The organism is Pseudalkalibacillus sp. R45, from assembly GCF_052246725.1.
In the GTDB taxonomy this organism is placed as follows: Bacteria; Bacillota; Bacilli; order Bacillales; family Fictibacillaceae; genus Pseudalkalibacillus.
Genome location: NZ_JBQQCL010000002.1, coordinates 1 through 115,343, shown reverse-complemented (window position 1 = coordinate 115,343; position 115,343 = coordinate 1). Strand labels below are relative to the sequence as shown.

General features: G+C 40.9%; 120 protein-coding genes and 4 riboswitches (1 of these 124 running past the window's edge). Of the genes, 54 read left to right on the top strand and 66 right to left on the bottom strand.

The window, feature by feature from the left end:
* Positions 1-64 carry the 3' end of a tetratricopeptide repeat protein gene (locus ACTWQL_RS06310; RefSeq protein ID WP_443141607.1) on the top strand. The gene continues 383 nt to the left of window position 1, outside the view, so the window shows 64 of its 447 coding nt (coding positions 384-447); its start codon lies beyond the left edge, outside the window; it ends in the stop codon at positions 62-64.
* 255 nt (positions 65-319) lie between these two features.
* Here ACTWQL_RS06310 and ACTWQL_RS06305 read toward each other — a convergent pair whose 3' ends face one another.
* From ACTWQL_RS06305 to ACTWQL_RS06290, 4 genes are all read right to left on the bottom strand, one after another.
* Complete coding sequence (locus tag ACTWQL_RS06305; protein WP_443141606.1) at positions 320-496, bottom strand: YjcZ family sporulation protein; 177 nt, start codon at positions 494-496, stop codon at positions 320-322.
* Between the two features lie 163 nt (positions 497-659).
* Positions 660-2,420, bottom strand: a complete 1,761-nt coding sequence (locus ACTWQL_RS06300) for a Rieske (2Fe-2S) protein (protein ID WP_443141605.1) — start codon at positions 2,418-2,420, stop codon at positions 660-662.
* Positions 2,421-2,543: 123 nt separating this feature from the next.
* A complete protein-coding gene (locus ACTWQL_RS06295; protein WP_443141604.1) occupies positions 2,544-2,942 on the bottom strand; it encodes a CBO0543 family protein in 399 nt (132 codons plus the stop codon).
* The gene (locus ACTWQL_RS06290; protein WP_443141603.1) at positions 2,935-4,095 is read right to left on the bottom strand and encodes a DUF2515 family protein; all 1,161 of its coding nucleotides are present in this window, start codon (positions 4,093-4,095) and stop codon (positions 2,935-2,937) included. The genes ACTWQL_RS06295 and ACTWQL_RS06290 overlap by 8 nt, the downstream gene beginning before the upstream one ends.
* A gap of 68 nt (positions 4,096-4,163) precedes the next feature.
* Between ACTWQL_RS06290 and shc the strand changes: the two genes are divergently transcribed.
* Entirely contained in the window at positions 4,164-6,044 is a 1,881-nt protein-coding gene (gene shc, locus ACTWQL_RS06285; protein ID WP_443141602.1) for a squalene--hopene cyclase, read from the top strand.
* A gap of 169 nt (positions 6,045-6,213) precedes the next feature.
* On the opposite strand, the gene ACTWQL_RS06280 is transcribed toward shc, so the two are convergent.
* Entirely contained in the window at positions 6,214-6,816 is a 603-nt protein-coding gene (locus tag ACTWQL_RS06280; RefSeq protein WP_443141601.1) for a hypothetical protein, read from the bottom strand.
* Between the two features lie 194 nt (positions 6,817-7,010).
* Between ACTWQL_RS06280 and ACTWQL_RS06275 the strand changes: the two genes are divergently transcribed.
* From ACTWQL_RS06275 to ACTWQL_RS06170, 22 genes are all read left to right on the top strand, one after another.
* Positions 7,011-7,505, top strand: a complete 495-nt coding sequence (locus ACTWQL_RS06275) for a PCYCGC motif-containing (lipo)protein (protein ID WP_443141600.1) — start codon at positions 7,011-7,013, stop codon at positions 7,503-7,505.
* Between the two features lie 493 nt (positions 7,506-7,998).
* A riboswitch (cobalamin riboswitch) is annotated at positions 7,999-8,184 on the top strand.
* Between the two features lie 133 nt (positions 8,185-8,317).
* The gene (locus tag ACTWQL_RS06270; RefSeq protein WP_443141599.1) at positions 8,318-9,289 is read left to right on the top strand and encodes an ABC transporter substrate-binding protein; all 972 of its coding nucleotides are present in this window, start codon (positions 8,318-8,320) and stop codon (positions 9,287-9,289) included.
* The gene (locus ACTWQL_RS06265) at positions 9,252-10,313 is read left to right on the top strand and encodes a FecCD family ABC transporter permease (protein WP_443141598.1); all 1,062 of its coding nucleotides are present in this window, start codon (positions 9,252-9,254) and stop codon (positions 10,311-10,313) included. The genes ACTWQL_RS06270 and ACTWQL_RS06265 overlap by 38 nt, the downstream gene beginning before the upstream one ends.
* The gene (locus tag ACTWQL_RS06260; protein ID WP_443141597.1) at positions 10,314-11,783 is read left to right on the top strand and encodes a heme ABC transporter ATP-binding protein; all 1,470 of its coding nucleotides are present in this window, start codon (positions 10,314-10,316) and stop codon (positions 11,781-11,783) included.
* The gene (gene cbiB / locus ACTWQL_RS06255) at positions 11,780-12,745 is read left to right on the top strand and encodes an adenosylcobinamide-phosphate synthase CbiB (protein WP_443141596.1); all 966 of its coding nucleotides are present in this window, start codon (positions 11,780-11,782) and stop codon (positions 12,743-12,745) included. The genes ACTWQL_RS06260 and cbiB overlap by 4 nt, the downstream gene beginning before the upstream one ends.
* On the top strand, positions 12,720-13,799 hold the full coding sequence (cobD, locus tag ACTWQL_RS06250; RefSeq protein WP_443141595.1) for a threonine-phosphate decarboxylase CobD: 1,080 nt from the start codon (positions 12,720-12,722) through the stop codon (positions 13,797-13,799). Before cbiB ends, cobD begins: the two co-directional genes overlap by 26 nt.
* The gene (locus ACTWQL_RS06245) at positions 13,778-14,371 is read left to right on the top strand and encodes a bifunctional adenosylcobinamide kinase/adenosylcobinamide-phosphate guanylyltransferase (protein ID WP_443141594.1); all 594 of its coding nucleotides are present in this window, start codon (positions 13,778-13,780) and stop codon (positions 14,369-14,371) included. Before cobD ends, ACTWQL_RS06245 begins: the two co-directional genes overlap by 22 nt.
* Positions 14,337-15,842, top strand: a complete 1,506-nt coding sequence (locus tag ACTWQL_RS06240; protein ID WP_443141593.1) for a cobyric acid synthase — start codon at positions 14,337-14,339, stop codon at positions 15,840-15,842. The genes ACTWQL_RS06245 and ACTWQL_RS06240 overlap by 35 nt, the downstream gene beginning before the upstream one ends.
* The gene (cobS, locus tag ACTWQL_RS06235) at positions 15,839-16,630 is read left to right on the top strand and encodes an adenosylcobinamide-GDP ribazoletransferase (protein ID WP_443141592.1); all 792 of its coding nucleotides are present in this window, start codon (positions 15,839-15,841) and stop codon (positions 16,628-16,630) included. Before ACTWQL_RS06240 ends, cobS begins: the two co-directional genes overlap by 4 nt.
* The gene (locus ACTWQL_RS06230) at positions 16,588-17,205 is read left to right on the top strand and encodes a histidine phosphatase family protein (RefSeq protein ID WP_443141591.1); all 618 of its coding nucleotides are present in this window, start codon (positions 16,588-16,590) and stop codon (positions 17,203-17,205) included. Before cobS ends, ACTWQL_RS06230 begins: the two co-directional genes overlap by 43 nt.
* A complete protein-coding gene (locus ACTWQL_RS06225; protein WP_443141590.1) occupies positions 17,157-17,597 on the top strand; it encodes a bifunctional adenosylcobinamide kinase/adenosylcobinamide-phosphate guanylyltransferase in 441 nt (146 codons plus the stop codon). The genes ACTWQL_RS06230 and ACTWQL_RS06225 overlap by 49 nt, the downstream gene beginning before the upstream one ends.
* A gap of 15 nt (positions 17,598-17,612) precedes the next feature.
* The gene (locus ACTWQL_RS06220; RefSeq protein ID WP_443141589.1) at positions 17,613-18,200 is read left to right on the top strand and encodes a cob(I)yrinic acid a,c-diamide adenosyltransferase; all 588 of its coding nucleotides are present in this window, start codon (positions 17,613-17,615) and stop codon (positions 18,198-18,200) included.
* A complete protein-coding gene (locus ACTWQL_RS06215; protein ID WP_443141588.1) occupies positions 18,197-18,688 on the top strand; it encodes an ECF transporter S component in 492 nt (163 codons plus the stop codon). The genes ACTWQL_RS06220 and ACTWQL_RS06215 overlap by 4 nt, the downstream gene beginning before the upstream one ends.
* Positions 18,685-19,395, top strand: a complete 711-nt coding sequence (locus ACTWQL_RS06210; protein ID WP_443141587.1) for an ATP-binding protein — start codon at positions 18,685-18,687, stop codon at positions 19,393-19,395. Before ACTWQL_RS06215 ends, ACTWQL_RS06210 begins: the two co-directional genes overlap by 4 nt.
* A gap of 161 nt (positions 19,396-19,556) precedes the next feature.
* A complete protein-coding gene (locus ACTWQL_RS06205) occupies positions 19,557-21,107 on the top strand; it encodes a spore germination protein (RefSeq protein ID WP_443141586.1) in 1,551 nt (516 codons plus the stop codon).
* Between the two features lie 20 nt (positions 21,108-21,127).
* A complete protein-coding gene (locus tag ACTWQL_RS06200; protein WP_443141585.1) occupies positions 21,128-22,321 on the top strand; it encodes a Ger(x)C family spore germination protein in 1,194 nt (397 codons plus the stop codon).
* Between the two features lie 6 nt (positions 22,322-22,327).
* Positions 22,328-22,564 (top strand): hypothetical protein, encoded by a 237-nt coding sequence (locus ACTWQL_RS06195; RefSeq protein WP_443141584.1) that lies wholly within the window; start codon positions 22,328-22,330, stop codon positions 22,562-22,564.
* A gap of 15 nt (positions 22,565-22,579) precedes the next feature.
* Complete coding sequence (locus ACTWQL_RS06190) at positions 22,580-23,692, top strand: GerAB/ArcD/ProY family transporter (RefSeq protein ID WP_443141583.1); 1,113 nt, start codon at positions 22,580-22,582, stop codon at positions 23,690-23,692.
* 125 nt (positions 23,693-23,817) lie between these two features.
* Positions 23,818-24,360: a ribonuclease H-like YkuK family protein gene (locus ACTWQL_RS06185; RefSeq protein WP_443141582.1), complete on the top strand. Its 543-nt coding sequence runs from the start codon at positions 23,818-23,820 to the stop codon at positions 24,358-24,360.
* A gap of 353 nt (positions 24,361-24,713) precedes the next feature.
* Positions 24,714-24,802, top strand: a riboswitch (cyclic di-GMP riboswitch).
* A gap of 150 nt (positions 24,803-24,952) precedes the next feature.
* Entirely contained in the window at positions 24,953-26,590 is a 1,638-nt protein-coding gene (locus tag ACTWQL_RS06180) for a GspE/PulE family protein (protein WP_443141581.1), read from the top strand.
* A gap of 33 nt (positions 26,591-26,623) precedes the next feature.
* Positions 26,624-27,484, top strand: a complete 861-nt coding sequence (locus ACTWQL_RS06175; RefSeq protein ID WP_443141580.1) for a response regulator — start codon at positions 26,624-26,626, stop codon at positions 27,482-27,484.
* Between the two features lie 207 nt (positions 27,485-27,691).
* Positions 27,692-28,726: a serine hydrolase domain-containing protein gene (locus ACTWQL_RS06170; protein ID WP_443141579.1), complete on the top strand. Its 1,035-nt coding sequence runs from the start codon at positions 27,692-27,694 to the stop codon at positions 28,724-28,726.
* Positions 28,727-28,827: 101 nt separating this feature from the next.
* On the opposite strand, the gene ACTWQL_RS06165 is transcribed toward ACTWQL_RS06170, so the two are convergent.
* The 3 genes from ACTWQL_RS06165 to ACTWQL_RS06155 form a co-directional block, all read right to left on the bottom strand.
* On the bottom strand, positions 28,828-29,133 hold the full coding sequence (locus ACTWQL_RS06165; RefSeq protein ID WP_443141578.1) for a hypothetical protein: 306 nt from the start codon (positions 29,131-29,133) through the stop codon (positions 28,828-28,830).
* Positions 29,134-29,390: 257 nt separating this feature from the next.
* Positions 29,391-29,534 carry a hypothetical protein gene (locus tag ACTWQL_RS06160; RefSeq protein WP_443141577.1) on the bottom strand — a complete coding sequence of 48 codons (144 nt, stop codon included), beginning with the start codon at positions 29,532-29,534 and terminating at the stop codon, positions 29,391-29,393.
* A gap of 36 nt (positions 29,535-29,570) precedes the next feature.
* A complete protein-coding gene (locus tag ACTWQL_RS06155; RefSeq protein ID WP_443141576.1) occupies positions 29,571-30,161 on the bottom strand; it encodes a guanylate kinase in 591 nt (196 codons plus the stop codon).
* Between the two features lie 140 nt (positions 30,162-30,301).
* Between ACTWQL_RS06155 and ACTWQL_RS06150 the strand changes: the two genes are divergently transcribed.
* Together ACTWQL_RS06150 and ACTWQL_RS06145 are read left to right on the top strand one after the other, a co-directional pair.
* Entirely contained in the window at positions 30,302-30,631 is a 330-nt protein-coding gene (locus tag ACTWQL_RS06150; RefSeq protein WP_443141575.1) for a four-helix bundle copper-binding protein, read from the top strand.
* 370 nt (positions 30,632-31,001) lie between these two features.
* Positions 31,002-32,210 (top strand): MFS transporter, encoded by a 1,209-nt coding sequence (locus ACTWQL_RS06145; protein ID WP_443141574.1) that lies wholly within the window; start codon positions 31,002-31,004, stop codon positions 32,208-32,210.
* A gap of 107 nt (positions 32,211-32,317) precedes the next feature.
* On the opposite strand, the gene ACTWQL_RS06140 is transcribed toward ACTWQL_RS06145, so the two are convergent.
* The gene (locus ACTWQL_RS06140) at positions 32,318-33,685 is read right to left on the bottom strand and encodes an LVIVD repeat-containing protein (protein ID WP_443141573.1); all 1,368 of its coding nucleotides are present in this window, start codon (positions 33,683-33,685) and stop codon (positions 32,318-32,320) included.
* Between the two features lie 268 nt (positions 33,686-33,953).
* On the opposite strand from ACTWQL_RS06140, the gene glsA reads away from it, so the two are divergent.
* The 5 genes from glsA to ACTWQL_RS06115 all read left to right on the top strand — a co-directional run bounded on the left by glsA (position 33,954) and on the right by ACTWQL_RS06115 (position 41,261).
* Positions 33,954-34,901 (top strand): glutaminase A, encoded by a 948-nt coding sequence (gene glsA, locus ACTWQL_RS06135; protein ID WP_443141572.1) that lies wholly within the window; start codon positions 33,954-33,956, stop codon positions 34,899-34,901.
* A gap of 430 nt (positions 34,902-35,331) precedes the next feature.
* Positions 35,332-38,214: a 2-oxoglutarate dehydrogenase E1 component gene (locus ACTWQL_RS06130; protein WP_443141571.1), complete on the top strand. Its 2,883-nt coding sequence runs from the start codon at positions 35,332-35,334 to the stop codon at positions 38,212-38,214.
* Positions 38,211-39,491, top strand: coding sequence for a 2-oxoglutarate dehydrogenase complex dihydrolipoyllysine-residue succinyltransferase (odhB, locus tag ACTWQL_RS06125; RefSeq protein ID WP_443141570.1), 1,281 nt, complete (start codon positions 38,211-38,213; stop codon positions 39,489-39,491). The genes ACTWQL_RS06130 and odhB overlap by 4 nt, the downstream gene beginning before the upstream one ends.
* 165 nt (positions 39,492-39,656) lie before the next feature.
* On the top strand, positions 39,657-40,490 hold the full coding sequence (locus tag ACTWQL_RS06120) for an MBL fold metallo-hydrolase (RefSeq protein WP_443141569.1): 834 nt from the start codon (positions 39,657-39,659) through the stop codon (positions 40,488-40,490).
* 144 nt (positions 40,491-40,634) lie between these two features.
* Positions 40,635-41,261 carry a flavodoxin family protein gene (locus ACTWQL_RS06115; RefSeq protein WP_443141568.1) on the top strand — a complete coding sequence of 209 codons (627 nt, stop codon included), beginning with the start codon at positions 40,635-40,637 and terminating at the stop codon, positions 41,259-41,261.
* Between the two features lie 164 nt (positions 41,262-41,425).
* On the opposite strand, the gene ACTWQL_RS06110 is transcribed toward ACTWQL_RS06115, so the two are convergent.
* From ACTWQL_RS06110 to ACTWQL_RS06100, 3 genes are all read right to left on the bottom strand, one after another.
* Positions 41,426-42,673 carry a YeeE/YedE family protein gene (locus ACTWQL_RS06110; protein WP_443141567.1) on the bottom strand — a complete coding sequence of 416 codons (1,248 nt, stop codon included), beginning with the start codon at positions 42,671-42,673 and terminating at the stop codon, positions 41,426-41,428.
* A 176-nt stretch (positions 42,674-42,849) separates the two neighbouring features.
* Entirely contained in the window at positions 42,850-43,221 is a 372-nt protein-coding gene (locus ACTWQL_RS06105) for a thiol-disulfide oxidoreductase DCC family protein (protein WP_443141566.1), read from the bottom strand.
* Positions 43,222-43,239: 18 nt separating this feature from the next.
* Complete coding sequence (locus tag ACTWQL_RS06100; protein WP_443141565.1) at positions 43,240-43,488, bottom strand: hypothetical protein; 249 nt, start codon at positions 43,486-43,488, stop codon at positions 43,240-43,242.
* A gap of 387 nt (positions 43,489-43,875) precedes the next feature.
* On the opposite strand from ACTWQL_RS06100, the gene ACTWQL_RS06095 reads away from it, so the two are divergent.
* The 3 genes from ACTWQL_RS06095 to ACTWQL_RS06085 all read left to right on the top strand — a co-directional run bounded on the left by ACTWQL_RS06095 (position 43,876) and on the right by ACTWQL_RS06085 (position 48,173).
* The gene (locus ACTWQL_RS06095) at positions 43,876-45,000 is read left to right on the top strand and encodes an MBL fold metallo-hydrolase (protein ID WP_443141564.1); all 1,125 of its coding nucleotides are present in this window, start codon (positions 43,876-43,878) and stop codon (positions 44,998-45,000) included.
* A gap of 149 nt (positions 45,001-45,149) precedes the next feature.
* Complete coding sequence (locus tag ACTWQL_RS06090; protein ID WP_443141563.1) at positions 45,150-47,210, top strand: copper-translocating P-type ATPase; 2,061 nt, start codon at positions 45,150-45,152, stop codon at positions 47,208-47,210.
* Positions 47,211-47,348: 138 nt separating this feature from the next.
* Positions 47,349-48,173: an aldo/keto reductase gene (locus ACTWQL_RS06085; protein ID WP_443141562.1), complete on the top strand. Its 825-nt coding sequence runs from the start codon at positions 47,349-47,351 to the stop codon at positions 48,171-48,173.
* Between the two features lie 318 nt (positions 48,174-48,491).
* Here the strand turns inward: ACTWQL_RS06085 and ACTWQL_RS06080 are convergent, their stop codons facing one another.
* Positions 48,492-49,562, bottom strand: coding sequence for a branched-chain amino acid aminotransferase (locus tag ACTWQL_RS06080; protein WP_443141561.1), 1,071 nt, complete (start codon positions 49,560-49,562; stop codon positions 48,492-48,494).
* A gap of 403 nt (positions 49,563-49,965) precedes the next feature.
* Between ACTWQL_RS06080 and ACTWQL_RS06075 the strand changes: the two genes are divergently transcribed.
* The 10 genes from ACTWQL_RS06075 to ACTWQL_RS06030 all read left to right on the top strand — a co-directional run bounded on the left by ACTWQL_RS06075 (position 49,966) and on the right by ACTWQL_RS06030 (position 62,678).
* Positions 49,966-50,433 carry a hypothetical protein gene (locus tag ACTWQL_RS06075; protein WP_443141560.1) on the top strand — a complete coding sequence of 156 codons (468 nt, stop codon included), beginning with the start codon at positions 49,966-49,968 and terminating at the stop codon, positions 50,431-50,433.
* 266 nt (positions 50,434-50,699) lie between these two features.
* Positions 50,700-51,725, top strand: coding sequence for a hydroxyectoine utilization dehydratase EutB (gene eutB, locus ACTWQL_RS06070; protein ID WP_443141559.1), 1,026 nt, complete (start codon positions 50,700-50,702; stop codon positions 51,723-51,725).
* Between the two features lie 25 nt (positions 51,726-51,750).
* Entirely contained in the window at positions 51,751-53,454 is a 1,704-nt protein-coding gene (locus tag ACTWQL_RS06065; protein WP_443141558.1) for a PucR family transcriptional regulator, read from the top strand.
* 216 nt (positions 53,455-53,670) lie between these two features.
* Entirely contained in the window at positions 53,671-54,858 is a 1,188-nt protein-coding gene (locus ACTWQL_RS06060) for a M24 family metallopeptidase (RefSeq protein WP_443141557.1), read from the top strand.
* A gap of 24 nt (positions 54,859-54,882) precedes the next feature.
* The gene (locus ACTWQL_RS06055; RefSeq protein WP_443141556.1) at positions 54,883-55,878 is read left to right on the top strand and encodes a cyclodeaminase; all 996 of its coding nucleotides are present in this window, start codon (positions 54,883-54,885) and stop codon (positions 55,876-55,878) included.
* A 112-nt stretch (positions 55,879-55,990) separates the two neighbouring features.
* Positions 55,991-57,190, top strand: a complete 1,200-nt coding sequence (locus ACTWQL_RS06050) for a cystathionine gamma-synthase family protein (RefSeq protein WP_443141555.1) — start codon at positions 55,991-55,993, stop codon at positions 57,188-57,190.
* Positions 57,191-57,225: 35 nt separating this feature from the next.
* Complete coding sequence (locus tag ACTWQL_RS06045; RefSeq protein ID WP_443141554.1) at positions 57,226-58,467, top strand: M20 metallopeptidase family protein; 1,242 nt, start codon at positions 57,226-57,228, stop codon at positions 58,465-58,467.
* Positions 58,457-59,515 (top strand): homoserine dehydrogenase, encoded by a 1,059-nt coding sequence (locus tag ACTWQL_RS06040; RefSeq protein WP_443141553.1) that lies wholly within the window; start codon positions 58,457-58,459, stop codon positions 59,513-59,515. Before ACTWQL_RS06045 ends, ACTWQL_RS06040 begins: the two co-directional genes overlap by 11 nt.
* Positions 59,516-59,534: 19 nt before the next feature.
* The gene (locus ACTWQL_RS06035) at positions 59,535-60,968 is read left to right on the top strand and encodes an aldehyde dehydrogenase family protein (RefSeq protein WP_443141552.1); all 1,434 of its coding nucleotides are present in this window, start codon (positions 59,535-59,537) and stop codon (positions 60,966-60,968) included.
* A gap of 144 nt (positions 60,969-61,112) precedes the next feature.
* Positions 61,113-62,678, top strand: a complete 1,566-nt coding sequence (locus tag ACTWQL_RS06030; RefSeq protein ID WP_443141551.1) for a BCCT family transporter — start codon at positions 61,113-61,115, stop codon at positions 62,676-62,678.
* A 163-nt stretch (positions 62,679-62,841) separates the two neighbouring features.
* Here the strand turns inward: ACTWQL_RS06030 and ACTWQL_RS06025 are convergent, their stop codons facing one another.
* Positions 62,842-63,264, bottom strand: a complete 423-nt coding sequence (locus ACTWQL_RS06025) for an Lrp/AsnC family transcriptional regulator (protein ID WP_443141550.1) — start codon at positions 63,262-63,264, stop codon at positions 62,842-62,844.
* 154 nt (positions 63,265-63,418) lie between these two features.
* Here ACTWQL_RS06025 and lysA point away from each other — a divergent pair, with 154 nt between their 5' ends.
* Positions 63,419-64,759 (top strand): diaminopimelate decarboxylase, encoded by a 1,341-nt coding sequence (gene lysA, locus ACTWQL_RS06020; RefSeq protein ID WP_443141549.1) that lies wholly within the window; start codon positions 63,419-63,421, stop codon positions 64,757-64,759.
* A gap of 39 nt (positions 64,760-64,798) precedes the next feature.
* Here lysA and ACTWQL_RS06015 read toward each other — a convergent pair whose 3' ends face one another.
* Positions 64,799-65,140 carry a general stress protein gene (locus ACTWQL_RS06015; protein ID WP_443141548.1) on the bottom strand — a complete coding sequence of 114 codons (342 nt, stop codon included), beginning with the start codon at positions 65,138-65,140 and terminating at the stop codon, positions 64,799-64,801.
* A 122-nt stretch (positions 65,141-65,262) separates the two neighbouring features.
* Between ACTWQL_RS06015 and ACTWQL_RS06010 the strand changes: the two genes are divergently transcribed.
* Positions 65,263-66,240 carry an LAGLIDADG family homing endonuclease gene (locus ACTWQL_RS06010; RefSeq protein WP_443141547.1) on the top strand — a complete coding sequence of 326 codons (978 nt, stop codon included), beginning with the start codon at positions 65,263-65,265 and terminating at the stop codon, positions 66,238-66,240.
* 174 nt (positions 66,241-66,414) lie between these two features.
* On the opposite strand, the gene ACTWQL_RS06005 is transcribed toward ACTWQL_RS06010, so the two are convergent.
* The 11 genes from ACTWQL_RS06005 to ACTWQL_RS05955 form a co-directional block, all read right to left on the bottom strand.
* Positions 66,415-66,756 carry a DoxX family protein gene (locus ACTWQL_RS06005; protein WP_443141546.1) on the bottom strand — a complete coding sequence of 114 codons (342 nt, stop codon included), beginning with the start codon at positions 66,754-66,756 and terminating at the stop codon, positions 66,415-66,417.
* Positions 66,757-66,783: 27 nt separating this feature from the next.
* A complete protein-coding gene (locus ACTWQL_RS06000) occupies positions 66,784-67,470 on the bottom strand; it encodes a hypothetical protein (protein WP_443141545.1) in 687 nt (228 codons plus the stop codon).
* On the bottom strand, positions 67,467-68,363 hold the full coding sequence (locus tag ACTWQL_RS05995) for an ABC transporter ATP-binding protein (protein WP_443141544.1): 897 nt from the start codon (positions 68,361-68,363) through the stop codon (positions 67,467-67,469). The genes ACTWQL_RS06000 and ACTWQL_RS05995 overlap by 4 nt, the downstream gene beginning before the upstream one ends.
* A complete protein-coding gene (locus ACTWQL_RS05990; protein ID WP_443141543.1) occupies positions 68,356-68,730 on the bottom strand; it encodes a GntR family transcriptional regulator in 375 nt (124 codons plus the stop codon). The genes ACTWQL_RS05995 and ACTWQL_RS05990 overlap by 8 nt, the downstream gene beginning before the upstream one ends.
* Positions 68,731-69,051: 321 nt before the next feature.
* Complete coding sequence (locus tag ACTWQL_RS05985; protein ID WP_443141542.1) at positions 69,052-70,308, bottom strand: cytochrome P450; 1,257 nt, start codon at positions 70,306-70,308, stop codon at positions 69,052-69,054.
* A gap of 159 nt (positions 70,309-70,467) precedes the next feature.
* On the bottom strand, positions 70,468-71,436 hold the full coding sequence (locus ACTWQL_RS05980; protein ID WP_443141541.1) for a sugar phosphate isomerase/epimerase family protein: 969 nt from the start codon (positions 71,434-71,436) through the stop codon (positions 70,468-70,470).
* Positions 71,437-71,448: 12 nt separating this feature from the next.
* Positions 71,449-72,612 carry a Gfo/Idh/MocA family protein gene (locus ACTWQL_RS05975; RefSeq protein ID WP_443141540.1) on the bottom strand — a complete coding sequence of 388 codons (1,164 nt, stop codon included), beginning with the start codon at positions 72,610-72,612 and terminating at the stop codon, positions 71,449-71,451.
* A complete protein-coding gene (locus tag ACTWQL_RS05970) occupies positions 72,609-73,388 on the bottom strand; it encodes a sugar phosphate isomerase/epimerase family protein (protein ID WP_443141539.1) in 780 nt (259 codons plus the stop codon). Before ACTWQL_RS05970 ends, ACTWQL_RS05975 begins: the two co-directional genes overlap by 4 nt.
* A gap of 24 nt (positions 73,389-73,412) precedes the next feature.
* Positions 73,413-74,474: a Gfo/Idh/MocA family protein gene (locus ACTWQL_RS05965; RefSeq protein WP_443141538.1), complete on the bottom strand. Its 1,062-nt coding sequence runs from the start codon at positions 74,472-74,474 to the stop codon at positions 73,413-73,415.
* A 12-nt stretch (positions 74,475-74,486) separates the two neighbouring features.
* The gene (locus ACTWQL_RS05960) at positions 74,487-75,509 is read right to left on the bottom strand and encodes a Gfo/Idh/MocA family protein (RefSeq protein ID WP_443141537.1); all 1,023 of its coding nucleotides are present in this window, start codon (positions 75,507-75,509) and stop codon (positions 74,487-74,489) included.
* A gap of 206 nt (positions 75,510-75,715) precedes the next feature.
* Positions 75,716-75,994 carry a hypothetical protein gene (locus tag ACTWQL_RS05955; RefSeq protein ID WP_443141536.1) on the bottom strand — a complete coding sequence of 93 codons (279 nt, stop codon included), beginning with the start codon at positions 75,992-75,994 and terminating at the stop codon, positions 75,716-75,718.
* Positions 75,995-76,173: 179 nt separating this feature from the next.
* Here ACTWQL_RS05955 and ACTWQL_RS05950 point away from each other — a divergent pair, with 179 nt between their 5' ends.
* Positions 76,174-76,362, top strand: a complete 189-nt coding sequence (locus tag ACTWQL_RS05950; protein WP_443141535.1) for a hypothetical protein — start codon at positions 76,174-76,176, stop codon at positions 76,360-76,362.
* A 37-nt stretch (positions 76,363-76,399) separates the two neighbouring features.
* Here the strand turns inward: ACTWQL_RS05950 and ACTWQL_RS05945 are convergent, their stop codons facing one another.
* The 3 genes from ACTWQL_RS05945 to ACTWQL_RS05935 form a co-directional block, all read right to left on the bottom strand.
* A complete protein-coding gene (locus tag ACTWQL_RS05945; protein ID WP_443141534.1) occupies positions 76,400-77,035 on the bottom strand; it encodes an FMN-dependent NADH-azoreductase in 636 nt (211 codons plus the stop codon).
* Positions 77,036-77,196: 161 nt separating this feature from the next.
* A complete protein-coding gene (locus tag ACTWQL_RS05940; RefSeq protein WP_443141533.1) occupies positions 77,197-77,424 on the bottom strand; it encodes a DUF3892 domain-containing protein in 228 nt (75 codons plus the stop codon).
* Between the two features lie 112 nt (positions 77,425-77,536).
* Positions 77,537-77,860: a hypothetical protein gene (locus ACTWQL_RS05935; protein ID WP_443141532.1), complete on the bottom strand. Its 324-nt coding sequence runs from the start codon at positions 77,858-77,860 to the stop codon at positions 77,537-77,539.
* 514 nt (positions 77,861-78,374) lie between these two features.
* Between ACTWQL_RS05935 and ACTWQL_RS05930 the strand changes: the two genes are divergently transcribed.
* The 3 genes from ACTWQL_RS05930 to ACTWQL_RS05920 all read left to right on the top strand — a co-directional run bounded on the left by ACTWQL_RS05930 (position 78,375) and on the right by ACTWQL_RS05920 (position 80,894).
* Positions 78,375-79,061, top strand: coding sequence for an FG-GAP-like repeat-containing protein (locus ACTWQL_RS05930; protein ID WP_443141531.1), 687 nt, complete (start codon positions 78,375-78,377; stop codon positions 79,059-79,061).
* Between the two features lie 136 nt (positions 79,062-79,197).
* Positions 79,198-79,932, top strand: coding sequence for a YqcI/YcgG family protein (locus ACTWQL_RS05925; RefSeq protein ID WP_443141530.1), 735 nt, complete (start codon positions 79,198-79,200; stop codon positions 79,930-79,932).
* A gap of 110 nt (positions 79,933-80,042) precedes the next feature.
* A complete protein-coding gene (locus ACTWQL_RS05920) occupies positions 80,043-80,894 on the top strand; it encodes a dimethylarginine dimethylaminohydrolase family protein (RefSeq protein ID WP_443141529.1) in 852 nt (283 codons plus the stop codon).
* Between the two features lie 62 nt (positions 80,895-80,956).
* Here the strand turns inward: ACTWQL_RS05920 and ACTWQL_RS05915 are convergent, their stop codons facing one another.
* The 26 genes from ACTWQL_RS05915 to ACTWQL_RS05790 all read right to left on the bottom strand — a co-directional run bounded on the left by ACTWQL_RS05915 (position 80,957) and on the right by ACTWQL_RS05790 (position 102,498).
* Positions 80,957-81,499, bottom strand: a complete 543-nt coding sequence (locus ACTWQL_RS05915) for a GNAT family N-acetyltransferase (RefSeq protein ID WP_443141848.1) — start codon at positions 81,497-81,499, stop codon at positions 80,957-80,959.
* A gap of 24 nt (positions 81,500-81,523) precedes the next feature.
* The gene (locus ACTWQL_RS05910; protein ID WP_443141528.1) at positions 81,524-82,810 is read right to left on the bottom strand and encodes a S41 family peptidase; all 1,287 of its coding nucleotides are present in this window, start codon (positions 82,808-82,810) and stop codon (positions 81,524-81,526) included.
* A 98-nt stretch (positions 82,811-82,908) separates the two neighbouring features.
* The gene (locus ACTWQL_RS05905; RefSeq protein ID WP_443141527.1) at positions 82,909-83,238 is read right to left on the bottom strand and encodes a hypothetical protein; all 330 of its coding nucleotides are present in this window, start codon (positions 83,236-83,238) and stop codon (positions 82,909-82,911) included.
* A 68-nt stretch (positions 83,239-83,306) separates the two neighbouring features.
* Positions 83,307-83,534 (bottom strand): hypothetical protein, encoded by a 228-nt coding sequence (locus tag ACTWQL_RS05900; protein ID WP_443141526.1) that lies wholly within the window; start codon positions 83,532-83,534, stop codon positions 83,307-83,309.
* Between the two features lie 63 nt (positions 83,535-83,597).
* Positions 83,598-84,119, bottom strand: a complete 522-nt coding sequence (locus ACTWQL_RS05895) for a hypothetical protein (protein ID WP_443141525.1) — start codon at positions 84,117-84,119, stop codon at positions 83,598-83,600.
* A gap of 239 nt (positions 84,120-84,358) precedes the next feature.
* Complete coding sequence (locus tag ACTWQL_RS05890) at positions 84,359-85,420, bottom strand: homocysteine S-methyltransferase family protein (RefSeq protein WP_443141524.1); 1,062 nt, start codon at positions 85,418-85,420, stop codon at positions 84,359-84,361.
* 14 nt (positions 85,421-85,434) lie between these two features.
* Positions 85,435-86,004, bottom strand: a complete 570-nt coding sequence (locus ACTWQL_RS05885) for an NAD(P)-binding protein (RefSeq protein ID WP_443141523.1) — start codon at positions 86,002-86,004, stop codon at positions 85,435-85,437.
* Positions 86,001-86,738, bottom strand: a complete 738-nt coding sequence (locus ACTWQL_RS05880) for a sirohydrochlorin chelatase (RefSeq protein ID WP_443141522.1) — start codon at positions 86,736-86,738, stop codon at positions 86,001-86,003. The genes ACTWQL_RS05885 and ACTWQL_RS05880 overlap by 4 nt, the downstream gene beginning before the upstream one ends.
* A gap of 14 nt (positions 86,739-86,752) precedes the next feature.
* Positions 86,753-87,538: a uroporphyrinogen-III C-methyltransferase gene (gene cobA, locus ACTWQL_RS05875; protein ID WP_443141521.1), complete on the bottom strand. Its 786-nt coding sequence runs from the start codon at positions 87,536-87,538 to the stop codon at positions 86,753-86,755.
* Between the two features lie 21 nt (positions 87,539-87,559).
* Positions 87,560-87,784, bottom strand: coding sequence for a DUF3906 family protein (locus ACTWQL_RS05870; RefSeq protein WP_443141520.1), 225 nt, complete (start codon positions 87,782-87,784; stop codon positions 87,560-87,562).
* Positions 87,785-87,799: 15 nt separating this feature from the next.
* Complete coding sequence (locus ACTWQL_RS05865) at positions 87,800-89,431, bottom strand: nitrite/sulfite reductase (protein ID WP_443141519.1); 1,632 nt, start codon at positions 89,429-89,431, stop codon at positions 87,800-87,802.
* A 16-nt stretch (positions 89,432-89,447) separates the two neighbouring features.
* Positions 89,448-90,044, bottom strand: a complete 597-nt coding sequence (cysC, locus tag ACTWQL_RS05860) for an adenylyl-sulfate kinase (RefSeq protein ID WP_443141518.1) — start codon at positions 90,042-90,044, stop codon at positions 89,448-89,450.
* 21 nt (positions 90,045-90,065) lie between these two features.
* The gene (gene sat / locus ACTWQL_RS05855; protein ID WP_443141517.1) at positions 90,066-91,214 is read right to left on the bottom strand and encodes a sulfate adenylyltransferase; all 1,149 of its coding nucleotides are present in this window, start codon (positions 91,212-91,214) and stop codon (positions 90,066-90,068) included.
* A gap of 1 nt (position 91,215) precedes the next feature.
* The gene (locus tag ACTWQL_RS05850; RefSeq protein WP_443141516.1) at positions 91,216-92,289 is read right to left on the bottom strand and encodes an inorganic phosphate transporter; all 1,074 of its coding nucleotides are present in this window, start codon (positions 92,287-92,289) and stop codon (positions 91,216-91,218) included.
* A 16-nt stretch (positions 92,290-92,305) separates the two neighbouring features.
* Positions 92,306-93,019 carry a phosphoadenylyl-sulfate reductase gene (locus ACTWQL_RS05845; protein WP_443141515.1) on the bottom strand — a complete coding sequence of 238 codons (714 nt, stop codon included), beginning with the start codon at positions 93,017-93,019 and terminating at the stop codon, positions 92,306-92,308.
* A gap of 413 nt (positions 93,020-93,432) precedes the next feature.
* A riboswitch (SAM riboswitch) is annotated at positions 93,433-93,538 on the bottom strand.
* Positions 93,539-93,657: 119 nt separating this feature from the next.
* Positions 93,658-94,890: an aspartate kinase gene (locus tag ACTWQL_RS05840; protein ID WP_443141514.1), complete on the bottom strand. Its 1,233-nt coding sequence runs from the start codon at positions 94,888-94,890 to the stop codon at positions 93,658-93,660.
* Positions 94,891-95,042: 152 nt separating this feature from the next.
* Positions 95,043-95,235: riboswitch (Lysine riboswitch) on the bottom strand.
* A 319-nt stretch (positions 95,236-95,554) separates the two neighbouring features.
* Entirely contained in the window at positions 95,555-96,265 is a 711-nt protein-coding gene (locus ACTWQL_RS05835) for a DUF459 domain-containing protein (protein WP_443141513.1), read from the bottom strand.
* A gap of 123 nt (positions 96,266-96,388) precedes the next feature.
* On the bottom strand, positions 96,389-96,790 hold the full coding sequence (locus ACTWQL_RS05830; RefSeq protein WP_443141512.1) for a hypothetical protein: 402 nt from the start codon (positions 96,788-96,790) through the stop codon (positions 96,389-96,391).
* 11 nt (positions 96,791-96,801) lie between these two features.
* Positions 96,802-97,623 (bottom strand): prephenate dehydratase, encoded by an 822-nt coding sequence (pheA, locus tag ACTWQL_RS05825; RefSeq protein WP_443141511.1) that lies wholly within the window; start codon positions 97,621-97,623, stop codon positions 96,802-96,804.
* Between the two features lie 210 nt (positions 97,624-97,833).
* Positions 97,834-98,526 carry a hypothetical protein gene (locus ACTWQL_RS05820; RefSeq protein ID WP_443141510.1) on the bottom strand — a complete coding sequence of 231 codons (693 nt, stop codon included), beginning with the start codon at positions 98,524-98,526 and terminating at the stop codon, positions 97,834-97,836.
* A 420-nt stretch (positions 98,527-98,946) separates the two neighbouring features.
* Positions 98,947-99,786: a permease prefix domain 1-containing protein gene (locus ACTWQL_RS05815; RefSeq protein WP_443141509.1), complete on the bottom strand. Its 840-nt coding sequence runs from the start codon at positions 99,784-99,786 to the stop codon at positions 98,947-98,949.
* Entirely contained in the window at positions 99,773-100,123 is a 351-nt protein-coding gene (locus ACTWQL_RS05810; RefSeq protein ID WP_443141508.1) for a PadR family transcriptional regulator, read from the bottom strand. Before ACTWQL_RS05810 ends, ACTWQL_RS05815 begins: the two co-directional genes overlap by 14 nt.
* Positions 100,124-100,826: 703 nt before the next feature.
* Complete coding sequence (locus ACTWQL_RS05805; RefSeq protein WP_443141507.1) at positions 100,827-101,261, bottom strand: hypothetical protein; 435 nt, start codon at positions 101,259-101,261, stop codon at positions 100,827-100,829.
* A 100-nt stretch (positions 101,262-101,361) separates the two neighbouring features.
* Entirely contained in the window at positions 101,362-101,643 is a 282-nt protein-coding gene (locus ACTWQL_RS05800) for a hypothetical protein (RefSeq protein ID WP_443141506.1), read from the bottom strand.
* Positions 101,643-102,086, bottom strand: coding sequence for a DUF948 domain-containing protein (locus tag ACTWQL_RS05795; RefSeq protein WP_443141505.1), 444 nt, complete (start codon positions 102,084-102,086; stop codon positions 101,643-101,645). The genes ACTWQL_RS05800 and ACTWQL_RS05795 overlap by 1 nt, the downstream gene beginning before the upstream one ends.
* Before the next feature lies 1 nt (position 102,087).
* Positions 102,088-102,498, bottom strand: coding sequence for a DUF948 domain-containing protein (locus ACTWQL_RS05790; RefSeq protein WP_443141504.1), 411 nt, complete (start codon positions 102,496-102,498; stop codon positions 102,088-102,090).
* 133 nt (positions 102,499-102,631) lie between these two features.
* Here ACTWQL_RS05790 and ACTWQL_RS05785 point away from each other — a divergent pair, with 133 nt between their 5' ends.
* On the top strand, positions 102,632-102,823 hold the full coding sequence (locus tag ACTWQL_RS05785; protein WP_443141855.1) for a hypothetical protein: 192 nt from the start codon (positions 102,632-102,634) through the stop codon (positions 102,821-102,823).
* Positions 102,735-103,481 (top strand): YihY/virulence factor BrkB family protein, encoded by a 747-nt coding sequence (locus ACTWQL_RS05780; RefSeq protein WP_443141503.1) that lies wholly within the window; start codon positions 102,735-102,737, stop codon positions 103,479-103,481. Before ACTWQL_RS05785 ends, ACTWQL_RS05780 begins: the two co-directional genes overlap by 89 nt.
* A gap of 61 nt (positions 103,482-103,542) precedes the next feature.
* Here ACTWQL_RS05780 and ACTWQL_RS05775 read toward each other — a convergent pair whose 3' ends face one another.
* The gene (locus ACTWQL_RS05775; RefSeq protein ID WP_443141502.1) at positions 103,543-103,878 is read right to left on the bottom strand and encodes a winged helix-turn-helix transcriptional regulator; all 336 of its coding nucleotides are present in this window, start codon (positions 103,876-103,878) and stop codon (positions 103,543-103,545) included.
* Positions 103,879-103,995: 117 nt separating this feature from the next.
* Here ACTWQL_RS05775 and ACTWQL_RS05770 point away from each other — a divergent pair, with 117 nt between their 5' ends.
* On the top strand, positions 103,996-104,532 hold the full coding sequence (locus ACTWQL_RS05770) for a GNAT family N-acetyltransferase (protein WP_443141501.1): 537 nt from the start codon (positions 103,996-103,998) through the stop codon (positions 104,530-104,532).
* A gap of 78 nt (positions 104,533-104,610) precedes the next feature.
* Here the strand turns inward: ACTWQL_RS05770 and ACTWQL_RS05765 are convergent, their stop codons facing one another.
* The 6 genes from ACTWQL_RS05765 to ACTWQL_RS05740 form a co-directional block, all read right to left on the bottom strand.
* Positions 104,611-104,850: a hypothetical protein gene (locus ACTWQL_RS05765; protein ID WP_443141500.1), complete on the bottom strand. Its 240-nt coding sequence runs from the start codon at positions 104,848-104,850 to the stop codon at positions 104,611-104,613.
* A 3-nt stretch (positions 104,851-104,853) separates the two neighbouring features.
* Positions 104,854-105,432 (bottom strand): SGNH/GDSL hydrolase family protein, encoded by a 579-nt coding sequence (locus tag ACTWQL_RS05760; protein WP_443141499.1) that lies wholly within the window; start codon positions 105,430-105,432, stop codon positions 104,854-104,856.
* 110 nt (positions 105,433-105,542) lie between these two features.
* Positions 105,543-106,067 (bottom strand): GNAT family N-acetyltransferase, encoded by a 525-nt coding sequence (locus ACTWQL_RS05755; RefSeq protein ID WP_443141498.1) that lies wholly within the window; start codon positions 106,065-106,067, stop codon positions 105,543-105,545.
* Between the two features lie 124 nt (positions 106,068-106,191).
* Positions 106,192-108,624 (bottom strand): DNA topoisomerase IV subunit A, encoded by a 2,433-nt coding sequence (gene parC / locus ACTWQL_RS05750; protein ID WP_443141497.1) that lies wholly within the window; start codon positions 108,622-108,624, stop codon positions 106,192-106,194.
* 3 nt (positions 108,625-108,627) lie between these two features.
* Complete coding sequence (parE, locus tag ACTWQL_RS05745; RefSeq protein WP_443141496.1) at positions 108,628-110,601, bottom strand: DNA topoisomerase IV subunit B; 1,974 nt, start codon at positions 110,599-110,601, stop codon at positions 108,628-108,630.
* Between the two features lie 381 nt (positions 110,602-110,982).
* A complete protein-coding gene (locus ACTWQL_RS05740) occupies positions 110,983-111,393 on the bottom strand; it encodes a CoA-binding protein (protein WP_443141495.1) in 411 nt (136 codons plus the stop codon).
* Between the two features lie 190 nt (positions 111,394-111,583).
* On the opposite strand from ACTWQL_RS05740, the gene ACTWQL_RS05735 reads away from it, so the two are divergent.
* Positions 111,584-111,709, top strand: coding sequence for a hypothetical protein (locus tag ACTWQL_RS05735; RefSeq protein WP_443141494.1), 126 nt, complete (start codon positions 111,584-111,586; stop codon positions 111,707-111,709).
* Between the two features lie 32 nt (positions 111,710-111,741).
* Here ACTWQL_RS05735 and ACTWQL_RS05730 read toward each other — a convergent pair whose 3' ends face one another.
* The 4 genes from ACTWQL_RS05730 to ACTWQL_RS05715 form a co-directional block, all read right to left on the bottom strand.
* Entirely contained in the window at positions 111,742-113,265 is a 1,524-nt protein-coding gene (locus ACTWQL_RS05730) for a carboxypeptidase M32 (protein ID WP_443141493.1), read from the bottom strand.
* Positions 113,266-113,511: 246 nt separating this feature from the next.
* Complete coding sequence (locus ACTWQL_RS05725) at positions 113,512-113,703, bottom strand: hypothetical protein (protein ID WP_443141492.1); 192 nt, start codon at positions 113,701-113,703, stop codon at positions 113,512-113,514.
* A 54-nt stretch (positions 113,704-113,757) separates the two neighbouring features.
* A complete protein-coding gene (locus ACTWQL_RS05720; RefSeq protein ID WP_443141491.1) occupies positions 113,758-114,909 on the bottom strand; it encodes a THUMP domain-containing class I SAM-dependent RNA methyltransferase in 1,152 nt (383 codons plus the stop codon).
* Positions 114,910-115,126: 217 nt separating this feature from the next.
* On the bottom strand, positions 115,127-115,288 hold the full coding sequence (locus ACTWQL_RS05715) for a hypothetical protein (RefSeq protein ID WP_443141490.1): 162 nt from the start codon (positions 115,286-115,288) through the stop codon (positions 115,127-115,129).
* Positions 115,289-115,343: the final 55 nt, after the last annotated feature.

Here is a 115,343-nt window from a genome sequence, read left to right as displayed (position 1 = left end):
ACGAGAAGAAGAAGCGAATTGTGGTCCGGACGGTTGTGAAATTCCAGGTACAGATCAGAAATAATGTGAAAGCTTTTCCGAAAAACAAAAAGAAAATAAGAGAAGATGAAAGGCTGACACTCGTCAGTCTTCTTTTTATGTGAGAATTATATCTACAACTGAGAAGTAGACTAATTCACAACAATAAAGGAAGCTTGGCAAAGCCAAGCCTTTAGCGCAGGCTGAGCCTTAGTTGTGCTTATACTTTCTTTAAGTATCAAAAAGGACCTTCTGCTACAAAGGTCCCCCCAAAATCTATTATTCTTCAAATCATTCAATCCTAGTAGCCATATCCTCCGTCGCAGCATCCACCATAACCGCCGCCATGACCGCCATGGCCGCCATGACCGCCGTAGCCACCGCCTAATGCTGTAGCCCCGATGATTACCAACAAGATGAATAACACAACAATCAACGCAAACGTTCTTCCGTGGCCAAAGCCTTTACCGTCACTCATTTTCTCATCCTCCTAAAGTTAATCGACACAATAGCAATATATGTGGACGGAAAATGAAGTATACAAAATTGGACGAAATTGGACAAAAATAGGCATCAGGATACTTGTCCCTTAAACGTATACCTAATTTGGATAGGTTAACAGCCTATTTGGTGATTTGTCCTCATTCCTCTTCAAAAAGCTTTTCACCTTTATGGAGTCTCATTGCAATTTGGGCTGTGTGCGGCATTTCTCTGGCAGTCGGAGCATGCCCAGCAAGATATCTTGTAATTGCTAGAATCATAGTTTCTTGTGCTCGGTTTGCTAGTAGTGAACGCTCATCTGCCCAATAATCATGTTCAACGATTCCGGCTTCATACATCTGGAAGGAATGGAATTCAGCATCTTCCCTTAACAATGCATGACCGAGTGTATTGAAGAGGGGAGCTTTTTCTCCACCTTGAGACAAATAGCTAATCACCCATCGTGCACTTTCTGTTACCTGTTGCTGTTTGTTCATGAGCTCCAGCAATTCGGAAGGATTTTGAGGTTTTGTAATTCCTTCCACAGGTTTCGGTTTTCTAGCTGCTGGCATATTCAAGAACCGGTCTAGATAGACACTCATTGCACCATGGAAAACACCACGTGTCAATTCGGCGGTTGTTGAACGACGTAAACTTTGGTGTACGGCGTGTGCATGTGTGAACGTATGCAGGACCGTGATCCAATCACTGAAATCATTCTGGGTGTGAAAACGAGCAATTCTTTCCGCAGCCGCCAAGGCAACTAATTGTGAGAGGCGTACGGGAGAAACTCCAGCTTCCAGCGCCTCCAACATCATTTCAACAGTTTTAATCGGTTCATCGGATAATAACTGTTCCAGCATTGCTTCTTCGTCAAAAGTTCCTTCAACTTTCGAGGCAGCCTCCAGGATACACGGCAGTTTTTCAAATGCTTCGTTCAAAGGGGGCACAAGGTTTACAGGGGATTGCCAACTGTGGGATTCTTCACTCCGAGAAACATCGGATACTCCTGGAAGCAAGGATGTCAATACATACGAACGATATTCTTCCCCTACATGATCAAGCACCTCGAAGGCTTTATTATGGAAGTCGAGGGTATGGCCGGTATTGATATAAAAGTGGTCCGTTATTGCGGCCATCATCATATCCGCAAGATCATCATCCGACCAACCAGATTCGATGGCTGTCAAGAGGACCCGTTCCGCACCTTGTGAATCACGGACTTCCACACAATGACGGTACCATTTCTTCAACGTGTCAACAGACTGATTTTCCATCTCCTCTGTTACCGGGAGGGAACCAAGTAAAAAGCGAGTCCCCATTCCCGAGCTTTCTCTGGCAACGTGCACAAGTCCTTGATACAAAGCAAGGATTTTACCCGTTTTATCTAGCTTCGGTAAAATATTCGTCATTGCAGTCAAGATCGTGAGACCTGAACGCCATCCACTTTGCCGATGCTTCGTACCGAATTCCACACCTACTTTTGCGATTTCTCCAGGGGAGACGCCTGCCTCCATCAGACCGACGACTGCTTTCCCAATGACGAGGCTGAGGCTCTGTTCGAGACCTTCTCGAAGGCGTTGTTGTAATTTTTTCACGGTCACTTTATGATGGGGGACCGGTTCGACCCAGACCTCGCCATCCTTCACTTGTACAGGATAGGTCGGGACATCATCTGCCCAAGGGTCTAATGTTCCACCACTTTTCACATCAAACCGCGCATGATGCCAGTGACAGGTCAGAATACCATCACAGAGACTCCCCATGTGGAGAGGAAAGCCCATATGGGGACAACGATTATCAACTGCATGCAGTTCTCCTTCATGAAAAAACACCGCAATACCATGCTTACCTTCTTTGACGATTTTTGCTCCATCTTTCTTTAATGACTCGAGTGGCCCAACAAGAATAGAATCAGACATGAACACTCACTCCTTATAAAGATTACGAATCTTTCACCTTCTACCATATATTACTGAAAAACCATCGTAATCCTTCATAAGTTGAAAGTTTTCTCAGTCAAAAGGCTGAGATTGGGATCCGGTTCACAACATATTCCGCTCTGTCCATCTGTACAATCCCCATAACACGAGAATGAATACCATATATCCGAAGAAAGAATAGGCGTGCGACCAGCTAAGGCTATGTGCTAACAAACCTAGATGTTCACTAATTATTTCAGCGAGCATCGCAACAAAAGAGATAATCAGGATGAAAAAGAGCCGAAGTAAATTTTTTGATATTATTGTCAAAGCATAAATGGCTGCCATTGTGAAAACCGGTATGACGATCAGTGTGAAACGGATATCAATCATAAAGATATGGGGGAAGGGCCGTTGCAAAAAAGTATAGAATCCCAGTCCTGAAAAGAACAATTCCATGTAGGTGCAGATAAGCACGGAAGCAAGTATTGCAACAACATAGGGGAGTCGCTTTTTACCCATTTCGGAGGAAGATCGCTTTCTTCGCAAACGTCGTAAAAGCGAGTTTTTCAAGTGATTTACAATAGGCATGCTGAATCTCACCATCCACATTTTTCGGATTCTCAATTAGGTAATCGACGACATTAACATTGTTGAACCAATCTTCTTGTAATGGCTCATTATGCAAAATGTCTTTCCATGCAAATTGAAGCTCAGGACTATACAAATGAACGGCACCAGGTTTAAGTCTGCAATTTTTTACTTGAGGATTATACAACCGACCAGGGAGGGTTTCTTTTACACATTTAAAAAGTTCAGGCCAATAATCCGTTCTCGATCCCGTATGGGGTGTTCTCTGTGCCCATTGGAACAACCGCTTATATCTTTCCAGATTGGAATATAATAATGCGTACATTCGTTTACCAAGCTCGATTCTCTCATGAAGAGAAGTAAAATGGTGAAGGGTTTGTCCGGTCAGTTTTGTTTCTCCAGTTTGATCATAGGGGAACAGGATATGATTCAGGCTTAACACATCCTGTAAACTGAATTCAATCGTCTTTAAGATCTGGTTCTGTTGTTCATTGATCATCAATTGTTTTTCCAGATAGCTTTGCTCGTTTATGATCAGCGATACTGTCAACAAGGGTCGGTTTCCTGTACGCCAAAAGAAATTCCAAACCGACTCCATGAAGGTAGAAACTGAAAGGCAAGGCAATAAATGAAACAACGGCTGCTTTAGCTCCAGGCTTATTTCATATAATCGTAATTGGGGAAAGACATCCTGAAAAATCAACCAGTTACCTCGTTCGAGGAACATGAAAAACTTTTCCTGCTCATCCACCGTAAGAAGTTTTGAAAGGAATTCTCCTTTCAGGTCCGTCATATTCCATCCACCATTCCGCGACACCATATGGCCCAGAAAGGCCCAGTGGATGTCAGGATATTTTTTATAAAAATCGAGATATGCTCTCGTTCTAGTGACGTTGTTTATATTCAATTCCTGGGTCATATCAGTGATTTCTTCGATCAGATTCCTTTCAGTTGCAGTTAACGAAGGTGAATCTGCATAAGAACCCATGCTCAACTTTTCCTGAAGCTCAATTTTTAGTTGAAGTAGTTCTCCAGAAATTTTTTCTGGTTTTGTTTTTGGCTTGGTAATCTTGAAAATCCTCATCCGCTCCTCTCTTACGAATTGGAACTGATACAACCGAATATGTATTGGTATAGGGGAGGTAGATGACCTTGAAAGATGGAATCGATCGTGAAATCAATCGGATCATTTCGATTTTAATAAAAGACCAGACGCAAGACGGTTCGTGGGATTACGCCTTCGAAACGGGTATTGCAACAGATGCTTATATGATCATTTTATTACGTTCGTTTGAAATAAATGATGAAATGTTGATACAGGCCGTCGTTCAACGGATAACAGGAAAACAAGAGGACAGCGGTTCCTGGAAGTTATTCCATGATGCGGAAGAGGGAGATTTATCATCTACGATCCAGGCTTATTACGCGTTATTATACTCAGGATATGTCAGTAAACAGGAGTCCCGAATGCGTGCCGCCAAAAAATTCATTCTTGAGAAGGGTGGGATTGAAAGAGCAGAAACGTTTACGAAGACCTTGCTAGCAATAACAGGTCAATATCCTTGGAAATCACTTCTACCTTTACCAATTGAAATCATCCTGTTCCCACTTAGTGCTCCGCTCAATTTCTATGATTTTTCAGTGTTTGGAAGAGCGAATATTGCACCGCTCCTCATCCTTTCTCATTTTAAATACACAAAAACCATATCCCGTACTCCTGATCTCAGCGATTTATTCGTCCATAACACGGACACAGACCTTGAAAAGCGGAATGAAGATTGGCGAAATCTATTAGCCTCTATGAAACATCAATTTCAAAAAATGACCGATAAACCTGCTGATTTAAAAAGGAAGGCAGTGAGGGGAGCCGAACAATACATGCTGAAACGTATCGAACCCGACGGAACGTTATTAAGTTATTTCAGTTCGACCTTCTTGATGATATTTGCTTTGAATGCGCTGGGATACACTTTGAAGAATCCAATGATGGTAAAGGCAATCAATGGATTAAGGAACATGGCCGTTCAAATTGGTGATGATCTTCATATGCAATATACAACCGCGAATGTCTGGAATACGGCTTTACTATCACATGTCCTACAGGGTGCGGGAGTACCTCAGTCTCATAATGTGATCCAGCGGGCCAATCGTTATCTGTTATCACGCCAGCACACCCAATTTGGGGATTGGGTCCTGAGAAATGCAAATACGATGCCTGGAGGATGGGGATTTTCGTCTATCAATACGATTAATCCAGATGTCGATGATTCTACCGCCAGCCTTCGATCCATTTGTGAGGTGACAGAGGAGCAGCCCATCTATCAACAATCCTGGTCCAGGGGGATCAGATGGATCTTATCGATGCAGAATGACGACGGGGGTTGGCCTGCTTTTGAACGCGGTGTCGATAAAAAATGGCTTGCTCTTGCTCCGATCCAGGGTGCTGAATATCTATTATTGGATCCATCTACAGCAGATTTGACAGGAAGGACGTTGGAGTTCTTCGGTAATTACTCTTCAATGAACAAAGATCATCCCGCGATAAAAAAGGCGCTAAAATGGCTAAAAAACAACCAACGAAAGGAAGGATCCTGGTACGGTCGCTGGGGGATATGTTATATCTACGGGACGTGGGCAGCATTGACGGGAATGGCTGCATTCAGAAAAACTACCACCGATCCTTCTATAAAAAAAGCTGCAGATTGGCTACAATCTATCCAGAATCCGGACGGGGGATGGGGGGAGTCGTGTAAAAGCGATATCGAACGGAAATATGTTCCTCTCAGAGAAAGTACCTTGACGCACACCGCCTGGGCTGTTGATGCCTTGATCGCTTATGCCGATAATAGTACACAAGAGATTGAAAAGGGTATCGCTTATCTGATCGATCAAGGAGAGAAAGAAGACTGGACGACTACTTACCCCAAGGGACAGGGGATGGCTGGTGGTTTCTATATCCATTACCACAGCTATAGATACATCTGGCCGTTACTCACACTGAGCAATTATCGTAGAAAGTTTTTAGAGCAATGATCAAGGTTGGATGAAGCAGATATTATCGAATTGAGTGAACCCGTTGACAAGCGGGTTCACTTCGCATTACATCTACCTGAGGCAGATTAGGTCTAATTTACTAAATTGCTCAAGATTACACCAAAATTGCTCAAGTTCCCTACAAATTGCTCGATCACCACCTATGTTATTAAATCGTTTTCAAAAGGACTCCGCAAGGGTCTTCTGATTGTTCGAGTCCAATATTGCTGATGTGTATTTCTAAAATTTCTGTCCTGTTACCAATTATCGCTTCAATCGGGTCGATTTTTTTATTGAAAAGACGCTTTAAATCGTTTTCGAGACCAGCTTGTGCACAAACAATTTTCATTTTATCAATTGTAGAAGTATCTTCCTGTGCGTCAATGACGTCACGATGGGTTTGAAGTTCTATGGAAAAGTCATAGGGTGTAGATATGAACGTACGTCTTTCCCCAGTTTTCACTGTCCACTCCATGATATCGGCTTGCTGACATAGTTGATCATGTTCATCTTCTGTAACCAAAAATCCAATATGGTCAAAGGTGCTCCGTTTTCCATATCCGAATGTAACATTCACATTTCCTTTTTTCATTTCGATGATCCTGAATAGAATACCCTTATCCTTGAAATCTTCCCAGGTCAACGGGGGATTGAATGAATCGAATTTACCATTCAATTTTCCATTTCGTTGATGGACCCGAAATCCTAGTTTCAGATAATGATTTTCCATTTGTTCTAAATTTGGCGTCCAGTAATGATAATGAAATAACATGTAATCCTCCTAAACATGGCTTTGTGCTAGTATATCGAAAAATTGTCTATCTACCTTCCTTCATAAGCAGTAACTATACTCAAACTATAGTCTGACAAAAGGACTGTCACAATTCTAATACATTTCCATTACACCACATGCAGTAGATAGTGTTATGATAGATAGGAAAATACACAATGGAGTGAACAATAGAAATGAAAAAATTAAGTAGTTTATTCTTGGTATTTATCCTTAGTATTTCGCTTGTGGGTGCATGTTCCAATGATGAGCATAATGAATCTCAAGAGTCTCATGGTGAAGTGCATCAATTAGCAAATGGTGACTTGCGTGAAAAAACGGCGTCCACAGAAGCTATCCCGACATTTTTAAATGATAAATCTGAAGATATGCAGAATATTTACAGAGCAGCAGCAATGCATCAGGATCTCCTTGAAAAGATTCCTTGCTATTGCGGTTGCGGTGAGTCAGCAAACCATAAGAACAACTATGATTGCTTCATACATGAAAATAAAACGGATGGCTCACTCGTATGGGATGATCATGCAACAAGATGTAAAGCATGCCTGGATACCGCGGTGAAGTCGATGCTTGAATACAAAGATGGGAAATCAGTAAAAGAAATCCGAAACATGATCGATGAACAATATAAGGACGGGTACGCTAAACCGACCCCTACACCAGAAGTTTAAAAGCTCCCTTAGTGGGGCTTTTTTATTGAATTTCGCGACCCTCTTGGAAAACTGAGTGAGGCGAGAACCCACAGATGATTCGCTGTTTAAATAGCGTGAATTACTTAATTTCATAAATTAACGGACTTCAGAGACGTTATTTGTGACAAAAACGGTCTTTCAGAATTTATAACGGACACCAGAGACGTTATTTGTGAACAAAACAGCTGATTTTCCCGATAATTACGAAATAAGGTCTCTCATGTCCGTTAGTTTTGTAAAATCATAGTGATTTGGTCAAATAAGGTCTCCTGTGTCCGTTAAAGGTTATCCGACAGTGAAGTTTCGCAGAAATCAACAATAAAAACTAAACTATAAATCTAACAGAGCTTTCTCTCAAATAAGCTATCATCACTTCGATTTAATGAAACAATGCCTTTATAACAAAAACTTTTCTGAAAAGTCTTGCCTATTGATTATAAATGTAGTGTATAATCAAACATAGCGGAAAATTTCATAGTTTTACAGAGTTGGTGTCTTTTTTTCAAAGACTTAATAGGGAAGTTGGTTAGAATCCAACGCGGTCCCGCCACTGTAATTGGGAGTCAGCTGCATTAAGCCACTGTAGAAAATAAACTACGGGAAGGCGCAGCGGACGATGACCATGAGCCAGGAGACCTGCCAACACTGAAACCACTGACAAAACCTACGCGGATAGGGGGTGTGTTACGAAGTTCGATCATTCTATCAACTGATTCGAATCTAACAGCATCTTCATATCACTTATGAAGATGTTTTTTTATGCAAACACAACAAACAGGAGGCTTCATGTAATGAAAAAATTGATCTTATTTGTATTTACGTTATTAATGTCGATCGGATTGATCGCTGGATGTGGCGGAGATCAACCACCAGCTGACGAAAATACATCCAACCAAGAAAGCTCTGAAAGCAATCAAGGTGATTCCTTTCCAATTACTATAAAGGATGCGCTTGATGAAGAAATTGTCATAGAAGAACAGCCTGAAAAAATCGTATCACTCATTCCAAGCAATACAGAAATAGCTTTTGACTTAGGACTTGGTGAAAATATCGTCGGTGTTTCAGACTTTGATAATTACCCTGAGGAAGCAAACAGTAAAGAAAAAGTTGGCGGACAAGAACTGAATATCGAGAAGATCATTTCCCTGAAGCCTGATCTTGTACTTGCCCATGCGTCCAGTGCACACAACTCGACTGAAGGATTCAAACAGTTGAAAGATGCTGGTATTCAGGTTCTTGTTGTTAACGACGCACAAAACTTCGAACAGGTCTATGAGTCTATCGAAATGATTGGAAAGTCAACTGGTAAACAAAAAGAAGCTGATCAAATTGTAAGTGAAATGAAAGAAGAAATCGATGCAATCAAAACGAAAACACAAGAAATATCTGAGAAAAAATCAGTATTCATCGAAGTTTCACCCGCACCCGAAATCTACACACCTGGGAAAAATACTTTCATGAATGAAATGTTGACGATCATCAATGCTGAAAATGCAGCCGCTGATTTGGACGGTTGGGCGAAGATCGATCAAGAAGCAGTTGTTGAGAAAAACCCTGATGTCATCATCACAACCTATGGATATTATACTGAAAATGCAGAAGAACAAGTCTTCTCCAGAGAAGGATGGAAAGATGTTACAGCTATAAAAGAGAAACAAGTCTATGACGTCCATTCAGATCTTGTAACACGCTCTGGTCCACGGCTTGTTGAAGGAGTAGAGGAACTTGCAAAGGCGGTTTATCCAGAAACATTTACAGAATAATAGAATACTAGCTTACCTTTCGGCTTTCGCTTTTCTGTTCATAGCTATCATTTTAGGTATATCAGTCGGTACTGTTTCTGTGCCTGCGTTAGCAATCATCCAAATCGCAGGTCATGAAATTTTTCCGTTCACATCCATCGATCATATCGACTCGATGTACACAAGCATTGTCATGAACATCAGACTTCCAAGAGTCATTCTTGCTGGTATTGTTGGTGCTGCTCTCGCGATTGCCGGAGCAGCATTCCAAGGTCTATTGAGGAATCCTTTAGCAGATCCTTATACGTTAGGGGTATCTTCGGGAGCGTCTGTAGGGGCAGTCATCACACTTTTTTTCCAATTGTCGATACCAGTTGTGGGATCCTTTACACTTCCTTTATTGAGCATCCTATTTTCCTTCATCACGATTTTTCTCGTCATCAGTTTTGCACGGAAAATTGAACGTTCAATGAGAGTGGAGACAATCATTTTAACCGGTATCATTTTCAGTTCTTTTCTTGGAGCTGTCATTTCCCTAATGATTGCATTGACGGGAGATGAATTGAGACAAATCATTGGCTGGCTTTTAGGAAGCGTTTCGATGAGAGGATGGGAATACATCAAAATCATTTTACCGTTCTTCGCCATCGGTTCTGCTATTCTCCTTATAAACGCAAATGAATTGAATGCGATGTCTTTCGGGGAAGAAAGAGCCCATCATCTCGGTGTAAATGTCCATCGTAGGAAAATGGTCATTTTGACAGCTGGTTCGATATTGACAGGAGCAGCTGTGGCAGTTTCTGGAACGATCGGGTTCGTCGGATTGGTAATTCCGCATTTGACCAGGTTGTTATGGGGACCTGATCATAAGCACTTATTACCCTTATCCATATTAACCGGAAGTGGGTTCCTGATTCTTGCAGATCTAGTTGCAAGAACAGTGATTTCGCCGACAGAGCTTCCGATTGGTGTCATTACAGCTCTAGTCGGAGCACCGGTATTTGGACTGATCTTAATCAAACGTAAGACGGAAAGAAGTGGTTAAATGCTAAGCGTAGAAAACCTATCTGGTGGTTATGGCGATGCACCGATTTTAAAAGAAATAACCTTTAAGGTGGAAAAGGGAGAAATGTTCGGTGTCTTAGGACCGAATGGCAGTGGCAAAACGACCTTACTCAAGATGATCAGTGGAATTTTGACATGTCAAAAAGGGCAAGTCTTCATCAATGATAAACCGCTTGAAAGCTTTCCATCCAAGGAGTTGGCAAAGGTTGTTGCTGTCCTTCCGCAACACTCTGACCAGGGTTTTTCTTATACCGTAAGAGAAACGGTTTCCCTCGGGCGATATGCACATCAAAAAGGTTGGTTCCAATCGTGGAGCCAGCAAGATGAAATCATTGTCAACAAAGTGATGAATCAAACGGGGGTAACAGCCTTTCAGAATAAAAATATCCAGTCTTTATCAGGTGGGGAACGCCAACGCGTATTTTTAGCTCAAGCATTGGCACAGGAACCCGATATCTTGTTGTTGGACGAACCAACGAACCATTTGGATCTTTCGTTTCAAAAAGAGCTGTTGGACCTGTTGAAGCAATGGACGAAGGAACGTGGGCTGACGGTCATCTCGATTTTCCATGACCTGAACCTTGCGGGATTATATTGTGATCGGTTATTACTATTGGATAAAGGATCAATCAATATCCAACAAACCCCGAATGAAGTCTTACGAGAAGAGCGGATCGAAACCGTTTATCAAACCACGATCGAAAAGCAGCCACATCCGAAGGTACCCGCACCACAAATGGTATTGCTGCCGAAAATGTTGACCAAGAAACCAACTGAAATCCAGATCGACTCAATGAATTTGACAGTGTCCGATGAACGGATCGTACTACAAGCACCAGTGCCGTTACGGACGATGTCATCAGGTGTAATCGGCTCAGGAACAGGTTGGCACCAAACATTCATCAATAGACATGTCGATCTTGACTATAATTGCAGTGACCACAAACAAGAAATGGCTGAATATCTAAAAGAACATGGGTTTGAACCCTCTGATTCTGTTGGCATGATGACCGCAGTTCACCTGAAAGACGCAGCGTTCCACTCGTATGAAGGAGATGGTTTTTCCATCTTTGTCATCGTCACTGCCGGAGTAGGAAATGCAATTGATGCTTCAAAAAGTATACTTCACGATTTTGAGATGCAACCCGGAACGATCAATACTTGGATATTCGTCAATGGAAATATGACAGAAGAGGCATTCATCCAAAGTGTGATGACAGCGACAGAAGCTAAAGTCAAGGTTTTGCATGATCAAGAGATAAAAGATGAAGCGAATGGTACATTTGCGACTGGGACGTCAACTGACAGCGTCATGATTGCTGCTACACAATCTGGGGAAAAGCTCGGTTTTGCTGGATCAATCACACCTCTCGGAAAACTGATCGGAAAAGCAGTGTACGAATGTACGACCGAAGCGATTCTAAACTATGAAAAAAGGAAACGGAAATGATCCTGTTTCATTTGTGCGCGATTACACTCGCATTCGTTATTGATGCATTGATCGGTGATCCGCCTAATTGGCCTCATCCAGTCCGATGGATGGGTAGATTGATAGCCTTTCTAGACACAAAATTGAACAAAGGTCGTTTCCGATTACAAAAAGGAGTCTTCATGATCCTTTTTGTTGTATTACTTGTCGGGTCAATTACAACCTTGATCGTATGGTTTTCTTATCAAGTGCATCCTTATATAGGCATACTGGCAGAGGGGATCATCATCTCGACTACAATAGCCCGCAAGAGTTTGAAACAAGCTGCAATGAATGTCTATCAACCTTTAAAACAAGCAGATCTAAGCAAGGCTCGGAAGGAACTTTCCTACATTGTCGGACGTGATACCGAGAAATTGGATGAAGGTGAAATCACCCGTGGTGTGGTGGAAACAGTTGCTGAAAATACAAGTGATGGAATAACAGCTCCTATGTTCTGGTCCATGGTTGGCGGAGCACCAATCGCAATGGTCTATAGGGCGATAAATACCTGTGACTCGATGGTCGGATACCGCAATGAAAGATATCATCAATTCGGATGGTGTTCAGCAAAAATGGATGATATCGTCAATTGGATTCCCAGTCGATTAACTGGATTGGTAATGATGATTTGCAACAAACCGACACACCTCAATAGGAAAAACGCCTTGAGGATTTGGAAACGTGATGCGAAAAAACATCCAAGTCCGAACAGTGGATGGGGTGAGGCAGCCGTTGCTGCTTTGCTAGGTGTTCAACTTGGCGGAATAAACTATTATGACGGGGTCATTTCTAAACGATCAGTGATGGGAGATCCTATTGTGCCCTTGGGAAGTAATCATATCAAACAGGCGAATTCAATCATGCAAAACACCGTAACAGGATTTCTATGCTTGTTATGGATAGGAGGGATGTTGTATGAACTGGCCACCTCATGGTTCTAATCCTAAATATTTATACGAAGCAATCGATATCCCAATGCCAGAGGAGATCATTGATTTCAGTGCAAACATCAATCCGTTGGGACCGCCTTCTGAATTGAAGGAACAATGGATGGATATGTTTCATAGAATCATAGATTATCCTGATCCACATGCAACTTCTCTAAGAAGGAGCATTGCTGAAATTGAACAAGTCGATCCGCAGTCCATTCTGATCGGAAACGGTGGTGCCGAGGTGATCAGTCTCGTTTCAAGGCTTTTGGCGGGTAAAAATGTACTTATTGTCCAGCCTGCGTTCTCAGAATATGAAAAGAGCTGCCGCGTAAATGAATGCAACATCAGCTATCATCAGCTCGAGGAACCTTTTTGGACATTGGATATCGGTAAACTTTTACACAAAATTAAGAAAGCTGATGCACTTTTTCTATGTCATCCAAACAATCCGACCGGCGTACAGTATCGGTTTGAAATGGTTTTGGCATTGATAAAAGCTTGCAAAGAAGCACAATGCCAAGTCATCTTGGATGAAGCCTTTTATGACATGTTGGATGATTACCGGACGTTCATCCCATATGTCGAGGAATTCGAAAACCTGACCATCATTCGTTCGATGACGAAAATGTACGCTGTTCCAGGACTGAGATTAGGTTATATGGTGGCTCCTCCTGAAATCATACGTCGAGCTGAGAGGTTCCAAACACATTGGGGTATAAATTCACTAGCGCTTGCTGCGGGTGAGGTTTGTATACAAAACACTGACTTTTTACAGGAAACAAGAAGATATATAAGTGAAGAACGTCAAAAACTATTTGCGTTTTTCAGTAAAGAAGGGTACCAATTCTCTCCTTCAGAGGTTAACTTTTATCTTTTTCGAGATCCTGATTGTGAAGATCAACTACCGTTATTTCGGCATTTTCTCGAACAAGGGATTGTCCCAAGGCATACGTTCAATTTCTCAGGTTTGGATGGAAATTGGCTTCGTTTTGCCATCAAATCTTCAGGTGAAAATAATGAGTTGGTCAAGGTGTTAAAAAAATGGAAACAACCTCACACATGATATTTATAACGGGTGGTGTCCGAAGCGGTAAAAGCAGTTTTGCCGAGAAGATGGCTATGGAAAAAGCGATTTCCAAGGGTGGAAACCTTCATTACATTGCAACAGGTTTGCCTTCAGACACAGAGATGAAACTGCGGATTGAAAAGCATAAACAACAAAGACATCAATGTAACCAGAACTGGAAAACTTGGGAGCAGTCCAAAAATATTGGTCTGCTTACTGAAAACTTTACGAACAAAGACATCTTGCTACTCGATTGTTTGACGACGCTATTGAATAATGAACTTTTCGGTGATGAAACTGCTCAAAATAACAGGATGATGGGTTCCATTTTAAGTGGAATCGGACGGTTAAGGAAAAACTGCCAATCGCTGATCGTTGTCAGTAATGAAATCTTAAATGAACCACTTCAGGCGAACGAGCTTGTTCTTTCATATAAAAAAATGTTAGGACGTTTGCACCAAGAAATCGTGAAACAGTCGGATCAAGCGTTTTTAGTCGAATCTGGTGTTCCGGTTTTGATGAAAGGAGGAGCAGATGAAAGGAATCATGGTTCAAGGGACAGCTTCTGATGTAGGCAAGAGTTTGTTGACCACAGCTATTTGTCGTTTGTTTGCAAATGAAGGGTGGAAGGTAGCACCCTTCAAATCACAAAACATGTCTAATAATTCTTATGTCACCATTCATGGAGAAGAAATAGGGCGTGCTCAAGGAATTCAGGCTGAAGCTGCAAGGACGGAAGCATCTGTTTGGATGAATCCAATATTATTGAAGCCGCGATCTGATCAGCATTCTGAAATCATCCTTCTTGGAAAATCGCTCGAAACGATGTCTGGAAAAGGATATCGGGATCAGTTTTATGACAAAGGGATAGAAGTGGTTCAATCTGCCCTTGAGTATTTGGAGCAACAATATGATGTCCTAGTCATTGAAGGGGCAGGCAGTCCGGTTGAAATCAATTTGAAATCCCGTGATCTCGTAAACATGAAAGTGGCTGAAATGGCTGATGTGCCAGTCGTGCTGATCGCGGACATCGATCGAGGTGGAATATTCGCAAGTATAGTTGGGACGCTTGAGTTACTGGCACCAGAAGAACGGGAGAGGGTCTGTGGATTGATCATCAATAAGTTCCGAGGAGATATCCGTTTATTCAATGATGGGATTCAATGGCTTGAAGAAAAGACAGGGGTCCCTGTTCTAGGTGTCATTCCCTATATCGACCATCATGGGATTGAAAGTGAAGACTCCTTATCGTTACAGAATCAACTACCCAAATCCCAAAACAGAGAAATCGATTTGGTCGTCTTGCACTTACCTTATGTCTCAAATTACAGCGACATCGAACCGTTCGCTTATGAACCGGATGTGTCTATCCGTTGGGTCAAACATGGGGATGAGTTCGGAAATCCCGACGCCGTCATCATTCCTGGAACGAAAAGCACAATTAATGACTTAGATTACTTGAAGTCCGTTGATCTCGATCGTCAAATAAAAGATTTTACCCAAACAGGCGGGTTTCTGATTGGGATTTGTGGTGGTTTTCAGATGCTTGGCAATTTCATTATTGATGAAGCTGGATCGGATACTGGGGTCATTGGCAAAAAAGTAGAAGGATTGGGACTTATTTCTGCTCAAACTGTTTTTCATCCGGTCAAAGACACGAAAAGAGTAATAGGGTCGATACTCTCCTGTAACAAAAGAGGTTCACTATTGGTTGAAGGTTATGAGATCCACTTAGGAAAGACAACACACGCTGAATCAAAACAAAATTTCATTGAACTTGAAAATGGCCGAATGGAGGGGTTCTGCAATGAAAATGGAACCATTATCGGAACCTATCTTCATCATTTGTTCCATAATGATGATTGGAGAAATGAATGGTTGAACCAGATACGTGAACATAAAGGATTAAAGAATAGATCACCTATCTATGCTGCTCATCTGAAGGAAGAACGGTTTGATTCCCTTGCCGAACGACTAAAAAAGAACCTTGACTGGACTCTTTTGAAAGCAATCATCTTTGAAGCGGAGAGCAATAAATGAAGTATTTGTATGGTTTTATTATCAATTTTCAATTCTTTACGATGATTCCCATACCTGTGGAAATAAGTATTGATGATGACCACTTGAAAAAAGCAGTAAAAACCTTCCCGTTGTTAGGGTTGTTTCAAGGTTTTATATATGCTTTAACTGTCTATTTTCTCCTTCAATGGACACCGTTTTCAAATCTTGCAATTGCATTCATAATCTGGTTTGTAATGATCCTTTTGACGGGCGGGATCCATCTTGATGGCTGGATGGACACGAGCGACGCTTATTTTTCCTATTCCAGTATCGAGAAACGGCTGGAGATCATGAAGGATCCGCGCACCGGTGCATTCGGAGTACTTTCAGTCATTGTATTATTAAGCGCAAAATTTTTGTTCATTTATGAAATCGTATCTGGAATTACATTTACATCTTATCTATTGATCATCATTCTACCTTTTTTAAGTAAAGGGATAATGGGGCTGCTTCTTATGACAGTACCACTAGCCAAAGAAGAGGGACTTGCTTACCATTTTCGAAAAGCTGGAGACTCTTCAATACGTTTGGTTTATTTAGTCTTTTGGATAGGGCTCACCGGGCTCGTTGCGTTGATTGATTTTAGGACGTTTTTTCCTATTTTGATCATGTTCATCGTTGTCGTGATTTGTTTCATTTTCCTACGTTCAAAAACAGTCAAATGGTTTGGCGGCATTACTGGTGATGTGCTAGGAGGATCGGTTGAAGGAGTTGAATTGATGTTATGGATGACAATCTGGTTGTTGCATTATTCCGTCATGGTATAACCGAAGAAAACAAACGGAGGGCTTATCTCGGCTGGTCCGATTCACCTTTATCGATAGAGGAAGCATTGTCCATACGACCAATAATACAGTCCTACGATCTTTATTTCTCAAGTGATTTGAGGCGTTGTATTCATACATCAAAACTTCTCTTTCCAACCAAAGATCCGATATATCTATCTGAATTTCGCGAGATGAACTTCGGAAAGTGGGAAAAGAAAACCTATCCACAACTGAAAGATCTCAGTGACTACCAAAGATGGTTATCTGATCCGTTTACACATTCACCACCTGATGGCGAACTTTTTTCAAACTTTCAATGTCGGGTTCAAACGGGTTGGAACAAGATTGTAAATCGAATGTTTGATGCCAATTGTTCACGTGCTGCTGTCGTAACACATGGAGGCGTGATCAGACTGTTATTGCGTGAATTTGCTCCGATTGGGAAAGAGTTCTGGGAGTGGACTGTACCACATGGAATTGGATTACAGCTTATTTTCGAAAAAGAAGCATTGAGGAGGGGAGAGCGATGCACTTTGTTACGGGAGGTGCCTATAATGGCAAAAGGGCATGGGTGAAAAATCTGTACGACCTTCCCACTATTGATAATTTCCATTGGGTTTCAGCGTATGAGGGCAAAAATCTGCTGGAAGATCCAATACAAATCAGGTCTCAACTGCTGATTCTTGAGGGGGTTGAACTTTGGATCAAAGAAATGATTTTGCAAAGGGATATCGATGAAACCAGAAGTAGCTGGAATAGAAAATTAATTCAATGGCAGAGATGGGAAAATGAAAATCAGAAAAACAGAGTCATTCTGATCGGAACGGATATTTCTAAAGGAATCGTCCCTTTAGAAATAAGTGTGCGGACATGGCGGGATGTAACAGGTTGGTGTTATCAAGATACGGCTACAAAAGCTGATCGAGTCGATCTGATCTGGTATGGCATCCATCAACGAATCAAATAGGAGGAGAGTTGGAAGATGAGAATTTATACACGAACAGGTGATAAAGGTCAAACAAGTCTGATTGGAGGAAGAGTCGATAAGGACGATGTCAGAGTAGAAGCCTACGGGACAGTTGATGAAGTGAATTGTTTTGTTGGACAAGCGATGACAGAATTAGATCCAGCTGTATTTCAAGATGTTCTGGAAGACCTTGAAAAAATCCAGCATGAATTGTTTGACTGCGGTGGTGACTTGTCAACCGTTTCAAAAAAGAGGGAACTCAAACTTACAAAGGGTGCGATCACATACCTTGAAGAGAAAATCGATTCATTCATTGAAGAAGCTCCTGAATTGGAACGTTTCATCCTACCCGGCGGTTCAAAACCTGCCGCAACAATTCATATTGCACGTACAGTGACAAGAAGAGCAGAAAGATTGGTTGTACGTTTGATGAAAACAGAACAAGAGGTTCCAAGTATACCGTTGCAATTCTTGAACAGGTTGTCAGATTACTTTTTTGCACTTGGACGAGTCATCAACTTCCGCTTGAATGTCAATGACGTAGAGTACCTTCGAAGTGCGAAGGTCTTTAAAAAAGGGAAGCGCAAGAGTGACGAAACATGACCAGCAAGAAACTTAGTTTAATAGCATTATTCACAGCCCTATCCGTTGCTGGGGCTGCGATTAAAGTACCAGCAATCATTGGAAGTATCGCTCTTGATGCTTTTCCGGCTTTAGTTGCTGCTGTTTTGATTGGTGGTCGGACTGGGGCAATCGTTGCTTGTTTAGGGCATCTCTTTTCGGCATTATTTGGCGGAATGCCGTTAGGTCCTTTTCATATCATGATCGCTCTGGAAATGGCAATACTAGTGCTTCTCTTTTCAAAACTTTATCAGAATGGAAACAAGGTGTTGAGTGCACTCATTTTTATAATGGGGAATGCACTTATTGCTCCATTACCATTCATGTTCCTAATGGGTGAGCCATTTTATGCATCCATTGTTCCTTCCTTGCTAATCGGATCAGTCCTCAATATAGCGATTACATTTCTCCTTGTACCTCGTATACAATCCTACTCAGTTAAGGCTAAGGGGCAGGAGATAGAACGATGAGAAACGCAATCATTATCCCTTTTGATAAAGATGAAAAGCTGATCATCACAAGTGATAATAGTGGAGCGATAGGCGAAAAAGACATGGATGCAGTAAAGGTTGGTTATGATATCGTCTCCTATTACTCGTTTCGAGTGGCCGTAATGGAATGTATGGCTGCGGGAGGAACCCCAATATCAGTACTATTACATAACTTCTGTGGTGATGATGAATGGGGAAACCTTGAAAAAGGAGTATGGGAAGGCTTATCAGAGTTAGGAATGGAGCATGTATCAATCAGCGGCAGTACAGAAAGTAATTTTCCTATGGATCAGTCAGCCGTTGGGCTTGTCGTAATAGGAAAAGGGAATCCTGCCCAAAGTATGTTACTTGATGGCTTCGAAGTCGCTGTTATTGGGGTTCCATTAGTTGGACTTGAAGTGATTGAACAAAGCCAAAAGATTGCTCCTCTTTCTATTTTTAAAAGGCTCCTTCAATTAGACGGTGTTTCAGTTTGGCCAGTAGGTTCCAAAGGGATCTTGTACGAATTGAAACAAATCAATCCCCAATGGGAGGTACAGATAAGTGAACACATAGACTCAGATGTTAATTTAAAAAAACCTGCAGGACCATCAACATGCTTCATCGCAACGTATCCCTCAGAACTCAGGAATTCCATAAAAGAATTAACCGGTACCTTATACCATCCATTAAATCTAATGACCTGAATCATGTACCAAATGATTTCAGGTTTTTTTAGCTTTTCTGAATTGTTGATTCTGTGAAATCCCCCCTAATAAAACAGTATAATACCCTAATCTCTTGTCAGGAAAAATTTGCATACATTCCCCTTTAATTGAAAACGATATGAATTGAAGGGGTTTTGTCTATGAATATTTTTAAACAAAAGGGTTATAAAAAAAGGAAATATGAAAAAAAGAAAGAAACGGAAAACTCCGATTATCTTTATAGATGCTTGAAAGACAACATCAAGTTTATCGAACAAACGCTAGGAAACAGCATGGATGTTGTCATCCACGATTTTCTGATACAAAAGAAAGTTCCCGCTGTCCTCATTTATACGAAAGGATTGTCAGACAAACATATACAACAAGAGCTTTTAGAATCTTTGATGCTAATCAGAAGCTCAGAAAATAATCAAGAATCGGTTACAGATATAGAGAAGGTGAAACGGACCTTATTGACTATAGGGCATGCGGAAGAAATTACAACGTTTCAGGATGTTTTTGAGGAAATCCTCTCTGGTGATACAGTCATCCTGATTGACGGAAATGCCCTTGGAGTATCAGTAAGGACAAGAGGGTGGAAGTCACGCGATGTTTCAGAACCGGTCACACAATCTGTCGTCCGCGGTCCACAGGAAGGTTTCACTGAAACACTAATTACAAACACTGCTCTCATCCGAAGAAAAATAAGAGATGAAAACCTTTGGATCGAAAGTAAAAAGATTGGTAAACGGACAAAAACGGATGTTGCGATTGTGTATATCAAAGGTCTTGTAAATGAATCGATTCTAAAAGAAGTTAAAAAACGTTTGGATTGCATCAACATTGATGGCATATTAGAAAGCGGGTATATCGAAGAGCTCATCCAGGATAAGACCTTGACGCCTTTTCCCACCATTATCAATTCTGAACGTCCGGATACGGTAGCTGCCAATCTTTTAGAAGGTCGAGTAGCAATTGTAGTAGACGGAACACCTTTTGTATTGATTTTACCTGCTGTATTCACCCAGTTCTTCCATGCAGCAGAGGATTATTACAACCGGTCCGATTTTGGACTATTACGTTTACTACGTCTTATCGCTTTTTTCATTTCATTACTAGCACCGTCGCTTTATGTTGCAATTACTACATTCCACCAAGAAATGTTTCAAACGACATTGCTGATTAGTCTTGCTGCTCAGAGGGAAGGTGTCCCATTCCCGGCATTCATCGAAGCTTTACTGATGGAATTTACTTTCGAAATATTGCGTGAGGCAGGCACACGGCTTCCGAGAGTTGTCGGTTCAGCCATTTCTATCGTAGGGGCGATTGTATTAGGTGAAGCTGCATACACTGCTGGTTTAGTTTCACCAGCTATGATCATTGTTGTGTCGATAACGGCAATATCGAGTTTCGTCGTACCTGCTTTTTCTATGTCCATCTCCATTAGGGTTTTACGCTTTCTTATGATGGGGCTAGCTGCAACATTCGGATTATATGGCATCATTATGGGATTATTCGGTCTTACTTTACATCTTTCCAGCCTTAAATCATTTGGCGTTCCTTATATGTCACCATTAGGACCAGGGAACATTAGCGATCAAAAGGACACACTAGTACGTGTACCTTGGGGGTCCATGAAAAATCGCCCACAATTCCTTAATACACAAGACGACCAAAGAGAAAGCACAAATCGGCCCCAAAAAAATTCATAAATAATCATGGTGGTGTAAGCATGAGACGACGACAAGGATTGCTATTGATTATATGCCTTCTATTCCTTCCTGGGTGCTGGGACGTACGAGAGTTGGATGAATTAGGGATTACTCTCGCATTAGGTTTAGATATGGCTGGCGAAGAGTTCAAAGTTTCTGTCCAAGTGGTGAATCCAGAAGAAATATCTACGCAATCAGGTGGAGGAGGGTCTAGGAAACCTGTAATCGTATATGAAGAAACAGGGGAGACACTGACAGAAGCCCTACGTAAAATTCTGAGGTCATCCCCAAGAGAAATCTACTTATCACATATCCGTATGTTGGTCATCGGGGAAGAATTAGCAAAAGAAAGCATGAAATACGTCCTGGACTTTGTCTCTAGAAATCATGAATTCCGTACTGATTTTTTTATTATCGTTACTAAAGAAACTGAAGCTGAAACTGTTTTGAAGGTATTTACACCTTCAGAGCCTGCACCTGCAAACAAAATGTATAAATCATTGTTAAAATCAGAAGAATTGTTTGCACCAACGAAAGCAGTCACCCTCGATATCTTGAAAAGTGACCTGCTTAGTAAAGGAAAACAGCCTGTTTTATCTGGGATCGAATTGATTGGAAACATCGAAAAAGCTGGAACTGAGCAAAATGTAAAAGATCTAACGGACATAGGAAATCTTATTTTTGATGATTTAGCCGTTTTTCAAGATGATAAACTAATTGGCTGGTTAAATGAAGAAGAAAGCAAAGGATACAATTACCTGACTGATCACGTTAATAAAGCAAATGGAGTAATCAACTGTCCTGGTGAGGGGAAAATAGGCATGAATCTGATCAGGACTTCCACAAATATAAAAAGTGAATTTAAGGGTGAAACTCCAGTTATCAGTGTGTTTGTAAAAGGCGAAGGAAATATTGACGAAGTCAATTGTAAATATGATATTACAAAGCAAGACAACATTTTAAAGTTAGAACAAGAATGGAATAAAGTTATTACTTCCTCGATGGAAAAGTCTGTGCAAACTGTACAGGAGGAGTTCGCTGTCGACATATTCGGTTTTGGAGAAGTGGTGAATCGGCAACATCCACGGAAATGGAAAAGCTTGAAGGAGAATTGGGACGAAACCTTCAAGGAGTTGGAAGTAAACATAGACGTGAACCTTAAGATCCGTCGAATTGGTACAGTCGGTGATACGATCGTTAATGAATTGGAGTAATGCTATATGGTAATAAAAACATTAGGAGTCATGTTAGTAGCTTGTTTGATTTATTTCGTTGAATATAGAAATCTCAAAGATCATTCAAGTTCGAGAGAGCGTGGAACTTTTTTCAGCTTATTGTCAATTGGTGTCATCATGAGTATCTTAGAGGTGGCAGATGTTAAAATACCAAATCCTTTATATCCAATAGAAGTGATTTATAAACCTGTCCATACGTTCATTTTTAATTTGCTGTCATAGAAGGAGTTGTGCAGAATGATCGAAAAAGGGAAAATATCAGTTGCACAATTTGCTCTTCTAATATTCATGGTGACTGTAGGTGACTCCATTCTAGTTCTGCCTGGAAGCGTTGCTGTAGAAGCAAAACAAGATTCCTGGATTTCCGGCATTTTCGCAATGATAGTAGGAATGGGTCTTGTGATGCTTTTTTATCAAGTAAGTAAACTTTTTCCAAATCAAACGTTTGTGGAATACAGTGAGATTCTATTTGGGAAGTTCTTAGGCAGGATCATCGCATTATTCTTCATCTTCTATCCGTTTCTTTCAGTTGCTTTGCTATTAAGAGAATTGGGTGATTTCTTAACAACTCAAATTTTACCTAACACCCCAATCGAAGCAATCACTACATTATTCATTGTTTTTGTAATCTACGGCTCAAGGCTTGGTCTTGAGAATTGGATCAGAACAGTCCAAATCCTTTTTCCATATTTTATTTTTCTAGCGGTATTATTCTTTATTTTTCTATTTCCTTTATTCAACTTTGAAAATATCCAACCTGTTCTAGGTGATGGTATTAAACCTATGCTTAGAGGTTCTTTGACATTCATCGCTTTTCCTTATATGGAAACATTGATTGTCTTACTCATGTTCTTTCCATACGTTAATATAAAAAAATCGAAAGAATTACGAAATGCCATGTTCATCAGCCAATTCTCTGGAGGTTTATTGTTAATGTTGTTGATGTTATGTTCGGTCCTTGTTTTCGGAGGAGAATTGGTTGCTCACCAACAATATCCAACTTACGCCTTAGCCAAAAAGATCAGTATTGGTGAGTTCTTAGAACGGATTGAAGCGATCATCGCGATTTTATGGCTCATCACAATATTCATCAAATCAACCTATTATTTTTACGCATCTGCTCTCGGTCTTGCTCAGCTATTCAAGCTGAAAGACTACCGCCCATTAACGTTCCCGATGGGGTTGGTTCTTATTGTACTTTCATTGTCGGTCTCACCAAGTCTTGTTTATTACAATGAAGCCATCGGGCAATATTGGCCTATGTATGATTTCTCAATCAGTCTGCTGTTCATTCCATTAATTTTAATCTTGGGATGGCTTAAAAAGCGCAAATCAAAGGGAACAAGATAATGGCAAGCATAATGCCCTCACTCTTTGAATAAGAAAAGAATACAATAGTATAAGCCATAAATAATATCGGTCATGTTCGGTTATTTTAAATAGGACAAGAAAACGACAAAAGGAGATGGATGCAAATGAATGGGCGTTTCTTTGCAGACCAGCCGATGACGTTTAAAAACTTGACATACTCCCATCTGACCTTTGATGAGGTATTCAGTCATATTGTAACCTTCATGAAAAAGGAACCGATGGGTAACTATAAGCTGATGATCGGAACAGATTCCCACGTCTATCAAAATGAAACGATTTTTATTACAGGATTGGTCATTCAAAGAGTTGGGAGAGGGGCATGGGCATGCTATCGTAAATTACGATATCCTGAAGCAATCCGTAACTTACATCAGAAGATTTCAATTGAAACGTCACTAACAGAGGAAGTTGCATATCTTTTCAATGAACCATTAAAAAATAAATTGGTCCAAATCGTTTTACCACATGTGTATAAAGGGTCGAGCTTTACAATGGAAGGACACCTGGATATCGGAAAAGGAAAGCGTAATAAAACGAGGGAATTCGTAGCAGAAATGGTCGCAAGAATAGAAGCGCATGGAATAGAAGCGAAGATCAAACCAGAATCCCTGGTAGCATCGAGTTATGCAAACCGCTATACCAAATAGATATTAGTTTTCCATATAAAAATAATTTAATGGTTTCAAACAAAAACAGGTTCGATCCACCGAAGCTGTTTTTTATTGGCTGTTTTCGCAAACAGCCTTTTATTAAAAGAAATTCACCACAAAGCCGTTGACAATGTTCGACGACTTTCTTATTTCCGAATTTCATATGTAATAGGACCTACTTTAAATTGTCAGAATACCTTTAATTTTAAAATAATGGTTCTTTTAAACTATTTTGGAAATTAGTGATATCGCTCTATTTTTCCAAATCTTTCTTTCAAGTATAATTGAACCAAGAACAAAAGGGTATTTTTTCCTAGACAAAATTTTCTCTTTAACACGAATTACAAGTGAATGATAAAAGGCAAACCCGTTCGAAAGTCGGGGACGCAAAGCCGCGAATCTAAACCATTACTAATGGCATGACCGTCGGGCTGCTCAAAAACACTTGTCTTTTTATGTCTTTTTTTGTAGACGCCGACTAGTCGCATTTTCTCACTAATTTCTTGCCAGGATGGCTTTATGCTGGAATTTCACAATTTTCGTTTTATAAGTATGCAGATAGATTCTATTACATTTTAAGGAGGTCCAAATGCGCATCGGTGAACTTTTGATAATGAATGGTTTGATAACAGAAGAACAACTGGAAAAATCACTTCAATTACAGAAACACTCATATAAGAAAATCGGTGAAATCCTTGTGGAAGAAGAGATGATTACAGAGCGTCAATTAGTAGAAGCGTTAGAATTTCAACTCGGCATACCTGTAATCAATATGGATGAAGCTGCCCCGAGCAGTAACACCTTACAGCTGATCCATGAATCAGTAGCTCGGAAGCACTGCATGATACCAATTGAACAAAAGGATGGAAGAGTGAAGGTCGCGATGGTCGATCCATTGAATCAAGAAGTGATCAAAGATGTTCAAGTGGCTTCTGGTATGGTGGTGCAACCGTGTTTGGCTACACGGAGTGAATTGGAAATGGCGATTATCGATCATTATGGTTTATTGGATTCTGTGAAAGAATTATCCGATATCATTGACTATGGATTACTACAAAACGCAAGTGACATCCATCTTGATACTGATAAAGAGGGCCTTGTGGTCAGGTATCGTATCAACCAGATGCTTGAAAAACAAAAGATCATTCCAAAACAGTTGCAAGAGGCCGTGATTGCAAGAATCAAAACCATATCAAATATGGATACATCCGAACGAAAATTACCTCAAAGCGGATACATACATAAAGACTTTTATAACAATGACTTTGATATTCGTGTTTCAACAGTTCCTACTATTGATGGTGAAAGTGTCGTCCTAAGTTTATTGAAGCATTCGGAAGACTTTTTCAAACTGGAAGATTTCGGTTTTACCGATATGAACAAACAGAAATTAGAAGATTCGTTGGACAAGGGGAAAGGCTTGGTCTTGATTGCAGGACCTGCAGTCAGTGGAAAATCAACTCAACTCTATGCCATATTGAACCATATGAACATCGATAAGCGAAAAATCGTTTCTTTAGAAAGTCCGGTGGAACGAAGGATAAATGGGATCATGCAAGTACAGGTTGATGAAGCTCTAGGCTTCACGTTTCCATACGGAATGAGGACAATCATGAATCAGGACCCGAATCTCGTCATGGTCAGTGACATTCCCGATTCAGAGACTGGTGAAGTTACAACAAGGGTAGCTTTATCCGGCAGACTAGTTGTTGGATCGATTCACGGATATGATGCGATTTATACCATCAGGCGGTTATTGGATATGGGAATTGAACCCTATCTGATCGCCTCCTCACTTTCATGTATTGTAGCCCAACGTCTCGCACCGCGTGTATGTAAAAGATGTGCAAAGAGTATGCCTGCTTCTGATGAAGAGTCGAAGCTTTTTGAAGCCCATGACTTGATAGATTTAGAAGACCAAAAAGAAAAAAGCAAAATCGGTAATTTCCGCTCCTTCGTTACTACGAATAAAAGCTCTAAAGTAGCAGTAGTTCGAGGTGACGGTTGTAAACTTTGTAACAATTCCGGTTATAAAGGATTCATCGGGGTCCATGAAGTCTTGACGATCGATGATGGACTTCGCGAACTGATCCTCCAAAAGAAGCCGATTGAAGAATTCAAGAAGTACGTTAAAGAAAATGAGTTCAAAACAATGTTGCATGACGGCTTGTCAAAAGCACGAGAAGGTCTAACAACAGTTGAGGAAGTACTAAAAGCAGTCAATTGAAGCCTGCACGAATAAAATTCAGGGGGAATCCAAATGTCTTATACGTTTCTAATCGTCGATGATACCAGTTTCATGCGAAAAATGGCAGCAGATTGTCTTAAGCAATATGGCCATACCGTAGTTGGGGAAGCAGTCAACGGAAAAGAAGCTGTACATAAATATAAAACCATCCAGCCTCAAGTAGTCATGATGGACCTTACAATGCCTGAAATGAATGGGATTGAAGCCATCAAAGAAATTTTGAAAATTGACGCTGAAGCAGTCATCCTTGTTTGTTCAGCCAGTAACCAAAAAGATATGATCCAGGAAGCTTTGGATGCAGGAGCAGTCGGATATTTGATGAAGCCTTTCAAACCGGATTACATGAGTGAAATCATCAAAAAATATGCTGAGCCCCATTTGAAGAGTGTAGAAGCTGAAATTTCCGAAGAAGCAACAGCTAACAATTCAAAAGAAACCGAGGAAGTTAAATCAGAGATCGCAGCTACCGTTGAAACAATGGAAGAGGAAACTGAAGAAGTGGAAACTGAGGCTTCTGTTAGAGAAACAGAAGCACAAACTAAGGAAGAAGGCACACGCCCTGTGGAACAACCTGAAACATATAAAGCATCTCCAGAACGTGTAAATGAATCAAATCATGAAATACCAAAACCAGCACCCACCAGAAACAGTAAAATTAAATTTCTAACGAGTTATATGTGCAATTGGGAGGAAGAGGTACAAGGTGAAACAAAGAGTTTTGCTTTCACGTATACAGAAAATGATCAGAACGTCTGTTTAGAAATGATCGATGCATCCAATGAAAAACAATCCATCCGTCTATCTCTCGATGGTTTCCGTGATCTTCATGGGTGGCTTGAGCAACGACTTGAAGAAGGGAAGAATATGAGTTAAAAGTTTATGACTACATCCTGTGACAGGGTGTAGTTTTTTCTTTGACCTTGTTAATTTGTACTGTTGCCAGATGGCTCCCATAGCATGGAGCGGGTAATCAGCATACAGATCACCCGTAGAATTTCGCTAGAATAACAGAGATTTGTAAAGGGCTTTCCTATTTTTTGTAGAAAAGTAGATAGACTGGTTTTTTGAGGAGGGAAGCAAGTGCTGAAAAATGAATCACTGATTGAAAACACATTAAAACGAATCAATAGCATTGAAGATTTTTCCGGTGTCGTTCATATGGAAAAGGATAAAGAGACTCTCATTCTTACACAGGCAGGGTATGCTAATCGAGCAGAAAAAATTGCAAATAAAAGAGATACCCGATTCGGTATCGCTTCAGGGTGTAAACTTTTTACAGCTGTAGCGATCTGCCAATTAGTAGAAAGTGGAATGCTGTCTTTTGAGACAAAAATAACGGAATGTATGGATTTTGATTTCCCAAACTTTGATTACAATGTAACCGTTCACCATCTTTTGACCCACAGCGCCGGAATTCCAGATTATTTCGACGAGGATATAATGGATGACTTTGAAGAACTTTGGATCAACAAGCCTATGTATCTTTTAAAAGAATTGAAAGATTTTCTCCCAATGTTCCAAAACAAAAATATGGCCTTTAAACCTGGGGAAAGATTTCATTACAATAATGCGGGATTCATCCTTCTTGGCTTGATTGTCGAGCAGAGGACTGGAGTTGGATTTACCGACTATATAGAAAAGAACATTTTCAGAAGATGCGGCATGGATGCGTCAGGTTATTTTTCATTAGATAGACTCCCTGATCATACAGCCCTGGGATATATTGAAGAAAAGGATGGAACTTGGAGGACAAATACATACTCCATTCCTATTAAAGGCGGAGCAGATGGAGGTGCATACGTTACTGCACCAGAGATGAATAAGTTCTGGGATGGATTATTCAGCTATAAACTTTTAGATGAACCGACTACAAACATGTTATTAAGTCCTCATATTGAGGTAAAGTCTGATGTCGATTATGGCTACGGGATTTGGATCAATAAAAAAGCAGATGATGTATTCAAATATCATGTTATGGGGTATGATCCTGGAGTCAGTTTCCATTCTGCGTTCTATCCGAATACAAAAATCAAACTCACTATCCCTTCCAATAAAAGTAATGGCCCATTCAAGATCATGAAACTGCTTGAGGATGAACTACTAACCAAAGGATAAGGCAGGAAAAGAACTTTAGAGAAGAGTTCTAAACCTTTTAAGTAAAGATAAAAAGAGAGCTTGGAACGCAAGCTCTCTTGGTTTTTAAACAATCGTTTCTCTTAATTATTTTTCTTCCGTTTTTCAATTTCCTCTGTGATGACAAAAGCAAGATCTTCGTTACCGAACATTGATAAGACACCGAGTAATGTCTGATCACCGATTTCCCCAGCTTCTTCTTTTGATACAGTAAGATCGAATGCCTGTTTAAGCGATGGATTGGAAGCTTGTTTTGGATAAGCTCTCTTATAAAGTTCTTCAGGATCAAGATCATTGTTTACACACCATTGCGCAAAAACAAGAATCATCATCTGTTCATCCCGTTGATAATTTTCGATTATCTTTTCTTGCATATCTTTAGAATTCATCTAAAATTCCCCTCTGCATTCACTTTACGATATGATCCATTATATCGAATACCGAACCAAAGTGAAAAGGGGAAACACTATTGTTTAAATAAAAGACTGTTTTCGTAACTTTGTTGCTCTTGAAAGTCGTTGATTCCGCTCCAGGATGCTCGCTTTCCGCGGGGCGTGCGGTGAGCAAATCTACAGTATTATTTATCACACCAAAAAAGCGTATCCTGCAAAAATTACAGGACACGCTTCAGTAAATCCACAGTCATCTAATCTTTATTCAAAAAAGCAATGAACTCACGTACAATTTCGATATCTCCCGTGACTAAGAGAGCAGGGAGGAGCATTATGAATCCAAATACTGCAAGGTTTGAAAATACAATGATCCGGAGTGCTTTTCTGAAAGCTTTCATTGTTTTCACTTCCTTACTTTTGCTTTTTCACTAACATCAATACTCGGATTCGATATAGTTTCTGTCCAGATAGGTTTCAACAAGCTCACTAATTTGATAGGATACTTGAGGTAAATCATAATTCTCGAGAGCATGTTCACAACCATTTTTGTAATTCATGGTTTCATCATAGTGTGCCATATGTCGGAGGATTGCAGCCTCATCATCTTGCCGTTCTTGTTGTCGTTTGATGACAGTGTCTCGATCTGCATATATGAAAATCCGAATGACGTTTTCTCCGTACATATGCTTCAGTTTATCTGCACCTTCAGGATTCAGTGCTAGATAAACTAATTTATGGTTCTTGAAAGTATCCACAATGTCCTGTTCACGGATACCATAGCGGAAACCATCTATATCGACACATTCTAAAAATTCATTCTGCTGCTGCATCTTTTGAAAAGTTTCATCACTTACAAAATGATAGTCTTTACCTTCTTCTTCATAATGACGGGGCTCCCGTGTCGTGTACGATAGCACCGTTTCCATATCAAAAACAGTAGCAACCATCTTCGCTAACGTTTTTCGACCCGAACCATCTGGACCCGTGTAAATGAATATTTTCTCATCTTCTTTTACTTGATACATATAAAACCTCCTTTTAAAGTGTTAGAAATTTCAGTTATTTTATTATACCATAAATTAGCAACATTCGCTTATATTGTGTTTACTCTAAAACCTTGCCGGGTATATTGAAAGTGCACCAATATTAAAAAAGGAGGCTAATGATGTCACACGAAAATCACCAATCTTTGATCAACACCTTACATGAATGCATGGTAGCATGTAACCATTGTTATGACGCATGTCTGAAGGAAGATGACGTAAAAATGATGGTTGATTGTATCCGTATGGATAGAGAATGTGCAGACATGTGTTCTTTTCTTGAACAAGCATTAGGAAGAGGGACTCCTTTTACGGCAGAATTAGCTAAAGCATGTGCAGACATTTGTGAAGCCTGCGGTAATGAATGTAAGAAGCATGATCATGACCACTGCCAAAAATGTGCAGAAGCATGCTTCAAATGTGCTGATGCTTGTAAGAGTCTAGTAGCTTAATGAAAACAGGGGTTTGGGTACATACAACGTATCCAAATTGGCAATAGATTGAGGCTGATCCAAAAGAAGGTGTAAGAACCTCCAACACAAAGCTTTTAAGGAGGAATTCAAAACACTTATGGGTCAGTCTCTTTTTAGCACTCAAGGAAAGCATAAAATACTTTCTTCAGTATAAGTGCACAAGCTGGCGGCTTCGGAAGCAATACACCGCACGAAGGAAAAGCAATTGCTTTTTCGAGGAACTAATGGCTAAGGCTTGGCTTTACCAAGTTTTCTTTATATTCGATCATGAATAATTGAACTGCGAAAGGTAAAAAATGTGGGGGTGAAGTTCTGCTTCTAAATACTGGAGAATGATGGAGAAGAGAATATGAAAGAGAATAAGTTAGCTCTGTTTGCTTTAGCTTCAATTCCACTGTTGATGACCTTAGGCAACTCGATGTTCATCCCAGTTCTTCCAATCATCGAAAAGGAAATTAACATTACAGCTTTCCAATCAAGCCTGATCATTACAATTTATTCGGTCATCGCCATTATCTTCATCCCTATTGCCGGTTATCTATCCGATTATTTCGGTCGAAAGAAAGTCATCATTCCCAGCTTGATTCTGGTCGGAGCAGGGGGTGTCATTAGTGGATGGGGAGCCATATTTTCAAACAATCCATATGCTTGGATCATGTTTGGACGTCTCTTGCAGGGAGCAGGGGCAGCTGGTGCGTTTCCAGTGGTGATACCAACAGTAGGTGATCTTTTCAAAAAGGAGGATGAAGTTAGTGCCGGACTTGGCCTAATCGAAACATCCAATACATTTGGAAAAGTGCTCAGCCCGATATTAGGAGCTTTACTTGCAATCTGGGCGTGGTATATCCCTTTTTGGTCTGTTCCGTTTTTAGCTGTAATCGCGGTTATTTTGATGTTGTTATTTGTAAAACCTCCAAAAGAAACCCATAAACCTAAACCATTCGCTGAATTTTTTAAGGTGTTGAAACAGATTTTCAAAAAGAACGGCCGGTGGTTGTACGGGGTTTTCATCATTGGTGGTTTCAACATGTTTGTTGTCTTTGGTTTTCTTATTTACCTATCATCATCATTAGAGAGCCGATTCGATATTACAGGAGTCATGAAGGGAATTTATTTGGCCGTTCCTCTTCTTACACTATGTGTGGCTTCTTATATTACTGGCAAAAGGGTAGGCAACGATAAACGAAGTATGGATCGTTTGATTTTGATTGGGAATTTGATTTCTACTGGTGCATTGTTTTCATTGTTGTTTATGAATTCATTAGGTATGATCATTTTATTTCTCTCTGTTTCCGGGCTAGGTATCGGAATTGGATTACCTTGTTTAGATGCATTGATTACAGAAGGAGTCGAGAAAGAAGAGAGGGGAACGATTACGTCATTTTACAGTAGTATGCGATTTATTGGTGTAGCTGCAGGCCCCCCAGTCGTTTCAGTTCTACTAACGTCTTCAGATAACCTCATCTTTCTAACACTATCTTCTGTCAGTCTGCTGGCTGTCACCGTAACTCTTTTTACCTTACAACATAAACCAGGAGCTTTAGGAGAGCAAATGTAATGTAAACTTAGCTCAGTAAAGCCCTGGGCGTTGCTTAAGTACTTTAATTGTAAACAAGGAGCGACTCTTGGATGGTCATCCATAAGTCAGCTCCTTGTTTATCGCTATTATTTTTGTCCGTTATTTTTCAACAGTACTTTAAGGCCTTCACCCATATCGGATGCAAGGATATAATTCCTGTCTACAAATACCCCCCAGATATATGCTTGTTCGGGAACATACTTTCCGATTTCAACCGGTTCGGAAGGATCTGTGATATCGACTGCTCGTACTCCTCCTGCATAATGGGATAGATATAAGGTGTTTCCTTGTACTTTCGGATCATGGACCGTATTCGCAAAGGTGACACCATCCTCTATATTATCAACAAGATCAGTCTTGAACGTACTTAACAATTTAGGATCTTTTTTATCCTTGATATCGAAAATTCTAGTATAACCATAAGATTCTTCGTATCCTTCTCTAGAAGGAGCATAAACTTCCCGCGTTTCAATCAAGACATTTCCACCCTTTGCAATAGCTGATGAGTGTGCTGACCCTTGAACATCTGGGGCAAAGTCCGTACGTCCTAGATATTCTACGTCGTTCGGATTCGAAATATCCAACATGATGGTTCCGAGATCCCAGAATGACAGGAATGCAGTCTGGCCGTTTTCGTCAGTCATGGTACTGTGATTGAAGACCGGCCGTGTTTTTCCGTCAGGAGACTCCCAGTGATAACCATTGAAATCGTCTGGTACTTCTTCCAATATCCTTGGATCAAATTCATACAGGGTATTCGGGTTAGCTGGGTCCGAAACATCCACTAATGCAAAATCCTTTTGCTCCCCGTGTGTGTAGTAATCCGCATATGGATTCGCAGTCAAGACAAGCGGCTTATTCCCTTGAACCGTTAGATACAACTCATGGGTGCCTGGAACCCTTTTATCAAGTTCCCAAAACCCTAAACGTTCAGGTTCATATGGGTCTGACACATCATATAGTAGGAATCCACCCTTGGAAAGTGGATTATCACGGTTTAGCTGCTGAATGCTTACTACGGCTAAATCACCCTTAAAGTAAGGCGTGTTTACAGTTTTTACGATAACTTTTTCTTGCCAGGTTCCTGGAATTTCTTCTGCAAATCTGGACACTTCAACTGGGTTGGATGGGTCCTGGAGGTCAAAGACTCGGACCCCGCCATTTCCACCACCTGATGTATGAGTTCCTAGATAAGCGAAGCCTTTATACGCATACACATCTGCAGTTGAATTCTTTTTCCCATTATACTCTTTGAGTGGAACTGCTGCCGCTTCATTCCAATGATCCAAGTTCTTTGCTCCATCTAACATCGGAATTTCATTTAAATCTGCCTCGTGAGAGCCTTTTTCAATCGAGATGTCATCCAGGGTATCGTGTGCTGAAACACTTGGTGCTAATAATGAAAAACTCATCAGTCCGGCTAATGCCGTATGTAGGACTACTTTCTTATTCAATATAATTACTCCAATTCAAATGGTTTCCAACAAAATAGCACATGTTTTCTCAAAAATCAGCAATTTTCTTATAAATAAGCTGAAAGGCAGGGGCTAAAAGTTTTATATGCCATATACAGCTGCCTGGATAACCTGAAAAACTACTCCAAAAAACAAATGAACAGTGCGGATAGTCACGGATATGAAACAGTACGACAGTTTGAAATTTTCTTCGTAGTGGAACGAATAGGTGAAAGGGGAAGACTAGTAAAATTCGAGGTGTCTTACTATGAAAAAATTAACGAACGAACTGTTGGAAGAGCTCGTAACGGAATGTAGACCGTATTCTCGAGATGGATCAGTTGTAAAAGATATACCGGGACAAGGTGCGATCGATCAAAATAAATTAGGTGTCTGTATCATCGATATGGATAATGAGGTATTCTCAGCAGGTGATACAGATGTGAAGTTCACACTCCAAAGTGCATCTAAAATTGTCAGTCTGATGATGGCACTGGATGACTTCGGAAAAGATGAAGTATTTCAAAATGTCGGGATGGAACCGATGGGGGATTTCTACAATTCAATCAGTCATCTTGAATCACACGATGTAACGAAGCCTTTCAATCCGATGGTGAATGCTGGTGCGATCGCCGTTGCTGCAATGATCAAAGGAAAAGATCTGGAAGATAAATTCAGTCGAGTCCTTAAGAGATTAAGGCAGATTACAAATAATAATTCCATTAAAATGAACGAAGAGGTCTATGAATCTGAAAAATTGAAAGGAGATCGAAATCGTTCACTCGCTTATTTCATGAAAAGTACTGGAGCTATTGCTCATGATATAGATGAAACATTGGATTTGTATTTTCGTATCAATTCAATTGACGTTCACACAACCGATCTTGCAAAGCTCGGAGCATTTTTTGCAAATGGGGGCAGGTCACTGAAAACAGGGGAACAAATCATTCCGATGGAACACATCAATACGATCGAGGCGATCATGATGACGTCCGGAATGTATAATGAAGCAGGAAAATATGCAGTTGAGGTCGGTTTCCCAATAAAAAGCGGTGTCAGTGGATGTATCATCGGTTCAGTCCCTGGTCGATGCGGAATCGGCATCATTGGTCCGGCCATCAATCAAAAAGGGAACAGTACCGCAGGGGGAGCACTTCTCCAAAGAATATCCAGTAACCTAGAACTTAACATATTTTCAGTGATTCGGAATGGTTGAAAACAACGATGGTAAACCTATACAAAGAGAATGTTCCTAACTTTATAGGACGTTCTCTTTTTTTGCTGCTTTTACCTGAGTATGGATAAATTAAGAGGAAAAATCTATAAATTAATTCACAAAACTATAAAAAACATCATGTAGTAAAATTTCCTTTCATTTTGCATAGTTTTCTATCTGATTTTATGCTAATTTAGAATACGGGTTTTTACTATTAGAAGACTCATCTCATTAAATTTGGGGTATACCATAATACAGGATATTTTAGGCATCGTTTCCTCAATTTATGATGCTCCGAAAAAACTTTGATTCTCATGTACACTTTATTTGTACTAGAGGCATGAAAACGATACACTAATAGCAGCAAATTTCTTTAAAATACCCAACGAGATTACAAAATTCATCATTAGCATTTTGGAGGTATTAACAAATGAGTACTAACCGATCAAATAAGGGACAACCTTGGGAGGGGTTTGATGGCCCCAATCTTGGCTATGCGATCGAGCTTTATGATCAATATTTAGACGCTCCCGAGTCTGTTGATCCAGAAGTCAAGGAACTTTTTGAGACCTGGGGTGCACCACCGGTGTCTGCAGAAAGCGTAACAGGCTATCCATCTGATACATCACAATCTATGAGTGATGCCACGACCATGAAGAAAGTGGTCGCTGCTGTCAAGCTTGCGGACAATATACGGACGTATGGACACTTAGCCGCAAAAATCAATCCTCTAGATGAACCACAAACGGATGCATCATTCCTCGACCCAGGTCAGTATCAACTCAGAACTGAAGATTTGAAAGCGATTCCTGCAAAAGTCGTTTGGGAAGATGCACCTGAAAATATACAAGACGGTTTTGAAGCAATCGAAAAGCTAAAGCAAATCTATACAAAGTCTTTGGCATTTGAATTCAGCCATGTCCATGATGATAAGGAACGAAAATGGCTCGACGAAATGGTGGAGTCTGACGCAATCTATCCATCACTTTCACCTCAAGATCGAATTGAGCTTTTACATCGGTTGAGCGAGGTGGAAGGTTTTGAAAAATTTCTACACCGGACGTTCGTCGGTCAAAAACGGTTTTCGATCGAGGGTCTGGATACAATGGTGCCGATGTTGGATGAAATCGTTCACGCAGGTGTACATGATGGAGCACGCAATGTCATGATCGGTATGGCTCACCGTGGTCGTTTGAATGTGTTAGCCCATGTATTAGGTAAGCCTTATGATAAAATCTTTGCTGAATTCCATCATGCACCGAATAAAGACCTTGTTCCTTCTGAAGGGTCGATGGGAATCAACTACGGATGGACAGGTGATGTGAAATATCACTTAGGTGCAGACCGTGAAATTGAAGAAGAAAATCATGAACCTGCTTGTATCACATTAGCAAACAATCCAAGTCATCTTGAATTTGTGGATCCAGTAGTTGAAGGATATGCTCGTGCTGCCCAAGAAGATCGCGGTTCAGCCGGTTATCCAAAGCAGGATGTTTCTAAATCGTTTTCAATCTTGATTCATGGTGATGCGGCTTTCCCTGGTGAAGGTATCGTTGCTGAAACATTGAATTTAAGTCAGCTTCCAGGGTACAAAACTGGTGGGACCGTCCATATCATTGCAAACAACCTTTTAGGATTCACGACTAAAAGCAGTGACTCCCGCTCAACAAAGTATGCTAGTGATCTTGCAAAAGGTTTCGAAATCCCGATTGTCCATGTCAATGCTGATGATCCAGAGGCATGTCTTGCTGCAATCAGTTTTGCGTACGAATACCGGAAAAAGTTCCAGAAAGACTTCCTTATCGATCTGATCGGTTATCGACGATTTGGACACAACGAGATGGACGATCCTTTTGCGACGAACCCGCAGCTCTACGATAAAGTGAATAATCACCCAACAGTGCGTCATCTATATGCAGAAGTTTTACAATCTGAAGGTGTCTTGACAGAAGACCAATCCAAACAGATAGAAAAGGAAGTTCAAGACAAACTAGACGATAAATATGGAAAAGTTTCGAAAAATAAACATGATGAAATCGATGAGATCCAAGCTCCGGAACAGATTTTCAATGGGTTGTCTGACATTCAAACTTCCGTGCCTTTGAATGAACTTCAGGAAATCAATTCCGATCTTCTGAAGTGGCCAGAAGGATTCACTGTATATCCGAAACTTGAAAAAATCCTGAAACGTCGTGAAAAAGCCCTTGCTGATGATGGCGGTAAGGTTGATTGGGCATTAGCTGAAACGCTAGCCTTTTCGACGATCCTGAAAGATGGAACACCAATCCGATTGACAGGACAAGATACAGAACGTGGTACATTTGCTCATCGTCACCTGGTGCTGCATGATCCGAAAACCGGTGAAACCTTCTCGCCATTACACATGCTGTCTCAGGCAAAAGCCTCTTATGCCATCCATAACAGTCCGTTATCTGAAGCGTCAGTCGTTGGATTTGAATATGGATATAATGTATTTGCGCCTGAAACGCTTGTACTATGGGAAGCACAATATGGAGACTTCGCAAACGCCGCTCAAGTCATTTACGATCAGTTCATCTCGGCCGGTCGTGCGAAGTGGGGGCAAAAGTCAGGGCTTGTCCTATTACTGCCACATGGTTATGAAGGACAAGGACCAGAACACTCCAGTGGACGTCTTGAACGGTTCTTACAATTATCTGCAGAGAACAACTGGACAGTGACCAATTTGACGACAGCTGCTCAATACTTCCATATTTTAAGAAGACAAGCGGCGTTGACAACAAAAGATGAAGTAAGGCCGTTGATCATCATGACACCGAAAAGTCTGCTTCGTAACCCGCGTGTTGCTTCAACTCCTGCTGACTTCAGCGAAGGAAATTTCGAAGCAGTATATAATCCATCCAATGTCGGAGCGAAGAAAGCAAACGTCAAGCGCTTGATTCTTTGCAGCGGAAAAGTAGCTATCGATATCGATACAGCGGTCGAAGCCAATGATCAAGATTGGGACTGGGTTGACATCCTTCGAATTGAACAGCTCTATCCGTACCCGGAAAAAGAGATGGTAGAATCACTTGATCAATATAAAAATTTAGAAGAGGTCGTTTGGGTCCAAGAAGAACCGAAGAATATGGGGGCATGGTCCTATATCGAACCAAAGATCAGAGCTTCAGTATCCGATGACATGAAAGTGACTTATATAGGACGTCCTGAACGTTCCAGTCCAGCTGCTGGAGAACCTGATGTCCATAAAAGGGAACAGGAACGTATCGTAAATGAAGCTTTGAAATTGAAAAAGACAGACACAGTTACCACTGAAGGAGGAAATGTATCGTGAGCGAAATCAAAGTACCAGAGCTAGCAGAATCCATCACAGAAGGGACAATCTCAGAATGGTTAGTCGAGGTTGGCGATAAAGTCACAAAAGGGGATTACCTCGTCGAATTGGAAACTGATAAAGTCAATGTCCAGGTTAGTGCTGAAGAGGATGGCGTAATCACGGATTTGTTGAAAGAAGCTGGCGATACAGTTGAAGTTGGTGAAGTGATTGCAAAACTTGGTGAAGGTGATGAAGCACCGAGTGATGAAGCACCAGCTGAGAAAGAAAAAGAAGAGCCTAAAGAGAAACCAGAAGATAAGAAGGAAGAGCAACCGGAAAAAGGAGAAAGTCAAACGAAAGAAGAACCGAAAGAAACAGATCGTCCAGTCGCTTCACCTGCTGCTCGTAAGCTGGCTAGAGAGCTAGGAGTTGATTTGAACGAAGTGAAGTCCACGGATCCGATTGGCCGTGTAAGATCAGAAGATGTGAAAAATCATGCCGATTCTCCTAAGAAAGAAAAAGCTGAACCGAAGCAATCTAAGCCTGAAAAACAAAGCAGCCAACCTAAACAAGGCTCTGAAGAAAAGGATGATAAGCCGGTTGAACGTGTCAAAATGTCCAGAAGACGTCAAACAATCGCGAAAAGACTTGTGGAGGCTCAGCAAACTGCAGCAATGCTGACAACTTATAACGAGGTCGATTTGACAGCAATCAATGATCTTCGTAAGCGCCGTAAGGAACAATTTTTACAGCAAAACGATGTAAAGCTGGGGTATATGTCCTTCTTTACAAAAGCAGTTGTTGCAGCATTGAAGAAGTTCCCTAGAATCAACGCAGAGATCCAAGGGGACGAAATGCTTCTCAAGAAGTTCTACGACATCGGTATTGCGGTAGGGGCTGAAGAAGGCCTAGTCGTACCTGTTGTAAGAGATGCAGATAAATTGAGCTTTGCGCAAATTGAAAAGGAAATCAAGTCATTGTCTAAGAAAGCTCAAGATAAAAAGCTGACAATTAACGAGCTTCAAGGCGGTACATTTACAATTACGAACGGTGGCGTGTTCGGTTCACTCATGTCATCTCCAATCTTGAATACTCCGCAAGTGGGTATTCTGGGGATGCATAAGATCCAATGGCGCCCGGTCGCAATTGATGAAGAACGTATGGAAAACAGACCGATGATGTATATCGCGCTTTCCTATGACCATAGAATCGTCGACGGCAGTGAAGCAGTCCGATTCCTGGTCAAAGTAAAGGAACTATTAGAAGATCCAGAATCCTTGTTGTTAGAAGGATAAATTATCTAATAGACCCAAAAGGCAGTTTGTGCCCTTTGGGTCTTTTTTGTTCGGAGGGCATGTTTTTGTAGATCATTCCAAAAATCCCCGTTCTTAAGAAAAAGAATAGAATACAACGCGGTCGTGAATAATGAGGGATGATATAATTAATCTGGAGGTGGCACGATGAATGAACGAGTGAGGGGTGCATTTCTACCAATGACATCCGTTGCAAGTGGGAAGGGACATCTCGTCATACCTGATGTTTACTGTTATACCAACCAAATCGTCAATTTATGTTTTGTGATGAATGATAGAGACGATTGGGTCCTAGTTGATGCTGGAATGCCAAAATCGAAAACAAAAATCTTGGAAGCTGTTCAGAAGCAGTTTGGTGAAGACAAGCCTCCAAAAGCGATCATCTTGACACACGGACACTTCGATCATGTTGGAAGTGTAGAAGAACTTGCAGAATATTGGAGAATCCCTATTTATGCTCATCCCCTTGAATTCCCTTATTTGACTGGACAAGAGGATTATCCGAAAGGAGATCCGAAGGTGGACGGAGGGATGGTCAGTGAAATGTCACCACTCTTTCCGAATCACTCGATCAACATCGAAGAGCATTTGAAAAAACTTCCGAATGATGGTTCAGTACCATTTTTGACAGATTGGAAATGGATTCATACGCCTGGGCATACTCCAGGGCATATTTCATTATTCCGTGAATCCGATCGAGCGTTGATCGTTGGAGATGCTTTTGTCACAGTGGATCAGGAGTCTCTCTATAATGTTTACACACAAAAACAAGAAATCAACGGCCCGCCTGCCTATTTTACAATGGATTGGGAAAAAGCTTCAGAGTCAGTAAAATTACTGGAACAGCTCAAACCTTCCATTGCAGTCACTGGGCACGGTGTACCGATGTCAGGTAACATGCTTGAAAATGAACTGAGGTATCTCGTCAATCACTTTGACAAAGTTGCTTTACCGAAAATCTATCAAAACAAAGCCAATTAAATACGGATCAAGTGCTGATCGAAATGGTCAGCACTTTTTGTAAGGTTTTTTCCACCCCTTTTGAGAAGATTAGAAAAAATTACTTCAGGGAATGGGATGATACATTCAAAAAATATTTTCGGGCAGAAGGAAGGAGAGGTTCACATGTCAATTAACGCCGTTGTATTAAATTGCTCCTTAAAATCAAGTGAAGAAGGGTCCAATACACAAGCGTTATTAGATGAAGTCATCCAAATTTTCAATAAAAATGACGTTCATACTGAAATTTTCCGCCTGGCAGACTATGATATTCACTTCGGTATTTCGGAAGACATGGGTGAGGGGGACGAATGGCCATCCATTTTTCAAAAAATCAAAGAAGCAGATATCTTATTAATAGGAACACCATTATGGTTAGGAGAAAAAAGCAGTATCGCCTCCCTTGCAATCGAAAGATTATATGGTGGTAGCAGCCTTACGAATGAAAAGGGTCAAGGGATCTATTACAATAAAGTAGGTGGAGTGGTGGTCACCGGTAATGAGGATGGTGCGAAGACCGCTTGTCGTTCCATCCTTTATGCGATGTCCCATATTGGTTTTACCGTACCACCAAATGTCGAAACCTATTGGGTCGGGGATGCTGGTCCAGGACCTTCCTATATCGAAGCAGAAGGCTATAAGAATGAATTCACGCAAAAAAACGCAACGATGATGGCGTATAATCTTATTCACTTTGCTAGATTACTTAAAGAAAATCCGATCCCAGCTGAAGGGAACGTTATGGACTCATAATGGAAACCAAAAGATAAATCAGAAAAAGGCTTACCCTGAAGCATCGACGGGTAAGCCTTCATTTTAAAAAGTGTGGGGTCTCGCCTGGCTCGCTTTCCCACAGGAGTCTGGTATATTTCTACCGCTTACAGTATTTCAATAACAACAATCTATTAGAAAACAGCCTAACAAAAAGTATCTTTCGGTTTTGGTACGGACATTCCGAACAGAGGACGAAGGTAGAGGGCTACAAATGTTCCAGCGAGCGCCATCACCATCCACACCCATCCATGAAGACTGAACGAAGCGATACCACCGAAATAAGCACCTATGTTACAACCAAACGCAATTCGGGCACCATAGCCCATCATCACGCCTCCGAGAATTGCCGCAGCTGCACGTTTCGCTCCAATTTTTGTAAGAGCAAACGCACCGCCGGCTGCAGAAGCAAGAAATGCTCCCAATATAACACCGAAGTTCAATACACTCGTTGAATCTGCAAGGACCGATTGATTTAGTTCGGCACCTTTTTCTCCAGACCAGTATGCCCACTGAGTCACATCGATTCCAAGTACCATTGCTGTCTTCGAACCCCATAAAGCAAATGCTGAAGTTACACCCCAAGGATTCCCTCTCACAATCAAAGTGATTGCGTTAAGTACAGCCAATAAAATCGCCGCAACCCAAAGCGGCCAAGAACCACGAAGGACTCGTGCAAAGCCTTTACCACTAGGTAATGGCTTCATAGAAGGCGGACGACGTTTTTTACCGATAAGGATCGTAGCTCCAAAAATGGCAGCGAAAATAAAAATTTGAACGACCCATGCTCCGGTATAACCAAGACCTGTGCTAGTTGCTAGTGAAATGGCTTCGAAAGAAGGGGTCTGATTCACCCAAAAATCCCAATGCCAGGCACCAAGGACAGAACCAACAATAAACGCAATCAACGTAATGAACATCGCAGAGCGTCCGCCACCGACTGCATACAACGTACCAGACGCACAACCGCCTCCTAGCTGCATGCCAATACCAAAGAGGAAAGCCCCGACTACAACACTCGTACCAACAGGAGACACATAGCCGGCAGGTGTGTTACCGAACATCCCAACTCCCATACTTAAAATCGGTGCAAACAACGTACATGCGACAGCCATCATGATCATATGTGCACGTAATGCTTCTCCATTACCCACCGCAAGCAGGCGCCTGAACGCTGAAGTGAAGCCGAACCGTGCATGAAATAATGTATAACCTAATAAAAGACCAATCCACATCGTCATACTTTGCTGTAGACCTGCTGAAGTAAAGATTGCAATACTCAATGCTAGTGCAGTGATAAGGCCCCCTGTAATTAGCAGAGTTTGGGGGGATGGGAGACCAGTAGAATCTAATGGCTCTCTGTTCGTTTTTATGGCTGGTTGTTGCATCGCCATAATATTACCTCCATTTCCTATGAGTTTTATCGGAATTAAATACAGTATATTATAATACGAGGTAGAGGTGAATGTAAACCCATATACTTCACAAATTGAAGGCGGGTGTTAACAGTTAATAGAATTTCATCAACCAAAAAGAAGTTGCCACTTTAATGACAACTTCCCAGGGGTTCCTATTGCGTTTTCGGTGAATCATAACGCCCGAACCAATCGTACCGATTTTTTGAAATCCACATATAGAGAGGACTGAAGATTTTATCCATGAAAGGTAAGTATAATAGTAGACTTATTGGTAATGAAATGGGCAAAAGCGTTAAAACACGTCTGACCGTGTCAAAACCCTTTAAAACTTTTCCTTTTGATGTGATCATATGAATTTCGTCATACACGTTTCGATTCTGAGTGATGAACGATTTATACTCGGTTTTTTCAATCTCCTGGAGTGGGATCCAATAAATCCTTTTAAACCAATCCAACCTTTCAATTACCCTTCTGGCATTCGAGCATAGGGGACACGCTGCATCATAGAACACCACATGCTTCATTATTAATCACCCTCGAATTCATATTATATTTCTTGTATTCCCGCTAGATATCAACCTGCAAACTGTTTTTTTAGGCTCTTTTCTAAAAGATTGTTGCTTTTGAGTCATTTTAAAAAAATCACATTGTGCAAGTTGATTGGAGAGCAAGGTGCGAGACTCCTCGAAAATGAAAATCGCATTTTCTTCGTGTGATGTAACGCTGCCGAAGCTTTCCTTGTCCTGCGGGATCAGCGTGCCTACTACCTGAATAATCTCCTCGCAAGGCATGCGACGAGGAATCTCACTTCGACAGGACTTTCTTGTAGACGCAGGAGCACAAATGCTTCCTTGAAAAGGAGACTCCTGAGGTCGCAAGGCGACGAGTGGGCTCACCGCACGCCCCGCGGAAAGCGAGCATCCTGGAACGGAAATCAACGACTTTTAAAGAAAACTTGGCGAGACCAAGCCTTTTGTAGGTCGAGCCTTAGTTGCCCTTATACTGAAGAAAGTATTTTATACTTTCTTTAAGTGCAAGAGCAACAAAGTTTGCAAAAACAACCTTTTTTTAAAATAATCATAATGTTAGAGAAAATACGCACCGGGGTACACATGTATAAGGATGCCTTATTAAACAATGAGATATGGGAAAACTATTGACTGGATGGAGGCGATAACATGGCATTACAACCATTGACAGTGAAAGAACTCGTAGCAAAAATTTTAGATAAGGAAGAAGTATTTCTCCTTGATATACGTAAGGAAGAGGATTATGAAGATTGGTCGATCGAGGGTGAGACTGTACGAAATATGAACATCCCTTACAATCAGTTGAAAAATGGTGTAGAGGATGTAAAAAATCGACTTCCCGAAGATCAAACTATTTACGTTATCTGTGCAAAAGGAATTTCGTCACAGGATGCTGTTGAAAAGCTGGAGGAAGCCGGGAATGAGAAAATAACCTATGTAGAAGGCGGAATGACGGCATGGAGCGAGCATCTTGAACCGATTGAAATAGGTAAGACGAATAAAGGAGGAACCATCTATCAATTCCTCAGAATCGGAAAAGGATGTTTATCCTACCTAATTGAATCCAATGAGGAAGTGGCGATCGTGGATTCCAACCGGATGATTGATGTATATCAGAATTTTGCAGATCAAAAAGGATGGAAGATCAAAGCTGTCATCGATACCCATCTTCATGCCGATCATATCTCCGGCAGCCCTCAGTTAGCTGAACAGAATGGTGCATCCTATTGGTTCCCGCCTAAGGATGATGAGGGTGTCCAATTTCAGTATGAACCGTTAGAAAATAATCACCCAATCAAAGTCGGTGACGTAACGATCGATCCACTATATTCACCAGGACACACCATTGGCAGTACCAGCTTAATTGTTGATGAACAGTACCTTCTTACTGGAGATATCCTATTTGTCGAATCGATCGGGCGTCCGGATTTAGCAGGAAAAGCTGACGCATGGGTAGATGATTTAAGAAATACGCTATACGAACGGTATCAGAAACTTTCAATGGATCTAACGGTATTACCTGCACATTTCAGCCAAATGGATGAAATGAAGGAAGATGGAAGTGTCCAAGAAAATTTGGGCAGCCTTTATGAAAAGAATAATCGGTTAAATATTAAGGATGCGGAAAAATTCAATCATATGGTCACAGATAATCTCCCTCCTCAACCAAACAGCCACGAGGAAATACGGAAAACCAATATGGGGAAGAAAGATCCAGATCAAGAAGAAGAACAGGAAATGGAAGTCGGACCAAACCGATGTGCGGTAAGCTAAGTTGGTGTAGCTATAGTAGGTGAACTGTACCCTCCTTACATGAGTAGGGATACAGTTCATTTTTTAATCCACACTAGAAATAAGAATAGCATTGTGTTTGTAAATCTTAAGTTCTGAAAAAACAAAGTGGCTCAGAAAGGAGTGGAACAATGAATCATTCCGACCATCATTCTAATCATTCAAATACTAAAGGAGAAGATAACGCGGGGCATGCCCATCGTCATAATGACGACCATGATGGGCAGAGCAACGGTCATGATCACCATGATCATCACACCCAAATGGTTGATGATTTCAAAAAAAGGTTTTATATCTCATTAGGGGTTACAATTCCGATTTTGATCCTATCCCCGATGATCCAGGAGTTTTTGAATTTTCAAATCGATTTTAGTGGTGATATGATTTTGCTTTTCCTCCTTTCCACATTCGTATTCTTTTATGGAGGATGGCCATTCTTAACTGGGATGGTAGATGAATTTAAAGACAAGAATCCAGGTATGATGACTTTAATAGCCTTAGCAATTGTAGTCGCATATGGATTCAGTTCCCTTGCTGTATTTGGACTAGCTCAAAAGAACTTCTTTTGGGAACTGGCTACGTTAATTGATATTATGCTCCTCGGACATTGGATAGAGATGAAGTCTGTCATGGGAGCATCCAAAGCTTTAGAAGAGTTAGTGAAAATGATGCCTTCAGAAGCTCACTTGGTTGAAGAGAATGGGGACACGAAAGATGTACCTGTATCTGAGCTTGAACAAGGAAATCATGTACTTATAAAACCAGGTGAAAAGGTACCAGTCGATGGAGTCATCGTAAAAGGGCAATCCTCCATAGATGAATCCATGTTGACCGGTGAATCTGTTCCAGTTGAAAAGAACCAAGGAGAAAATGTGATTGGAGGTTCAATCAATGGAGAAGGATCCATCACCGTTAAGGTTGAGAAAACCGGAGATGAAAGTTATCTGTCCCAGGTAGTAAATATGGTGAAAGAAGCGCAAGAATCGAAATCAAAGACACAAGATTTATCTAATAGGGCTGCCAAATGGTTGTTCTATGTTGCCCTGGCCGCTGGTTTTTCTACGATTACCATCTGGCTGTTGATCGGTTATGAATTTTCATACGCTCTTGAAAGAATGGTGACTGTCATGGTAATCGCTTGTCCGCACGCTCTTGGACTTGCTGCTCCGCTCGTTGTCGCTAGATCAACAGCCCTTTCAGCTAAAAAAGGATTGCTTATAAGGAATAGAGCAAGCTTTGAAGGAGCGAGGAACTTAGAAGCGATCGTTTTTGATAAAACCGGGACATTAACTGAAGGGAAATTCGGTGTCACAGATATTATTATAGAAAGTGATTATACCGAAAATGAGGTTCTTCAGTTGATTGCTTCCCTTGAAAATCAGTCAGAGCATCCAATTGCAAGAGGAATTGTGGAGGAAGCTAAAAAAAGAGAGATTTCGATAAAACCTCCAGAAGAATTCGAGTATTTGACTGGTAAAGGTCTAGTTGGAAAGGTAGAAGGTAAAGAAGTGAGCGGAGTAAGCCCAGGCTATATTAAAGAGAACAATATCACCTATAATACTGCGAAATTTGAAAGGATGTCTGAAGAAGGTAAAACAGTGATTTTTGTACTGATTGAAAATAAATTAGCAGCGATGGTTGCTCTGGCAGATCAAATAAGAGAAAGTGCCAAACGTGCAATTGAAAAATTGAAAGAAATGGACATCCAATCAATCATGTTGACAGGTGATAATCAAAAAGTTGCGCAATGGGTAGCAGAACAGATAAGTATGGATGAAATATATGCGGAGGTCCTACCAGATCAAAAAGCTGACAAAATAAAAGAAATAAAAGCGAAGGATTTAAAAGTTGCAATGACAGGGGACGGTGTAAATGATGCTCCCGCTCTTGCTAATGCAGATCTCGGAATTGCTATAGGTGCTGGTACTGACGTTGCAATGGAAACGGCAGATGTTATCTTAGTGAAAAGTAACCCAGAAGATGTTGTTTCTATCATCGAACTATCAAAAGGGACATATCGGAAAATGATCCAAAACCTTTGGTGGGCAGCTGGATATAACATTATTGCACTCCCCCTTGCAGCAGGAATATTATATCCGATTGGAATTGTATTAAGCCCAGCTGTGGGAGCAGTATTAATGTCGCTTAGTACAGTAGTCGTTGCAATAAATGCTCAACTCTATAAAGGATGATTAAATAATAGGATATTGTAAAAGGAACTTCCATATTCAGCGGATGTTCTTTTCCGTATTCGAAGTCGTTTAGCATGAAATCCATAGGGTTAATTGATAAACTTGTTTTATTCCCATTAGAAAAAGGAGCGGTTCAACTTGCAATATGTGACACTGAATAATGGAGTAAAGATGCCACAGTTAGGTTTTGGAGTGTGGCAGGTTGAAGATGAAGCGGCAGTTCCAGCAGTGAAAAAAGCACTTGAGGTTGGCTATCGTTCTATTGATACAGCTGCCATCTATGGAAATGAACGTGGAGTAGGAGAGGCTCTTAAACAAAGCGGCATCCCTCGGGAAGAGTTGTTCATTACAACAAAAGTGTGGAACTCGGACCAGGGGTATGAAAATACGCTTCGTGCATTTGATGAGAGTCTTGATAAACTTGGACTTGATTACGTCGATTTATATTTAATTCACTGGCCGACTCCCGAGTTTGATGAATATGTAGAAACCTATAAAGCACTGGAAAAATTGTACCATGATGGTCGTGTAAAAGCGATTGGCGTCTGTAATTTCGATCAGGATCATTTACAACGTTTGCTAGATGAATGTGAAGTTACACCCGTACTGAACCAGATTGAATGTCATCCGTTCTTGGCCCAAACAGAACTTAAGAAATTTGGAAGTGAAACTGGTATTTATGTAGAAGCTTGGAGCCCCCTCATGCAGGGTGGAGAAGTATTGAAAAACGAAATGATAGGGGAGTTAGCAAAGAAATATGATAAGACTCCCGCTCAGATCATCATTCGCTGGCATTTGCAAAACGATACGATCGTCATTCCAAAATCTGTAACACCATCTCGTATTAAAGAGAATTTTGAAGTATTTGATTTCGAACTCAACCGAGAAGAAATAGAGAAGATCAATTCGTTGGATCGCAACGAACGAAAAGGTCCAAAACCAAGTGAAATGAATGTGAGATAATGTATATTTCACTGAAAGAACTATCCATTTTTGCTTATGGATAGTTCTTCTCAATTTTCAGCCTCGTTTTTGTTGATAATAGGAGTTTGACCGTTCTCTTTTAATAAAGGCACAGATAAATAATACTGTTGATTTCTAATTAAGTTTGATTTTACCGAAATTCACGACACTCCTGCGGAAACTGCGAGCCAGGCGAGACCCCACAGCAAGGAACTCGCGAGGAGCCTTGCAGATCGCCCGTGGAAAAGGAGTGAATTTCGTAAATACCAACAATAAAAATGGCACCTTCCATTTTGGAAAGTGCCATGTTCCTAAATATCATTTAACTTCAACTGTCCATTCGTTGCGGTCTTCAACCTTTCCAATTTGGATACCGGTGATTGTATCATACAACTTCTGGGATAACTCACCTATTTCGTGATTGTTGATCACCATTTTCTTTCCAAGCCAGTTCAATTCTCCGACCGGTGAAATGACAGCAGCGGTTCCTGTACCGAATGCTTCTTCTAGTTCTCCATCTTCGTGATGCTGGTATAATTCTTCAATTGATATCCTTCTTTCCATAACCGGGACATCCCATTCTTTCAACAACTCGATGACGGACATTCTTGTGATTCCTTGCAGAATGCTTCCGTTCAAAGCCGGAGTGACAACTTCACCATTTATTTTAAAGAAGATATTCATGCTCCCAACTTCTTCAATGTACCGCTTTTCAATTCCATCAAGCCACAGAACATCCGCATTGCCTTGAGTGTACGCTTTCGCTTGAGCCTGATAGGCAGAAGAATAATTCCCGGCAGTCTTTGCCATACCGGTACCACCTTTTACAGCACGAGTAAACTTATCCTCGACAAGGATTTTCACTGGAGTAAGTCCTCCTGAAAAATAAGGTCCGACCGGAGATAGGAGGATCATAAATTTATATGTTTTAGATGGAGCGACAGAGAGATTAGGTTCCGTTGCAATGATGAACGGACGGACATATAGTGAGGTACCTGGCGTCGATGGTACCCAGTCTTTTTCCAATCTGATCAATTCTTTCAAGTATTCCATTACTTGCTCTTCATCAATCAATGGAATGCTCAAACGTTCACTGGAACGATTGAGCCGTTCAAAATTTTTCTCTGGACGGAACAGTAATATACGATCGTCTGCCCGATAGGCTTTCAATCCTTCAAATACGGTTTGTCCGTAATGGAAAATCATTGCCGCTGGATCCAATGTCAGGGGCTCATAAGGAACGATGCGCGGCTCATACCAGCCTTTTCCCACTTCATAATCCATGATGAAAAGGTGGTCAGTAAAGTTTCTGCCGAATCGGATTTCATCGGCTCTCGGCTTTTGCTGCAAGTGTGTGCTTTTTACAATGGTTAGGTCTTGACTCATCATGAAAAACTCCTTTGTCGTTTTGTAGGGAAGTGGATAGATTATGTAACATTGTACGCAATAACTATACTTATTTAAAGTGCTAAGTCACTAAAATGGGAGTAAATTTTGTAGAAGCAACAATAAAAGTCGACTTCATGTTAAATACTGTCTGCTAGAGATTTAGATACATCTTCGTATTATGTACATTTCCCAGCAATACTTAAACATTTTCCATAGTATATGTACATAAACGCTTTTATCAACATTTGACTTTATTCGACAAAACCGTCTATTCATTTAAATAGGAGTAAAGCCAGGGGTTACCTAGTTCGAATTGGTGAATTCCTTCTTTGTTTGTTTAATGTATCAGAATACGTGGTACAAAATCTTGCAAAACCCCTAGTTAATTAGAAAGGTGGATATCATGAAACGACTTCACTTATTTAGTTTCATTCTAGTCCTTGGACTATTCCTTGGAGCTTGTGGATCAGAAGAAAACCAGGAAAACAACAATGACGCTGAACAAAGCCAAAATGAAAGTGGCGATAAAGAAGAGAAAAAAAGCGAAGACAGAGAACCTGATAAGAAGTTGAGCTCTGAGGTTGAAAACTTCATCGGTACAGTAGAATCCATGGAAACAACTCTTGACCAATCCTCTGATGATATCAAAAAAATAAATGAAAACGGAAAGACAATTGAGGAAGAATGGGATCTGATTGAAAAGACAGTTGAAGAAAATCATCCGGACCATTATGAAAAGGTCGAAAAAAGCCTGTATCCACTAATTAATGAATCACAAAAGGATAAACCCGATGTTGAAAAAGTGAAAGAACTCACCAAGTCAACCATAGATAGTTTGAAAGAATTACAACAAAGTGTTGACGAAGGATAAATGAAAACAAATTTTATTAATACCAAAGCCTGCCATAGGGATATTCCTGAAGGGCAGGTTTTTTTATGATTAAACTAATTGAAACTCCTAAGAGATTTATTTGCTAAAACGCAGATATCAAATATAAAGCATGTGCTTCTTTGTGCAGAATTTTTATTATTTTCAAAATTTAATCTAGACAAGGTTATGTGGGTAAAAGTTATAATAGGGAAAATAATGCCATGATCAAACAGGGTGAAAACGTATTGTGAAAAGGAGGATAAAGAATGAACCATTTAACGAATTCCAGAAAGGGAAAAGGCGAAGTAACCATCCTGGATGTTTGGGCCGCAAAGAAAAGAATTTCCTCTCTCATTCATAAGACCCCGTTACTTGAATCGCAAATACTCTCTGACAAATTAGGACGCCCTGTTTATTTAAAACTTGAAAATGTACATAATACAGGATCTTTCAAAGTAAGAGGAGCAGCTAACAAGATATTACGTTTAAATGAAAAGGAGAAAAAAAGAGGAGTTGTCACGTTTTCAACAGGAAACCACGGTATGGCTGTCGCTTATGTTGCAAAAAAGTTAGGTATTGAAGCTGTCATATGTATTTCCAAACGAGTACCCAAATCGAAAGTAGATTCGTTGAAAAGTCTCGGTGCCCAAATTGAAATTCATGGAGAGAGTCAAGATAGGGCAGGGGACCGTTGCTATGAACTAGAAAGAGAAAAAGGAATGACAGTTATTCCACCATTTGACGATCCACATGTCATTGCCGGTCAAGGAACCATAGGTCTAGAATTATTAGAAGAAATTCCCGACCTGTCAAATGTCATCATCCCGCTATCAGGAGGTGGTTTGCTTTCGGGAATCAGTATGACACTGAAATCAAACGATCCTGGAATCAAAATCACTGGCGTTTCGATGGCGCATTCAGCAGTCATGTATGAAAGTTTGAAAGCCGGGAAGCCTGTGCAGTTGGATGAACAAAATACACTGGCAGATAGTTTGCTAGGCGGTATAGGTTGTGACAACCAATATACATTCCACATGGTACAGCAATATATGGATGACCTTATCCTTATACCTGAAGAAGAAATCGCTTATAGCATGGCCTTCATGATGGATCATCACCGCTTGATCATGGAAGGAGCTGCGGCAACGGGTATAGCAGCCCTCCTAGGTGATCATGTTGCTCAACAGAATGGTGCGATTGCCGTCATTATTAGTGGTAACAATGTGGATCTATCTGTACTTCAACATATCATCCAAGATTATAGTAAGAAGGACAATTCAAAACACCTCTGAAAAATAAGAACAGAGGAGGTCAAATGTGAGCTTGACAGTCAAGGACTTCATAGAACTAGATATCATGGAAAGTGCAAGGGTAAGAACAGGCCAAGGAATCCTAAGTGAACGCTATGTTCAATGGATTTCAGCGATTGAAATGCCTGTGGAAAATTTTGTCCGCAAAAATGAAGTTGTCCTAAGTACAGCTATTGGCTGCGGGCAGGATCTAGATTCATTAAAACAATTTGTACAAGACATCATTGATTCTAAAGCATCTACTCTCGTCGTTGCCTTAGGACGACACATTTTCGATATTCCTCAAGAAGTCATCGAGTTAGCGGAAAAGAGGGATTTCATCATAATCGAAATTCCCTGGGAAGTGCGTTTTGCAAATATCGTTGAAGAAGTTATGGCGATACTGAACGGGATCAATCGGGAGGAACGACAAAAATCAGAGAAAGTCCAGCAAGAGCTTTTGAATTTGATTTTACAAGAAAAAGAGCTGCCGTATATTTTGAGTTCGATTCAAAAACATACCGGATACCCCATCCTATTGACGGATGAAGCAGGAGCCATACAGGGGAAAAGCGGCAATTATAAAGGATTAAGCGAAACAAGAGGAAGAGGTTATTTTTTGCCTAACGGAATGACAGGTAAACATCCAGAACAAATAGTCACTCACGACCCTATGTATCAAAAGTTCCAAATGTTTGAAATCGATGGGCAATCGGTATTGAGATTACCGATTTTGAAAGTTTCAGGAAGTCCACAGGGATACTTATTTGTTTCAATTCCTCATGATGCTTCTATTGAATCTTTATTGACAGAATTCAGGGTTAATGTTTTGGATCATGCAGCAACAACGATTGCCCTTTGGCTTGCTCGCAAAAATGCTGTAGAAGATACCAAAATGCGTCTCCGGAGTGATTTTGTTCAAGAGCTGGCAAAAGGAGAGTTCCACTCTTTAGACCAAGCGAATTCCAGGGCACAATTATTGGGTTACAACCTCAAGGTTCCTTATATTTGTATCGTCGGACTGCCAGAAAATCTGAAAACTCTCTTTGAAAAATGGAAAAAAGAGTATCATTCCTATGAACATTGGTTTAAAAGTATGATTCGTTATATAGAAGAGGAAATTGTATATGCTGGACAATCACTAGCGCGGGAAGTAATGATGACCTATCAAGGTGAACATTTGATCATTTTTCTTGAATCAACGGGAGATGAGATAAGTGAGAACCCTGCGGATTTCTTGGATCTCGTTGATCGGCGATTGCGCAACCTGCTTCCAGGTGTAGTGATTTCATGGGGGAGTGGGGACTATCAACATGATTTGAATGGGTTTAAAGAGAGCTATCACCATGCTCAGACTGCATTACAGATTGGCAGAAGGAAAAAGGGAATTGGCCAGCGGATGAAGTATGAGGATACACGAGTTGACCGGGTACTTCTAAGTCTTTCCCAAAACAGCGAAATGAAGCAGATCATCATGTCAACGATCGAGCCATTGGTCCAGTATGACGAGAAAAGAAACATGGATTTGATAGGGACGTTCAGTACGTATAACCAGTACCAAGGAAATGTAAGCAAAACATCAAGGGCATTGAATTTACACAGACAATCACTACTATATCGCCTGCGAAAAATTGAAACACTGACCGGTCTTTCCTTAATCGATCCGGATAATTTATTTTTACTGGATTTAAGTATCAAAACCTGGAAAATCGGCTTATCAAAAAATCTTTAAATATAAAATGTTATGAATCAAAACCTGGTTGGAGTCCTAACTCCATCCAGGTTTTTCTGTCCTGTCCAATTTGTTTGCTGCAAAATTGACTAAGACAGCTTCGAAAATTTCATACATTTTTGCAGATGAAATTTTCATCTCTTATTCACTATAATGAAACAAAATCACAATATTCTAAAAATTAAAATAACTACAGAGTAAAAGGGGGATGCCCTCATGTCATTCGGAACAGAAGAGTATAAAGATCGGATTCGGAAAACCAAAGAAAAAATGGCTTCCAATGGTATTGAAGTATTGCTCATCACCGACCCTGCAAACATGTATTACTTATCTGGATATAACGGGTGGTCATTCTATGTTCATCAAATGCTTGTGATCATTGATGATGAGGATCAACCGATTTGGATCGGTCGAGGACAGGATGCAAATGGTGCTAAGCTGACCACCTGGATTTACCATGAAAACATCATTCCGTACCCCGACGATTATGTTCAGTCAGATTCAAAACATCCGATGGATTTTGTAGCTGAAATTTTAAAACAGATCGGGCAGGAACGTCGCTCGATCGGGGTGGAGATGGAGAATTACTATTTTACTGCCAAATGTTACGAGCACCTGAAGAAAGGATTACCTTATGCTTCTTTTCAAGATGCCACGTTACTTGTTAATTGGGTTCGAATAATAAAATCCGATACTGAGATCGAGTATATGAAACGGGCTGCAAAAATCGTAGAAAATGCCATGATGGCAGGGATTGAGATGATTGATGAAGGTGTAAGGGAGTGTGACGTTGCAGCAAAGATCTTCCACTCTCAAATTTCCGGTACCTCTGAATTTGGTGGTGATTATCCGGCAATCGTCCCGTTACTGCCTTCCGGAGAGAAAACATCGACTCCGCATATGACGTGGACAGATGAGCGTTACAAGAGAGGTGATGCTGTCATTTTGGAACTGGCAGGGTGTTATAAACGGTATCATTCTCCTCTTGCAAGAACACTGAATATCGGTCCGCCTACAGTAAAAGTCAGCGCACTTTCAGAAGTAGTGGTTGAAGGATTGAACGCCTGCCTCGATATGATCAAACCCGGCATTTACTGTGAGGAAATCGAAGAAACGTGGAGAAGGACCATCGTGAAAAGTGGAATCATCAAAGAGTCTCGTCTCGGTTATTCTGTCGGACTTAATTATCCGCCAGACTGGGGTGAGCATACAGCAAGTATTCGTAAAGGGGATAGAACGGTGCTTCAGCCTAATATGACCTTCCATCTGATTCCTGGCATCTGGTTGGATCATTACGGGTTTGAAGCTAGCGAAGCCTTACGGGTGACGGAGGACAGTTGCGAGACATTCGCATCGCTTCCACGGCAACTGATCATCAAAGATGGATTGCTTACAAACTACTAATACATGTAAAGGAGTTGAGAGTACATGCTTATCCTTACTGAACAGGAACTTAGAGATCATGTCCAATTGAATCTAGAAGCGATTTCGATTATTGAAGAAGGATTCGTAAAATTGTCAAACGGTGATGTCACGATGCCGCCGATCATGCGAGTCGATCTTCATGACCAAAATGGGGAAGTGGATGTAAAAACAGCCTATGTGAAAGGAAAAGAAATGTTTGCGATCAAAGTTTCTTCAGGCTTTTTCAATAACTATAAGCTTGGATTGCCAAGTGGAAACGGACTGATGATGCTGATCAGCACCCAGACGGGAATTCCGCAGGCACTTCTACTCGACAATGGTTATCTGACACATATCCGCACGGCAGCCGCAGGAGCGATCGCAGCTAAATATCTTTCAAGAGATAACATTGAAACAGTGGGTGTCATAGGTGCCGGAGACCAGGCAAGATATCAAGTGCACGCCTTGAAGCTCGTGCGGAATTTTAAGAACGTGCTTGTATATTCCCGCTCACTCGATCGTGCAGCACAATATGCTAAGGAAATGTCTGTTGAGCTTGGATTAGAAGTCCAGGCGGTTAATAACGCAGAAACTGTTGTCCGACAAAGTGATGTTGTCATAACGACAACACCTGCAAACGACCCCGTTATCAAAGCGGATTGGCTTTATCCGGGTTTGCACATTACCGCCATGGGATCAGACGCCGAACATAAACAGGAAATAGAAGCAGAGGTTTTAGCACGAGCCGATCGATTGGTATGTGATACGAAAGCACAATGTGCAAGGTTAGGTGAACTGCATCATGCACTGGCCAGTGGTGTTCTGAAAGACGATTCTGCCGTGATTGAAATCGGTCAATTGACGTCTCAGCAAATCATAGGGCGGGAGGATGACAATCAAATTACGGTGTGTGATCTGACAGGTACCGGTGTTCAAGACACAGCGATCGCGCTGTTCGCTTACAACCAATTGGTTAATCAAAACAAAGGCTTGAAAGTTGATAACAAGACATTCGCATAAAGAAAACTTGGCAAAGCCAAGCCTTAGCGTAGGCTGAGCCTTAGTTTCCCTTATATTGAAGAAAGTATTAATACTTCTTCAAATGTAAAAAAATCAATAGGAGTGTGATCTTATGGAAAATAACAATATCAAAGCAGGAACAAAAGCGGTTTGGGCAGGCGAAAAAGACTATTTGGTACATGGAGCGACCCAAGTACCTGTTGTCCTAAGTGTCGCCTACGGATATGACGACATGGATGAATGGTACGATGTAGCGATTGGAAAGAAGAAAGGCCATATCTATGGACGCAACACAAATCCGACAGTCCAAGCTTTTGAGGATAAGGTTAAAATTCTTGAGGGAGCAGAAGCTGCTACAAGTTTTTCAACAGGAATGGCTGCGATCAGCAATACCCTATCAACCTATCTAGTGCCAGGTGATCGCATTGTTTCGATAAAAGATACTTACGGAGGAACGAATAAAATCTTTACAGAATTCCTTCCAAGACAACAGATCGAAGTCGTACTCTGTGAAACAGGAAACCATGAACAAATCGAAACGGAAGTCGCCAAAGGCTGCAAGATATTATATTTGGAGACACCGACAAACCCTACTGTAAAAGTATCAGACATCCAGCGCTTGGCGAGAGCCGGTCGCGCTGCTGGAGCACTGGTCGTTGTCGATAATACGTTCGCAACACCGATTAACCAGAATCCACTTTCGTTAGGTGCAGATCTCGTCATTCATAGTGCAACAAAATTCTTAGGCGGTCATGCCGATGCACTGGGCGGAGTCGTTTGCGGACGGGAAGAGCATATTGAACAAATCTATCATTACCGTGAAATCAATGGGGCGACAATGGATCCCATGGCAGCGTACTTGATGTTACGTGGAATGAAAACGCTCCACCTCCGGGTCCGTCAGCAATGTAAAAATGCGATGGAACTTGCCACCTATCTTCAAACAAAAGAATTAGTTGAGGCCGTTTATTATCCAGGTCTTAAAACACATCCACTACATGATGTTGCAACAAAGCAAATGAAAGATTATGGAGGAATGCTCAGTTTTGCAGTCAAAGGTGGTGTGGATACCGTCCGTCATCTTCTCCCGAAATTACAGTTCGCCAATCGTGCTGCTAATCTAGGTGCCGTTGAAACGACTGTTGGTCCGGCACGTACGACGAGCCATGTCGAATGTACCCCTGAAGAACGAGCGGCAATGGGTATTCCAGAAGGGTTGATCCGAGTTTCTTGCGGCATCGAGGAAATTGAAGATATCATTGCAGATTTCGAGCAAGCTTTCAATCATGTTGGAAGTGCCCTCGAAGTTTGATAGATACAAAGCCAAGGCAGGAGGTGAACGTTCACATGTCCAATAAACATCTGATCGTGCAGCATGCTGACAGGATGTTAAGCCACCTGATTGACTGGCGCCGCACACTTCATCAACACCCAGAACTCAGTTTTCAAGAGTTTTGGACCTCTCGATTTGTTGCGGACACCCTTTCTCAATTCCCAGGGATGAGGGTCGAAAAAGGAATCGGAGTTGAAACGAGCGTTATCGGAACATTGACTTCAGGTGAAGGTCCGACCATCGCGTTACGTGCGGATATCGACGCATTACCGATTCAGGAAAGGAACAATACGAGTTATCGCTCTCAAAACGAAGGCGTCATGCATGCATGTGGTCACGATGCCCATACCGCCATGTTACTCGGAGCAGCCGCTGTCCTGTCGGAACTTTTCCAAAATGGAAGTATAGCAGGCACGGTGAAGTTCATTTTTCAACCAGCTGAAGAATGTACGGATGAAAAGGGTCTCTCTGGATCACCTTATCTAGTGAATGCGGGAGCCTATGAAAATGCTGAAATTGCAATCGCCCTTCATGTCTGCCCATGGCTCCCAGTCGGTAGTATCCAAATGAATGATGGCTATAGTATGGCGAACGTGGATGTGTTTGAAGCGAAAATTTTCGGTACAGGAGGCCATGGCGCTTATCCTGAGCGTGGAACAGATCCGATCTGGATGCTTGGACCTGTCATGCAAGCACTATACAGCATCCCCTCGCGAAAAATATCGACATTAGATGCCGCTGTAGTGAGCATCGGGGAAATACATGCTGGTACAGCAAGTAATATCATTCCAACTGAGGTAGCCATTACGGGCACATTACGCAGTTATGCTCCTGAGGTACGTGATCATCTTGGAATGGAACTTAAGCGAGCATTGTCAGTAGTTGAACCACTTGGTGGAGAATTCTCCTTATCAATTGAAAAAGGTGAACCTGCCTTGTTTAATGATCCGCTCGTGAATCATTTGATGAAGGAAGTCATTGATGAAATCTATCCACAATTCAGGATTACAGAACGTCCATTCGGATTAGGGGGAGAAGACTTCGGTTATGTGACACAAAAGATTCCAGGAGCAATGTTATTTCTAGGTGCAGCGCCTTCAGATGGGCTTCAAAGGGAACTTCACACACCAACATTTGATATTGATGAATCTTGCTTACCGATCGGAACTTCGGTTCTCGCTCAAACAGCAGTAAAAGTTCTAAAAGGAGAATCAATCGTTAAACGTAACGTGGAGGTACAATCATATGAAACATAAACTCGCATTTATCGGTTTCGGTGTAGTCGGCCAGGGGCTCGCTGAAATATTACGGGATAAAAAAGAAACGTTAATACGTGATGAGGGATTAGAGCCAGTCATTGTCGGCATTTCGGACTTGATGAAAGGTTCGATCTATCATCCAGAGGGTCTGGATATTGATTCGATTCTGCAAGTCTTGAAAAACACAGGAAACCTCGAAAATTATCCCGATACTCCTGGACTTGTCACTGGTTGGGATAGCTTTAAAATGATCCGGGATTCAAATGCAGATTCAATCATCGAAGTTTCATACACAGATGTCCAAACAGGTCAGCCAGCAATCGATCATTGCAAGGCAGCATTCACGAGTGGTAAAAATGTCGTCATGACGAACAAAGGACCTGTAGCGCTTGCTTACAATGAACTTTCCAGGATGGCTGAAGAGTGTAAGGTCCATTGGGGATTTGAAGGAACGGTAATGAGCGGAACACCAGCCTTAAGGATGCCTCTCGAAACATTAGCTGGAAATACAATAACGGAAATACGAGGGATTTTGAACGGAACAACCAATTACATTCTTACGAAAATGGAAAAAGCAGGCGTCTCTTATCAAGAGGCTCTTAAAGAAGCGCAGGAACTTGGCTATGCAGAAGCTGATCCTACGAGTGATGTAGAAGGCTATGATGCCAGGTATAAAGTCGCCATTTTAGCCAATCACGTGATGAACATTCCACTGAGAGTTGAAGATGTATCATGCAGTGGGATAACTGGTATCACACAAGAGGATATAGAAATTGCAAAAAGGGAAGGGAAACGCTGGAAGCTGCTTGCAACACTTCGGAATGAAAAAGGCAGGACGGTTGCCTCCGTTTCACCGGATAAAGTCCATTTAACAGATCCGCTTGCCTCAATTAATGGGGCTACCAACGCATTGACGTATGAATGCGACCTTCTTGGTCCGGTCACATTGAGTGGTGCAGGCGCCGGAAAAGTTGAAACAGGCTTTTCACTGTTGATTGACTTGATCCATATTCATCGGGAAAAGAAGGTTGCCACGATCAAATAAAAGAGAGGCGGTCATTTCTATGAAAATTAAATTTGCTGGTCGTAAAATGCTCGTAGCGGGCCAATGGATGGATCGTGAACGTGTCATCGAAGTAAGAGATCCACAGGATAACAGTTTGATTGATACTGTGCCTGCTGCTTCAGTCGACGACATGCACCAATGCATAGAGGAAGCAAAAGAAGGAGCGAGAATAGCCGCTTCAATGCCTGTTCACGAGCGAATAGCCGTCATCAATAAAGCTGCCGATCATATTGAAGCGAACAACGAAAAATACGCGTATACGATTTCACGTGAAGGCAGTAAAACGATTCGTGAAGCAAGAGGGGAAGTCACCAGGTGCATCCAAACGCTCCGGATCAGTGCCGAAGAAGCAAGAAGGATACATGGGGAAACGATTCCTTTTGATCAGAGGCCAGGCAGTGAGAATCGGGTAGGATATTATTACCATGTTCCGATCGGTATAGTTGGAGCCATCACGCCATTCAATGATCCATTGAATCTTGTCGCACATAAAGTTGGTCCGGCTATTGCTTCAGGTAATGCCATCATTGTAAAACCGGCATCCGCCACACCACTTAGCGCATTGTTGCTTGCGGAAGCATTTGCCGAAGCAGGGCTCCCTTCCAAGATCCTGTCGGTCATCACAGGTTACGGCAATGAAATTGGAGATGCACTTGTCACTCACCCAGCCATTCGGATGATCTCTTTTACAGGAGGGTTGGAAGCAGGGGAAGAGATCACTCGTAAAGCTGGCTTGAAAAAGATCAGCATGGAACTAGGATCGAATTCACCGGTCATCGTATTGGAAGATGCTGATTTGCAGGAAGCAATCGAAGCTTCGGTTTCTGGAGCTTTTTCAGCAGCCGGCCAAAACTGTCTGAGCGTACAGCGGATCTATATTCACGAGAGTTTGATCACCTCCTTCCAAGAGGGTTTTGTAGAAAGGACAAAACAATACTCGATCGGTGATAAGCAATCTGAGCTGACAGACATGGGACCGCTTATTAATGAAAAAGAAGCAATCCGTGTTGAACGACTCGTTGAGGAAGCCATCGAAAAAGGAGCTGTGTTGTTGGAAGGCGGGATCCGCGAGGGAGCCTTCTATACGCCAACTGTTTTAACGAATACTCCTGAGGATTGTACGATTGCAAAAGAAGAAATATTTGGTCCAGTCGTTCTATTATACCCAATAGCTGACCTCGAGAGCGCCATCGAAAAAGCGAATGAGGTTAACTACGGATTACAAGCAGGAATTTTCACCAATGACGTAAGGAAAGCTCACATGGCAATCGAAAAATTGGATGTTGGCGGAATCATGATCAATGACAGTAGTGATTACAGAATCGATGCAATGCCATTCGGAGGTATGAAAAATTCTGGATTGGGCCGTGAAGGCATCAAATTCTCCATCAAGGAAATGACCGAACCAAAAGTCGTTTGCTACAAATTGTAAAGAGTCTCAGGTAAGAAAGGGGAAGACCGAACGTCAACCCCTTTCTAAATTTATCTCACTCACCAACCATGTTGCTCCTACTTGTTTCTGCAGATTTATGAAAAGAAAACATGATTACAAACAATCAAATAAAGGGTGATTTATTTGAAGAAGAATCGAAAAGAAAAAGCTTCATATAACAATCCTGTTTTTAAAGTATCTGCCGTTGTCATTGCGTTTTTTACAATTTGGGGAGCACTTTCACCAAACAGTCTCGCAAAAAATGCCCAATCCGTTCTCGATTTTACAAGCTACTCCTTCGGTTGGTTTTATCTGGTTTCAGTTGCAGGCTTTGTGGCATTCTGCATTTTTCTTGCCGTCAGCAAGTACGGGAAGATCAAACTCGGTAAAGATGATGAAAAACCGGAATTTTCTCTTTTTACATGGATAAGCATGTTGTTCAGTGCAGGTTTTGGCGTAGGAATCGTTTTCTGGGGTGTCGCCGAACCGTTGACCCATTTCACTAATCCACCACTTGCGGGTGTTCAGCCGCAATCTGAAGAATCCGCACGACTAGCGATGCGGTATTCCTTTTTCAACTGGGGAATCCATCAGTGGTCCGTCTTCACGATTGTCGGATTGGCGCTTGCGTACTTCCAGTTCCGGAAGAAGAGTAAATCTCTCGTCAGTGAAACACTTGAGGGTATTCATATAAAAAGAGGAAAAGAATCGCTCAAAAAGTCCGTCAATATACTTGCAGTCATTGCTACTGTCATAGGGGTTTCCACCTCGTTGGGCATGGGGATTTTACAAATCAACGGCGGTTTGAACTATGTCTTTTCAGTCCCGAACAACGCTTGGATGCAAACAGTGATCGTCCTGATTTTGCTCGCGCTTTACCTTGCATCGGCTACTACCGGTCTACATAAGGGAATCAAATTTCTTAGTAATACGAATATGATCCTGGTCATGGTGCTGATGACATTTTTCCTATTTAAAGGTCCGACAGTTTTCATCATGGACAGTCTTGTGCTAGGGATTGGGGACTACCTTCAGAACTTTGCGGAAATGAGCTTTTTCATGACCCCTTATAGTGGAGATACATGGGTTCAAGATTGGACTGTCTTTTATTGGGCATGGGTGATCGCCTGGTCGCCTTTCGTCGGATCGTTTGTCGCTCGGATTTCACGAGGAAGGACTATTAGGGAGTTCGTCGTTGGTGTATTGGTTGTGCCACCAGGCATAGCGTTCATGTGGATGGCAATCTTCGGGGGAACAGGACTCTATATGGACTTGTTCCAAAATACAGCCATTGCTGAAGCAGTTTCGAAGGATGTAACGACAGCAGTCTTTGTGTTGCTGCAAGAATTTCCGTTTTACTTTTTCTTTTCGATCATCATTATGGCTTTGATCTTGATCTTTCTCGTCACATCAGCCGACTCAGCCGTTTTTGTTCTCGGTATGATGACTTCAGGTGGAAGTTTGAATCCGTCCAATACGGTAAAAATGATCTGGGGTGTATTGATGGCAGGGATCACAATCGTTCTCATCATCAGCAGCGGACTGACTGGCTTGCAAGCTGCATCACTTGTCTCAGCACTACCATTCACATTGATCCTGATTATGATGTCGCTATCGCTTTACCGATCGCTGAGGAAGGACCGTGCAGAATCACAGCTTGAAATGGAAAATTCAGAACAAATGCATGAACTCGAAAGAAAAGCACAATGAACAAGAGGGAAGGGAGGACATGCTCCTTCCTTTTTTCATTGCTTTAGACTTATTTGAAAACTTTTAGATTTAAACTTGAGTTTTTAGACTTTCTGAAGGATTTTTAGACTTATCCATAGATTATTAGACTGACACCTTTCATTTTTAGATATAGAGGAGAGTGTCAGGAAAATGCTTTGTGTTCCACGACTGTCGTTAGCTTCAGAAGGGTTGATGGTTCCCCATAAACCAACGCAGCATCGATGAATTCCTCGAGATTAGCAACCGATTCGGTTACGACTTTAACTAGATAACTATATTGACCAGCTAAACGATGGCATTCGCATACGATTGGGTGTTTTTCACAAAACCCTCTGAACTGTTTGCCTTTCTTGGTATCGAACAGAATGAATGCTGTGACAGGTTTTTCGAGTTTCTCTGGATCAATGACAGCGCGATACCCGGTTATGATCCCTTTTTCTTCAAGCTTCTTCACTCGTTCATTTGTTGCCGGAGTGGAAAGTCCAACTTTTTTCCCGAGCTCCGTCATTGATATCCGCCCGTTCTCTTGCAGAAAAAAGAGGATGTTGCGATCGATATCGTCCAAAAGATTCACCTACCTTTAAAAATATAAGTTTCTCCTTATAATTACAACGATTTTTAAACAATATGAGGTGAATTCCCTTACTATGTTTATGTACTCGAACCTTAGTAATTCATAAAATAAAAGTATTAAAACAAAGTGGAAACGAGGGACAGAATTGTACTTACATGGGAGCAGCACAATCAATCACAATGGCCATCTCGAAATCGGCGGTGTCGATTCCGTAGAGTTAGCAGCTCAATATGGAACGCCGTTATTTGTGTATGATGTGGGGTTGATCCGAAAACGAGCAAGAGAGTTCAAATCTTCATTTCAAAAAGCGAATGTGAAAGGGAAAGTCTCCTATGCAAGTAAAGCCTTTTCTTCAATCGCGTTGATCCAAGTAGTACATGAAGAAGGATTATGTTTGGATGTGGCCTCCGGCGGGGAGCTCTATACTGCGGTTGCTGCAGGTTTTCCAGTTGACAAAATCCACTTCCACGGCAACAATAAAAGCCCTGAAGAATTAAGAATGGCCCTTGAATTAGGGATTGGATGTATTGTAGTCGATAACTTTCATGAAATAGATCTACTGAAGAGGATTTGCAGAGAGCTGGATATTAAAGTGAGCATCCTCATAAGGCTTACCCCTGGTATAAAGGCTTATACACATGATTACATTGCAACAGGACAAACAGATTCCAAGTTCGGTTTCGATCTCCATAACGGCCAGGCTGAAGAAGCAATCAAACTCGTGTTAAATTCAAATTCTTTTGAGCTGTTGGGGGTTCATTGTCATATAGGATCGCAAGTCATCGAGACTGATCGTTATGTCGTTACTGTTGATGCTATTTTCGATCACATCAAGCGTTGGAAAGAAGAAGTTGCCTTTGTCCCCGATGTTGTCAATTTAGGCGGCGGGTTCGGTATCCGTTATACAGATGAGGATCCCGTACTATCTCCACATGTGTATGTCGATAAAATAATTGAAGCAGTAAAACGTAATGTCCACGAATTAAATATTAAGATGCCTGAAGTCTGGATTGAGCCTGGTCGTTCTCTGGTCGGTGAAGCTGGAACCACATTATATAAAATTGGTTCGCAAAAAGAAATTCCTAACATACGGACCTATCTATCAATAGATGGAGGGATGAGCGACAATTTAAGACCAGCCCTTTATCAAGCAAAGTATGAAGCGGCTATTGCAAACAAAATGACAGCAAAACATGATCGGAAGGTGACTGTCTCCGGAAAATGCTGTGAAAGCGGGGACATGTTGATCTGGGAGGTCTTGTTACCAGAAACGTGTCCGGACGATCTTTTAGCTGTTTTCTGTACAGGGGCTTACGGCTACTGCATGGCCAACAACTATAACCGCCTCCCGAAACCAGCAGTCGTTTTTGTAGAAAATGGAGAAGCACAACTGGTGATTAAACGGGAAACATATGAAGATCTTCTGCGCCTGGATCTGTCATATACTACGGATACACGAAAAACCTTAGCCCAGGACATGGACTAAGGTTTTTTAATATGAAAAGAAAGGAATCTCTTTATTCTGTTAAAATTTCACTTCATCCTGATTTGCAACGACTAAGAGTGTTTTTCCTTTATCTAATTCTTCTTCAAGTTTTTGCGCTTTAGACTGATCGAATCCAATTTCCTTCATTTTTGAAATTAGTTTATCTGGTTTTCCTCTAAATACGTTTTTAGTGGCCGTGCCGATTCCGGTCACTTTGACCCCGATTTTATTTGCATCGTTTTTCTTTCGTGCACGTCTGTCATGATCATTATCATGCGCAAGCATATAAATGTCGTCATCTCTGACACCATCTTTACGTAGTTTATCGATGGATTCACTCAAATGTTCGTCATTATGGAAAATCTTATAGTTAGGTTTCAAATGAATCGCCTCCTTAAAAGCCGAAGTACCCTATATAAATATAGTTTAAACAAAACACTTGAGAACAGAAACGTTTGTTCGTATAATAATAAAGAAGGTATAATTTGGAAAGGTGTGATTTCATGTCCAGGGGTCCAAAGAAGAGGACTTTAGAAGTTGAAGAAATCATCTCTCTTTATAAAAAAGGGGAGAGCACCACAAGAATAGCTGAACTTGCAAATGTCTCATCACGATACATAAATAAATTACTCTTAAAGCATAACGTGGAAAGGAGACCAAGAGGGCATTGGAAACGTAAATACCATTTTAACGAAGATTATTTTAAAACATGGTCTGGAACGATGGCGTATATCTTAGGGTTGTTCACTGCAGATGGATTCATTTCACAACAAGGGCAGACTGTCTCAATTGCACAAAAAGAGAAAGATATACTAGAAGAAATCAAAAGAGAATTAAAGACTACTCAACCCTTGTATAGAAACAAAAGTACTGGAGTATATATGCTTTACATGCATAGTAAAAAAATGAAAGATGACCTAATGAATCTACATGGCCTAAATCCGTGTAAATCTAATAATGTTGAGTTTCCATATGTTCCACAAGAATATCTCCATCACTTTGTTAGAGGATACTTTGATGGAGATGGCAGCATAAATTTTAAGGGATATACTATTGTTTTTGTAGGTGGCTCATATTTGTTTATGGATACCTTACAAAGAATCCTTAATGATAAGCTTAATATTGATACAAACTTAGTAACAGATAAAACTAATTACCGATTGTTTCTAAGTGGAAGAAAAACAATTCAAGTATTTGCACAATGGATTTATAAAGATAAAAATTTATTTTTAGAGCGAAAATACTTGGAATTTATGAAAGAAAAAACGCCACTGGACTTACTTGAGGATCGAAAATTTAGAAATACTAAAAATGCAGTTAAGTTAAGAAAACAAAAGTTTTTGGAACAACTTACAAAAACAAACTGTATTGAAAAAGCTAGCTCATTAATTGGAATAACAACTAACACAAGTAAACAATGGTTAGAAAATGATTCTGATTTAAAGGAAAAAGTAAATATATTATTAAACAACAATAAATAAAAAAGGGTGGAGTTCATTCATTTGAACTCCTTTTTAACTTACTTTTATTTTGTTTACATAATCTTTCTTATAGGCCTCTGATAATAAAATAAAATATTCCGTCTCATTACAATAGTATACTCTTGATAATGAGACAGAATAATTTTTAGAACTAGCTGTCTGAATTGCAGGTTTTTAACCGATCACAATCATTATGATAGCCATGCTTGCAAACATTAATGCTGGTACAGCTTTTGTAATTGGGTCGTTCACTCTTAAATGAAAAATTACTGCTGCTACCATAATGATTCCAAACCATATACCAGAAATAAAAATAAATTCCGGAATCATGTAACCGATGATCAAACCGATCACACCTAATAACTGCATCCATCCAGTCAATACACGTAACCATTGCGGAAGGTTCAAATGATTAAACGCTCTGATTTGCTCTTGTGTCCCAAGTACTTTTTGGAAACCCACAAGTGCAAACACCGAAACTAGTATACTTTGTAAAATAATCAGAACAGTAGCCAATTTACTCTTCCTCCTTGATTCTTTAAATCACACAGTCGATTTTCTTACTAGAATGAAAGACACAAACAGGTAAATTACTAGTAGTGGTATCGACCAGATCGCCAATTCGAATGCTGTGTGATTAATGAACCATCGGCCGATCTCATCCCACCAGTTTTGGAATTTGATGAAGTATAGAACTATGCTGACTAGGATGATCATGAACATAGCAAGAATGGCCATTCCAATAAGCCCAAAACGACGACTTATACTCGTTATAACAAATCCAAGGAAATACATCTGCAGCATCAATAAAAAAGAAATAATGAATTGCTCCACTATCGTCCCATCATGTAAATATGGTAAATCAAAGAAATGGAGCTCCACACTCCAGAATCCAGTCTTTTTTTCAATCATGGATAGGATTAGAAGTACAATTGCCCACGCTGCGCTCACAACAGAAACAACCATTGTCGTTCCTATGAAGAAATCCGTTCTCCGAATACTGAATCCCAGTGCAAAAGGAAACGTTTGGACCAAAGAAAAAACTCCGATGACCAGCATATAGATGTAAATCGAAGCAATCCCGCCTGTATAAATCGGCTCTTGACCACTTGTTAGAGTTCCAATTAACAAGTTCACTCCAAAACTGCCCAGGAGGATCATCCATGGAATCAACACCCAGTTCCATTTATCCAGTAAATGCATTCTCATTACGCTTTGTATTCGATTCATAAGGAAATATGTTCCTTTCTTTCAGAAGTATCCCCCGTCAAATGGATGATCAGTTGCTGGATGGATATCGGGGCAGGTTCCAATCCTAATGCTTTTGCATGGTCCCGATCTTTTTGTTCCAAATTACCTAAAAAAGTAGCTGAGACCAAACCACCAAGTGTTTTTTTATCTAAAATATTCTTTCCCTGGGAGAATTCTTCGATTTTCGAAGATACACCGGCTACAGTAAATGCTCTACCGCGGAGAGAATCAGCATCCTCGTTTATGATCAACTTTCCTTGATCAATCACCATTACGTGCTCTAATAGCTGACTGACCTCATCAATCAAGTGTGTAGATAAAATGACCGTCCTTGGATGCTCAGCGTAATCCTCAATCAATCGATCATAAAATAAACTTCTTGCCACTACATCCAAACCCGTGTATGGTTCATCGAAAATTGTGAGTGGTGCTCTGCTTGCAAGTCCCACAACGATTCCTACGGCTGATAACATCCCTCTCGATAATTTCTTCACACGCCTATTCAATGGTAATTTGAAATCCTTAATCAGCGATGAAGCGTAAGGCTGATCCCAATCCGGAAAAATGAACGAAGCGACACTCAAAACATCGCTTACACTAAAATGGTCCGGATATTTTTGACTTTCTTTTATGAAGCATATTTTAGAAAGTACATTATCGTTTTCAAATGGAGCCTCCCCAAAAATGCTCAAATCACCAGTTGTCGCATATGACTGTGCTGTGAGGATATGCATGAGTGTCGTCTTCCCTGCTCCATTCCTACCGAGCAAGCCATAAATCTTCCCCTCTTCTATTGAAAAACTGACATCATCAACTGCTTTCACTTTCCCGAATGATTTTCTCAGATGATTGACTTCAACGATTTTATCCATCCGTTTGATCCCTTCTTTCAATCATTTCTTTCAGTTGTGTTGTGGTGATACCCAATTTATTAGCCTCTTGCATCATTTTTACGACATACTGCTTGTAAAATTCGTTCTTTCGTTTTTCCTTCACTTTCGTACAAGCGCCGGCAGCTACAAACATCCCAATCCCCCTTTTTTTATATAGAATCCCTTCATCCACCAACAAATTGACCCCTTTCGCTGCAGTTGCTGGGTTGATCTGATAAAAAGAAGCAAATTGATTTGTAGATGGAACCTGTGATTCCTCCGGTAAACTCCCCTCTAAAATGTCATTTTCGATACGCTCGGCGATTTGCACGAAAATAGGACGACCATCTTCAATAAAAAATCCCATATTTACATCATCCTATTCCTTTTTACATAATTGGTTAATTACTTATGTAACTAACCATATAACACAAAAGATTGACTGTCAATATTTACATTTAAATTGGTCTGAAAAGTTTCCTTTTCTTCTGAAACTCAAATGAAAAATTAGCGGAAGAAGATTATCACCTGGAATTTATAGCATAGTTGTACTACAAACACCCAAAAGAGCATATAAGGGTTTTGCGTTCCATAGCAACGGGACTTGAACCCTAGAGTATGTACACATGCCGGGCGCACATATAAAAAACAACCTGCTTTTTAAAAACAGGTTGTTCCTAAAATCCACTCATTTTAATTTGATGTTCTTCATGATGAAGCAGCTATTTGGCAATGTTGGCATTTTTGAAAGGCTGTAGCTTAGATCTTGTTCAGGAACCTCATAATCGATTTTGTTTACGATAAAATCGAGGCTCGTTTTCATCACTTCAACGGTGATCCCTTCTCCTGGACACCGGTGGCCTTTTGCTGGATCTCCTCCACCTTGAGGAATGAATTCAAATAGGGCTCCGTCCCAGTCTTCAAAACGCTCTGGTCGAAATTCATGAGGATTACCCCAAATCCTGGGATCATGATTCGTTCCATACATATCAAGCAGGACAAGCGTACCTTTCTTGAATTCACAATCGTTCCATATAAAACTCTTTTTCACCCTTGCACCTACGAATGGGCCAAATGGGTAAAACCGACGAACCTCTTGTGCGAACATTTCAAGGAATTGCTCGTCACCTTGCTGTAGTTTTTCTTTATACTGTGAGTTTTCATGTAATCCTAATGCAGAAAAAGTGATGAAAGTTGCAATCGCTACAATTGGTCGCAGCACATTGATCAGTTCGATCGCAGCCATTTCTGTATCCAACTTTTTGCCATTAAGCTCACGGTGGAATGCCATTTCATATAAAGCAGACCCTTCCTCTGCCTCAAGACTGCCGTTTCGAACATCTTCAATGACTGTTTGAATCCACTTTTCGGTTTTCTTTCTTGCTTTTCTTCCTTTTCTGTGACGAGGACCGACTGCTCCGAACGCATCAACCATATCACTGAAGTCATCTGCTCGTTCTTCAACCTCTGATTCCTTTAACGGTACACCTGCCCATTCACAAGAAATCTTGCATAACGTGTTCTTTGCCTCGTCGAACAAAACGATCTTTCCGTCTGTTTCCCATTTATGTGCAGCTTTTTCCCATTCCACCTTCATCAGTCCAGCCAGCCTCTTTTGATGGGGTGGCGTCATCAAGGACATGAAAAGAAGTTTCCGGTGTATATGTTTCTCACCATCCATTGATTGTACCGCATTTTCACCAAACAGCGATTTTTGAACTCTTTTCGGAGCAGCTCCCTTTCGCTGAAACCGATCGGTGTCATAAAAAATCCTAGCTGCTTCTTTCCCGCTCATGCAAATCACTTTTTCTCCTAATAAGCGTGTTTCAAACAGGTCTGATTGATACGCATCAATCCGGTTTCCGATAAATCGATATCCTTCTTTCATCAGAGCAAAACTATTATCGATACTCTTATCATGGGGGACTTTTGCATGCGATGACATAATGATCTGCTCCTTTTCATTTCAAATTTCGATAACATGAGTGACGTCATTCTTATTAAACCCATTTTCACGAAAATAAAACCTCTTAAACATTTTCATACTGATAATGAAAAACAACGAAAAAACCGTCCAGGCGAAAACTGAACGGTTCACAAGATATTATACCCACCACATTTCTGATGGTTTTTCTTTAATCAGCACTGATTTCAAATTGGTTACTGCACGGTTGAATCCTTCGTCGATCGACATGATCGGATCTTCATGCTCAATACTCACGACATGGTCATAGCCATAAATCCGTAATGCGCTTATGATGTTCGACCATTCTTCTACACTGTGACCGCAACCTACTGAACGGAAAGTCCAGGCCCTTGTCCTCACTTCACCGTATGACTGCATGTCCGTCAGTCCATACATGTTGACGTTGTCCTGGTCAATATACGTATCCTTCGCATGGAAATGATGGATGGCATCCGCTTCACCAAGTATTTTGATTGCAGCAACTGGATCAATTCCCTGCCACCATAAATGGCTCGGATCCAAATTTGCCCCAATCGAATCATTTGTTGCTTCCCGTAACTTCAGCATCGTGTAAGGTGTGTGTACCAGGAAACCGCCATGTAATTCGAGGCCGATTTTCACCCCATGTTCTTCTGCCAATTGACCGATTTCCTTCCAATAAGGTATAAGCTTATTCTCCCATTGCCATTCATATACGTCCCCATAATCACCTGGCCATGGGGTGACTGGCCAATTCGGATGTATAGCACCATCATGATCCCCTGCTACTCCGGAAAAACAGTTCACCACAGGAACATCCATCAATGCAGCAAGCCTGATCGTTTTACGAAGTGTTTCATCAGATTCTTGTGCGAAATTTCTATCAGGTGATATCGGGTTTCCATGACAGCTGAAGGCACTGATTGTCAAATCCCGCTCCTGGACCTTCTGGAGATATTGTTTCCGTGCTCCTTCATCTTCCAGCAGTTCATCTAAAGGACAATGCGAACCCCCTGGGTAACAGCCTGTCCCGATTTCTACAGCATGTAATCCGCTCTCTTTTACATGATCAAGCATTTCTTCGAATGATTTTTCAGCAAATAAGACTGTGAATACTCCTAGTTTCAATGTTCTACACCTCTACTCTTCAGAAATTTGGACCCATCTTTTTGTCTCATGGCTTTCAAGGATCGCCTCGATCAACTGCATGATCCGATGACCTTCAGCAAGGGAAGCGAAGGATGTTTCATTTTCCAAATCAACATTGTCTTCCTTTTGATTGATTGCTTCATAAAAATCCAGCATCAAGTTCTTCAATCCATCCGGCCACCCCTCCTGATGTCCACCTGGATAGTGGGCTAGGCTTGCCGCTTCTGGAGAAAGGAGAGCTGGATCTTTCACCAGTTCCTTGTTCGGCTCGTTCCGCTGACCGATCCATAGCCGGTTCGGCTGTTCCTGATCCCAGGAATAAGTTGCATGAGCTGTCGCGATATCAAAATAGAATTTATTTTTACGTCCAGGACTGACCTGGGAAACGGTGAAAACCCCGTGGATGCCATCTTCAAAATGGACAAGGACACTTCCGTAATCCTCCGTGTCGATCTGGACTTCCTCTGTATCGACGGAATTACTTTTGCCAAACGTCTGTACTTCCGCTTTCGGTCTTTGACGGGTGGAATGAACTGTCTTTAAATCAGCGAATACTTCTACGATTTTCTTACCGAGGATATATTGGACAGTGTCACACCAATGTGAACCGATATCGGCTATTGCCCGTGACGGTCCGTTCTTCTCAGCATCCATACGCCAGCTGTAATCTGTTTCATATAAACACCAGTCCTGTACATATCCGCCGTAAACAAGATGCACTCTTCCTTGCTGACCTGAAGAGAGATCATCCTTCATCTGTTTGACCATCGGAAAGTGGCGGTAGTTGAAACATACGCCTGCTATAAGATTATGTTTATTCGCGAGTTCCTTTAATTCCTTCGATTCTTCACTGCTCATCGCAAGCGGCTTTTCAGAAAGCAGATGTTTTCCAGCCAGCAGGATATCTCTATTAAAAGGAAAGTGTAAGAAATTCGAAGAGCAATTGTGAATGACTTGCACCTCTGGGTCATTGATCAAATGATCCACATCATCATACGCCTGATCGATATGGTATTGATTGGCTACTTTTTCTGCTTTAGAGAGTTCGCTTGAAGCGATTGCGACTACCTCAACGTTTGGCAGTCTTTTCAACGCTTCCAAATGAGACATTGCTGAAAAACCTGTCCCTATGATTCCAGCTTTGATCTGTTTCATGAGCTCCCTCCTTCTGGAACAGTTGATTTGATCGATTGAAGGTTTTTAAGATTGATAGCCAGACTTTCGTATGGGTCCCTCTCAAATTCCTCTTGCTCAACTGTAAGCCAATTAATGCCATACTCTTCAGCCGCTCTAACGATAGCGTTAAAATTCAACTGTCCATAACCGACTTCTGTCCCTTTTTTATCTCCATTGACCATTTTCATGTCTTTAATGTGAAGTGAAACGATTCGATTTCGGTGTTTGTCGATGATATTGTATGGATCATGGTTCGCAAAAGCAGCCCAATAACAATCAAGCTCCATTTTTACGAATGAAGGATCCGTATTTTCAAATAACATGTCAAACCCTGTTCGCTCTCCGAAGCTATTAAACTCGAAATCGTGGTTATGATAACCAAAGGTAAAGCCTTCTTTCTTACATATCTCACCAATCTGATTGAACGTCTCAGCGATAGCTTTATAATCATCCGCTGATTGACGTTTTTCCGCAGGGATCCCAGGACAAATGATCAACTTGTTACCAAGCACTTGCTGATAGTCGAGCGTCCTTTTTAGTTCATCATCCTGTAGTTGATCCAAAGCGATGTGAGCACCAGCACTTACAAGACCATTTTCATCCAATACCATCTTGACATCACGCGCTGACGTTTCGAAAAAACCTGCAAATTGAACACCTTCATAGCCGATCTCGGCAACTCTCTGTATGGTCCCAAGAAAATCTTTTGCTATTTTCTCATGAATCGAATACAACTGTAAACCGATTTTACTCATGGATACCTCCCTATAACTTGTCTATCAAACTGATATGGTTCGCTTTAACTTGACTGCTTCACCTTTTTCCGCAGACTCGTATAATCCATTGATGATCTGTTGTAGATAAACGCCTTCTTTAGGCGTGCTGATCGGTGGAAGTCCTGACAGACATGACTCGACGAATCGTTCAATTTCCAACTCGTGATACCCTTTCCGAGGTAAAAAGGATGGAGTGGTGTCAATGAGTACATCATGTTTCTCCTGGTAGATCTTGAGTGGGAAAACATCAGCACCGCCTTGATCACCCATTAACGAAACATTCATTTCATCATGCTTTTCCACATTCGCTGCAAATGCTGAATCCAAAAGGATCGAAGCTCCATTCTTAAAGGTAATCATGCCTCGGGCCATATCCTCTATAGTGAAGTTCTCCCAATCCCAATCCCCCATCATTCCGACACCTTTTCGCTTTCCGAGTTTCTGATAAGTGACGCCGAAAACAGTATCCGGTTCTGGGTAGCCCATTAGATAAAGAGCGGTATCCAGCATGTGAACACCGATATCAATCAGAGGCCCGCCACCCTGGAGTTCCTTGTTCGTGAAGACGCCCCAACCAGGAATACCTCGACGCCGCATCGCTGTTACTCTAGCTGCGTAAATATCCCCTAAGTCATCATTATCGATGAAACGTTTCAATGCTTCGACTTCTGGAGCATGCCTGAAATGGAAGCCGAAGGTTAAAATCTTTCCTTCTTTCTCTGCCGTTTCAGCCATATCAACTGCCTCATCTACAGTCATTGCCGGTGGTTTCTCACATAAAACGTGGCAACCCGCCTTCAGCGCAGCAATTGTTGCAGGATGATGGAATTTATTCGGTGTACATATACTTACAGCATCGATCTCCACGTTTTCGAACATTTCGTCATATGTAGAAAAAGCATACGGTGCATTGACCTCAGCTGCCAACTCCTTCGCTTTTTCCTTGACGACATCACAAACGGCAACCAACTCGACTTTTTCTCCACATTTCAAATAGCTAGGAATATGTACTTCCTTAGCAATCCCACCCGCACCAATGATTCCTACCTTCAATTTTTCAGCCATAACCTTCTCCTCCTACTTGATTTGTTCTGTTTCATTCATGATTTCTTTTATTGCGACCCTGCGTCCCTCTTCATCGGAAATTTTCGATGCTTCATTGATCAATGTCAGACCGAGGACATCCGATTCGGAAATCGTAGTCGGTTCGTTATTTGCGATTGAACGTACCCATTGATCAAAAGGAGAATGATGGGGTTCTGGGAGAGATTCTGGTATGACCCATTCTCCATTCAGTTTACTGCTTTTCATACGGATTTGTTGATCTTCAATTAATAGGGTTCCTTCTGTTCCATAAAGCTCTAATTGAAACGGACTGCCGGTGGATAAAAATCCGGTTTCGAGGACGCCTAGCGCACCAGAATCATATTCAATCAAGGCGACTGCATTATCATCGACGTCATGGCCCTCCGTTTGTTGAAGGCGGGCGGAAACCGAATCTGCTTTTCCTGCAAGACGGTTTGTCAAATAGATCGGATGGGCACCAAGGTCAATCAGTGCACCTCCCCCACATTCCTCCTTATTGAAAAAGTGCTCCGGCAGCCACCCAGTTGATTTCCCTTCGAGTGGGACTGCACCGTTATGAGCCAATCTGCATCGGATTGTGGTCAGTTTTCCTAAAAGGCCTTGATCAACGACATCTTGTGCATAGAGATAATAATTTTCTGTAAGGCGTGGTAAAGAAACCATAAGCTGTACATTGTTTTCCTTCACCGTTTCATATATTTCCTCACAGTCTTTCACAGTGAATGCGAGCACTTTCTCTGTAAAAATGTGCTTTCCATGTCGTGCCGCTGACAGAATGATTTCTTTATGGCGATTGGTTGGTGTATCTACAATCACCGCATCGATTTCTGGATCAGCCAGCACCGACTCGAGCTGGCTCGTGAATGGGACCCCAAGCTCCTCAGCCCATCTCTTACCTCGCTCCGGATTTTCATCCCAAACAAGTTTGATTGAAACGTTTTCATTTTCATGCGCAAGTTTTGCATAATCATCTGCATGGACGTGCCATCTGCTCAGCAGGGCAACATTAATCATTTAATTACCTCCTCAGAATCTATAAAACGTATGACGTTAGAGTATTTTAATATCATAAGGTTGTCAAGATTTCGAATTTTCAAATCAAGAAAAGTCATCCGTAAGAGTTTAACGTTCGTCGTGATTTTCCTCTATAATTCCGAAAAAACGGTAAAAAAGACCTAACCGTTCTCACACCGGCAGATCTTTGTCTAGAATCTATCAGTTCACAGCCATTTTCTCAAACGCTTTATATAGCGTTTTGATTGAAAGAGCAGCTCTGTTTTTATGTACTTAGGAACATCAATTGCATTGATTGATTTTACAGAAGGATAGACACCATCTTTGTTGAACATGACATCAAAGGTCCCTCTATAAATGGTTTTTCCCGATTGTTTGTCCAGCACTTCAGCGTCGACATTCGCTATTTTATTTACGAGTTGTTGATTACCCGAGTCCTTCTCCAACGTTTCTACCTCCACAACCTTGAATAAAAATTGCGGCATCCGGACCATCCTTCCCAACGTCTTCTTCTATTCATCTTATCACGAATGAAGGATAGGCAGATGAAATATGCTTGATTCAGAAGTTAGAATGAATAAACAAAAATTATTACCATACGCTAAAGGATGACGAACGTACTCCGTCGAATTAACTAGTATAAACTAACAATGGGGGTTGTTAGATGTATAATCACCGTAAAGACATACCATTTGATCAGGTGCCGGTTTTTGAAAATGTAAAGAATGATAATAAGTTGAATGATTCTGTACTTGATTATCAAAATGGAGCCGTGCATTCAGAGTCATTTTCCTATGACTATTCTATGTCTATTCCATTGGATCAAGTTCCCTACAAACCGCATGATGAATGAAAAAGGATGACCAATAAGGTCATCCTTTTTCGTGAAATTAGAATTTTGTTGCAAATTGTTTTGCTTCTTCAATCGCTTTCGATTTGATCTCTTCTGCCTTGTCTGGCATTGCTGCCTGTCCTTCAATAATGATGGACTCCATGTCTTTTACTCCCAGGAATCCCATAACATTGCGGATATAACGGTCGCCCATCTCCAGTTCAGCAGCCGGACCCTCTGAATAGATTCCTCCGCGTGCCTGGATATGGAGGGCTTTTTTATCATCCAACAGCCCTACAGGTCCATCTTCTGTATATTTGAACGTAGACCCTGCGATTGCAACACAGTCAATATACGCTTTCATTTTTGGAGGGACACTGAAATTCCACAGTGGTGTGACGAACACATATTTATCTGCATTCTTGAACTGTTCAGTTAGCACGTTGATACGTCTCACTTTATCCTGTTCATCAGCGCTTAATTGATCATAAGCATGTCCTTGCTGCAGCTTCCCCCATCCGCTGAAAACATCAGTATCAATGTAAGGGAGATCATATTCATAAAGATCCAGACGAATGACCTCATCATCAGGATTCGCCTCACGATAAGCATTGATGAATTCCTCACCTGCTGCTAGTCCAAATGATTCTTCTGCAGTCTTTGGGTTTGCTGTGATGTACAATACTTCTGCCATTTGTATTTCCTCCTGTAGTTTATTAGGTTACTTTTAATAAGTAGCTCCTTTTTACATAGTGATGATACCACGTCAGTTGAACAATACAAAATAGTTTGCTCATAGTTATTATTGAATGATGCAAATGAGTGCAAAAAGAAAAAGCTGGTACTCCCAGCTCTCTAGAATATAGGCAGACCGTCCAAGTTATTGTCCCTTCGGTTATCAGGATTAGAGCGGATATACGTTTCTCCATCCTCTTCCCTTACTACACTGACACCTTCAATCATCTCATCATCGACTTCTTTGATCGCGTCTTCATATGATAATTCTCTGCCTGAGCTTGTTTGAAACATTTGGATCTTGCCATTTTCATTTTTACGCACTCCAGTGAAATGTTCTTTATCCATTACCAAAACCTCCTTATATTACCTATTGTTTTCGAGATTCAGAATAATATTCGCGGGACAATGCTCATAACAAAACCGCTACTGATCAATCAGCAGCGGTTTTATGATGAATTTAAATCGTAAACATGATGGTCGCTGTCATCACCACGAATGCCAACAACAGTCCAATAATGGTCCCCACGATGATCGATTTCTTCGTATATCCTCTAAAAGCTTCTGAAGTAACAGGACGATCAATCTTTCTATGTTGGAACCATAACCCTGCGTTTACAAAAAGAAAAAGCATGACAACATACCAGACCATGAACGTCCAACCTGCTTGAAAAGAGGGAGCTTCTGCATCACGCATAAAGTATGATTGAAAGAACATCCACCCAGACATAACTTCCTGCAGGACGAGCTGTGATTTATACTGACGATCCCATTCTCTCCCCATTTTTTCTCTCTCATATTTCGCAACTTTTTTAAAATAGGGATCCATGAACTTGTTTTACCTTTGAATAGCTTTAAAATGACTTGACTGAGAAATATCAATCCTACAATGAAGGACAGCAACGATAAAGTGACGTCAAATAGTTGCAACATGATGACGAACAAGAATAAAGTACCTGACATGATTATATTAATAGCTATGAATTGTTTTTTCTCATCTGTTGAACGTGATGTTGTTCCATGTCAATTCTCCTCTGATTTTGAACGATTATTCATACAGTCAAAGCATATGAAAGTACCTTCATTATGTAAATAAGCTTTGATTTCAGTCATTCCTCTCACCTTGGGATACCTTAATTTTACAAACACTTCTTCATTCGATTTTATATCTTTTTCACATTTCGAGCATTTCGGTTTGATCAAAAACACGATTTGTTATCTCCTTCCGTAACTTAACATTAATTACGAATGAATTGAATTAAGGTTTCACATGTTGAGATCTAGATGGGGGTACTGTGATGAGTATGGAGTTATTGGCACGTAAAATTGGCGATGTAAACGGTGATGGAATACCTGATCTCGTTTACCTGACAGGGACGCTGCCTTTTCCTGATAGTCCTTTTCGAGAGAATATCACATTATGGATTCAGGATGGCAAGACCAGAAGAATATATCAATTACCGTTAAAAACATCCATGGGTTATCAGCCATCCCTTTTCTTAGGTGATTTTACCGGGAATAAGATTGACGATGTCTTTATCAATATGTTTTCAGGGGGATCCGGTGGGATCACCTACAATTACGTTTATTCGTTTGTGCAGAACAACCCGAAAATCCTCTTTGATTATGAGGTTTTCAATGACTCGTATCATTATAATGTTGATTATCTAGACGGCTTTAAGGTGAAAGTAACAGGGATTGAAACAGGAAGTTCATTTATAATAGATATCCAGTATAAAGGCAAGGAATATTTAGACCAACTATACTATGAATATGGAAAGCTCAAAAGACCTGTTGAGGGTTCTGTCAATGCACTTGGTGGGTTATATCCAGTTGATTTTCAAGGAATTGGTGTTTACGATCTGCTGGCTTATCAACGGATTATCGGACTATATAATGCGGATGGATTAGGTTGGTTGAATACGTACTTGAGGTGGACCGATTCTTCTTTTTCTCCATACAACCAGACAATCCAGATCTTTTAATGGTTTTTCTAAATGTTAGTTGTTAATAAATCCCTTTTTATTATAAAATGTTTTAATGAACCTTTCTTAGGTAATAGATACTTCATGATTCCTATTTATTTAACATCATAGTACTCGTTATAAAAGGAGATTGAATATGCTGAAAACAGAGAGCCGTTATCTACTAACAAAAGAAGCTATTGAAAAGGGGACCGATCTCCCTGAATGGTTATTAGAAGAATATAATACGTTCAGCCAGATTGTTAACGATCCGACATTCCCCTGTTATTTCGGCAGGACTGCCCAACGCAAAGGGGAACTGCGCTATTCTTTCATCGAACATAATAAATGGGATCACTTGCCAGGGGCTGTCGAGAGTTTCTTAAGCTTATTCGAGGAACCTGATCCGAAAAGACATGGGCTTTTCATTTTTGTGGAACCAGAAAGTACAGAAAAGCCACTCGAATACTACCGCTCATACTTCTGGGATATCTTGCAGTATTTGCATCATAACGATCGTTTTCCATGGCCGCACAAAGCACCAAAAGACCCTGACCATTTTTTGTGGGACTTCCATTTCGCTGGTCAGCCAATCTTTACCTTTGGCAATGCGCCTGCCTATAAACAAAGGAAAACGAGGAATTTAGGGAACAGTTTGATTCTAGGCTTTCAACCTCGTGCAATATTCCAGGGACTCGAAGGAACAGAAAAAGGTGGTATCATGTCACGTGAAAAAGTGAGAGCACGAGTGGAAAAATGGGACGGCCTTCCAAAACATCCTGATATCAGCCATTACGGCGATCCTGAACATAATGAATGGAAACAATCGTTCATTGGAGATGATATTGAGCCTATGAAAGGAAAATGTCCTTTCCATCATAAAGACAGTTAATCGCAATGAATTTCGAACAATAAAATAACATGGAAATCGAATCATTCCGTGGGTTTTGCGATATTGGACAAAGGGAAATGTACAATATCGTCGAGATGGAGGTTATGGATATGAAGGGAATAGCAATAGGAAGCAGTATTCATTGCAGCACAGAATATTCAACGCTCAAGAAGGTACTAATGGTAAAGCCATCTTATATGGAAATTAATGAAGCCATCAATGAAACTCAAAAACACTACAAAGAAACCATTATTGACACCTCACTCGCTATACAACAGCATGAAACGTTCGAACATGAACTGAATCAGCATGGAGTGGAGGTTACCTTACTTCCTGCTGAACCGAGTTTACATGAACAGGTTTTCACAAGAGACATCGCATTTACAATTCACGATCAGCTATTCCTGGGTTCAATGAGGGAAAGAGTCCGCAAGGAGGAAACGACAATATTGAAAGACTGGCTTCAAGAGAATTCTATACCTTTTCAAGATAGGCATCCTGGATCTATTGAGGGCGGTGATGTTGTTATCGATGGTTCTACCATTTGGGTGGGAAAAAGTGGCCGAACTTCACTTGAGGCAATTGAGCATTTTCATAAGCGTCTCCCTTCTTTCCGTATTGAACCATTAAAGCTCAGGAGTGATATTCTTCACCTTGATTGTGTGTTCAACATCATTAGTGATCATACAGCACTTGTTTACCCTGAAGCTTTTGCACCGAAGGATTTAAGAAAAATCAAATCAAGGTTTGAGATCATACCTGTAACGAAGGAAGAGCAGTTTCACATGGGACCGAACGTACTTTCCATAGGGAATAGAAAAATCATCAGCCTCACACAGAATGAAAGGTTGAATCATTTGATGGAATCTAAAGGGTTCAAAATCATTCCGGTCGATTTTTCTGAAATCATTAAATCAGGAGGCTCATTTCGATGCTGTACACTCCCACTGCAAAGAGAATAATAAAACACAAGATAAAGGGTTGTCTCAATTAAAGGGACAACCCTTCTTTTCAGAATAACGCATTAATTGAAGTCATTTTTTAAGCATGAATACATGTATAAATCATCAAATTTTCCACATGTATATTCGTAATGCCGAAGCAAGCCTTCTCTAATAAAACCATGTTTCTCCACCAATTTTTGTGAGGGGAGATTGTCAGGTTCGATCAAAGCCTCAATTCTTTCCAATCGAAAGTGATCATACCCATATTTCACCACAGCACGCAAGGCTTCACCAGCAATCCCTCTTCCCCAATATTCTTTGCTTAATTCGAATCCAACTTCAGCACGATGGTGTTTGGAAACCATATTAAGAAATCCGCAGCTTCCGATGACCTTCCCGACATCTTTAAGGGTAATCCCCCACCTGATACCGGTGCCTTCTTCAAGAATAGAGGTATACCACTTGATTTCATCCATTACGTCTGCAATAGTCTGAGAAAGTGGTAACCCCATATGTTTCACAACTTCTCCATCAGATAGATAATTGAACATATCTTCAGCATCATCTGATGTTACTTGTCTTAATATCAATCTATTTGTTTCTATTATCGGAACTTCTTTCACCATTTCTTTCACTCTCTCTATTGACTAACATGAATACTCTCTCAAATATTGAAGGTGCTCAAATGCTTTTTGTAAATCAATATCTTGCTTTATATGATCAGGACTCCAAGGAATATAAATGTTAGGCTGAATACCAACCCCACTCATCCCTTTGCCTTCATCGACTTTTGATAATTTAGTGGTTGGATACCAAAGCTCGAATTTATTATCCCATCCCATCACAGCAAGGTTGGAATAGTCATTCAAGCCTAATGTCGGCCGCCCCATTAAAATAACTTTTGTTGAGTTTTTACAGATCTCTACAAATGAATCGCCTGAACTTCCACAATACACATCTGTTAATAAAATAATATTTTCAGGACCAGGTTTTGTTTTCAATAATAAACTTTCTTCCATATCACTGAAATCCAATTCAACAAACCCTTTACCCTTATTCTCTTCTAATGTATTGATCATCATATTGATTTGATTTCGTGTCGCCGCATCTTCAAGAGTCGAGAAAGCATTCTTAAGGAATTTCGTTCTTAGTTCAACATTACGGTTTGTACAATTCGTCAACATTACACCATCATCAAAGCTTTTTAAATCAATGACTTCTCCATCAAATAGATAAGGAAGCAATTCAAAGTAGGCTAGATCACTTCCACCTTTGTTTACCCGCACATCGATAATGAGGTTTTTGCGATTTGCTAAAAGGAACTCGTTATCACTGATTAATTTTAATAGTGCATCATGATTCATAAAGTCTGTGAGTTTTAATAATAATGTATCCTCCGTTATCTCTTCTAGTGAATACTCAGGTTGGAATGGTTCTTTTTCATACTTTCCAAGATCAATATCGAATCTGTTCCCAGCTTCATCCGTTATAGAAGCACTGTTGTACATTGAAAGTATATCATTCCAGTTCTCTCTTTCAGCTTCTTTTTCCATCAATCGTCTTTTATGGATCCCAACCAAATCAGTGATTGCAATCCCATCTAATGCTGTAATAGCGTCCCCAGGTTTTACTCTATTCTCCTTTCCAGTGGCTACTATATAAAGCAAATCATTGTATCTTCTGACCGTAAATCCGACATCATAATGGGTATTTTTATTTTCCCCAGTATATTTGAAACTCATATGTAAGTCTTTAAAATCAAGCAAGTAGTCTTGTACAATTTGCACAAACGTTATATCACTATTTTCTTCAACGTTCAATTTCTTAATCTGATCCCGAAAAAAGGATGGGTTGTCCCATCCCTCTTTATCAACGCATCCAGAATAGTCATTATGAAGAATACGAACAACTTCATCAAATATTGTCAGATACATCTAATTCCTCCTTATTGAAGCAATGTCTTTACTATATGAAACCGGATTTTTAATAATAATTCTCTACATTAAAAAATGTTATCTGGTAAAACCAAACATTACCCTTCACCATAAAATTCTGCAAAATGGAGAAAACCAATCTTTTTAACCAAATAGTTTCGCAATTCACTCTGGGTAGCTTTTTCAATCGGAGGGGTAGTCAAGGTATAAGCTTTCGCATTCAACTGGTCAAACCTATTTATATCTATTTCATTATGAAAATCATCTTCAATAATTCCTGATGTAATCGCAGCCTTTGGGTAGCCCATTAAAAACACTTGTGTCAAAGTTGGTGTTGAGTGTAAGAGTAGGAACACAACTACTATTACAACCATAACACTTATCGATTTTTTCAATATCCCACCTACCTCAACAATTATATCTTTCAAACTACACTTCCTTACCTTTGTTGGAAAACGTAAGAATAATATATTAATGGATGAAAAGAAAGAGCCTATCAGCGTTCATTGCCCCTCTTAAAATTACCGGTTACCTTCGCCATTATTAATTGTTCTTCCTTTTCATTTTCAGCAGCGTTCATTTTCTTTAAAAACTTCTCTCCATCTTTCCCTTTTAAGGTTTTCACTTGTTTTCCATAATACTCTATAAAAACAGTATTATTTTTAGTGACCCGATAACTGAAAGGTTCTTCATCTAGACGACTTCTTCTATCAATATTGCCCATGTCATCCCCCATATTCTTCGACTAGTGTAGCCGCTTATCTAATTTTCATTGCTGAGCATCACTTTATCTATCTTTAACCGATAAGACAACATCAGCGTAGAATTCACCATCTAAAACTACTTCATATCGCCATATGCCACCCTTGGGCATTTCAAAATTGGCTGTAAAACGTTCTAAACTTGAATATCCTGGAGATGGTTTGTCAACCGTTTTAGGAGAGACTACTGTCAGCTTTTCATCTGTCTCTTTGTGGTAAGCATGAATCGCTAACTTTTTTCTTTTAAAAGTCTCAAATGATTCAGTGAAAGAAAACAAATACCCAAATGGTTTTCCTGCTACTAGGGATTGGGCTGGATGTACATTTAAGAGAACCTTACCATCTTTTTTGTATTCCTCCCGAACTTCCCAATCTTCTTTTACTGGCAATTTATCTAATTCAGGTATATTCGTAACAGGTTTGTCTGGAATCGAGTGCTTAACCTCGGGTTCACTTTCCTGCCTAATTTGTATAGCCACATCTTTAACAAGGTTAATAAAAATAATAAAGACCAAGCCAATAACAACAAGAAATATGCTTTTTTTCATGGTCACCTCCCAAAACCAATCAGTCCGCAAACTTGCCTCTATTAATCAACAAAGAAAACAATTTACCTTTTTAAAGTTTAACATATTTTTCCTTTAAGTTGGTTTATATTTCGCTTAAAGAAAACGTGGCAAAGCTTAGCCTTAGCGCAGTCTGAGCCTTAGTTGCGCTTATACTGAAGAAAGTATTAAGTATAAAAAAGAGGACTGTCCAATAATTTGGATCGGTCCTCCATAATACCTTATGCTTTCGTCCTGTACGCTACATTATGTTGTTTCAATGTTTCGTCTTGACCAAACAAGAAGTGTTTCTCCATATTCGGTGAGTATTTTGAATTCGGAGCCAAACGCCCGACTGCTTCAGTAACTGCTCGGATCATTGCCGGAGAGGCTCCGCAACATAACCCGATGAACTGAATATCTGTTTCATTATGAGCTTTCTTTGCCCATTCCGCCAATTCATAACGATTGTGATAAAGCGGGTCCAAGGATGTTGGAAAAGTTGTTTCTGTTGGTAGCGAGCAACTGCATCCACCATCAGGCAAGTTGAAAAAGGTAGGGTGCTCTTCAGTCGTCCTGTACGGGAGCGGAAGTGCTGCAAGATAACCTTCTGTGTTTTCACGAATCTTTTCAATGTGTGGCTGCATCGTATCAGGTCCTCTGAAGCAGTTCATTTCTACAACCAGCGCACCATTTTGCTCAAGAATTTTGCAGGATTCTTCCACTGTGAAATCATCCCGAAGGACACCTTCACCCATCAATCCTAACGAAATCACGGCATCAAGCCCGCCTTTTTTTATTTCTTCAAGTGCGATCAACGCTTCCTCATGATAGTAGAACGTTTCACCTAAGATGAAATCTACACCTTCATCGACACACCAATCCACCATTTCAGCAAACATCGCCCTGACCTCATCCTTGGACGAATCATCCTCGGGATCGAAAACATTCGTATTCGATATGTTCCCTGCTACCAGTGCAGTTTCCTCAGGGTGCTCTTCCGCAACTTTTTTTGCGGAACGGATGGCTTGCCTGCTTAAGTTTTCAACCAGATCCTCTTTCCCGATGATCCGCATTTTTTCACGGTGAGCATTATATGTGAAAGCGACGATGACATCAGATCCAGCGTTCATGAAATCACGATATGACTGCTCCAATGCCTGTGTATTTTCTAAAGCAACCTCAGGAACAAATGAACCTGCCTGAAGGTAACCACGTCGTTCTAGTTCGAATAAGTAGCCTTCTCCACAAATCACAGGTCCGTCTTCCAGGCGTTGTCTTAATGTACGTTTCTCTCCACTCAATGGTACTCACCCCTTCAACTTTTCTTTTCCCAGGAACTCGTGCATTCTTCTAGCAGTTTTTGTTTTTCTGGTTCATTTAACGTCATCCGCTTGATTTTTTGACGGCAGTCGAATAGATGATCCATGTATTCCTCATATGTTGCATCATAGGTCTGTGCTAGTTCATCTCTTATTCTTTTTGCTATTATTGGACTAGCACCGCCTGTCGAGACGGCGATGGTCAGTCTGCCTCTTGATAGTTTTGCAGGAACATGGAAGTTTCCAGTGCCTGGGTCATCGACCACATTGACTAGTTGATTTTTTCGAGTTTGTGCAGCAATACGCTGGTTCACATCAGGATCATTTGTTGCAGCGATTACAACAAACGCGTCCTGATAGTCTTCAGCTTCCGCTTGTTTTTTTATCCAGTTTATCTGCTCTCGCTGCACCAGCTTTTTTACATTATCATTCACATCAGGACTTACAACCGTTACCTTCGCCCCGGCTTCCACGAGTGACCTGATTTTACGATTTGCTACCTTTCCGCCTCCAATGACGACGGCGTCTTTACCTTTGAGATCCAGCATGATCGGGTAATGGCTCATACGCCAACACCAATCAATTCCTGGACCCGTTCGGAAACTACTTCCTGAAGGTTCGGGTGATAACCGAGGTAGTCGCATAAAATAAAATCCTGATTTTCTGTTGTCAGTTTTCGGATCGTCTTTTCCATGCTTTTCATCAAAATTCCTGTAAACAAGAGATAGGGAACGACCAACACTTGTTTATGACCATATCGCATTGTTTGTTCAAGTCCTTCTTCAAAGCTTGGCTCAGCTGCAGCTAAAAAGGATGTTTCAACTCTTTTGAACCGATGCTTTTCAAATAATCGATCTGCAATCTCTCGTAAATCCCTTTTCACGTCCGGATCACTGCTGCCCCTTCCAACTAAAAGGACCATTGCATCGTCAATCGGTTTTGCCTTATCATAGATCCGTCTGATTAAAATATCAATGATTTTCTCATGTACTCCGAACGGACGGCCATAAGTGATTGAGATAGTTGGCCACCGGCTTTGCAACCGTTCAAGTTCCATAGGGATGTCCTTTTTCGCATGCCCAGCTGTAAGCAACAAAATCGGTACAATTGCAATGCTGGTTGCACCGCGCTCAACACAACGCTTGAAACCTTCTTCGATCGTAGGGTGTGCCAATTCGAGAAAGCTGATCTCCTGAATCGGAGTGGACTGGTGTTCCATACTCTGTTTCATGAATTGAGCAGCCTGGTTCCTTGCTTCTTCAACTCTACTCCCATGACCGACGTATAAGATTGCTTGCATCTCTTTCCTCCACCTTAAAAAGCGACTTTCTTCTGCAATTCACTTTCTGGTTCAATCAAGCGTTCGAACCAATTGAGCTTATCGCGGAGACGGACGACCTCCCCGACGATGATCATACTCGGGTTTTTAATTTCATTTCGTTCGACGACATCGACGATCGTGTCCAATGTTCCAGTTACGGTCTGCTGTTCTCCAATGGTTCCCCAGTGCACTAAGGCGACAGGCGTCTCGCTGGGACGTCCGTGTTTTGTAAGTTGTGCACAAATATAAGGCAGGTTTTTGACTCCCATATAGATCGCGAGTGTATCAATCCCTTTTGCAAGGCTTTCCCAGCGCAGATCATCCTCTTCTTTATCCTTACGGCGGTGGCCAGTCACAAAAGCGAACGTTGAACTATGTTCACGGTGTGTAACCGGTATGCCAGCATAAGCAGGAGCGGCAATCCCTGAAGTGATTCCAGGGACGATCTCGAACTCCAATCCGTGCTTCGCCAACGCTTCCGCTTCTTCACCACCTCTGCCGTATACAAACGGATCACCGCCTTTCAATCTCGTGACGGTTTTCCCTTTCAGACCATTCTTTACGAGAAAATGATTGATTGTTTCCTGTTTCATCAAATGATAATCTGGCAGTTTTCCGCAATAAATCAGTTCCGCATCCTCTTTTGCATAATTCAGCAACTCTTTATTGATAAGCCGATCATAAAGAATGACATCTGCTTCTTCTATGCACTTCATGCCTTTAACCGTGATCAATCCTGGATCACCCGGCCCGGCACCTACTAGATAGACTTTACCCATTTCATCCTCTCCTTCACGTGGTCAACTGCCGCTCAAAATCGTTTCTTGCTCATGCAGGACAAACCCGTTTCCCTTTCGGATTTTCTTCTTCTCATATAGTGAAATATCATCCACTTCTGGTAATCTCAAAAAATACTTTTCAAGTTCGACTTCTACAAGCCGGAATGCCGCCTCGTCATTCTCCGCGGCAATGATGACCGGAATCACATCCGTCTTCGTCGTCACTTCAAACCGGTATAAATCCACTCTATATCACTCCTATCATGAAACATTCGCTGTCACATTTCCTAGAATCCTGTCCAATTCTTCTTGAAGCGGCTCGATACCAAGTCGTCCAACAAATTCATAGAATGATTCACCTGGCAGTTTTTCCTTTTTAAAATAGGTAAGGAATTCTTCTAGAACCGCGGGAAGGTGTTCGCCGTCAATCTTACCTTTCAGCTTTTCATTAAACTTTCCGCCGTGGTTTAAAGTGCCGCCGACATAGATTTCAAACGCTTCGATCAAACCGCCTTTTTCCTTTGATTTCATTTTGATGCCTTGTAATCCGATGTCAGCAATTTGCCGTTGCCCGCATGAATTCGGACAACCGACCATATGAAGCCTCACAGGGACATCTACCCTGATCTGTTCATCCAAATATTCCGCAATCCTCCGCATCCGCTCTTTTGTTTCCACTAATGCCAGGTTGCAAAATTCAATACCTGTGCATGATACAGAATACGCGATGAAACGCTTCGGCTCGATCGTGATCCTTTCAAATATCTTTTCTTGTAAAAGCGCATCGACTTTCTCGTCCGGAATATTCGGTATGATGATATTTTGAGAGTTGCAAGTTCGGATCTCCCCATTGCCGTATTGTTTAGAAATAGCCGCAATCTCTAAAACTTCATCTGCGTCTAACCTTCCCACCGGTACGTTGAAACCAATATAATTCAGCCCGTCTTGTTTTTGTTTATGCACACCGTAGAAGTAGCCGGCATTCCAATCCTTCTGGACATCCTCACCTTTTGAAGGCAAAGGACCCGTTAACTCTACTAATTTTTCCTTGAATTCTTCAGGTCCCCAGTCAGCTACTAGGAACTTCAGTCGAGCACGGTGACGTTTTTCCCTGTACCCGAAGTCTCTGAAGATCGTCGTAATCGCAATTGCAGTCTCTTTCACGTTTTCAGGTCGTATAAAGACATCCAATGTTTCTGCGAGATATGGTCTTGCTGCCAGACCACCGCCGACTTTTACATGGAAACCTTTAATCTCTTCCCCATCGATTTCTTTCACAGCCGGGGTAAAGGACAAGCAATTGATTTCAGCATTCGAGGCATTGTGGACATTCGTACTGATCGAAACCTTATATTTCCGCGGAAGGTTTGAAAAGTCCTTGTTGTGCTGAAAATACTCATAAATTTCTCTCACAATCGGTTCTGTATCGAACAACTCATTCGGATCGATACCGGCAAGCGGATTGCCGACAATATTACGTGTGATATCACCGCAAGCACCTGCAGATGATAACCCTGCCTTTGCCAGTCGGTTAAAAATATCCGGGATATTCTCGATTTGCAGCCAGTGGAACTGAATTGCCTGCCGAGTCGTTACATCGAATACCCCTCGACCGTAATCCTTACAGATCGATGCCAGCGTTTCTGCTTGTTCATAATTCAAGACCCCAGACGGAACATTGATCCGCATCATGAAATAGCCGTCTTGTTTAGGCCGTTGTAAGTACAGGCCAGCCCATTTGAATGAATCCCACTCTTCCTTCGGGATCGATTCAAAACCATTTTCAGCGTAATACGGAATATCTTTAAAGATTTCTAGACCGTCTTTCTCAAGCTTCTTCAACTCTGTCTTATTCAGCTTTTCATTGTCTGCCCAGAACTTTTCGTATGCCATTCGAGCATCCTCCTCTTTAAAATAAGTTCTTTTCTTTTAAATAGCCGATTACCTGATCAGCACATTCTTCCACGGAAAATCGGTTTGTTTCAATGACCAGTTCAGGAGCTTCTGGTTCCTCATATGGGGAGCTTACACCTGTGAACTCCGGTATCTCCCCTTTTCTTGCCTTCTCATATAGTCCTTTTGGATCGCGTGTTTCGCATTCGTCTAATGGACATTTCACATAGACTTCTATGAATTCATCAGATTCGACCATTTCTCGAACTCGATCTCGATCAGCCTGAAAAGGTGATATGAAAGCTGTGATGGCAAATTGCCCACTATCGACAAACAGTTTCGCTACTTCACCGATCCGACGGATATTCTCCTGCCTGTCTTCTACTGAAAAACCGAGTCCTTTGTTCAAGCCGTGACGGATGTTATCTCCGTCCAATACGTAACTTCTTAATCCTTGTTCATGAAGTTTCCAGTCGACCGCGTTTGCGAGCGTCGACTTGCCTGATCCTGATAATCCTGTAAACCAGATAATACTGCTTGTTTGTTTATTTAAATGCCGGCGATCATGTTTCGATACAGCCGCTTCATGCCATGTAATGTCTTGAATTGCCATATATCTCACTCCTTCTGTTGATCATGTTGTTATCGGTTCTCGTTGTAATCCTTTGATCAAGACTTCAGCTACTTCTGGACGGCTGAATGTACTCGGCGGGGTTGATCCATTTCGGAGCAGCTCCCTCACCTTCGTTCCCGACAACACGACATGATGTTCTTTGTCGTGCGGGCAAGTTTTCGTCGAAGCCATGTTTTCGCATTTTTCACAGTAAAAGCTGTGCTCAAAAAACAATGTTTCAATTCCTAATTCTGATTTTGTGAAATGACTGAATATCTTTTGGGCATCATAGGTGCCGTAATAGTCACCGACGCCCGCATGGTCCCTACCGACAATGAAATGTGTACAGCCGAAGTTCTTGCGGACCAATGCATGGAAAATTGCTTCTCTCGGACCGGCATACCGCATAGCTGCAGGGAATACTGCTAAAAACACTCGATCACTTGGATAGTAATTTTCAAGTAGGACCTCGTAACTTTCCAATCTCACATCCGCTGGAATATCGTCCGCTTTTGTTTCTCCGACAAGCGGATTCAGGAACAGACCATCTACCGTTTCGAGAGCGGATTTTTGAATATATTCATGTGCACGATGCACAGGATTCCTTGTTTGGAAACCGACAACAGTTTCCCATCCTAGGTTTTCAAACTGTTCCCGCGTTTGTTTCGGGTCAAGATAATAATTGGAGAATCGATCTTTGACTGGGCGTTTGACGAGATGGATCGGGCCACCTATGTATACATTAGGCCGCTCAAGTAGTTTTTTCACACCAGGATGAGCAGTTTCTGCCGTCTTGTATACGTGTACAGCCTCCCGTAGCTTATCGGGAACGTACTTTTCACTGACTTCGATCACCCCATATACAGTTCCATCTTTCACGAGCTTGACCCGCTCTCCGACTTGTAATTCTGCTGCTTTCTCCTCACTGACAGGTAGTGTAATCGGAATACTCCAAGGCAGACCGTTTTCAAGTCTCAAATTATTGACGACACTTTCATAGTCTTTTTCTCCAAGAAAACCTTCGAGTGGACTATACGCCCCGATTGCGATCAACTCAAGGTCACTCAAAGCGGTTGCATCTAATTCGATCTCTTTTTTCAAAGTTCCATAATCAAAGGCGATATCGATTCGATTGATCAATTTCCCTCCATGTGGAATGCTTGTGCTCATACTAAATTCCTCCTCCTTGTTCATGTATGGTACGTTTTTCTGCTTTGATCGTTTTGATCAGACTCAGTGAACCGACTGTTGCGATGAAAACACTTCCGATCACACTGATTGTGTAGAAATCACTATCTAATAGGACCTTGACCATCCCGTAGGCAATCACAAGTGAAAAGACTGGGGAGACGACCCAAACTTTGACCATTTGCAAAATGATGTTCTTTTGCAGGAACGAAAATCCATTCTGTCCCGTTCCGATCCCGATGATGGCAGAAGTTGTGATTTGGGTTAGCGGGACGGGAATGCCGAAAATGGATGCTATGATGACCAATCCGGCACCTGTGCCTGATATCGCACTTCCTTCTAAAAGTGAGAATTTGGTAATACGTTTTCCATTGGTCTCCAACACCTTCCCTCCAAAGAAGATGGCCCCTAATGCGATGAATGCACCTCCGAGCAATGTTCCATGTGAGATTGAGAGCAATCCAGCTCCGACCAGGGGACCGATCGCATTGGCAACATTGTTCATCCCTGCTGAAAAGGCTTCAAGAAAACCCATGATGATCAACAATACGGTTAAACACTTCTTCCATCTCCCCTCAAGGAAAGCACCATATCTTTCTTGAATGATTTGGATCAACTTCCCCATTACCAACGCAAACAGGAAAGCGATGATTGGAATCAGGATCCAGAACATCACCACGGTCATTAGGGATTCCACATACAGAGATTGGTAAGCCAAGCCTACTCCGACAACTGATCCAACAGTTACTTCACTTGTCGATAACGGAATCCCGATAAGATTTGCAATCGCCAGTGATATGGTTGCTGCCCCAAGAATGATGACGGCCGTTTGAATCGTGATGAGCTCAGAAGGTACAATTCCTGAACCGATCGTTTTTACGACCTCACCTCCACCAATGACCGCTCCTAGAAAAACACCTGTTCCACATATGGCCAATGCAATGATTTTCCTATTGATCGCACCTGACCCGTAAGAAACACCCATGGAGGCAGCAGCCCCACTTGCTCCCATATTCATGGCGAAAAAGAAGGCGACGATAAACGCGATCACTATCATCTAAGAATCCTCCTCATCAGGATAGATGAAGACCACATTCAGTCTTTTTCAAATTCGTCCATCGCCCCGCCCGTAAATCTGCTCCATCCTCCGTCGGCAAGGTGCATTTCTCACAGCCGATGCTTGGATAACCCTGGTCATGCAGGACGTTATAAGGGAGGTCATAGGTATGAATGTATCGCCAGACATCTTTCCAAGACCAGTGAATCAATGGACAAACTTTGATAGCTTGGAACTTTTCATCTTTATTGATGAATTCCGTGTTTCTTCTCGTAGGTGATTGCTCTCTTCTAAGCCCCGATATCCAGGCTTTGTGGCCAGACAATGCTTGTGTAAGTGGAACAATCTTGCGAATATGGCAGCATCGGTTCGGATCTCGTTCCCATAGGCTTTCTCCATATGCTTCAGCTTGTTCTTCCACTGTCAGTTCAGGTTTTTTCAGATCAATTTGTAATTTGGGATAACGAGCTTTCACCCTATCAATCAATTCATAGGTTTCTGTGAAGTGAAGTCCTGTATCAAGGAAAACGATTTTCGCCTCAGGATTCACCTTCGAAATCAAATCAATCAATACGATACCTTCAGCACCAAAACTGCACGCATAGATGATATCCTCTCCATACAAGTCATAAGCCCACTCTAAAACGTTTAAAGCCCCTTTGGTTTCATTATCGATCGAGATCTCCAGGTTGTTGTCAGACCATGTTTCATACGATAATAATTGTGCCAATTTCAATCCCTCCAATCTCTTCTGTGAAAAAGAAAGAGGCAACTCTAACCTGGTCAAAGGTTAAAGTTGCCTCTAGTTTGTCTAGTCAGCAGCCTTTTCGTTTCTTTAAATCTTTACTTTGTTATACTTTATTGTTGATTTTCCGGAAATTCGCTCCCTTTCCGCGGGCGATCCGCAAGCCTCCTCGCTCACTGCCACAGGATGTGGTGGCTTCGACGTTCACCACAGGACGTGGTGGTTTTTAGTCGAAGAACCTAAGTTCGCTGTGAGGTCTCGTATGACTCGCTGTTCCCGCAGGAGTGTCGCAAATTTCGCTTCAATCAAACTTAGAAGATATCAACAGTATTATTTAACAAAGCTTACATGTAAAAAAGCCTTCCAATTTGGAAGACTTTTAGGCTAATCAGTGTTTCACCTTATCTACCAAAATGGGAATCCATTTTGCTGGATTTAGCACCTTGCATCATGCAGGTTGCCGGACATCATTGGGCCAGGTCCCTCCGTCACTCTGGATAAGATTTAATTTGATTATCATTCTAACTATTCCAATAAGGAATGTCAACAATCTTTTTTAATGTTTTGATTATTTTTGCGATTGGTCTTTCCAAATCCACGTATAGCAATAGATCAAGCAGTTATTAAACTTCGACTGTTTTTCTTTCTTCGAGTTCAAATGCTTCATGCAAGCATTCCACTGCAGAAATCATTGTGGTGCTAGACACGATTGTAGAGACCTTGATCTCGGATGTGCTGACCATCTTGATTTTGATCCCATTAGAAGATAATACGTTAAACATTTTTGCAGCAACACCTGGATTGGAAATCATTCCTGAACCTACGATCGAAACTTTCGCAAGGTCACCTTCATACGTAATATGGTCATAATTCAACTCTGGTTGATATTCACTCAATACTTCCAACGCCTGATTGAGCACCTCTGAATCCAATGAAAAAGAGATATCCGTCGCTTCTTTACCATTGGTGTTCTGGATGATGATATCTACATTGATTTTTTGGTCTGAAAGGATCGTGAATAACTTTGCTAATGTATTGATATCATCCTGTAAACCATGAACGGTCACTTTTGTTACATTACTCTCAAACGCGATTCCTCGCACTGTAAGATTGCCTTCCATTGAAACTTCCTCCTCTATCATGGTGCCGGTTTCTTTTTCGATACTTGACCGGACCTCTAACTTAACGTTGTAATTTTTAGCGAATTCGACAGACCGAGGATGTAATACTCCCGCGCCAAGGTTCGCCATTTCAAGCATTTCATCATAGGAGATCGATTCGAGCTTCCTAGCTCCTCCAACAACTCTTGGATCGGTTGTGTATACCCCTGTGACATCCGTATAGATCTCGCACTTTTCCGCTTTTAAAGAAGCGGCTAATGCGACAGCTGTCGTATCAGATCCACCTCGGCCGAGCGTCGCGATTTCCTCTTCATCAGTCAAACCTTGGAATCCAGCAACTATGACAATGTTTCCTTCGGCCAGGTGTCCATTGATTCGCTTGTTGTTGATGTCTAGAATCCTTGCATTCCCATGTGCAGCTTCCGTTTTGATACCAGCTTGCCAGCCAGTAAGTGAGACAGATTGATATCCTTTTTGTTGTAAAGCCATTGCCAACAACGACATCGAAACTTGCTCTCCTGTCGATACGAGCATATCAAGCTCCCTTTTTGAGGGATTATCAGAAATGTCATTTGCCATTTGAATCAGATGATCAGTACTTTTTCCCATTGCTGAAACAACAACGACTACGTCCTTGCCCTGATTGTAAGTATCAATGACACGATTAGCCACATTTTGAATTCGTTCAATCGATCCTACAGATGTACCACCATATTTTTGTACGATTAATGCCATGATTCCATTCCTTTCATGTTGAGAAATAAAAAGATCGACTCAATAGAAGTGTGACGGACGTTCATCCGCAACCATTGTTTAAATGGTTGAAATAAAACAAATCGCCAGACTTGAGAGTCGATCCTCAAACGTCTGCCACACTTATTCCCTTTACGTGAGATAGTCCTCCATACGCCAGCAGGGAGCATGGTCGTATGACAGCCCTGTACTTATTCAATACAGGTCCAGCCGGATGTTTGTTGAGACGACAATCCAGCTTCGGCGAATTCCCCTTTCCTTTTGCACTCATTAGAGCCCAACCTCTTCATGCAAAATACTAATGGTCTTCGCGCCTCTACCATCACTTCAAACTTGCATGAAGTGTGGCCTTTAAATTTAATTGTTTGTTATTCTACCAGAAACACGACAATGAAACAAGCTTTTTTTCAAAATGGGAAATTCGTTGGAGAAATGTGCTTTATCTAGGTCAAATTCTGCATCAATTAACACTAAAAACAGTTGTCGTTATTAGACTTTAGTCATCTGAACGTGATAAACAGGCATTATCTACAAAATTGAAGGGTCAACTTACAAAAATAATAAATTATGTACAAAAATAAAAAATTATCTACAAATATGAAAAAATATCTACAAAAACAAGAGGCTGCCCTTTTGGACAACCTTCTTAGAAATCATATTCTTCTACGATTTTCTTCGTGATCAATTTATACCCTTTTTTATTGGGATGCAGGGAATCACTGAAATACTCAGTGGATTTTTCCTGAAATAGCTCGTTCGTGGAAATGAATTTCACACGAGGATAGTTGTTGACGATCTTCTGGCTTGTAACATTCCATTCTTCAATCACTTGCTCTATTTTTGCAGATGAAGGATATGGGTTATAAAGGCCAAGAAATAAAATAGGTGCGTCCGGATTTTCATCCCGAATAATCGTCATGATGTCTATTACATTTTTTTCATAATCCGCTTTTCCTGCTTTCAACCGTTTTTCATAAATAGGAAGCAGGTTGTTGCCGTTACTTTTGAGGACATCATTGGTACCAATAAAAATGATGAAATAATCCGCATCGTCTAAATTGTCTTTAACATCTGTATGTTGAAGCTGATATAACAGCCCATCTGTTTGCTGGTTAGGTATTCCAAAATTCTGGACGGTAACTGCGCCATCATGATGGTCTGAAAGCAGTGTTTGAAGATCATCGACATATCCGCTACCCATATCATCACCAACACCATAGGTAAGCGAATCCCCCAATGCTACCAAATTTGTGCTTTCCTTTGTTTTGGCTTCTTGCTTCTGATTCATTGCAATAATTCCTGCGATTGCTGATACGAATAATATCATACTAATGGTATATGCTAATATTTTTTTCATAGGTTCCTCCTAGTGGTTAATCCTTCCCTTTTACTATCGGGATTAAACCTACTATTGCATAGGAGAAGCTGTTTTGATCGCTATATTTAATTACATGCTCTTACGTGAAAATAAATTATCTCCCTATACCTTTTCCATGACGGCCTTATTTTCTTTATCAAACAAATAAGCTTCATCTAAACCTAACACTGATAATTTATGGGGTGTTGCATAAACGGCTGTGCCTTCTGGTATCGCAATGATTGGAGTAGGGTCTCCGCCACTTATATATACAGCTGAAAATGGTGTAACATCATCAATTGTTTTCTCTCTGAGATCAGTCCACATCATGATTTCACTCACTCCTAGTGGATTGAACATACTTTTCACATAATCCAGACAACGATCATAGGTTCTGAACTTGGGATCACCTGCAAGAGGAATATAAAGTAGCGGTTTCACAGGATCAATCTTTTGGATAAAATATTCGTTTACCTCACGTGTCTGTTCGGCATTTCCGCCTCCGGAAAGGAATAATTCTCCCATAACCCCCCCTATTAAAGTTTCGTCGTATTATAACTTCCGAGGATTTGAACATGGTGCCCGTACGTTTCAAGGATCGTCATCGCTTTGATCATATCCGAATCCTCTACTCCCTTTTGTGTTTCGACAAAAAAGCGATATGTGCCTAACTTCTTTTTAGTTGGACGTGATTCAATCCAAGAGAGATTAATTGATAACGATGCAAACACATTCAATATCGTGACCAACACCCCAGGTCGTTCTTCAAATGGAGTGATGACCAACATTGCTTTTTCTGAGTGAGCAATCTCCTCAGGAGGGTTCGAAACAACGACAAATCGGGTATGATTTTCCGTGAAATCTTGAATGTTTTCTTTAACTAACTCCAACCCGAAAGCTTTGGCTGACCATTCTGAGGCAATGGCTCCGAACTCCACTTTAGCTTCATCCCGGACAGCTTTTGCTGCAGCAGCGGTACTGTTGAAATGTCGGCTGGATGCCCCTAAAGACTGAATGTAATCGCGACATTGCGCTAAAGCAGGGGGAATCGACCAGACCTCTTCGATCTTATTGAGATCCGCTCCTTTTACACCTAACAAGTGTAGAGCCACAGGCAGTATGACTTCCCCTTCAATGAAAAGGTCATTCATCAACAAGCCATCTATTGTAATATTGATTGTTCCTTCAATTGAATTTTCAATCGGGACAATCCCTTTTTCGACTTCCTTATTCCTAATTGCATCCAAAACATCTAAAATGGATTCACACATCAGCCCATCCATTTGGTTAGATGAAAAGTATCGAACAGCAGCTTCCTCTGAAAAAGTTCCTTTAGGTCCTAAATAGGCGACTTTCATTATGCGACTCCTTTAACAATGATGATTAATTCCTATACTCTAGCCTAAATTCAAATGTAAATCAACTATAACCAATAGCCATTTTGATGGTTACAAAATTTACTCCCTTTCCATGATCAATCGAAAACGGAAGCAACCCGATTAGTCACCTAGGTCATCTGGCCATTAAAAGAAGGTCCCCAATAATGACCAGGACCTTACTCCTTGTTGCTACTTGAGTTTTTGCTCGATTTCAGTATGTACAGATTCGATTTTCTCAGGAAGGACAAAGAGATATTCAATAAGGCCTTCCAGGAGTTCCATCAACAAGGCTGCTGTCTCATCATCGATTTCCCTTTCCAGCTCAAGCATTTCGTAAAAAGGACGATCTGGATGAACTAAATGGCTCAGTGATTGGATTGGTTTAGATAAATCGACATGCTTTGGTAATTGCTCGAATTGCTGAGAAAGGGATTGTTCTTTCGTTTTCTCTCCAAGATAATTTTTGAGAACACTTTCAATCACTCTTTTCGACATGACTGCAGTTGCAGAATTGTCTTTCGACTGACTGACATTCAAGGCAGAAGTATAGGATCTGATAAGATCTTTAGGAATGTTCTTGTTCCCCTGGATTTGATCCATGCGACCTTGTGAAGCCATTGGATCATAGATATAAATTTCAGCTTCTTGGATGTTGTGGTCTGAACGTTCATCCAGCATGATGACAAACACGGATGGTTTCTTACATTCGGAACAATGCCCTTCTGCGAACAATCCAGTTTTCTTTACCTGATAATAATTTGCTTTCAAAGTAAAATTCCCGGTTTTCCCACACTTCGGACAATGGCTTTTAAGTGACTTGGCAACCTTTAGATAACCATACTGGGTATAAGAAAGAATGGATGCTGGCAATATTTTTCTCAATTTGGACCTCCTTGTATGCTCAGACAGAATATGTAATGTCTTAACTTATTTCGAGATATTAAGACAAAGTTCCTCTTAAAAAACAAATAAAAAAATAGGATTTATTATCTCTTGATACTATTTAAATAAATGGCTTTGTTAAAGAATGATGTTGATTTCTTCGAAATTAACTCCCTTTCCGCTGGCGAACCGTAATCCTCCTCACGAACTTGGACAGTTCGTGGCGAGGTCTCACCTGGCCAGCTTTTCTCGCAGGAATGTCGTGAATTTCGTTTAAAGTAAACTTGGCAAAGCCAAGCATTTGGCGCTGGCTGAGCCTTTTCTTTAAGTGTAAAATCAACAACGAAGATTAACAAAACCAAATAAATAAAAGACGCCTTCTATCTTTGAAAGACGTCTTAGAAATCCAGAAGATGTTCTTCATGTTTTAATACTACTTATACGCTGCTGATTTTTATTAGTGGAAAAATGATAAATAATAAACCCTAATACATTTAATAAACCAAAAGCAATAACCCAAAGGATATTCAATCGTTTTTGATGATATGCATTCACGGTGGCCCAAATCGTAAATAAAGTCCAATAGATTGCAATTCCCACAAACAAAATAATAGTGAATAGCGTACCGAAGCTTCGATGTCTCATTTCAACATACCATTGTTCATTTCCGTTTCCATATGGAAAGAAATCAACACCTAACCATTTAGGAGCCCATAGTGTCCTTTCGTATTGGTATTCTGCTTCGGCCACATCAGTATTGTAACTTACAAAGTTAATCCCTTCTCTCCTAATTTTGTTAGAATCATAGATGCTTACTTCAACAATATGATTTGTTTTAAGTACTAATTGCTCAATTTCTTTACTTAGTTCAGAAGGGATGGCTGCTGTATTTTCCAATTCATCGAATATATCTGTTGCTATTATAGAAAGTTCATGTGCATTCGATTCTGCATTTTGCCAATGAAACAAAAACACTGATAAGGTGAGTAAAAGAGAGCCAATTGCTAAATAAAGTATCCTTTTGGCAAATAATTTTTGAACTTCGAATAATTGTCCCACAATAGAGCGTAATTCTGTTTCTTCACCAAATCGTTCAATGGCAATATCAATTGCTTTTTGCTCTGAATTACCTTCTAATTTTAATTCATGAACCGATTCCATGAGGTGGTTTCTCATTTCATCTTTCAGTTCTTGGATTTCTTTATTATTTCCTCCGATATTTTGATAGACCGATTCGACAAATACATCAATGCGCTTCATACTTCTTTCCCCCTTCCAAAAATGAATCTATTATTTTTTTTACAAATTGCCACTCCGATCGTTTTTTCTCATAACCCTCTTGTCCTAATGGAGTGAGCTTATAATACTTACGTCTTCCTCCTGGCCCTTGCTCATCCCCCCAGTAAGAAGTAATCCATTTATTCTTTTCAAGTCGTTTTAAGGACAAATAAAGCGTCCCTTCTTTTAGTTCAAATTGATTATCGCTTTTCTCCCTGACCAGTTTAGCTAATTCATAGCCATACATATCCCTTGTATCCAATAACGATAGAATCAATGTGTCTATATGCCCTTTAAGTACTTCTTTGTTAATTTCCATATTTTCTCACCCCCTATTTTATTTATATATTATATTACCTAATAATGCAAGGTATTATTTTTTATAGTGATAAAATGAAAAAAATGTACCAAAAAAAGATCTATTTCTAAGTGCCAGACACTCTGGAAATAGATCCCTTACCTATTTTGATACTTTATAATGCTGTTTTAAAAAAGTTGGTTGCTATTAAAAAACTTTTGATTGATTGAAACCTGTAAATGGATGAAATATACGAGACTCCAGCGGAATCAGCGGACCAAGCGAGATTCCCAGCTTCGGTTCGCCCTCACTAAAAGAGATTTTTATAAAAAGCTGTTTCACTTATAATCGGTTCAACATAAGAGATGACATCCACATTATGTTCATGGCACACCAATGAATAATGTTCGCATTCTTTATCTGGCAGTACTGATTCTTTTTGTATAAACTCGAAATATTTCGATCGATCATATGCACGGAATGATTCACCCTGAAAAATTTCAGCCTCATTCCATACCGTATAATCCTCATAAATAACTGAATATGTAACATAATGTGAAAAATCGATCTGATAGGTGGTTACATTACTGTCATAATGTGGAAAATCAGAAGATCCATTATGTTATCACTTCTATTTACGATTATCCTTAGTCTCACATCCTTCATTCTTCGTTCAGAAATTTGTTCGAGTGAAAGATGGTACCCTTTCAATTTCATGAGGTCTTTATAATTCACTTGCTCCCCCCTTTGTGGAATCAATCGTATCAAAGTTCGTCTCAACATATTCCCGGACTTTTTTCCATTCCCCATTTTCTTTATGGAAGGTTTCTACAAAAAGAAGCTTATCATCTATAAGTTCCCCATCAAGTTCAAGCGTCACCCAAAAAACAGCTATACCCTCTTGCTGCTTATTGATTTCGATCAGAATATCTTCAAACATCCATCTTGGGTTTATACGTTCAAGACTTTGGTAAGCTTGTTCCCATCCTTCACGTGCACGTTCATAACCCCAATCATCCAAGGTTAATTCAGGTAAAGCCCATCTCGCTTTCAGTTCTTTTGAAGTGTGGTTCACCATTTTCTTAGCGTCTAAGCTGTTCCAGGATTCACGATATCTCTCTAAAAACTGTTTGAAATCATTTAATAATTCATTTGTCACTTTCCCAGCCCCTTACATATTTCCTCGTTACATTTTCTATAGTTCTACAGTAATCCCTGCATAAAAAATAGGACTGCTGTTCACAGTCCTATTTTACACCTTATTTTGATGCTGCGATTTCCTTTTTGGCATTCAATGATGCATCTTTGCTGACATCATCCGCTGCCTTTTTAATACTGATATATTGATTTCTTCCATGGGTGTAGAAGTCCTCTTTCTTATGATCATACTTTTCTTTAGAAAGTGTAGGTATGGAGATTCCTTTACGCTTGCTTTCTTTATTTATTGCGTAACTGATTCCACCGACAAAACCTGTAACGAAACAAGAACTGATAATCCCCAATAATTTCTTTTTATCTGAGTTGTTTTTACTATTTTCCATTAGATTTGCTCCTCTTTTAAAGATTTTTTCGCCTTACGTTTCTGATTCCAATAATATCCCAGTGCAAGAGCACCATATATACCGCCCAAGTCGCGTTTATGGACGATATCCTTTCCTTCGGAGGTGTTTTTCTTCACTGTACTGGTGGCATCCACAAGTGATGATGATAACTTTCTAGACGTTTCTCCAATATCCCCGACTATATAAAACAAAGGGCTTAATGCTCTCAATTTTTCATTTACATCTGCGAGCGTGTCATTGCTTTTATAGATAAGGTCTCCGGTTTGTTTCGTGATTTCATTCAAATGACCAGGTAATTGTTCGACAGTTTGATCTACACCTTTTATAACAGTTGCTAAATTATTTAGTACACGTGCAAGAAAAATGGTTAATACTACAAATGCCAGGCCAATGATCAAAACGCCAATCCCAACTAAATCCATATCATCCCTCTTTTCTTTTATTTTTTTCCTTATAAATTCGAAACGCTGCATTTCCCCATTTAACAAGTTTGACAATTTGCTTGGATTGTCCATTAGCATGGGAAGAAAAATGATCTGCAGAGCGATTTATCGTTCGGTTCGCATGATCAAGGAGTCCACCTACATGCTGTAATGTTTGTACTAATCCAGATGTAGAATGAAGCTTGTGATGAATGTCATCGACGATATGACTTGTTTCCTTAACAAGATGCTTTGAACCGCCTGTTATTTCTTCCATTTGTCCTTCCAATTGATCTACTGAATGCTCGAGGCTATTAACAGCACCGTTGACGCTGTGGAGTATTCGTACCAGATAAAATACAATCACAGCAAATGACACAGCAATCAACAAAATCCCGATATAAACCAACACCGATCACCACACCTCCTTGAACATCTTTACCCGATTCTTATATTAGAAAAACGTTTTTAATAACAAGATTAACTCCCCATTCTGAGGGGAAGGAGATAGAAACGGGAAAATCCTAAATCAAGAGAGGTGTATTATGAATATAAAATATTATGCAAAAGAAATTAGTGGAGAGTTTCAAAAAGATGATGTCCCACTATTAGCAGCAGCCCAGGCTTATCATTACTTCGATTGTACCGATGCTGATTTTGCTTCTATCAATCGTACCGTATTTGAATATAAGTGGAGAAGAAGTCATGAATTACATGAGCAAAATATTACCAGATGAAACAACTTCCATTTTTAAAGAGAATATTGTCAGTGTCGTCGAAACACCGAACGGAGGATTACTTACTGTTGGTATCTTAGGAACAATCTGGTCTGCCTCCAATGGTATCAATGCCTTTATAAAAGCTTCGAACAAAGCGTACGATGTAGAGGAAAGCAGATCTTTCATTTTGGTCAGGTTACTCTCGATCGGACTGACTTTCGGAATGATCATTGCATTTGTAGTCGCTCTAGTCCTTCCTGTATTCGGACAGGTCATTATAAAAATGGTGCATTCCTTTGTCCCAATGCCCGACCACATCAAGTTGTTATTGAACATTTTACGATGGGTCATCAGTATCGTTGTCATTACAGGAGTCCTGATGGTCCTTTATCGATTCGCACCAGCTAAGAAATCACCTGTAAAAGAAATTATTCCTGGCGCTTGTCTCGCATCCATTCTGTGGTTGCTGATTTCACTCGCATTTTCGTTTTATGTCAGTAATTTTGGCAGCTATTCAGCAACATATGGAAGTTTAGGTGGAATCATCGTCATGATGATCTGGTTCTTTTTAACAGGATTGATTTTGATGGTAGGAGCGGAAATAAACGTGGTGAATCATAGAAGAAAAGTTCAGAAGACGACTTCGCAATCAGGTGAAATGGAATTGACTCATTGATAAATGAATTTAAAAATCAGAGGGATGGTTTCGTTGCCATCCCTCCTTTCTATTGAAAACATCATTTATTTTGCATTCGTTTTCCCCATTTAGCAAGTGATTCTAAATTGTTTATCAAGTCTACCCCTTCTTCTGTCAGCGAGTATTCGACTCTTGGCGGGACCTCCATGTATTGTTTACGGACGATGAGCCCATAACTCTCCATTTCTTTTAACGATTGGGATAACATCATGTTGGTGATTCCATCGATGTTTCGTTTCAATTCGTTATAACGCAATGTTTCGTTCTGGCTCAATGCCCAGATGATAGGAAGCCGCCACTTACCTCCAATCAAGTTCAAGGCATACGTTAATGGGCAATCTTTTATATTTTTGATTCCTGATTCGTCACAGTTCATTGACAATCCCCCATTACTCAGTTTTTTCTGACTAAGTCAGAAAAAACTGCATACTTGTATTAATTTCACAATGTATTAAAATTATATCGTACTTTGAAAGAGTAAAGGAGTGAGAAAATGGAATTAAAATATGAAATTCTACCTGAAGAAAAAATAGATTACTGCCGTGATATTTGTAATGAGCTCATGGCCTTTCAAAAATCGAAAGCATACATAACACCAGAATTGTTTGATAACATGAGTTTTGAAACCAGATTGCTCCCTTCTGTAAAAAACGCGATCCACAATTATACGGTAATCGTAAAAGATGAGGATAAAATCGTAGGGTATGTCTATTCAAACATTTCTCCAAAAGAAGCCTATTCAAATGATTTTGCAACATTTTTTGACCTATCTTCAGTCGGTACACCTAATGTCGGGTGTTTATCCCAATTTTATATTAAGCAAGAATACAGGAAGTCTGGGGTCGGGTCTACTCTATTCAATATGTCTATAGACTGGTTGCAACAATTCGAGGATGTCCAGGATTATTTCATATTTGTCTCTAATGGCAATGCTGGTGCCCTTGAATTCTATAAACGCAAAGGGTTTTCCATCAGCCATGACATTTTGGACGGATTCATAACGGTTTTACGTAGCAAAAGAGTAAATTAGATTGATTTTAAGTTGCCACCCATTAAAAAGGCGTACCCTGTCAAGAAACAGAGTACGCTGAAGTTTCTTTTAATTTATTTAAGTACGTTTTTCTAACAAGGTCCAAATCAGGTAGATGAAAATAGAGATCCCTGCTACTATCAAAAGTCCATTCATTAATACGTCGATATCTATTTCTTGTACCGTCTGCATAGGTGCACCAGATACATTATCTTTTCCCATATCATTGAGTGTTGAACCCTTGTAATCAAGGGTTAAGAAAGAGATCAGTACACCAAGAATTATCCCGCCTAATAATGAAATCAGACCTTTCTTCAAATATTATCTCCCTCCTCTAAACTTTATTTCTTCAATCTTATTGATTATTAAATCAGCCAATATATCATAACCTTTTTCACCAAAATGCAGCCCATCATTTTCTAACCCTTTCAGTATTTCTTGAAAATGATCCCGGGCGAGCATTTCAGTGAACAAATCGATAAAATAGCAACCATTTGATTCAGCAACTTTTTTTACAATTAAAGCGTACTCCCTTAAGGTCTTATTATTCCTTGCATCCTGCTTCTCTTCATCTACTGGAGAAGGAGAAATCAAAATGGTTTTTTCTGGGCTAATACTATGTACTAATTTAATCATGTTATTTTCAAACGTCTCTAAGTCAATCATTTTATGAAATGCGGCATCGTTAGCTCCAAAAAGAATGGTTGCTAAATCAGGATTATGATTAACCACATCTTTCTCAATTCTTTTTAAAGCATCAAAAGTGTTATCACCTGCAACACCAGAATTAATGATTTCAAAATCTTTTAATATTGAAGAGAGCTTCGTAGCTAGAATTGGTTTAGCATATCCTTCATTTCTAGCAGTTATGCTATCTCCAAAACATACCAATTTAAGCATTATAACCTCCAGCTAAAAAAATCCTGTAAGTACTTGCTATCCTATTCTTTGGCACTGACCAGATGTGCGATGCTAACGCCTTAAAATTTAACCATAGCCCAATAACATTATCACCTTAATATCTTCTCCATACGAATATCAGCCCACATTCTATCCTTCCAGTAGGTGAAATCTTGGATCCTGCCGATTTTCTGATAACCTAACTTTTGATAAAGCTTATGTGCGTGTGTATTAAATTCGAACACGCCTAGTTCAATACGTTCAAGGTCTTGCTGCCTGATTTGTTCTTCCAAATACTTTATCGCTTGATATCCTACCCCCTTTCCACGGCCATTTGGATCACCAATCGTTATCCCTATCCACGCGGTTCCCGGTACTCTTTTGAAGAGATGTCCAGGATCGATCATATAGTTCATTTCTCCAATCAGCTGATCATCATAATAAATCAGATAGATGTGATGGTGTTCCAATCGTTTTGTCAAATCTTCCATAGTCATATTCCCTCTATACGCCAACTCTTCCTCGTTTTTGTTTGGTCGAGTCAATGGAATCAAAGCAGAATCGTTTTCCCATCGGTTTAGCATATCCACAAGGGATATGGTAGGTTCAGTTAGTTCAATGAATTGAATACTCACGGCGCTCTCCCTTCCATCTATATACATCTTACTTCCATTATAGCGCAACGTCTAAAAACACATAAAAAAGACTGCCCTAAAAGAAATGTGTCACACACTTTTGGGACAGTCCCTATGTTTTGGATTATTCTTCTTCTTTTTTCCGTTTCCAGGCGTCTACAATCTTTCCTTCTGTTGTTACGTCTATGATGAATGACCCGTTATTGTACCGGTCAGCCGGACGGAGATGCGTCGGATCGATCACTTCTTCTTTTCCTTTTTCGGCCTCGATCCAGAAGAGATACTCTTCACTTACAGGTAGCGCTTTGACGATTCGGTGCGGATTTGATTTGAGTTCACGTAGCATGACAACGCCACGTTTCGCTCTGGATGTCCGTTCAAATTCATTTTCCAATCGCATTTTCTTCACAGCACCGCGATTCGTGACGACGACAACTTCTGTGCGTTTGTCTTTATCTTTAACAAATCCGCTGACGACATGATCATCATCCTTCAGGTTGATCGCTTTGACACCTGCAGCGCGCTGGCCGACCACACTAACTTCTTCTTCCTCATACCAGAGGCCATATCCCTTGTACGTCGCAATGAAAATTTCTTTTTTACCATCCGTTACAAAAACATCAACGAGTTCATCTTCCTTTTTCAATTTCAGTGCCATCAGTGGTTTTGAATAACGTTGTGCCTTATAATTCGAAAGTTCTGTCCGCTTGACCATTCCATTTTTCGTAAAGAACAACAAATATTCATCTGCCTTGAATTCCTCCACGATCATTGCGTCCACCACTGTTTCATCACGATCGATCGAAACAATGTTCGTGACGTGCTGACCAGCATCCTTCCAGCGGATATCCGGTAATTCATGGACTGGTATGTGGAGATAGTTCCCTTTATTCGTGAAAACGAGCATCGTATTGGTGGTATTTCCATTGTAAATCTTCAAGACGCGATCGGTATCCTTCATGCCAGGGGGTTCCCCATTCGATGCGGAATAGGAACGAGGGCTTGTCCGCTTCACATAGCCTTCCTTTGTCACAGAGATGACGACATCCTCAGAAGGAATCATCACTTCCAGGTTGATCTTGATTTCCTGGATCTCTGCTTCGATGACAGACCGACGGTTATCAACGTAGGTTTTCTTCACTCGCGCCAATTCTTTTTTGATGACAGATAGCAATTTCCGTTCGCTGTTCAAAATCGTAAGCAGTTCTTTGATTTGCTTTTCAAGCTCTTCTGCTTCTTTTTCCAATGTCTTGATATCGGTATTTGTCAATCGGTATAGCTGTAACGTAACGATCGCTTCAGCTTGAGCTTCAGTAAATGCATATTGCTCAATCAAATTATTCTTCGCGTCTTTTTTATCTTTAGATGCTCGGATTGTCGCAATCACTTCATCTAAAATCGAAATCGCCTTGATCAATCCTTCAACGACATGTTGACGATCCTGGGCTTTTTTCAATTCATATTTAGAGCGGTTCGTCACCACTTCACGCTGGTGCTGGATATAGGCATCGATCAGCTTTTTGAGTCCCATCAATTGCGGTGTACGGTTATGGATCGCAACCATATTGAAGTTATAGGAAATCTGCAGGTCGGTATTCTTGAATAGATAATTCAAGACACCCTGTGAATCTGCTTCTTTTTTCAATTCGATTACGATTCTCAGCCCAGTTCGGTCTGTTTCATCTCGAACTTCCGAAATGCCATCGACTTTTTTATCGATACGCAGCTCATCCATCCGTTTCACGAGGTTCGCTTTATTCACTTCATAAGGAATCTCTGTGATGACGATTTGTTGACGACCGCCGCGTTGTTCCTCGATTTCAGTCTTGGCACGGATGACGATTTTCCCTTTACCGGTTTCATATGCCTGCTTGATGCCATCGACACCCTGGATGATACCTCCAGTCGGGAAGTCCGGTCCTTTGATGACGGTCATCAGCTCATCGACTGTACTCTCCGGCTTATCGATTTGCATTGTAACGGCATCAATCACTTCGCCAAGGTGATGTGGCGGGATTTCCGTTGCATACCCTGAAGAAATCCCCGTCGAACCATTGACAAGCAAACTCGGGAACAATGCTGGAAGGACAACCGGTTCTTCCTGCGTATCATCAAAGTTTGGTGTGAAGTCGACGGTTTTTTTATCGATATCACGGAGCAATTCTGAAGCGATCGGAGAAAGCCGTGCCTCTGTATAACGCATAGCAGCCGGAGGATCCCCGTCGATGCTTCCGTTGTTTCCGTGCATTTCTACGAGTACATTCCGCACTTTCCAATCCTGGCTCAGACGGACCATCGCGTCATAGACGGATGTGTCACCGTGCGGATGATAATTACCGATTACATTACCGACGGTTTTCGCTGATTTACGAAACGGTTTGTCGGACACGTTTCCATCCTGATACATCGCATACAGGATACGCCGTTGTACAGGCTTCAACCCATCGCGTGCATCAGGTAAAGCACGTTCTTGAATGATGTATTTACTATATCGGCCGAAACGATCGCCAATGATATCTTCCAATGGTAAATCTAAAAATTTCTCTGCATTCGTCAAAGCTTACTCCCCCTCAACAACTTCAAGGTTCTCATTTTCTAAGATGTTCGTCTCTTCATCCAATCCAAAGGCCACGTTCGATTCGATCCATTTCCGTCTTGGTTCGACCTTGTCACCCATCAAGACAGATACCCGACGTTCTGCACGTGCGATATCTTCGATTTTCACTCGGATCAGTGTACGCGTTTCAGGATTCATGGTCGTTTCCCATAATTGATCCGCGTTCATTTCACCAAGACCTTTGTAGCGTTGGATCGTATAGCCCTTACCGACTTTCTTGATAGCCTGCTTCAAGCCGTCTTCGTCCCAGGCATATTCGATGATTTCTTTCTTGCCTTTTCCTTTACTCACTTTATAAAGAGGAGGAAGTGCAATATAGACTTTTCCTGCTTCGATCATCGGTTTCATGTAACGGTAGAAGAATGTCAGCAAAAGAACCTGGATATGAGAGCCATCTGTATCCGCATCTGTCATGATAACGACTTTGTCATAGTTCGAATCCTTAACTGTAAAGTCTGCTCCGACTCCAGCACCGATTGCGTTGATGATCGTGTTGATTTCCTCATTTTTAAAAATATCCTGTAACTTCGCTTTTTCCGTGTTGATGACTTTCCCTCGAAGTGGCAAGATCGCCTGGAAACGGCGGTCACGCCCTTGTTTAGCGGAACCTCCTGCAGAATCACCCTCTACAAGATATAATTCATTTTTATTCGCATTACGTGATGAAGCAGGTGTCAGCTTCCCGCTGAGCATCGAGTCTTTCCGTTTATTCTTCTTCCCATTCCGTGCATCCTCACGAGCTTTTCGCGCCGCTTCACGTGCTTGTGCTGCCTTCACAGATTTACGGATGAGCATTTCGCTGATTTTCGGATTCTCTTCTAAGAAATAGTTCAACTGTTCGGATACGACCGCATCCACAGAAGAGCGTGCGTCACTCGTACCGAGCTTACTTTTCGTCTGGCCTTCGAACTGAAGCTTCTCTTCGGGAATTCGGACAGAAACGATTGCTGTAAGTCCTTCACGAATATCCGAACCATCTAAGTTCTTATCCTTTTCTTTTAACAGCCCGGTCTTACGTGCATATTCATTGAAAACACGTGTCATTGCCGTTTTCGAACCCGATTCATGTGTGCCCCCGTCTTTCGTCCGGACGTTGTTGACGAAGGATAACATGTTTTCTGAATAGCCGTCATTGAACTGGAACGCGAACTCTACATCAATCGCATTCTGAAATCCCTGGAATGATACGACGGGATGCAGCGTATCCTTTTCTTCATTCAAATAATCGACGAATGCCTGGATTCCTGTATCGAACTGGAATACGGTATTTTCATTTTCGTTATCACGCTGGTCAATCAAATCGATTTTCATGCCTTTTAAAAGGAATGCTGCTTCTCTTAGACGCTCACTTAATGTTTCGTAGTTGAATGTTGTCATTGAGAACATAGACGGATCCGGCTTGAAATGGATGATCGTCCCTGATTTTCTCGTTGATCCTATTTTTTCAAGAGTGGTCGCTGGCTTTCCACCATTGATGAAACGTTGGTTATAGATGACACCGTCCCGATGGATGGTTACCTCTAGCCATTCGGAGAGCGCATTGACGACAGATGCACCTACACCATGCAGTCCGCCACTCGTCTTGTATCCACCTTGACCGAATTTACCTCCAGCATGAAGAACCGTCAAAATGACTTCCGGAGTTGGCTTCCCTGTCTTATGCATACCTGTGGGCATACCTCGCCCTTCATCCTTGACACTGATGCTGTTATCTTTATGTATGGTTACAGTGATGGCATTCCCATACCCTGCTAATGCTTCATCAACTGCGTTATCTACGATTTCATATACAAGATGGTGCAAACCGCGACTGTCAGTACTGCCGATATACATACCAGGTCGTTTTCGGACAGCCTCTAGACCCTCCAATACCTGGATTGCATCATCATTATATGAAAGCTGTTCTCTCGTAGCCAAAACCCTCGTGCCCCTTTCAATACTCAGACAATCATTTTTTATAGTAATGTTATCAGAACATTTGTTCACATACAATCTCTATTTATGTTTATGTTCATGAAAAGTATCGGTATGAACCGTACGTTTGTGAAGTTTTCTTCTCACAATGAATCATTATATCATACCGTTCAACTTGTCCCATTTCCCGAGTTATCATTCGTTTTTCCCGAAATTCGACTTTTCATTCAGAAGTCTATGGGATAAAGAAAACTTGGCAAAGACAAACCTTAGCGCAGGCTGAGCTTTAGTTGCCCTTATATTGAAGAAAGTATTTATACTTTCTTTAAATGTGAATAAAATGAACCACCCAGCCTGGAGTGGTTCAATTCCTTTTAATTCCTTTTACATTGTTGCGTGTTCAACTTTAATACAACGATCCATGATGATAGTCATACCTTTACCTTCAAGGATATCAACAACCTCTTCATTGATAAGTCCGAGTTGGGCCCAAAACACATTAGCGTCAATTCCTTTCACTTCCTCTGCAACCGCAGGAAGTTCTTCACTGCGCCTGAACACGTTGACGATATCAATCGGACCTTCTACATCTTTTAGTGATGAATAAGCTTTAATCCCCATAGCCTCATCGATCGTCGGATTGACCGGAATGATCTCATAGCCGTTATCTTGCATGTATTTCGAAACCTGGTAAGACATTCGATGTGGTTTATTGGAAAGACCTATAACAGCAATACGCTTCTTCGTTTTTAAAATTTCATTGATAGCCGCTTGATCTGGATTTTGGAAACCCATTTCGAATCCTCTCCTTTATCCTGTATCGTTATTTAATAACCTTTCACGAAACACGCCATTTCAAACCTTCCACTTTATAAACTTCGCTTAAAATTCTTCAAAACCTTCTTTTAATTGTCTCACTTTTCATTGAACAACATATATTGTTTATAAGAAAAAAAGTTGCCTTAAAGAAAAAGGGGGACGACAAATGCCTACGAATATCAAAAAGAAGATTTCCTGCTACACGATGATCTTGAACTTCTTTTCTCTAATTGATGATCATGAACGAGATGAAATTCTACAAAAGGTAATGCAAAGAAATCCCCACTCCTAAACATGATCGGAAGCGGGGATTTTCTTTATTGATTAGTTGATTTTATAAACGTTACGATATTTATCTGTCAAATAGTTGATCAGATGCTGAGCATTCAATCCTTCCCCAGTTACATCCTTGATGATTTCGATCGGCTTTTTCATTTTCCCATGCTGATGTACATTCTTCGTCAACCATTCTTTGATGGGTAAAAGGTTGCCATCTTTAAGCTTCTGATTGAAATCAGGAAGATCTTTCAACATCGCCTGTTTCAGTTGTGCTGCATAGATATAACCTAGTGCATATGACGGGAAGTATCCAAAGTCTCCACCGGACCAGTGAATATCCTGCAAAACACCTTCTCCATCATGCTTTGGTTGGATTCCGAGGTATTCCTGCATTTTTTCGTTCCAGATACCAGGAAGATCCTTGACTTGAATCTGGTCGCTGAACAATCCTTTTTCGATTTCATATCGAATAATGATATGCAATGGATATGTCATTTCATCTGCTTCAATACGGATCAAGGATGGACCTGCAACATTGATCGCACGATAAAAATCATCCATGGAAACCTTATCGAACTGCCCATTCGTATACGACTTGAATGTTTCGTAGTTATTTTCCCAAAACGCTTGATTACGTCCTACGAAGTTTTCCCAGAACAGGGATTGGGACTCATGGACTCCCATTGAAGTACCTGTACATAAGAGTGTGCCAATGAGGTCTCCACTTATATTCTGTTCATATAACGCATGGCCGCCTTCGTGGATCGTCCCGAAAACAGCAGTTCTAAAATCCGCTTCATCATATTTCGTTGTGACACGAACATCTCCCGGATTCAGACCGATCGCGAATGGATGATTCGTCTGATCAAGTCGGCCAGCCTGGAAATCATAACCCATCTTTTTCAGTACATGCATGCTGAAATCCCTTTGTTTATCCGCTGGAAAATGCTCGAATAAAAATGAAGTATCAGGCTGCTGCTTCGAGCTGACCACATCCTGCACAAGCGGTACGATCGCTTCTCTCAGTTGATTGAATACACGGTCTATCGTCTCGACATTGACTCCAGGCTCATATAAATCGAGCAATGTGTTATATGGATGTCCATCATGACCCCAATAGCTTACGAAGTTCTTTTTGAATTGGACAAGTTTCTCCAAGTACGGTTGCAGGATTGAAAAGTCTGATGCATCTTTTGCATCTTCCCAAACATTTTCAGCTTTTGATTGGGTAATGACATATTCTCTATATTCTGCTTCTGGAATCTTTTCGTTCCTTTCATATTCCTCTTTTGCTTCTTGTACAGCTCTTTTCGTAATAGCACTCAAGTTTGGATGAAGTGAAGAATCATTTAACGCATTCAAGCATTCTTTCATTTCTTTTGAAGTGGATAATTTGAATACTTCTGAAGATAACATACCGATCACTTCGGAACGCTGCTCCACTCCTCGTTTCGGCGCTCCAGTCCTTAGATCCCAGATCATTAAGCCAATCGCTTCATTATAGCTTGTGATTCGTTGGGTAAGCTCCTGGAACTTTTGCTCCATTTTATTTGCTGTTGTACTTGTCATCTATTTCATCCCCCTACTATGTATCGTGTTTCAAGCCCATCCTACTAATTTGACATCACATAAAGAAAATCCTTTAATGTTTATAAAATATTGCTTTATTCGAAATTTTGATTCTAAGTACGGTACGTGAAATTTTAATAAGATTTAACGGATAGCACGGTCGTTATTTGGGGTAGAATCAGTAAATAAGTTGTCCTGTAACTTGTTCCAGCGCATAAAAATACTGAACTTAGCTGTTTAGCCAGTTCAGTTTTCTTGTATCCATAACGTTGACGAGTATCTGCTCATATCTCGGTGGTTTCCGGTTTCAAACGCGATTGCTTTATGAAGCTCATCACTTATGCTCTGACATGCACCCTCATAACATGGTTCATTCAAGCTTTTTAAAGCATTCATCGCCTGCGTCACTCGTTCGATATCGTTATACCGTTCATACATAACAATCCACCCACCTAGTTTGATTACTCCTAGTATGGGTGGATTGTTCAGTTGTTAAACCTCGACATGTCTACGAGGTGGCTTTTTACCGAAAAATTGATAGTAATGGCATTTCAAATCACCATTATAGAGCTTCCGCTTTTTCGACGCCTTTTCCCCGTATAACGTCTCGAAGCCATCATGTGATGTAAGAATATAGAGTGACCAGGTGTCGAGCTTCCTGAAAACTTCTCCTAAATCCGCATATAACGCCTCTACATAGTCTTTTTCATTTAACCGCTCTCCATATGGAGGATTTCCGACTACATATCCATACTCTGATTTTGTATGGAAATCCTTCACCTGCATTTGTTTGAACCGGATATCATCTTCAAAACCAGCTTCATTCGCATTGTTCTCAGAGAGTTCTATCATTTTGTGATCGATATCCGAGCCCATTATATCGATTGGCAGTTCGAAGTTTGCAACATCGTGCGCTTCTTCAACGGTCTGGTACCATAGTTTCTTATCGAGCCATGACCAGTTTTCAGACGCAAACTCCCTGTTCAATCCTGGAGCGATATTTTTCGCGATCATCGCAGCTTCGATCGGAATCGTTCCAGAACCGCAGAATGGATCGAGAAACGGCCTGTCCGGCTTCCAGTTCGTCAATTGAATCAAGGCTGCCGCCAACGTTTCTTTCAATGGTGCTTCGTTGTGCAAATAACGGTATCCTCGTTTGTGCAATCCTTCTCCGCTCGTGTCGATCGTCAATGTCGCTATGTCTTTATGCAAGGCAACCTCTACCCTGTAAAATGCGCCGTTTTCAGGCAGCCACCCTTCGACACCATACGTTTCCTTCATCTTTTCAACGATCGCTTTCTTGACGATCGCCTGACAATCCGAAACACTGAATAACTTTGATTTTACAGAACGGCCAATGACCGGGAATTCTGCATCCTCGGGCAGAAAATCTCCCCATGGCAGGGCCTTGGTCTGTTCAAACAACTCTTCAAAGGATAACGCCTTGAAGGATCCGATCTTAAGTTTAATACGATCGGCTGTACGAAGCCATAAGTTCAAACGTGGAATCGCACGTTCGTCAGCTTCGACAATGATCCTTCCGTTTTCAACTTGTACTTTTTCATAACCCAATTGTCGAACTTCATTGGCGACAATCGATTCTAATCCCATCGCTGCAGTAGCGATCAACGTAATCTGTCTCATTTTTGAATACTCCAATCTTTATGTATGCTCTCCCCATTATACTGAATGGAATCGGACATTTCTAATTTTCGAAAACTCGTTCCCTTTCTGCGTGTATTCGCCTGCCTTATATACTGCTATCTTGTCGAACAACATCAAATGTTGATGAAAACTGTACATAAATCATGGGAAATGTACATAAAAAAAGTCTCTTTTCTAAAAGATGGTTGCTTTTGAGTCATTTTAAAAAACTCACCTGTGCAAGTTGATTGGAGAGCAAGGTACGAGACTCCTCGAAAATGAAAATCACATTTTCTTCTTGCGATGAAACGCTGCCGAAGCTTTCCTTGTCCTGCGGGATCAGCGTGCCTACTACCTGAATAATCTCCTCGCAAGGCATGCGACGAGGAAGCTCGCTTCGACAGGACTTTCTTGTAGACGCAGGAGCACAAATG

Bases quoted from the DNA above. Each gene is read 5' to 3' on its own strand.
- ACTWQL_RS06305 (WP_443141606.1), bottom strand. From the start codon at position 496: ATGAGTGACGGTAAAGGCTTTGGCCACGGAAGAACGTTTGCGTTGATT.
- ACTWQL_RS06300 (WP_443141605.1), bottom strand. From the start codon at position 2,420: ATGTCTGATTCTATTCTTGTTGGGCCACTCGAGTCATTAAAGAAAGAT.
- ACTWQL_RS06295 (WP_443141604.1), bottom strand. From the start codon at position 2,942: ATGGGTAAAAAGCGACTCCCCTATGTTGTTGCAATACTTGCTTCCGTG.
- ACTWQL_RS06290 (WP_443141603.1), bottom strand. From the start codon at position 4,095: ATGAGGATTTTCAAGATTACCAAGCCAAAAACAAAACCAGAAAAAATT.
- ACTWQL_RS06280 (WP_443141601.1), bottom strand. From the start codon at position 6,816: ATGTTATTTCATTATCATTACTGGACGCCAAATTTAGAACAAATGGAA.
- ACTWQL_RS06275 (WP_443141600.1), top strand. From the start codon at position 7,011: ATGAAAAAATTAAGTAGTTTATTCTTGGTATTTATCCTTAGTATTTCG.
- ACTWQL_RS06270 (WP_443141599.1), top strand. From the start codon at position 8,318: ATGAAAAAATTGATCTTATTTGTATTTACGTTATTAATGTCGATCGGA.
- ACTWQL_RS06260 (WP_443141597.1), top strand. From the start codon at position 10,314: ATGCTAAGCGTAGAAAACCTATCTGGTGGTTATGGCGATGCACCGATT.
- cbiB (WP_443141596.1), top strand. From the start codon at position 11,780: ATGATCCTGTTTCATTTGTGCGCGATTACACTCGCATTCGTTATTGAT.
- cobD (WP_443141595.1), top strand. From the start codon at position 12,720: ATGAACTGGCCACCTCATGGTTCTAATCCTAAATATTTATACGAAGCA.
- ACTWQL_RS06245 (WP_443141594.1), top strand. From the start codon at position 13,778: ATGGAAACAACCTCACACATGATATTTATAACGGGTGGTGTCCGAAGC.
- ACTWQL_RS06240 (WP_443141593.1), top strand. From the start codon at position 14,337: ATGAAAGGAATCATGGTTCAAGGGACAGCTTCTGATGTAGGCAAGAGT.
- cobS (WP_443141592.1), top strand. From the start codon at position 15,839: ATGAAGTATTTGTATGGTTTTATTATCAATTTTCAATTCTTTACGATG.
- ACTWQL_RS06230 (WP_443141591.1), top strand. From the start codon at position 16,588: ATGGATGACAATCTGGTTGTTGCATTATTCCGTCATGGTATAACCGAA.
- ACTWQL_RS06225 (WP_443141590.1), top strand. From the start codon at position 17,157: ATGCACTTTGTTACGGGAGGTGCCTATAATGGCAAAAGGGCATGGGTG.
- ACTWQL_RS06220 (WP_443141589.1), top strand. From the start codon at position 17,613: ATGAGAATTTATACACGAACAGGTGATAAAGGTCAAACAAGTCTGATT.
- ACTWQL_RS06215 (WP_443141588.1), top strand. From the start codon at position 18,197: ATGACCAGCAAGAAACTTAGTTTAATAGCATTATTCACAGCCCTATCC.
- ACTWQL_RS06210 (WP_443141587.1), top strand. From the start codon at position 18,685: ATGAGAAACGCAATCATTATCCCTTTTGATAAAGATGAAAAGCTGATC.
- ACTWQL_RS06205 (WP_443141586.1), top strand. From the start codon at position 19,557: ATGAATATTTTTAAACAAAAGGGTTATAAAAAAAGGAAATATGAAAAA.
- ACTWQL_RS06200 (WP_443141585.1), top strand. From the start codon at position 21,128: ATGAGACGACGACAAGGATTGCTATTGATTATATGCCTTCTATTCCTT.
- ACTWQL_RS06195 (WP_443141584.1), top strand. From the start codon at position 22,328: ATGGTAATAAAAACATTAGGAGTCATGTTAGTAGCTTGTTTGATTTAT.
- ACTWQL_RS06190 (WP_443141583.1), top strand. From the start codon at position 22,580: ATGATCGAAAAAGGGAAAATATCAGTTGCACAATTTGCTCTTCTAATA.
- ACTWQL_RS06185 (WP_443141582.1), top strand. From the start codon at position 23,818: ATGAATGGGCGTTTCTTTGCAGACCAGCCGATGACGTTTAAAAACTTG.
- ACTWQL_RS06180 (WP_443141581.1), top strand. From the start codon at position 24,953: ATGCGCATCGGTGAACTTTTGATAATGAATGGTTTGATAACAGAAGAA.
- ACTWQL_RS06175 (WP_443141580.1), top strand. From the start codon at position 26,624: ATGTCTTATACGTTTCTAATCGTCGATGATACCAGTTTCATGCGAAAA.
- ACTWQL_RS06165 (WP_443141578.1), bottom strand. From the start codon at position 29,133: ATGAATTCTAAAGATATGCAAGAAAAGATAATCGAAAATTATCAACGG.
- ACTWQL_RS06160 (WP_443141577.1), bottom strand. From the start codon at position 29,534: ATGAAAGCTTTCAGAAAAGCACTCCGGATCATTGTATTTTCAAACCTT.
- ACTWQL_RS06155 (WP_443141576.1), bottom strand. From the start codon at position 30,161: ATGTATCAAGTAAAAGAAGATGAGAAAATATTCATTTACACGGGTCCA.
- ACTWQL_RS06150 (WP_443141575.1), top strand. From the start codon at position 30,302: ATGTCACACGAAAATCACCAATCTTTGATCAACACCTTACATGAATGC.
- ACTWQL_RS06145 (WP_443141574.1), top strand. From the start codon at position 31,002: ATGAAAGAGAATAAGTTAGCTCTGTTTGCTTTAGCTTCAATTCCACTG.
- glsA (WP_443141572.1), top strand. From the start codon at position 33,954: ATGAAAAAATTAACGAACGAACTGTTGGAAGAGCTCGTAACGGAATGT.
- ACTWQL_RS06130 (WP_443141571.1), top strand. From the start codon at position 35,332: ATGAGTACTAACCGATCAAATAAGGGACAACCTTGGGAGGGGTTTGAT.
- ACTWQL_RS06120 (WP_443141569.1), top strand. From the start codon at position 39,657: ATGAATGAACGAGTGAGGGGTGCATTTCTACCAATGACATCCGTTGCA.
- ACTWQL_RS06115 (WP_443141568.1), top strand. From the start codon at position 40,635: ATGTCAATTAACGCCGTTGTATTAAATTGCTCCTTAAAATCAAGTGAA.
- ACTWQL_RS06110 (WP_443141567.1), bottom strand. From the start codon at position 42,673: ATGGCGATGCAACAACCAGCCATAAAAACGAACAGAGAGCCATTAGAT.
- ACTWQL_RS06105 (WP_443141566.1), bottom strand. From the start codon at position 43,221: ATGAAGCATGTGGTGTTCTATGATGCAGCGTGTCCCCTATGCTCGAAT.
- ACTWQL_RS06100 (WP_443141565.1), bottom strand. From the start codon at position 43,488: ATGCCTTGCGAGGAGATTATTCAGGTAGTAGGCACGCTGATCCCGCAG.
- ACTWQL_RS06095 (WP_443141564.1), top strand. From the start codon at position 43,876: ATGGCATTACAACCATTGACAGTGAAAGAACTCGTAGCAAAAATTTTA.
- ACTWQL_RS06090 (WP_443141563.1), top strand. From the start codon at position 45,150: ATGAATCATTCCGACCATCATTCTAATCATTCAAATACTAAAGGAGAA.
- ACTWQL_RS06080 (WP_443141561.1), bottom strand. From the start codon at position 49,562: ATGATGAGTCAAGACCTAACCATTGTAAAAAGCACACACTTGCAGCAA.
- ACTWQL_RS06075 (WP_443141560.1), top strand. From the start codon at position 49,966: ATGAAACGACTTCACTTATTTAGTTTCATTCTAGTCCTTGGACTATTC.
- eutB (WP_443141559.1), top strand. From the start codon at position 50,700: ATGAACCATTTAACGAATTCCAGAAAGGGAAAAGGCGAAGTAACCATC.
- ACTWQL_RS06060 (WP_443141557.1), top strand. From the start codon at position 53,671: ATGTCATTCGGAACAGAAGAGTATAAAGATCGGATTCGGAAAACCAAA.
- ACTWQL_RS06055 (WP_443141556.1), top strand. From the start codon at position 54,883: ATGCTTATCCTTACTGAACAGGAACTTAGAGATCATGTCCAATTGAAT.
- ACTWQL_RS06050 (WP_443141555.1), top strand. From the start codon at position 55,991: ATGGAAAATAACAATATCAAAGCAGGAACAAAAGCGGTTTGGGCAGGC.
- ACTWQL_RS06045 (WP_443141554.1), top strand. From the start codon at position 57,226: ATGTCCAATAAACATCTGATCGTGCAGCATGCTGACAGGATGTTAAGC.
- ACTWQL_RS06040 (WP_443141553.1), top strand. From the start codon at position 58,457: ATGAAACATAAACTCGCATTTATCGGTTTCGGTGTAGTCGGCCAGGGG.
- ACTWQL_RS06035 (WP_443141552.1), top strand. From the start codon at position 59,535: ATGAAAATTAAATTTGCTGGTCGTAAAATGCTCGTAGCGGGCCAATGG.
- ACTWQL_RS06010 (WP_443141547.1), top strand. From the start codon at position 65,263: ATGTCCAGGGGTCCAAAGAAGAGGACTTTAGAAGTTGAAGAAATCATC.
- ACTWQL_RS06000 (WP_443141545.1), bottom strand. From the start codon at position 67,470: ATGAATCGAATACAAAGCGTAATGAGAATGCATTTACTGGATAAATGG.
- ACTWQL_RS05995 (WP_443141544.1), bottom strand. From the start codon at position 68,363: ATGGATAAAATCGTTGAAGTCAATCATCTGAGAAAATCATTCGGGAAA.
- ACTWQL_RS05990 (WP_443141543.1), bottom strand. From the start codon at position 68,730: ATGGGATTTTTTATTGAAGATGGTCGTCCTATTTTCGTGCAAATCGCC.
- ACTWQL_RS05985 (WP_443141542.1), bottom strand. From the start codon at position 70,308: ATGTCATCGCATGCAAAAGTCCCCCATGATAAGAGTATCGATAATAGT.
- ACTWQL_RS05975 (WP_443141540.1), bottom strand. From the start codon at position 72,612: ATGAAACAGATCAAAGCTGGAATCATAGGGACAGGTTTTTCAGCAATG.
- ACTWQL_RS05970 (WP_443141539.1), bottom strand. From the start codon at position 73,388: ATGAGTAAAATCGGTTTACAGTTGTATTCGATTCATGAGAAAATAGCA.
- ACTWQL_RS05965 (WP_443141538.1), bottom strand. From the start codon at position 74,474: ATGGCTGAAAAATTGAAGGTAGGAATCATTGGTGCGGGTGGGATTGCT.
- ACTWQL_RS05960 (WP_443141537.1), bottom strand. From the start codon at position 75,509: ATGATTAATGTTGCCCTGCTGAGCAGATGGCACGTCCATGCAGATGAT.
- ACTWQL_RS05955 (WP_443141536.1), bottom strand. From the start codon at position 75,994: ATGCCGCAATTTTTATTCAAGGTTGTGGAGGTAGAAACGTTGGAGAAG.
- ACTWQL_RS05950 (WP_443141535.1), top strand. From the start codon at position 76,174: ATGTATAATCACCGTAAAGACATACCATTTGATCAGGTGCCGGTTTTT.
- ACTWQL_RS05945 (WP_443141534.1), bottom strand. From the start codon at position 77,035: ATGGCAGAAGTATTGTACATCACAGCAAACCCAAAGACTGCAGAAGAA.
- ACTWQL_RS05940 (WP_443141533.1), bottom strand. From the start codon at position 77,424: ATGGATAAAGAACATTTCACTGGAGTGCGTAAAAATGAAAATGGCAAG.
- ACTWQL_RS05935 (WP_443141532.1), bottom strand. From the start codon at position 77,860: ATGGGGAGAGAATGGGATCGTCAGTATAAATCACAGCTCGTCCTGCAG.
- ACTWQL_RS05930 (WP_443141531.1), top strand. From the start codon at position 78,375: ATGAGTATGGAGTTATTGGCACGTAAAATTGGCGATGTAAACGGTGAT.
- ACTWQL_RS05925 (WP_443141530.1), top strand. From the start codon at position 79,198: ATGCTGAAAACAGAGAGCCGTTATCTACTAACAAAAGAAGCTATTGAA.
- ACTWQL_RS05920 (WP_443141529.1), top strand. From the start codon at position 80,043: ATGAAGGGAATAGCAATAGGAAGCAGTATTCATTGCAGCACAGAATAT.
- ACTWQL_RS05910 (WP_443141528.1), bottom strand. From the start codon at position 82,810: ATGTATCTGACAATATTTGATGAAGTTGTTCGTATTCTTCATAATGAC.
- ACTWQL_RS05900 (WP_443141526.1), bottom strand. From the start codon at position 83,534: ATGGGCAATATTGATAGAAGAAGTCGTCTAGATGAAGAACCTTTCAGT.
- ACTWQL_RS05895 (WP_443141525.1), bottom strand. From the start codon at position 84,119: ATGAAAAAAAGCATATTTCTTGTTGTTATTGGCTTGGTCTTTATTATT.
- ACTWQL_RS05885 (WP_443141523.1), bottom strand. From the start codon at position 86,004: ATGAGCCATTACCCGATCATGCTGGATCTCAAAGGTAAAGACGCCGTC.
- ACTWQL_RS05880 (WP_443141522.1), bottom strand. From the start codon at position 86,738: ATGCAAGCAATCTTATACGTCGGTCATGGGAGTAGAGTTGAAGAAGCA.
- cobA (WP_443141521.1), bottom strand. From the start codon at position 87,538: ATGGGTAAAGTCTATCTAGTAGGTGCCGGGCCGGGTGATCCAGGATTG.
- ACTWQL_RS05865 (WP_443141519.1), bottom strand. From the start codon at position 89,431: ATGGCATACGAAAAGTTCTGGGCAGACAATGAAAAGCTGAATAAGACA.
- cysC (WP_443141518.1), bottom strand. From the start codon at position 90,044: ATGGCAATTCAAGACATTACATGGCATGAAGCGGCTGTATCGAAACAT.
- sat (WP_443141517.1), bottom strand. From the start codon at position 91,214: ATGAGCACAAGCATTCCACATGGAGGGAAATTGATCAATCGAATCGAT.
- ACTWQL_RS05850 (WP_443141516.1), bottom strand. From the start codon at position 92,289: ATGATAGTGATCGCGTTTATCGTCGCCTTCTTTTTCGCCATGAATATG.
- ACTWQL_RS05840 (WP_443141514.1), bottom strand. From the start codon at position 94,890: ATGGCATTAATCGTACAAAAATATGGTGGTACATCTGTAGGATCGATT.
- ACTWQL_RS05835 (WP_443141513.1), bottom strand. From the start codon at position 96,265: ATGAAAAAAATATTAGCATATACCATTAGTATGATATTATTCGTATCA.
- ACTWQL_RS05830 (WP_443141512.1), bottom strand. From the start codon at position 96,790: ATGGGAGAATTATTCCTTTCCGGAGGCGGAAATGCCGAACAGACACGT.
- pheA (WP_443141511.1), bottom strand. From the start codon at position 97,623: ATGAAAGTCGCCTATTTAGGACCTAAAGGAACTTTTTCAGAGGAAGCT.
- ACTWQL_RS05815 (WP_443141509.1), bottom strand. From the start codon at position 99,786: ATGAAGCGCATTGATGTATTTGTCGAATCGGTCTATCAAAATATCGGA.
- ACTWQL_RS05810 (WP_443141508.1), bottom strand. From the start codon at position 100,123: ATGGAAATTAACAAAGAAGTACTTAAAGGGCATATAGACACATTGATT.
- ACTWQL_RS05800 (WP_443141506.1), bottom strand. From the start codon at position 101,643: ATGGAAAATAGTAAAAACAACTCAGATAAAAAGAAATTATTGGGGATT.
- ACTWQL_RS05795 (WP_443141505.1), bottom strand. From the start codon at position 102,086: ATGGATTTAGTTGGGATTGGCGTTTTGATCATTGGCCTGGCATTTGTA.
- ACTWQL_RS05785 (WP_443141855.1), top strand. From the start codon at position 102,632: ATGAATATAAAATATTATGCAAAAGAAATTAGTGGAGAGTTTCAAAAA.
- ACTWQL_RS05780 (WP_443141503.1), top strand. From the start codon at position 102,735: ATGCTGATTTTGCTTCTATCAATCGTACCGTATTTGAATATAAGTGGA.
- ACTWQL_RS05775 (WP_443141502.1), bottom strand. From the start codon at position 103,878: ATGAACTGTGACGAATCAGGAATCAAAAATATAAAAGATTGCCCATTA.
- ACTWQL_RS05770 (WP_443141501.1), top strand. From the start codon at position 103,996: ATGGAATTAAAATATGAAATTCTACCTGAAGAAAAAATAGATTACTGC.
- ACTWQL_RS05760 (WP_443141499.1), bottom strand. From the start codon at position 105,432: ATGCTTAAATTGGTATGTTTTGGAGATAGCATAACTGCTAGAAATGAA.
- ACTWQL_RS05740 (WP_443141495.1), bottom strand. From the start codon at position 111,393: ATGGGTTTCCAAAATCCAGATCAAGCGGCTATCAATGAAATTTTAAAA.
- ACTWQL_RS05735 (WP_443141494.1), top strand. From the start codon at position 111,584: ATGCCTACGAATATCAAAAAGAAGATTTCCTGCTACACGATGATCTTG.
- ACTWQL_RS05730 (WP_443141493.1), bottom strand. From the start codon at position 113,265: ATGACAAGTACAACAGCAAATAAAATGGAGCAAAAGTTCCAGGAGCTT.
- ACTWQL_RS05725 (WP_443141492.1), bottom strand. From the start codon at position 113,703: ATGTATGAACGGTATAACGATATCGAACGAGTGACGCAGGCGATGAAT.
- ACTWQL_RS05720 (WP_443141491.1), bottom strand. From the start codon at position 114,909: ATGAGACAGATTACGTTGATCGCTACTGCAGCGATGGGATTAGAATCG.
- ACTWQL_RS05715 (WP_443141490.1), bottom strand. From the start codon at position 115,288: ATGCCTTGCGAGGAGATTATTCAGGTAGTAGGCACGCTGATCCCGCAG.